The organism is Streptomyces finlayi (assembly GCF_014216315.1).
Lineage (GTDB): Bacteria > Actinomycetota > Actinomycetes > Streptomycetales > Streptomycetaceae > Streptomyces > Streptomyces finlayi_A.
On the sequence record NZ_CP045702.1, the window covers coordinates 2,913,820 to 3,028,145 of the forward strand.

The window sequence follows — 114,326 nt, forward strand, 5'->3', positions numbered from 1 at the left end:
ACGCGCGACCGACCTCGACGATCTGATGGCCCGTCTCACCGCGAGCGGCCACCGCTCGTCGTACACCGCCGCCTGGATCGACCTCCTGGCGCGCGGCCGGTCCACCGGGCGCGCCGTACTCACCCGGGGGGAGCACGCACCGCTGGACGCGCTCCCGGCGCACGCCCGGCGCACGCCACTGGTGTTCCGCCCCGCTCGTCTGCCCGCGGTCCCGGCGTACGTACCGGAGGGGCTGCTGGGCCGGACGTCCGTCGCCCTGCTCAACGGGCTCCGCTACCGCGCGGCGCCGAGGCACCGCACCGGAGAACTCCAGCGGATCTCCTCCTTCTTCCACGCCATGGATGGTGTCCCGCACTGGAACCGCGTCTACGGCCGCAGCGGTTTCGTGCAGTACCAGTTCGTCGTCGGGAACGGCCAGGAAGAGACACTGCGGCGCATCGTCGGCCGCATCTCGCTCCGCCGCTGCCCCGCCTTCCACGCGGTGCTCGGACGGTTCGGTGAGAGCGACCCCGGCTGGCTCTCGTTCCCGATGCCCGGCTGGAGTCTCACCCTCGGGCTGCCCGCCGCGCTCCCCGGGCTGGCGGGTTTCCTGGATGAACTCGACGAGGAGGTGGCCGCCGCCGGGGGCCGGGTCTGTCTGGCGAAGGACGCGCGGCTGCGCCCGGAGACGCTCGCCGCGATGTATCCGCGGCTGGCCGAGTTCCGCGCTCTGCGGGCGGAACTGGACCCGGGCGGCGCGTTCCGTTCCGACCTGTCCCGCCGCCTCGCCCTCTGACGACCGACGCCTCGCGCCCGGACGCCCGGCACCCCGCCCCGGACGCCGGGCCACCTCACCCCCGGACGCCCGGCCACCTCGTAAAGAACGCCCGGCCACCTCGTGCAGAACGTCCGTTCCCTCTCGTCCCCTCGGCCATGACCAGGAGTGTTTCCATGAAGGACGCCTTCGGTGCTCCGCAGTCCCTGCTCGTCCTCGGTGGCACCTCGGAGATCGGCCTGGCCACCGCGCGGCGGCTGATCAGCCGCCGCACCCGGACAGTCCGGCTGGCAGGCCGGCCGTCCCCCGCTCTGGAGCGGGCCGCCGCCGAACTGCGAGCGCTCGGCGCCGACGTCCGTACGCTCGCCTTCGACGCCCTGACCCCCGAGTCGCACGAGACGACGCTCGGCGGGCTGTTCGCCGAGGAGGACATCGACATGGTGCTGATGGCGTTCGGCGTACCGGGCGACCAGGCGCGCGACGAGGAGGAGCCTCTCTCCGCGGTCCGGGTCGCCCAGACCAACTACACGGGGGCGGTCTCCGCCGGCCTGGTGTGCGCCGGCGCACTCCAGGCGCAGGGGCACGGATCCTTGGTCGTGCTCTCCTCGGTGGCGGGCGAACGCGCCCGGCGCGCCGACTTCATCTACGGGTCGAGCAAGGCCGGTCTGGACACGTTCGCCCAGGGCCTCGGGGACGCGCTGCAAGGCACCGGGGTGCAGGTCATGGTCGTACGTCCCGGCTTCGTCCGGTCGAAGAAGACCGCCGGGCTGCCGGAGACGCCGCTGGAGACGACGCCGGAAGCGGTCGCGGACGCGATCGTGACGGGGCTGCGGCGGCGCTCGGAGACGGTGTGGGTCCCGGGGTCGCTACGGGTGGTGATGTCGGCACTGCGCCACGTACCGCGCCCGTTGTTCCGGCGCCTCCCGGTGTAGGGCGCGGGGCGCCGGACGGAACGCGTGTCCGGATCAGGTGTGCAGGGACGGGTGGTCGACGAAGCTGCCGCCCTGTGCGGGCACGGCGGGTGAGCCACCCCCCGCGCCGAACGGGAACTCGTTGATCTTGCGCCAGACGCCGTCGGCACCCCGCTCGTACAGAGCGAAGGAACCGCACGTCCAGGACGCCTCGTAGACGGACAGCTCCTCGTAGGCACGGTCCATCGCCTCCTCGGCGATGCCGTGCGCCACGGTCACATGGGGGTGGTACGGGAACTGGAGCTCGCGCACCAGCGGCCCGGAGGTGTCCCTGACCCGCTGCTGGAGCCAGGCACAGGCGGAGGCGCCCTCGACGACCTGGACGAAGACGACCGGGGAGAGGGGCCGGAAGGTCCCGGTTCCGGACAGCCGCATCGGGAAGGGGCGGCCGGCCGCCGCGATCTGCGCGAGATGCGTCTCGATCGCGGGCAGGCCGGCCGCCTCCGCCTCCGTCGGCGGGAGAAGGGTGACGTGGGTGGGAATGCCATGCGCGGCAGGGTCCCCGAAGCTCGCGCGCCGCTCCTGGAGCAGGCTGCCGTAGGGCTCCGGGACCGCGATCGAAACGCCGAGCGTTACGGTCCCCACGTCGTTCTCCTCAGTCTTCGATGGTCGATTTTCGGTCGTGCCGACGCCAGTGTGCAGCCTGGGACCGTGTTCTCGCCAGGGTCCTTGGACTCAGTGCTTGGCGGGCAGAAGGCCCATCCGGTCGTAGGCCTGCGCCAGGGTCTCCGCGGCGACGGCCCTGGCCTTCTCCGCACCCTTGGCCAGGATCGAGTCCAGCGTCTCGGGGTCGTCCAGATATTCCTGCGTGCGGGCACGGAAGGGGGTGACGAACTCCACCATGACCTCCGCGAGGTCGGTCTTCAGCGCACCGTAGCCCTTGCCCTCGTACTTCTGCTCCAGATCCGCGATACCGGCCCCCGTGAGGGTGGAGTAGATGGACAGAAGGTTGCTGACACCTGGCTTCTTCTCCGCGTCGAAACGGATGACCGTGTCGGTGTCGGTGACCGCGCTCTTGACCTTCTTGGCGGTGGCCTTCGGCTCGTCCAGGAGGTTGATGAGGCCCTTCGGCGTCGACGCCGACTTGCTCATCTTGATCGCCGGGTCCTGGAGGTCGTAGATCTTCGCCGTCTCCTTGAGGATGTACGGCGCCGGGATGGTGAACGTCTGCCCGTACCTGCTGTTGAAGCGTTCGGCGAGGTCGCGGGTCAGCTCGATGTGCTGGCGCTGGTCCTCGCCCACCGGGACCTGGTTCGCCTGGTAGAGCAGGATGTCGGCGACCTGGAGAACCGGGTACGTGAAGAGGCCGACGGTTGCCCGGTCGGCACCCTGCCTGGCGGACTTGTCCTTGAACTGCGTCATGCGGGACGCCTCGCCGAAGCCCGTCAGGCAGTTCATGATCCAGCCGAGCTGGGCGTGCTCGGGAACGTGACTCTGGACGAAGAGCGTGCACCGCTCCGGGTCGAGACCGGCCGCCAGCAGCTGGGCGGCCGCGAGCCGGGTGTTCGCGCGCAGCTCCACAGGGTCCTGCGGCACGGTGATCGCGTGCAGGTCCACCACCATGTAGAAGGCGTCGTGGGATTCCTGCAGCGCCACCCACTGGCGGACCGCACCGAGATAGTTGCCGAGGTGGAACGAGCCTGCGGTGGGCTGGATTCCGGAGAGCACGCGGGGGCGTTCAGAGGCCATGAAACTCATTGTCTCAGGTACGGAACCGATCTCCGGCAACCGGTGTATCAAAGGTGTGAGGACGCGGGAGGGGGCCCTGCATCAGGGGCCGGAGGGGGGCCGCACCGCCGACGACAGGGCCGGGGGTGGCGCGGTCGGGCGGGCCGGAGGGCAGCCCGGAGGCTGGGCCGAGAGCGGCGAGGCCGCGGTAATCGCTCGTGTGCGCGCAGGGGACGCGGAGGCATACGCGCAGCTCGTACGCGCTCATACGGGGGTCGCGCTGCGGGTCGCGGTCGCCTTCGGAGCGGCGGCGGACGCGGAGGACGTGGTGCAGTCCGCCTTCTTCAAGGCGTATCAGGCCCTCGGGAATTTCCGGGACGGCGCGGCGTTTCGTCCATGGTTGTTACGCATCGTGGTGAATGAGACGCGAAACACAGTGCGGTCGGCAGGCCGGGCGAGGGCCGTGGCCGGTCGCGAGGCCGGGTTCCATGGTGCCGATCCGCTGATACCGGAGTCGGCGGATCCGGCGGTGGCGGTGCTCGCGGAGGAGCGGCGAAGCCTGCTGACCGCCGCACTGGAAGGGCTGAGCGAGCAGCAACGGCAGGTCGTGACCTATCGCTATCTGCTCGAGATGGACGAGGCGGAGACGGCGCGGGCGCTCGGCTGGCCGAAAGGGACGGTGAAGTCCCGGCTGAACCGCGCGCTGAAGAAGCTGGAGAAGGAGCTGCGTCAGGAGCGGGAGCCTGAGCGGAAGCCTGAGCGGAAGGGCGCCGGGGGCAGGGGCGGGGACGGGGACGGGGACGGGGACGGGGGCGTGGGCGTGGGCGGCGACAACGGAGATGACGGGCGGAGAGGGTGAGCAGATCCGGGGAGGATGTGGGAGGCGTGGTGGACGTGGATGAACCGGTGGACGTGGATGAACCGGTGGGCGGGGACGTGCCGGTGGGCGGGGACGTGCCGGTCCCGGAGGATGAGGTGGACCCGGCGGAGCCGCGGGCCCTGCTCAGGGCGGAGCTGCTGGCGCTGGGGCGCGGGCTGGACGTACCGACGACCGATGGTCTGACGATGGCCGAGCGTGTGATGGCACAGCTCGTCGCGGAAGCGGTTCCGGTGCCTGTGCCGGAGCCACCGAGTCGCGCGGAGCGGGTCGGAGGATGGCTCCGCGGACACGCCCGGCTGCTCGGCGCCGCCCTCTCCGGGCTCCTCGTGGTCCTCGTCCTCACGCCGCCGGTCCGGTCGACGGTCGCGGACTGGATCGACTCCGGCGGGGTCGAGGTGCGGTACGCCCCGTCGTCGGCGCCACCGTCGCCACCGCCGGGCGCGTCGGGCGCGCCGGGGCTCGACTGCGGCGCACCGGAGCGGATACCGGATCCTGTGTCCTCGGCGGAGGCTGCCCGGCGCACTGCCCCTGCGCAGCGGCAGCGTCCGCCCCTCGGCGGCAGCGGTGACGGGAGCGGTGCGGGGGCGTGAGCCGGGGCCGCGCCGGCAGCTGCCCCATCCTCTGAGACGGGGCGGGGGCGCGGGAGAGCGTCCGGGGCGCGCCGCGCGATGAAGGTTTCCCCGCCAGGTAGCCGACCGACGATACAAAGTGGGCACGACCCCCGCCCACGCCGCACGACGAACGGAGATCCCGTGTCGACCACGGAAACAGCCATCGCCTCCGCCGAGGCGCACAGTGCGCACAATTACCACCCGTTGCCCGTCGTCGTCGCCTCAGCGGAAGGCGCCTGGATGACCGACGTCGAGGGCCGCCGCTACCTCGACATGCTCGCCGGGTATTCGGCCCTCAACTTCGGCCATGGCAACCGCCGGCTGATCGACGCCGCCAAGGCCCAGCTGGATCGGGTGACCCTCACCTCGCGTGCCTTCCACCACGACCGTTTCGCCGACTTCTGCACCCAGCTCGCGCAGTTGTGCGGGATGGAGATGGTCCTGCCCATGAACACGGGGGCGGAGGCCGTGGAGACCGCGGTGAAGACCGCCCGCAAGTGGGGGTACCGGGTCAAGGGCGTCCCGGACGGCATGGCGAAGATCATCGTCGCCGCCGGCAACTTCCACGGCAGGACGACCACGATCGTCAGCTTCTCCACGGACCACGAGGCGCGGGCCGACTTCGGCCCGTACACACCGGGGTTCGAGATCGTGCCGTACGGGGATCTCACCGCGCTCCGTGCGGCGATGACCGAGAACACCGTGGCGGTGCTGCTGGAGCCGATCCAGGGCGAGGCCGGGGTGCTGGTGCCGCCCGCCGGCTATCTCCCCGGGGTCCGCGAGCTGACCCGCGAGCGGAACGTGCTGTTCATCGCGGACGAGATCCAGTCGGGCCTGGGGAGGACCGGCAAGACCTTCGCCTGCGAGCACGAGGGCGTGGTGCCCGACATGTATGTGCTCGGCAAGGCACTCGGCGGGGGCGTGGTGCCCGTGTCGGCGGTGGTGTCCTCGGCGGCGGTGCTCGGTGTGTACCACCCCGGCGAGCACGGCTCGACGTTCGGCGGGAACCCACTGGCCTGCGCGGTCGCGCTGGAGGTCGTCGCGATGCTGCGCACCGGTGAGTTCCAGCAGCGGGCGTCGGAGCTGGGTGACCATCTCCACCGCGAACTGGGCCTGCTGGTCGGCCAGGGGGCCGTGAACGCCGTCCGGGGACGGGGCCTGTGGGCGGGCGTCGATGTCTCACCGGTCCTCGGGACGGGCCGGGAGATCTCGGAGAAGCTGATGGACCGCGGCGTACTGGTCAAGGACACCCATGGTTCGACGATCCGTATCGCCCCGCCCCTGGTGATCAGCAAGGAGGACCTGGACTGGGGGCTGGCCCAACTCCGCGACGTACTGAGCAGCTGACACCCAAGGGGTCCCGGGACGGCAAGGACGGGGGCAGCGCGGACGGGGGCAACTCGGGCAGGGGCAACTCGGACGGGGGCGGCTCGGCGGCCGGGCCGGGTCAGGGCAGTACGCGGCACAGCGCCTCCAGCGTGCCGGACCAGGCGCTGTCCGGGGGTGAGCCGTAGCTGATGACCAGTGCTTCGCGGCCCGGCGTCGCCTCCGGGTGCCGATAGCGGGACACGCCTTCCAGGGCCAGGCCCTGGAAGGCGGCGGCCTGGATCACCGATCGTTCGGTGCCCTCGGGGAGTTCGAGCACGGCGTGCAGGCCGGCGGCGATGCCGCTGACCCGGACGTCCGGTGCCCGTTCCGCGAGCGCGGCGACGAGCTGGTCACGTCGGCGCCGGTAACGCAACCGCATGGACCGGACATGACGGTCGTACGCCCCGGACGCGATGAACTCCGCGAGGGTCAGCTGGTCCAGCGCGCCGGACGCCCAGTCGGATACCCCCTTCGCCTCCGCCACCTCCCCGGCCAGCGCTTCGGGGAGCACCATCCAGGCCAGCCGCAGCCCGGGGGCCAGGGACTTGCTCGACGTACCGAAATAGACGACGCGTTCCGGATCGAGGTTCTGGAGCGCGCCGACCGGCTGCCGGTCGTAGCGGAACTCCCCGTCGTAGTCGTCCTCCAGGACCAGGCCCCCGGAGGACCGCGCCCAGTCTACGGCGGCGGCCCGCCGGTCGGGATGGAGCGAGACACCCATCGGGAACTGATGCGCCGGCGTCATGAGGACCGCACCCGCGCTCCTCATCGCCCCCAGGTCACCGGTCCTGGAGCCGAGTTCGTCCAGCGGCAGGCACGGCGTGCGCAGGCCCGCTTCCCTCAGGAGGTTCCAGTGCGCATCCAGTCCGTACGACTCGACGGCGACGTCCTTCACCCGGCGCTGCCGCAGCACCTTTCCCATCAGCATCAGGCCGTGGACGAATCCGGAGCAGATGACGATCCGTGCGGGGTCGGCGTGCACACCGCGGGCCCGGGACAGATAGTCGGCCAGGACCGTGCGTAGTTCGATGCGCCCCCGCGGATCCCCGTAACCGAGCGCTTCGTTGGGGGCCGCGATCAGTGCGCGCCGGCCCGCCTTCAGCCACTCCGCACGGGGGGAGGACGCGAGGTCCGGAGTCCCGGGGTTGAGGCTGTAGAGGGGCCGCCCGTGTACCGGACGCGACTTCGGGGCCCTGGTGGGCCCTCGGCGCGGCGCGGCCCGCCGGGCGACCGTGGTCCCCGAGCCCTGTCTGGCGGTGAGCCAGCCCTCGGCGACGAGTTCGGCATAGGCGTCGGCGACGGTGTTCCGGGCGATCGCGAGATCGGCGGCGAGCGTGCGGGACGACGGCAGCCGGGTGCCCGGCGCCAGACGTCCACTGCGCACGGCCTCCCGCAGTGCCTCCATGAGTCCCCTGCGCAGTCCCCCGCCGACCGGTTCGATATGCAGGTCGGCACCGAAAGAGGCCCAGGAATCCGTCATGGAAATGGACCATACCGGTGTGCCACCTGCCGCGTAGCGTCGTATCCATGACGACCCACGAACATGGCACCGACTCTTCCGACTACGCCCCCGAGCACCCCGCCCGCCTGCCCTGGCACCAGCTCGCTCCGGAGGTCTACAAGGCCCTGGTCCGGCTCGACATCGCGTCCCGAAAGGGCCTCGACCCGAAGTTGGTCGAGCTGGTGAAGATCCGGGCCTCGCAGATCAACCGCTGCGCGTTCTGCCTCGACATGCACACGAAGGACGCTCTCGTCGCGGGCGAGTCCGTCGAGCGGATCATCCAGCTCAGCGCCTGGGAGGAGTCGCAGCACTTCTACACGGAGAAGGAACTCGCGGCGCTGGGACTGACCGAGGCGGTCACGGTCCTGACCGACGGTTTCGTCCCGGCCGAGGTGTACGCGAGGGCTGCCAAGCACTTCGAGGAGGCGGAACTGGCCCAGCTGATCGCCTCCATCACCGTGATCAACGCGTGGAACCGGTTCGGTGTGGCCACCCGGCCGGCCCCCGGCCACTACACCCCCGGTGACCTGAAGCACTGATCACGGCAGGCCTCAGCCGAGTGCCCCGTCCGTCGGCCGCCCTCTCCACGGGAGTTCACCCATGTCCACGTCCGATCCGGTCCCGGTCTTCCGAGCGCTCCACCAGGGGCGCGACCCCGGCGACCCGTTGGTCCTGCCCGGCCCGTGGGACGCCGCGAGTGCCCGGACCTTCGAGCAGGCCGGCTTCCCGGCGCTCGCCACCCCGAGCGCCGCCGTCGCCGCTTCGCTCGGCTACGAGGACGGGCTGACCCCGGCCGCCGAGATGTTCGCGGCGGTGGCCAGGATCGTGCGGTCGGTCTCCGTTCCCGTTTCCGCGGACATCGAGGCCGGATACGGCCTGGCCGCGAAGGAACTCGTGGAACGCCTCCTGGAGACGGGCGCCGTGGGCTGCAATCTGGAGGACTCCGTGGGCGGAGTCCTCCTCGACCCGCACCGGCAGGCCGACCGGCTGGCGGAGGTACGGTCCTTCGCGGGTGACCGGCTCTTCGTCAACGCCCGCGTCGACACCTATCTCCTGGGCGGCCCCGACCTGGAGACCGGGACGATCGAGCGTGGCCGTCTCTACGCGACGGCCGGCGCGGACTGCGTCTACCCGATCACCGCGCCCCCGGCCGCCCTCCCCCGCCTGGCTGCGGCGATCCCGGTGCCGCTCAACGCCCATGGCTCACCCCATGCCCCGCAGGCACTGCGCCGCCTCGGAGAACTGGGCGCCACGCGGATCACCTTCGGTCCGCTGATGCAGCAGCAGGCCATGCGAGCCGTACGGGAGATGGCAGGGGCGCTGCGTGGCCCCTGACACGCGAACCGCCCCCGGCAGCGTGTGCTGCCGGGGGCGGTTCTTCAGACGTCGTGCCGAACATCATGCCGAGCTGGGTGGGGCTCGGCATGAGGCCGGGTCAGATCAGGCCGAGCCCACGGACCGCGTCGCGCTCCTCGACGAGCTCCTGCACCGACGCGTCGATACGCGCGCGGGAGAAGTCGTTGATGTCCAGGCCCTGGACGATCTTGTAGGTGCCGTTCTCCGTGGTGACCGGGAACGAGGAGATGATGCCCTCCGGGACGCCGTAGGAGCCGTCCGACGGGATACCCATCGAGGTCCAGTCGCCCGCCGCGGTGCCGTTGACCCACGTGTGCACGTGGTCGATGGCGGCGTTGGCGGCCGAGGCGGCCGAGGACGCGCCACGGGCCTCGATGATCGCCGCGCCGCGCTTGGCGACGGTCGGGATGAAGGTGTCGGCCAGCCACGCCTCGTCGTTGACGAGCTCGGCGGCGTTCTTGCCGGCGATCTCCGCGTGGAAGATGTCCGGGTACTGGGTCGCCGAGTGGTTGCCCCAGATCGTCAGCTTCTTGATGTCGGAGACGGCGGCACCGGTCTTGGCGGCCAGCTGCGAGATCGCGCGGTTGTGGTCCAGACGGGTCATCGCGGTGAAGCGCTCCGCCGGTACGTCCGGGGCGGCGGCCTGCGCGATGAGCGCGTTGGTGTTGGCCGGGTTGCCGACGACGAGGACCTTGATGTCGTCCGCGGCGTTGTCGTTGATGGCCTTGCCCTGCGGCTTGAAGATGCCGCCGTTGGCGGAGAGCAGGTCGCCGCGCTCCATGCCCTTCGTGCGCGGGCGCGCGCCGACGAGCAGGGCGACGTTCGCACCGGCGAAGCCGACGTCGGGGTCGTCCGTGATCTCGATGTTCCGCAGCAGCGGGAAGGCGCAGTCGTCGAGCTCCATCGCGGTGCCCTCGGCCGCCTTGAGGCCCTGCGGGATCTCGAGGAGTCGCAGGTTGACCGGCACGTCCGGGCCGAGCAGGTGGCCGGAAGCGATGCGGAAGAGCAGCGCGTAGCCGATCTGGCCGGCTGCGCCGGTCACGGTGACATTCACGGGAGTGCGGGTCATGGCGATCTCCGTTAAGACAGCTGGCGGTGGGGGTCCCTGCCCCTGGTGCTGGATACCTCTGAATCTTGACGTGAAGAGATATCCAGCGGTCAGGCTATCGGACCCGGGGCCGCACGGCCGCCCGCCCCCCTGTGGGACGGCGCACAGACTTCCCTACCGGGGCGGGGTGCAGCCCTTCGTGCCGGAGACCAGCACCGCGCATGCCTTGGCGTCAGCCGGCTTTCCGACCGCGACCATCGGGGTGTACGCGTCGGTGTCGGCGACGGGATCCGCACCCGCGTCCCCGCCCGCACCCGCGTCCGTACTCACCGTGCCGTCCTGACCCTGGCCTCCCGCGCTGATCCGCACGGTGTCCCCCGGCGCCGCCTCGGTGATCCGGGCCCAGGAGGCCGCGCAGGTCTTGCTGTACCTGACCTCGACGAGGCTGCCGCCGACGGTGGCGCGGGCGACCGTACGGGCGAGTTCGCCGCCGCAGCCCATGGCCTCCGGGTCCTGCCCCGTGCAGTCCGCACCTGCGCACTCGACGCCTGCGGGAAGAGCCGGCGCCTTCGTGGCCGGCGAGGCGGACGGCTTCGCGCCGTCCTTCCCGCCGCCGTCGCCCGGTGCGGCGAGCAGCACCGCGCCGACGGCCACCGACAGCGCCGCCGTCATGCCGACCAGAAGCATCGTCAGCTTGCGGCGCCCACCGGGAGCCCGCACGGCTGTCCTGACGGGACCCGTGCCTGGTCCGAAACCGGCCGGGCCGTGCTGGGGTGCTCCGTACTCCTGGCGCGCAGACTGTGGCGGGGCCGCGGGTATGGGACCGCGCTGGACGGGCACGGACGGCAGACGGATGCCGTCGAGCACGTCCTCACCACGGGCGGCGCCCGCTCCCGGGGCGGTGGACACCCCCGTGCCGGCGCGGCCTCCCCGCCCGCCGGAAGCCGGAGCCGGAGCCGGACCGAACTCGCCGAGAGCGTCACGTGCCTGGGAGATCCGGATGGCTTCCATCGTCATGTCGTGGCGCATCTCGGAGCGGCTCCAGGCGCGCTCCGCAAGCTCCCACATGGTCGTCAGATGGTTCCGGTCGGTGCCCGTCACCTCGGCCAGCGCGACGATCGCGCCCTTGGGGGCGAGCAGCCGGCCGTTGAGATAACGCTCCCACGACGTCCTGCTGTAGCCCGTGCGGTCGGCCACCGCTGCGAGGTTCAGCCCGCTGCGGTCGACGAGCCTGCGCAGCTGGCCCATGAACTCCTCGACCTGCGGGTCGAGTTCCTCCGGTAGTGCCTTCCAACGAGGCATTGCTCCCCCTTGTGTTCCCCCGAACAGCCTGATGTGCCCCGCTCCGCGACGCCGGTCCCGGTGCCCCCGCCCGGATCCGGTGGTGTTCCGTTCCGGCCACCCAAGAGGATGCGCGATGCCAGGCGGTCAGTTCCTGATGTGAGAGCGCACCGGAGCATTCGCTGCGTCCGTGCGCTCCGCCGAGCGCCCCGGGCGGGATGCCGTGACAGTCTGCCACCGTTGCGGAGCGATCACACCGTGGCGGAATGGTCACTTCCGTGCCACAGGCACCAAGCATCACTTGTCCCGCCAGGGCATGTCCATGACTCTTGATGCAGGACGGGGCAAGGCCGCTCAAGCCACCGCAGACCGGTGGTTTTTCGTACGGACCCGCGTCCTCGGGTGTCCGTCCCTCCTCGGGGGAGGGGACGGACACTCAGCGGATCGTGAAGTGGACCGCGTCCTCGAGAATCGGGACGTCCAGCAAGGGTTGCGGCTGCGCCATCAGCGCGAGCAGCACGATGAGCGTGCCCATCAGTCCGTACGTGACCAGGTCGGTGAACCGGGACCGTACGGCGAGCATGCCCACCGACGGGACCACCCAGCGCAGCACGGCCCCCGTCACGAGGGCGACCCCGATCAGCACCGTGCCGATGCGGAACGCCTCGGCGAAAGGATCGGTGGCCACGACCAGCAGCCCGGCGCCGGCCACGAAGAGCACGGTGAGCAGGGGCCACTGACGGGCGGGCGCGGGCGCGTCGCCCGGCGCCGCCCGTCCGCCGCCCTCGGGCCGAGCGGTGTCACGGGTCAGCGAGGGAAAACGCCGGGACCGCGGGGCGGCGGCCGCAGCCGGTTCACCCGCGGCTCCTTCGTCTCCGGACGGCTCGGCAAGCGGCTCCCGGGCCGACCGCTCGACCGACCCTCCGGACAGCTCCGCAGCCGGCGTCGGCTTCCCGGTGTCCGGGGAGTCCGCAGCGTCCAGGGAAGCCGTGGCGTCCGGCGCAGGCGTCACCGGCGTCTCCCCGTCCTCGGATCTCGGGTCGACGGAGTCCTGGCCGGCCGGACTGGTACCAGCACCCATGACGTTCCTTCCGGGATTCGGTTCAGCCGGAGACGGCAGCGGCGTCGGCGGCGTCGGCGGAGGCACGCTCGGCCGCCTCGACCACGTTGACCAGCAGCTGGGCGCGGGTCATCGGGCCGACTCCACCGGGGTTCGGGGCGACCCAGGCGGCCACCTCGGCGACTCCCGGGTGCACGTCGCCGACGATCTTCCCGTTCCCGTCGCGGCTGACGCCGACATCGAGCACGGCGGCGCCCGGCTTCACGTCCTCGGGCTTGATGAGGTGGGGCACCCCGGCGGCGGCGACGATGATGTCGGCCTGCCTGAGGTGGGAGGAGAGGTCGCGGGTGCCGGTGTGGCACTGGGTGACCGTGGCGTTCTCGGACTTGCGGGTGAGCAGCAGCGGGATCGAGCGGCCGATGGTGACACCCCGTCCGACGACCACGACATGCGCGCCGTTGATCTCGACACCGTGGGCGCGGAGCAGCTGGACGACACCCTGCGGGGTGCAGGGCAGCGGGCCGGTCTCGTTCAGGACGAGCCTGCCCAGGCTCATCGGGTGGAGGCCGTCGGCGTCCTTGACCGGGTCCATGAGCTCCAGGACCCGGTTGGTGTCGATGCCCTTCGGGAGGGGAAGCTGCACGATGTAGCCGGTGCACTCGGGGTTGTCGTTGAGCTCGCGTACGACCTCCTCGATGTCCTCCTGAGTGGCGGTGTCGGGGAGTTCGCGCTGGATCGAGGCGATGCCGACCTGCGCGCAGTCACGGTGCTTGCCGTTCACGTACCACCGGCTGCCCGGGTCGTCGCCGACCAGCAGGGTCCCCAGGCCCGGCGTGATGCCCTGCGCCTTGAGGGCCGCCACGCGGACGGTCAGATCGGATTTGATCGCAGCTGCGGTGGCCTTGCCATCGAGAATCTGGGCAGTCATGGCCCCATCCTCGCGGATGACCCCGTCCGCTTGCCAATTGCGGGTGCCGACGTGGACGCGAGGTTGCACTTGCACAACGCCTCGCGCAACCGACTGGACAAACTTACGTGCGACTTATAACGATGAGAGTCGCAGTGCCGCGCAGCACGGGGGGTGGCGCACGCTGGCGTGAGTCCTTCCTCCGTGTGGCCGGAAACCGTCCCCGCACGTCTGCTTGAAGGAACACCCCATATGAGCTTCGGCGACCCGAACAACCCGTACGGGCAGCAGCCCGGACAGCCTCCCCAGCAGCCCCAGGGCCAGCCCGGGTACGGCTACCCGCAGCAGGCTCCTCAGGGTGTCCCGCAGCAGGGCTACGGCTACCCGCAGCAGCCGGGTCAGCCCGACCAGGCCTACGGTGCCTACCCGCAGCAGCAGCCCGGCACCCTCCAGGCCAACAACGGCTACATCAACATCCCGGGGCTCGGCACCGTCCAGGTCGCCTCGATGGGACGCCGCCTCGGCGCGCGCGCCATCGACGGTGTGGCCATAGGCGTGATCCTGAGCATCATCATGGGCATCGGCCTGGCCGGCGCGGTGGGTCTCACGCAGGACTGTGACCCGGCCTCCGCCGATTACAACCAGTGCATGAACGACGCCAGCGCAAGCATGATCGGCGTCATGTTCACCTGGATCGCCGTGATCGCCGTTTTCACGCTGCTCTACGAGTGGCTGATGATCGCCTTCGTCGGCGCGACGGTCGGCAAGCTCGCCGTGGGCCTGCGCGTCGTCAAGGAGAGCACCGGCCAGAACCCGGGCCTGGGCTCGTCGTTCATCCGCTACATCATCCCGATCGTCGGCGCGTTCCTCTGCTACATCGGCGCCATCCTGGTCTACCTCTCCCCGTTCTTCGACAACTCGGGGAAGCTCCAGGGCTGGCACGACCGTGCCGCAGGCACCCTGGTCGTCAAGAAGTAGGGCGTACACAGCGCTCGCACACAGCACGAAGGGCCGGAGCTCGCTCCGGCCCTTCGTGCTGTCCGGGCTCCTTCGTGCCGTACGGGGGCGGCCGGCGGTTCAGGTCCGGGAGCCGGACGGCTCCGGGCTGGTCCGCTCCAGCACCACGAACGGACCCGACCGGTGCTTGAGCCGGTAGCGCGCCTCCGGGTGGAGCTGCTGTGCGTACGCCACGGGGTCATCGATCGGCTGCGACCAGCTGAAGTCCAGGTTGACGGCGACGATGTCGGGCGCCGTGCCGGGCGCACCGCCGATCCAGTAGACCGTGCGGTCGCCGGTCAGGTGCGCCATGAGCGTGATGTCGGTCTCCACGCGAGCCCCCTTCGGGATGGCCTCCAGCGCCTGCCGGGCCGCGTGAGCGCGGGCGTCGGTGCGGTAGGTCTCCGGACGCAGCAGGTCACGGAGCGGAAGATGCTGGGTGAGGGCCACGGCGATAGCCGTGGCGACGGGCACGGCGACGTTCGCGTACGAGACGAGCCAGGGGCGTGACGAGCCGCGGCTGCGGCGGACGCCGTCGGCCATGGCCAGGAAGAGCACCGGCATCAGGATGGCGCTGTAGTGCCAGACCATGCCCCAGTGGTTGGAGTCCTGGGACAGCAGCCGCCAGCCGAGCGTGGGCAGGACGAGCAGCACCAGCGGTGAACGCAGCGCCATGAAGGCGGTGATGCCGACGAGGAGGACGAGCATCTCCAGCTTGACGGCGGAGTCGAGGATGCCGAGGACCGAGTCGAGCGGGGAGACGTCCTGCTCACCGTTCTTCTCGATCTTCTTCCAGTAGTCGTACGTCCCCTGGCTGCTTGCCGCCGGTATGAGCACCAGCACGGTGACGACGAAGGCCAGCACGCCGAAGGCGGCGAGCAGGGCGCCCTGGAGGCGGCGGCCGTACAGGAAGAGCAGGAAGCCGACGACGGCGACGGTGGCGCCCAGGTCCTCCTTGACCAGCACCAGGGGCAGCGACCAGAGGACCGCGGCGGTCCAGCGCCGCATGAGCAGGGCCCTGCAGACGAGCGCGAGCAGCGGTACCGCGAACGCGATCTCGTGGAAGTCGGACTTCACCGCTTCCTGGAGCCCCCAGGACAGTCCGTACGCGATGGTGGCGCAGAGACCCGAGCGGCCGCCGAGAAGCTGCTGGGTGGTGCGGCCGACGACGACGGCCGAGACGGCGAAGAGCGCGGCCTGGGCGAACAGCAGGGCCAGGGCGGACGGCCAGATCCAGTAGAGCGGCACGAGAAGCGCCACGACCGGGCTGAAGTGGTCGCCGAGTATCAGATAGCCGGGGCCCTTGATGTCCACGACCGGGGCGTTCAGACCGGCGTAGGAGCGGACCTCCTGTTCGAATATCCCCAGGTCCCAGGAGGGCGAGCCGAAGCTCCTGTACTGGAGGAACGAGTAGAGGAAGTACAGCCCGCACAGCGCGGCCGCCGCGATCAGATACGGGCGCGGCGGGACATGGTCCCCGGCTGTCCCGGCACCGGCTTCCGACGCGGGGGCCGGAGGCCCGGCGTCCGTTTCGGACCGGTCCGGTTCCCTCTTGTTCAGTTCGAGCACGACGCCCCCGCAACGGAATCCCTGGCCGTTTATTAGAACAGAGAGACGAGGCGGTACGGCACGCCGAACGCGGCGCAGGCCGTACCCCTGTGTACGGGGTACGGCCTGCTCTCCCTGCGAGGCGCTGATACGGCTCAGTGGAAGAAGTGGCGCGTTCCGGTGAAGTACATCGTCACGCCCGCCTTCTTCGCCGCCTCGACGACGAGCTCGTCGCGGACCGATCCGCCCGGCTGGACCACGGCCTTCACGCCGGCCGCGGTGAGGATCTCCAGGCCGTCGGGGAACGGGAAGAACGCGTCGGACGCGGCGTACGCACCCTCCGCGCGCTCCTTGCCCGCCCGCTCGACGGCGAGCTTCGCGGAGTCCACCCGGTTGACCTGTCCCATGCCGACGCCGACCGAGGCACCGCCCTTGGCGAGCAGGATCGCGTTGGACTTGACCGCGCGGCACGCCTTCCAGGCGAACGAGAGCTCCGCGAGCTCGTCGGCGGACAGGGCCTCACCGGTGGCGAGGGTCCAGTTGGCCGGGTCGTCGCCCTCGGCCTGGAGGCGGTCGGTGACCTGGAGCAGCGCACCGCCGTCGATCGGCTTGACCTCGAACGCGGAGGCCGGGGCGTCGGGGCAGCGCAGCACCCGGATGTTCTTCTTGCGGGCGAGCACCTCGACGGCACCGTCCTCGTACGCCGGGGCGACGATGACCTCGGTGAAGATCTCGGCGACCTGCTCGGCCAGCTCGACGGTAACCGGACGGTTGACCGCGATCACGCCGCCGAAGGCGGACAGCGGGTCGCAGGCGTGGGCGCTGCGGTGCGCCGCGGCGACGTCGTCACCGATCGCGATGCCGCACGGGTTGGCGTGCTTGATGATCGCGACACACGGCTCGACGTGGTCGTACGCGGCGCGGCGCGCGGCATCGGTGTCCGTGTAGTTGTTGTAGGACATCTCCTTGCCGTGCAGCTGTTCGGCCTCGGCCAGTCCGCCCTCGCCCGCGGCGTAGAGCGCGGCGGGCTGGTGCGGGTTCTCGCCGTAGCGCAGCACGTTCTCGCGCGTGAAGGTGTCACCGAGGAATGCGGGGAGGCCCGAGTCGTCGGAGGCCGCGTAGTCGGCCGCGAACCAGGACGCGACCGCCACGTCGTAGGCGGCGGTGTGCTGGAACGCCTCCGCGGCGAGCCGCTTGCGGGCGGTCAGGTCGAAGCCGCCCGCCTTGACCGCGGCGAGGACGTCGGCGTAACGCTCCGGGCTCGTGACGACGGCCACGGACGGGTGATTCTTGGCCGCGGCGCGGACCATCGACGGGCCGCCGATGTCGATCTGCTCCACGCACTCGTCGTCGGAGGCGCCGGAGGCGACGGTCTCCTTGAACGGGTACAGGTTGACGACCACGAGGTCGAACGGCTCGACACCGAGCTCGGCGAGCTGCTCGCGGTGGGCGTCCAGGCGCAGGTCGGCGAGGATGCCGGCGTGCACACGGGGGTGGAGCGTCTTGACCCGGCCGTCGAGGCACTCGGGGAAACCGGTGAGCTCCTCGACCTTGGTGACCGGCACGCCGGCGGCGGCGATCTTCCCGGCGGTGGAGCCGGTGGAGACGAGCTCGACACCCGCTTCGTGCAGACCGCGCGCGAGGTCTTCGAGCCCCGTCTTGTCGTAGACACTGACCAGGGCGCGGCGGATGGGCTTATTCACCGACATGACCGAGATGAACCTTTCGTCCCTCAATGCGATAGCCGTCGCGGGCGAGCCGCCCTACGGCCTCGACGAGCAGCGTGCGCTCGACTTCCTTGATGCGTTCGTGGAGGGCCGCTTCGCCCTCCGGGGTGTCCTCTTCGGTCACCTCGACCACGCCCTGCGCGATGATCGGACCGGTGTCGACGCCGTCGTCGACGAAGTGGACGGTGCACCCGGTGACCTTCACGCCGTACGCGAGAGCGTCACGTACTCCGTGGGCACCGGGAAAGCTGGGGAGCAGGGCGGGGTGGGTGTTGACGACCCGGCCGCCGAACTCGGCGAGGAACCTCTTGCCCACGATCTTCATGAACCCCGCCGACACGACGAGGTCCGGGCGGTGCGCGGCGGTGGCCGCGGTGAGCGCCTCGTCCCACTCCTCACGGGTGGCGTGCTCACGGACCCGGCACACGAAGGTGGGGAGTCCGGCGCGCTCCGCGCGTTCCAGCCCGGCGATGCCGGGACGGTCCGCACCGACCGCGACGACCTGGGCACCGTAGCCCTCGGGGTCGTCACCGATGGCGTCGAGCAGCGCCTGGAGGTTCGTACCGGAACCGGAGACCAGCACGACCAGGCGGGCCGGAGTGGGGGAAGGGGGCGGGGAGGCCACGGCTGGGCCCTTTCTCGCGTGGTAACGCAGGTGCGAAGCGCTTGCGGCGCTGTGCGGTGCTGGGTGCGGTGTTGCTGGAGTGCTACTTGTACGGTCGTACGAAAGAAGGTCGCCCCTTGATACGGGGAACTCTACGAACCGGCCGACCGTCAGCAACGATACCGGCACACCCAGCGGCCCCCACGGGACGGGGGCGTGGCCGGGAGGTAGCGTCTGGGGACAGCGAACCGTCCGCCGGGCGGGAAACGACGAGATGGGGAAGACGTTCTTCACATGCCGGACCGACGCCGCCGCACCGCCTTCCACCTCCCGCCGCCCGAGCGGGCCCCGATGATGCTGCGGGATCGCCAGTCCTCCTCGCCGGGCTCCTCCTCTTCGGGGCCTTCGGGACCTTCGGGGTCCTCCGGGTCCTCTTCCTCCGACTCCTCCGGTCCCTCCGGCTCTTCCAGGTCCTCGAAGCCGCAGGACGACAACCCGTTCGCGGCTCCGCCCGAGAACCGGCCCGACCAGCCCTGGCAGCCGCGCCACCCCGCACAGAGCGGCGCCGACGGGAACGACGGCGACGACAAGTCCGGCGGCTCCGGCAACCGCCCCACCTGGGGCAGTAAGTGGAGCAACCAGCAACCCGGCAGGCAGAACGGCGGGTTCGGCAGCCGTCCCGGCGGCAACGGCCCTGGCGGCCAGGGCGGCGGCAAGGGCGGGAAGGGCGGTCCGGACGGTGGTTCGGGCGTCCGCTGGGACCCGACCGACCCCGCCCAGCGGCGCGCCCGCTACGCCGTGCTGGGCGGCATGTGGGCCTTCTTCTTCGCCCTCTTCGACTTCCCGGAGATCGCCCTGCTCCTCGGCGCGCTCTCGGTGTACTGGTCGGTCAGCGCACTGCGGGCCAAGCCGAAGGGCCCGGCGGCCTCCTCCACCCGCGCCACGGCGGAAGACGTCTCGGGGACCGCGCGCCCCGCGGTCACCGGTGACACGGCCGGCGGTGCGGCCGGGGACGGGGCCTCCCCCGGCACCGGCCGCACCGGCTACGGCAGGCCGCAGACGACAGCGGCGGTCAGTGGTCTCGTGACGGCCCTGCTCGCGCTGACGATCGTGGCGACGACGTTCACCGTGCAGTTGGTCTACCGCGACTACTACACGTGCGTGAACGACGCGCTGACCAAGTCCGGCGCGCTGTCCTGCAACGACCTTCTGCCCGAGCCGCTGGAACCCTTCTTCGGCGTCAAGAAGTAACCGCCCGGGGGCCGGACCAGGCTCTCAGGAAGCGGTATCCCGGCCGGACTCCGGAGGCTCCGATGCCTCCGGGGCCCGGCCGTTGCGCATGCCCTCCGCGACCGGAAGATCAGCCGCCGGAACCCCTGGTGCCGGAAGGTCCGCCGTCGGAACGCCCGCTGCCGGGACGCCGGGTGCCTGCCCTCCCGGTGCCGGAACGCCCGGTGCCGGAACCTCCGCCGCAGGAACCTCTGACGCCGGGAAGTCCGCCATCAGTCCGCCCGAGTCCTTCCTCAGCGAGGCCCAGCGGGACCGCCTGGTCGTCTCCTCGTGCCACGGGTCGGCCGGCAGGAAGTCGTACGGCTCGAACGCCGCGGCCTCCTCGTCCGCCACGGCCGCCGGGTGCGGAACGCGCGAGGGCGCCTCAGCGGACCCGGCCCCTGACCCGGACCCGGCCGCGTCCGCGCCGCCGCGGCGGCGCCACCACCGCCCGTCACCGCTCCGCTCCGGTTCACCGGAGGCGGCAGCCTTCCCCGCCGCCACGTCCGGGACTCCGGCCGTGGCGCTCGCGTCCGGCCCGGCACCCGCGTCCGTACGGCCCCGGCGCCACGCCCAGCCGTGGTCCCTCAGCCGCCACCACCTGAGCAGCAGCGCCACCGGTACGCCGAGGAGCGCCGTCCAGAGGAGCGCGGCCGGGCCCACCAGCCACCACACCGGGCCGAACTCCGCCAGGGCCCCCGTGCCGAGCGGGCCGCCGGACGCCGCCGTCAGCAGCGCCGTACCGGCACCGCAGCCCACCGCCGCCGACACCGCCACCAGCGCCGTCTCGCGCCGGCTCCACACCTCGCTCCGTGCCGCCTGGACGGGGGCCGCCCGCCCCGCGGTGAACCAGCCGACGGCCAGACCGGCTGCCAGCGGCACCGCCAGGACCGCCCAGTCGGCCGCCGTCCCCGGTCCCGGAGCGGGTGCGGCGGCCAGGAGGGGGAAGTCCGGCAGGGCCGGGCGCCCCTCGACGGCGTACGGCGCGACCGTGGACCCCGTACCGAGGGCGAAGCCGGGCCCCAGCCCGTACGCAGCACCCCACATCGCCGCGTTCGGTACGAGGGCCAGCGCGAGGAGCAGCACGGCGAACCGCCCCGACCAGTCACCGGAGAGCTCCAGGAACGATTCCTGCGTCGCCTGGACATGCCACACCAGCGCCGTCGCGACCAGCAGCGCTCCGCCACCGAGCAGCACGGCCACCCCGACGGCCGAGGACCGGAGCACCGCCTCCGCCCTGGTGCGGAACAGCGTCCGCGCGATGCCCTCCTGAAGCCTCAGCGGTGCCCAGGAGGGCATCGGGCCAAGCGGCCGCCCCGAAGCCGTCCACACCCCGGCGGCCGCCGACACGGCGACCACCACGGCGAGCGGGAAGCCGAGCGAAAAACGGTTCGCGGGCATCGGACCGCCCCGCGCACAGGCGGCGGTCCCTGCCGCGACCAGCAGATACCCGGCGGTCACCGCGCAGAACGCACCGCCCGCCGAGGGGACCGGGCGCCCCTCCTCCGGCTCCAGGGCGTCGCGGGCCGCACGGTGCGTCAGCCACACGGGGCCGACGATGAGCAGCAGGGGGACGGTCGCTACGGGGGCGGGAATCCCGCTCAGGGTGTCGGCCCTGATCAGCTCGGCGCCGTGCGCGAGCAGCCAGAGCCCGGCCGCCACGCGGAGGGCGCCACCGGGACCGCTGTCCGGGTGCGGGGAGCTGATCCACAGCACCATGACCAGCACGGCGAGCGAACCGAGCCCCAGTCCGGCCGCGATCACTCCCCGCAGGAAGGAGGAGGCCAGCGCGGCGGTCCGGCTCCGCTCGGCGGACAACATGGGGCTGCGCTCGGTCACTTGGGTCACGCCCGCCATGCTCCCAACGACACGCGCTTATTTCGCGTAACAGGCGAACAGCGGTTGTGTCGCTCAATATACGTTTATGTACTTTTTCACTCAGTGGGGCTCTCCCGGGGGCTCCTCATGACTCGGAGCACCACCGCGTCCGCCGCCGCCCCGCTGCCCGTCCCCCAGGAGCGGCGCAGACTGCGCGAGGAGCGGTCCCTGAGTGAAGAGCAGGTGGCGACCGCCGTCGGCGTCACCCGGGCCACCGTCCGCTCCTGGGAGACGGGGCGCACGAATCCCAAAGGGCAAAAGCGCGAGGCATACGCCCTGCTGATCGCCCCCGCCGGAAAGCCGCAGCCGTCGGACTCGAACACCCGACCGAAGATCACCGCCAAACGGGTGGCCCGGCCGTCACCGCCGTCTCCTGTGCCCCGCACCCCGGTGCGGGGCACACCGCAGACCTCCACACCAGAGCCCTCCACACCGCAGCCCCCCGTCGAAGCCCCCGGGAGCACCACCATGTCCCCGACCGAGCCCGACACCGGCACGTATGCCGACCACCCCGCCACGATCGATCACCCCGGACCAGCCGGTCCTCCGGGGACGTCCGACACCTCCGACACCTCCGACACCTCCGACACTTCCGGCCTCTCGGCCGAAGAGGCGTTCGACGCTCTGTATACCCACACCGCACCGGGGCTGGTCCGCCAGACCTATCTGCTGACCGGCCGGAGGGGCCTGTCCCGGGAGTCCGTCGAGCGCGCGTTCCAACTGGCCTGGCAACGCTGGCCCGAGGTTGCCGTGGACCGTGACCCGGCGGGCTGGGTACGGGCCGCCGCGTACGAGTACGCGATGTCGCCCTGGCACCGGCTGCGCCACGCCCATCGCCACCCGGACGCACCGCCCACCGAGCCGAAGCGCCGAGCGTTGTTCGACGCACTGCTCGAGTTGCCGCCGGCGTACCGCCGCACGCTGCTGCTCTACGACGTGGTCGGCCTCGATCTCCCGGAGACCGCGGCCGAGACCGAGGCGAGCACTCCGGCGGCGGCCAACCGGCTGCTGACCGCGAGGGCCGTGGTCGTCGAGCGACTGCCCGAGCTGGCGGATCCCGAGTCCCCCGAGGAGGTGTCCGGGCTGCTGCACGACCGGCTCGGCGCACTGGCCCTCGCCGAGCACGTCCCCACCCCGGCCCCGGCCCGCACCGTCCGCATGGTCAGCGAACGCAGGGCCAGGCTCTGGACCCGGGCGGCCATCTCCTTCGTCGCCGCCCTCATCGGCGTAACGGCCCTCACGCTGCACACGGCGCCCACGCAGTACGAGCAGCCGCTGGCGCCCGCCGAACGGGTCGGCGGGGTGCCGCCACGGGGAGGCCCCCAGAAGCTCACACCGCAAAACGTGGAGCTGCAGAAGGCCCTGCGCGCGGAGTTCGCGCACGGCCCGGAGCGGCTGGTGCCCGGGATTCCGTGACGGCCGGCACGTACGGGAACGGCGCGGGCCCGCACCCCTGGTTCAGGGTGCGGGCCCGCGCCGTCTGTGCGGTGACGCGTTGGCGCGGCAAGCGGCGCCGCGCCGAGGCGATCAGGCGCCGAGGATCTCGCGCGCCAGCTTGGCGGTCTCGGTCGGCGTCTTGCCGACCTTCACGCCTGCGGCCTCAAGGGCCTCCTTCTTCCCCGCGGCGGTGCCGGAGGAACCGGAAACGATGGCGCCGGCGTGGCCCATCGTCTTGCCCTCGGGGGCGGTGAAGCCCGCGACGTAGCCGACGACCGGCTTCGTGACGTTCTTCGCGATGAAGTCGGCGGCGCGCTCCTCGGCGTCGCCACCGATCTCGCCGATCATCACGATGAGGTCGGTGTCGGGGTCGGCCTCGAACGCCGCGAGGGCGTCGATGTGCGTCGTACCGATGATCGGGTCGCCACCGATGCCGACGGCGGACGAGAAGCCGATGTCACGCAGCTCGTACATCATCTGGTAGGTCAGCGTGCCGGACTTGGACACGAGACCGATGCGGCCGGGCTTGGTGATGTCGCCCGGGATGATGCCGGCGTTGGACTGACCAGGGGTGATCAGACCGGGGCAGTTCGGACCGATGATCCGGGTCTTGTTGCCCTTCTCGCCCGCGTACGCCCAGAAGGCGGCCGAGTCGTGCACGGCGATGCCCTCGGTGATCACGACGGCCAGCGGGATCTCGGCGTCGATCGCCTCGACGACGGCGGCCTTCGCGAAGGCCGGCGGCACGAAGAGAACGGACACGTCGGCGCCCGTCTTCTCCATCGCTTCCTTGACGGAACCGAAGACCGGGACCTCGGTGCCGTCGAAGTCGACGGACGTGCCGGCCTTGCGCGGGTTCACGCCGCCGACGATGTTGGTGCCGTCAGCCAGCATGAGCTTGGTGTGCTTCATGCCCGTGGCGCCGGTCATCCCCTGGACGATGACCTTGCTGTCCTTGGTGAGGAAGATAGCCATGGTGTTGGAGTCCCTCGTCCCTTACTTCGCAGCCGCGGCGAGCTCGGCGGCCTTGTCGGCCGCGCCGTCCATGGTGTCCACACGCTGCACGAGCGGGTGGTTGGCGTCGGAGAGGATCTTGCGACCCAGCTCCGCGTTGTTGCCGTCGAGACGCACGACCAGCGGCTTCTCGACCTTCTCGCCCTTGGACTCGAGCAGCGCCAGAGCCTGGACGATGCCGTTGGCGACCTCGTCACAAGCGGTGATGCCACCGAAGACGTTGACGAAGACGGACTTGACGTCCGTGTCGCCGAGGATGATCTCCAGGCCGTTCGCCATGACCTCCGCGGAGGCGCCGCCACCGATGTCGAGGAAGTTGGCGGGCTTCACGTTGCCGTGGTTCTCACCGGCGTACGCGACGACGTCCAGGGTCGACATGACCAGACCGGCACCGTTACCGATGATGCCGACCTCGCCCTCGAGCTTGACGTAGTTGAGGTTCTTGGCCTTGGCGGCAGCCTCGAGCGGGTTGGCCGCGTCCTTGTCCTCGAGCGCCTCGTGCCCGGGCTGACGGAAGTCGGCGTTCTCGTCGAGCGAGACCTTGCCGTCCAGCGCCAGGATGTCGCCGGAGGCGACCTTGGCGAGCGGGTTCACCTCGACGAGGAGCGCGTCCTCGGCGACGAAGGTGTCCCACAGCGTCACCAGGACCTCGGCGACCTTCTCGGCCACCTCGGCCGGGAACTTCGCCTGGGCCACGATCTCGCGGGCCTTCTCGATCGTCACTCCGGAGTTGGAGTCGACCGGGACCTTCGCGAGGGCCTCGGGGGTCTTCTCCGCGACCTCCTCGATGTCCATGCCGCCCTGCACCGAGGCCATCGCCAGGAAGGTGCGGTTCGTGCGGTCGAGGAGGTACGAGACGTAGTACTCCTCCAGAATCTCCGGCGCGGTCTCGGCGATCATCACCTTGTGGACCGTGTGGCCCTTGATGTCCATGCCGAGGATGTCGGTCGCACGGGCGACCGCCTCGTCGGGGGTGGCGGCGAGCTTGACGCCGCCGGCCTTGCCTCGGCCACCGACCTTCACCTGCGCCTTGACGACGGACTTGCCGCCCAGCCGCTCGGTCGCCTCGCGGGCTGCCTCAGGCGTGTCAATCACTTCACCGGCCAGCACCGGTACACCGTGCTTGGCGAAGAGGTCCCTCGCCTGGTACTCGAACAGGTCCACGCGCGTCCGTCCCTTTTAGTGATATCGCGGTTCGTTCTTCTGCGTGGGCAGTGCCGCGAAGGGCAACGTGACTGCGCTGTCACCAGGGAGGCGCACACGGTGTCCGAGTACGCGGCATGTCCATCCGGCAGGTTATCCCCGCGCTCCGCAGGACCCTAAATCGCAGATCACACCTGGCCGGTGATAACGGTCACAGATCGCCCTCCCGTACGGATTCGCGGTGGACGGCCCGGCCTCCGCGACTCCGTACGGGAACGCGCGCGGCGCCGGACGGTTCCCGTTCCCGACGATGCGAACCGAGGGAGCGGGGGACCACCCGGCGCCGTGAAGGTCACCGGATACCGCACCGGACCCGGGGGCCGGCTGCCGGATCAGATCCGGTGGGACGGCTGCCGGATGCGACGACACCCTCGGCGAACGGGCCGGCCTCACCCACGACGCCCTGGGCGACCGCGCCGAGGTCGCCGAGCCCCTGGCCGACGACCGGGAGCAGCGCGGAGACGGCCTGTCCCGCGAAGGGCGGCAGCGCGGCGTCGGAGGTCTGGCCGACCGCGGGGCCGGCCTGCTCGGCCGCCGTCCGGGCCGTGCCACGCCGGGCGACGGGGCGACGCTCGCACCAACCTCCGGGGGTCACGCAACTCCGCTGTTACTGACGCGTCTCCTTGTCCGGTATGGGAAGTGGGCGCCTTTCGATCGCCGCCGCCATGATGTCCGGGAAGAGGTCCGGGGTGCAGGCGAAGGCGGGTGCGCCCAACGCGCCGAGGGCGGCGGCGTGTTCACGGTCGTATGCGGGCGCTCCTTCGTCGGAGAGCGCGAGCAGCGTCACGAACTGCACTCCGGACGCCTTCATCGCGGCGACGCGCTTGAGCATCTCGTTGCGGATTCCGCCCTCGTAGAGGTCGCTGATGAGGACGACGACCGTGTCGGCGGGCCGGGTGATCTTCGACTGGCAGTAGGCCAGCGCCCTGTTGATGTCCGTGCCCCCGCCGAGCTGAGTGCCGAAGAGGACGTCGACCGGGTCGTCCAGCTGGTCGGTGAGGTCGACGACGGCGGTGTCGAAGACGACGAGTCGCGTGTCCAGGGTGCGCATGGAGGCGAGCACCGCCCCGAACACCGAGGCGTAGACGACGGACGCCGCCATGGAACCCGACTGGTCGATGCAGAGGATGACGTCCTTCTTCACGGCCCGCGACGCACGCCCATAGCCGATGAGCCGTTCCGGGATGACGGAGCCGGCGCCGTCCCCTCCGGGGATGGGCAGGTAGTTCTTGAGATTGGCCCGGATGGTCCGGTCCCAGTCGATGTCCCGGTGACGCGGCCGGCTGATCTTCGCCGAGCGGTCCAGCGCACCGGTCAGGGTCGCCTTGGTGCGCGTGGAGATCCGCTTCTCCAGATCGTCGACGACCTTGCGCACGACGGCTCGGGCCGTCTCCTTCGTCGTCTCCGGCATGGCTTTGTTGAGCGACAGCAGCGTGCCGACGAGGTGGACGTCGGCCTCGACGGCCTCCAGCATCTCCGGCTCCAGCAGCAGCGCCGACAGCCCGAGCCGGTCGATCGCGTCGCGCTGCATGACCTGGACGACGGAACTGGGGAAGTACGTACGGATGTCACCGAGCCAGCGGGCGACGGACGGCGCGGACGCGCCGAGTCCTGCCGAGCGCTCCGGTCCTCCCCGGCCCGCGGGCTTGCCCCCGCCGCCGTAGAGGGCGGCCAGCGCTCCGTCCATCGCGACGTCGCGGCCGGTGAGGGTGCAGCCGGTGCTCTCCGCGCTGTCGCCGCCCAGCACCATCCGCCAGCGCCGCACCCGCTCCTCGTGGGCCGTTGTCCCTGTCGTCGCCGATTCCGTGGGCGCCGAGTTCGTCGTGGTCGGGTCCGTCGTGATCGATTGCGTCGTCGTCACGGTCCGGGTGGTCATGCCGTCGCCCCCATCGGAAGGTCGGTGTGGTCGATGCGTGGAGCGGGCTCGGTGTCGAGGCCGAGCAGCAGGCGGAGCACCGGCACCACCGCGTCCGCCCGGGACTCGTCGATTCCCGGTCCGAAGCCCGACGGGGCAGGCTCCGCACCGCCTCGGTGCCTGTCTGGGGACGGGCCACGGCGGACCAGTTCGCCCAGGGTGCGGCGCACGCCCGGCTCGTAGGCCGAGAAGGTGCGTCGCAGCAGGGGCAGCACATCGGTGAACGCCGATGCCCGCACACCGCTCAGCCAGGCGTCGATCAGACTCAGCAGACGCTCGTCGTGCACGAGCAGCATGCCACCGCCCGCCGCGCCGCCCACGAAGCCCTCGATCCAGGCCGCGGCGTCGGTGGGAGGGGTGCCGGGTGACAGGGCCAGGCCCATGAGCCGGGCCGCCTCGTCCTGGCTGAGCTGCCCGTCGTCGAGCAGGAGGCGAGTGGCGCGGCCCCGGATGACACCGGCGACGGTGTCCCGGCCGGCCAGCTTGCGCAGGACGGCCGCCCAGCGCTCGCGCAGCCCGTCCGCGGATCCCGCCTGGTCTCCGGCACGGGCACGGGCACCTGCCTCGCCCTCTGCTCCCGCGTCGGCTCCGGCTCCGGCTCCGGCTCCGGCGAGTAGCCCGATGGCCGTGTGCACGCCGTCGATACGGCGGCGCAGCTCCTCGGCTCCGTCCGCGTCGAGACCGGTACAGGCCGGCGGCAGGCCGACGCAGATGCGCTCGGCGAGCCCGGCGGCAACCGCCCCGAGCGAGGCCGTGTCCGTGGCCCGCACGTCCCCGTAGCGCAGTGAGCGTGCCAGGGCAGGCAGCGCCTCGGCGAGATGGCTGACGTCCGCGTCCAGTGCGGCCCGGTCGGCCAGGGCGTTCATCACGACGGGAAGCGCCTCGGCCAGCTCGCCGAGGAGGCAGCGCTCGGCGAGCGCCGTGACCTCGGCGAGCGCGGTGGCCGAAACGGCCTCCGATTCGGCCTTGGCGGTCGCGGCGGAAAGCACGGTGGTGCCCCAGACACCGGCTTCCGCGACCCGTACGTGCAGTTCCGGTTCCCAGCGCAGCCGCCAGGTCTCCCGGAAGGTGCCCGTGCTCCCCCGGCCGACGGCGCGGTCGCCCCAGCCGACGTCGAGGAGACGGAGCCGGTGCAGGAGTCTGCTGCGGGCCGCGTCGGTGTCCTTGCGGAGGTCGAGCTCCAGCTCCCGTTCGGACGGCTCCGGTTTCAGCCGGAGGGTGCGCTGCAACCGGTTCAGGTCCCGTTGCAGCGGGACCGCCGGGGCGCTGTCCGGCACCTCGCCGAGCGTCTCGCCGATGACGAGCCTGTCCCGCACGAGGGCGAGCGGCACATCGGAGCCCTCGCACATCACGGCCCGGATCGCGTCCATCGTCTCGGTCAGCCCCGGGAGCGGTCGGCCGCGCACGGCCGCCAGTCCTCCGGCGAGCCGGACGGCCTCGATGACATGGGCGGAGGAGATGAACCGGTCCTCGGCGCGCAGGAGCCCGGCGACCTTCGTCATCCACCGTTCCACCGGCCGGTCGGGGGCGCCGAAGAGATGGCCGTACCAGCCGGGTGAGTCGATCCCCGCGCCGTATCCACTGTGCCGGGCGAGCCTGCGGTGGGTCCAGGGCACCCAGGTCAGCTCCGTCTTGACCTTCGGTACACCCTTGAGGAGGGCCCTGTCGGCGGCGAGTGTGGTCTTCGCGGCGAGAGCGGGCACGTGCCAGGCGCCGCAGACCACAGCGATCTCCTCGCCGAACTCCTTGCGCGCGGAACGCAGTTGGATGCGCATGAACGCCTCGCGGACCGAGTCACGGGGGTGGCCACCGTCCCCGTACACCTCACGCAGGGCGGTCATGGCCTCGGCGAGTACGGCGAAGGGTGCCAGCGGGTCGACCGCACCGCCGTCGGGAGCGCGGTGCTCGACGACGTCCTCCCACCAGCGCTCCGGGTCGTCGTATCCGGCGGTCTCGGCGAGTACCCCGATGGGATCGACGGCGGGCGAGCCCGGCGGCTCCTCGGTGCCCGGCTCCGTGAGGGCGAGGGAGTGCGCCGCGGGGAGGTCGATGAAGCGTGCGGGGACCCCGTGCGCGAGGGCCCAGCGGATCGCCACCCACTCGGGCGAGAACTCGGCCATCGGCCAGAACGCGGCCCGCCCCGGATCGTCCACGGCATGGGCGAGCAGCGCGACGGGCGGCCTCATCTGCTCGTCGGCGGCGAGCGGCAGCAGCGCGTCGCCCTCGGGCGGGCCCTCGATGAGGACGACCCGGGGCCGGGCGGCCTCCAGTGCGGCCAGGACCGCACGGGCGGACCCGGGGCCGTGGTGACGCACTCCCAGCAGCAGCGGCCCCGCGGACGCGGCGGCCCCCGTCATGCGGAGACCTCGCGGCAGGCGCGGTAGAAGTCCTTCCAGCCGTCCCGCTCGCGGACGACCGTCTCCAGGTACTCCTGCCACACCACGCGGTCGGCCGCCGGGTCGCGGACGACCGCACCGAGGATTCCCGCGGCCACGTCGCCCGGGCGCAGGATGCCGTCGCCGAAATGGGCGGCGAGCGCGAGGCCGTTGGTGACGACGGAGATGGCCTCGGCCGTGGACAGCGTTCCCGAGGGCGACTTGAGTTTCGTGCGGCCGTCGGTGGTGACGCCGTTGCGCAGTTCGCGGAAGACGGTGACCACACGGCGGATCTCCACGAGACCGTCCGGGGCGGCCGGCAGGTCGAGCGAACTCCCGATCTGGTCGACGCGGCGGGACACGATGTCCACCTCGTCGTCCGGGGTGGCCGGCAGCGGGAGTACGACGGTGTTGAAGCGGCGGCGCAGCGCGCTGGACAGCTCGTTGACCCCGCGGTCGCGGTCGTTCGCGGTGGCAATGAGGTTGAAGCCGCGGACGGCCTGGACCTCCTGGCCCAGCTCCGGCACGGGAAGCGTCTTCTCCGACAGGATCGTGATGAGCGCGTCCTGCACATCGGCCGGAATGCGGGTCAGCTCCTCGACCCGGGCGGTCATGCCCTCGGACATGGCCCGCATGACGGGGCTGGGAACCAGTGCGTCGCGGCTGGGCCCATGGGCCAGCAGCTGGGCGTAGTTCCAGCCGTAGCGGACGGCCTCCTCGGGCGTGCCGGCCGTGCCCTGGACGAGCAGCGTCGAGTCACCGCTCACGGCGGCGGCCAGGTGTTCGGAGACCCAGGTCTTGGCGGTCCCCGGCACGCCGAGCAGCAGCAGGGCCCGGTCGGTGGCGAGGGTGGTCACGGCGACCTCGACGAGGCGGCGCGGACCCACGTACTTCGGTGTGATCACCGTTCCGTCGGCGAGCGTGCCACCGAGCAGATAGGTCGATACCGCCCACGGCGAGAGCTTCCAGCGGACGGGCCTCGGCCGGTCGTCGGCGGCTGCGAGCGCCTTCAGCTCGTCGGCGAAAGCGTCCTCGGCATGCGGTCGCAGAGCCTCGTTCGCGACGACGGCGGTGGTTGCGGACACGGTCATGGATCCCCCTCCAGATCGTTCGACCCGATGTGGTTCCCACCGTGCACCATGCCACTGACAATCGGCCTCCACCGCAGGTCAGAGGCGATTGTCAGTGGTGCGACCTACCGTCGTTCCCATGCTGCTATCTCACGGGGGAGAACCCTCGCGCACCGATGGTCCGGTGGCGCGCTGGACGGTTGAGCAGGTGCGGGCCCTGGCTCCTGACGAGGCATCACGCAAGGCCGGGAACAAGCTGGGTTCGGCCGGTCCGTGGTCCGAAGTGGGCCACGGGGCGGCGGGCGCGGTATGGGGCTTGTGCAAGGGAAGCGGGAGCAAGCCGTACCGGACCGTGATCGACACGTCCGGGCCCGCGTACAAGTGCAGTTGTCCGAGCCGGAAGTTCCCCTGCAAGCACGCGCTGGGGCTGCTCCTGCTCTGGGCGTCCGACAGCACGGACGCCAGTGCGGCAGACCTGCCGGGCCAGGCGCCGGACTGGGCGCGGGAGTGGCTGGACGCCCGTCGCAAGCGCGCGGCCGAGCAGACCGCCGGGGAGGGCGCTCCCGCGTCGGGCCCGGCCGACCCCGAGGCGGCGAGACGGCGCGCCGAGCGACGGGCGGCGCGGATCACGGGCGGCGCCCAGGAGCTGGAACAGCGCCTCACGGATCTGCTGCGTGGCGGGCTCGCCGCGGCTGATCAGACGGGATACGGGCTGTGGGAGGAGACCGCCGCCCGGATGGTCGACGCCCAGGCCCCTGGACTCGCCTCTCGCGTACGCGAAATGGGGGCGATTCCCGCGTCCGGGCCGGGGTGGCCGGTGCGGTTGCTCGAGGAGTGCGCTCTGCTGCACCTGCTGAACACCGCCTGGCTGGGCATCGGCGGGCTGCCGGACGCACTGGCCGCGACCGTTCGTACGCGCGTGGGGCTGACGGCCACCGCCGACGGAGCCCCGGTGCGCGACCACTGGCTGGTCCTCGCGCAGTACGACACACCGGACGGCAAGATCGTCACCCGTCGCATCTGGCTGCACGGCAGGGAGTCGGGACGCACCGCGCTCCTGCTCTCCTTCGGCGCCGCGGGGCGCTCCCCCGGCCTGGCCCTGCCGGTGGGCGTCACGATCGAAGCCGAACTCACGCCGTATCCGGGCGCCGGACAGCCGCGCGCCGAACTGGGCCGGCAGTTCGATCCGCCCGCCACGCGGGGGACACCACCGGTGGGTGGTCCGACGACGGCGGCGCTCGCGGCCTACGGGCACGCGTTGCGCGACGATCCCTGGCTGGACTCCTGGCCGGTGACCCTGCGCGGCGTCATACCCACGCCGTCCGAAGACGGCTGGCAACTGGCAGACGAGGACGGATCGTCTGCTCTGCCGCTCACCCCGTCGGCCCTGTCCGGGCCGGGACTCTGGAAGCTCGTCGCGCTGTCGGGCGGGGGCCCCGTCACGGTCTTCGGCGAGTGCGGACACCGTGGCTTCGATCCGCTCGCCGCCTGGACGACGAGCACCGACGACGACAGCGACAGCGACGGGCATCCCGTACCGCTCATCTGACCCCTGCGGCCCTGCCCCGGACCCTTTTGGACCCTCTGGACCTGTGAACCGGATATCCGGCTCCGTGACTCCCTGACACCTGGACGGGACCGATGACCTCACCCCACACCCACACCGACACCCACACCGACACCCACACCCGAACGGCCACGACCACGACCACGACGATGCCGATGCCGATGCTGTGGGAGGAGCTCGTCACTTCCGCGCTGCTCGGCACCGATCGCCGACCGCCTGCCAACGGCTCCGGAGGCACCGGAGGTCCCCTCGCCGTGCTGGACGCTGCGGCGCTCCACACCGTGCGCCGCAGAGCCGGGCTGCTGCCTGCCTCGGCTGCCGAGCGCCCGGAGCGCGCGCCCGCCGACCCGCGCCCGCCACTCCCCGCGGCCGCCCGGCACCGGCTCGTCCAGCTGCTCACCGACCGCTCCGCACCGTCCGGAGGCAGCGGGCGGCGCGGTACGGCACCCGACCTCACGGAACTCCTTCCGCAGTGGCTGGCCGCCGCCAACCAGCACGGCTTCCGGGCACCCGCGGTCGTCCTCCCGGCGCTGCTGGACGCGGCGCGTGCCCGCACGGACCTGCGGGCGCACGTCCTGGGCTTCGCGGGTCCGCGCGGGCTGTGGCTCGCCAGGATGAACCCGGAGTGGAAGTTCGCCCTGCGCGGCGCCCCGGGCAGCCCGCCGCCGTCCGTCGCGACGGACCCCGAGGCGGTGCGGTGCCTGTGGGAGGAGGGCCTGTTCGCCGAACGGGTCGCACTCCTCGGGTCCGTACGGAGACGGGAGCCGGCGGCCGCGCTGACCCTGCTCTCCACCACCTGGTCCACAGAACGTGCCGAGGACCGGCTGATGTTCCTCGACTCCCTGCGGACCGGTCTCTCCGGTGCGGACGAGGCGTTCCTGGAACAGGCCCTGGCCGACCGCAGCCGTAACGTCCGGGCGACGGCCGCCGAGCTGCTGTCCGCGCTGCCGCGCTCGGCCCTCGCCGTACGCATGGCCGCCCGCGCCACGACCTGCGTGAACCCCGACCGTACGGGCGAGGCGGCGTCCATCGCGGTGGAGGCGCCGCATGAATGCGACGCGTCGATGCAGCGGGACGGCGTCGTGCCGGTGCCGCCGTCGGGCCGGGGGGAACGGTCGTGGTGGCTGGGCCAGTTGGTGGAGGCCACTCCCTTGACCACCTGGCGGGAGCGCTTCGCCGGGCGCTCCGCCCAGGAGATCGTCGCCCTGCCGGTCGCGGACGGCTGGACCGAGGAACTGCACGCGGCCTGGTGCAGGGCCGCGGTGCGGCAACGAGACCCGGAGTGGGCCCGCGCCCTGCTCGGCCCACCCTCGACACCCCCGGCGAACGGTCCTGGGACGGCCTCGCTGGCGGAGCGGTCGAAGCTCCTCGCCACGCTGCCGAGCGAGGAACGGGCCCTCTGGGTGGCCGACTTCATCGCCGCGCACGGCTTGTCGGAGGCGTTCCAGTTGCTCGGCGTCTGTGTGGTGCCCTGGGCGGAACCGCTCGGCCGCTCGGTCGTCGACGCCCTCGACATAGCCCGGGACGCCGGAAGTTACCCGTGGAGTTTCAGCGGGGTGATGGGCCTCGCGGAGCGCTGTCTGAATCCGGCGGAGGCGGACCGCCTCGAAGTCCTCACCACCACCCCGGATGAGCCGGAGGGTGCCTCACCCGGTGCGGGGGGCTACTGGTCGGAGGCGTTCCAGCGTCTGGTCTCCACGCTGCGCCTCCGCTCGGCCATGGACAGGGAGCTGACTCCCGGGGCGCCGTGAACGGGGACGGTCCGGGCCGGTCAGGTCCGTTCCGGTCCGGGGCGCGCCCCACCCGACCGACAGACGCGAACGACAGGCGCGAATGGCGGGCCCGGCCGGCGCGCGGCCGACACCGCCGACGGGCACCGCCGACGGGCCGGACGGTCCGTCGGCCGGGCCCAGTCGGTCTCAGGCGCGTCCGGTCCTGGCGCAGTCGGTCAGGCGCCCGCCGTCTGACGGACGTTGGCGTTCACCCAGTCGACGATCGACGTCGTCGTCGCACCCGGGGTGAAGATCTCCGCGACGCCCTGCTCCTTCAGCGGCGCGATGTCCGCCTCCGGGATGATGCCGCCGCCGAACACCTTGATGTCCTCGGCCTCGCGCTCCTTGAGCAGCTCGATCACCTTCGCGAAGAGCGTGTTGTGCGCACCGGAGAGGATCGAGAGACCGATGGCGTCTGCGTCCTCCTGGATCGCCGTGTCGACGATCTGCTCGGGGGTCTGGTGGAGGCCGGTATAGATGACCTCCATACCGGCGTCCCGCAGCGCCCGCGCGATCACCTTGGCTCCACGGTCATGGCCGTCGAGTCCCGGCTTGGCCACCACCACACGGATCGGACCGGTCACACCCATCACTGCCTCCACATGGATCTCCCGCGCCTGAAGGGCCGGGGATGTGAACGAACGTTATCTACAGCATCCCGCAAGCCGCCGTTTCGCGGTGGACCGGGAGGGGGAAATCACACATGGGACATGTTCGCTATGCGCCGTTCCTGGACCATGTGGCCTATCCGCCGCACGGGAACGGCCGCAAAGGGAGCCGCTGCGAGGTCGCCGTACCACCGCGCCGTCAGCCGCACGGCACGGTGGTACGGCTCCACGGCCGGTCACCGGACGACGGCCGCCCTGGCACCGACACCCCATAAGGGCACACGGGACCGGAGCCGCTTCCGTATGTCATTGCAGGAGGTCGGCCATGAAGGTCCTGTCCTTCCTTTCCCCACTGTCGCGCATGCCGTGCACGCTTCCCACCCGGCTGTCATCAGCGCTGGTCAAGGCCACCGTGCTGGAGATGGTGATCCTCGCCGCGCACGTCCTCATCTACCCCACCGGCATCACCCCGGAGCGCCGGGACGCCGCTCCCGCCCCCACCCCGGAGCCGGACGCCGAACCGGCCGGGGCGCTTCCTGAACACCCAGGCACGACGCCCGCCGGGCCCACGGCCCTGCTCCCCGACGGGAGCGCCGACCGCCCGCCCGTCGTACTGCTGCACGGATTCATCGACAACCGCTCCGTGTTCGTTCTGCTGCGGCGCTCGCTCGCCCGGCACGGCTGGCGCCATCTGGAGTCCCTCAACTACTCGCCGCTGACCTGCGACATCCGTACGGCCGCGGAACTGCTCGGCCGGCATGTGGAGGAGATCTGCGCCCGCACGGGGCACCGTGAGATCGACATCGTCGGGCACAGTCTCGGAGGGCTGATCGCCCGCTACTACGTGCAACGGCTCGGCGGCGACCAGCGGGTGCGCACCCTCGTCACACTCGGCACCCCGCACAACGGCACCTCCGTCGCCCCGCCCGCGAGCGCCCACCCGATCGTGCGACAGATGCGCAGCGGCTCCGCCCTGATCGCCGAACTGCGCAGGCCCGCTCCGGGCTGCCGCACCCGGTTCGTCAACTTCTGGAGCGAGCTGGACCGGGTGATGGTGCCGGTCGAGGCCGCTTGTTTGGACCACCCCGACCTCGACGTGGTCAACGTACGCCTCACCGGTATCGGCCATCTCGCGCTGCCCGTGCACCCCGCCGTCGCGGCCGGCATCCGGGAAGCGCTGGAGTCCCAGGAAGCCGCGACCAACGGTTCCGGGACCGCCTCGGTGGCGTGATCCGGCCTGGAACACCCTGGAACACCGCTGAACAGGCCACGCGAACGGTCCGGACCAGGACCCGCGAATAGAACGTATATCGAACGTAGAGCCAAGGCTGTGCCTGCTGTCCGCCGAAAGACGGCCGATTGCCCGTTTCCTGAACGGCTGGAACCCGGCGAAGATTGTCGTCGTCACGAACCGCCGGGTACAGTCGCGGCCACTGCTTTCCCTGGAGTCCCCCACGGTCTCCGGAACAGGTCCTGCTGCCGAGGCGAGAGAGAAGTTGGTGAACGACCAGCACCCCCACGCCGGGAATGTCGACTACGACAACCACCCCCCCGGCAGCTTCGACACCGATCCGCTCTTCGGTGCTCTCCCCGGTCATCACGACAGCAGTTACGACAGCACCCCCGCCCATGGGCACGAGACCGGCAGCAGCTACGGGAGCGGTCACGACACCTCCCAGGGCGCCACGTACGGGTACGACAACGGTTTCGCGGCCGCGGGGCAGGACCACAGCGGCGCGTACGACTCCACCCAATGGGACACGGGCGCGCATCAGACCGCCTCGTACGACTCGTACGCCGCCCACCCGCATGAGACGTACGAGACGCACGAGCACCAGCCCCAGCACGCGTCACCGCAGGCGCAACCGGCGCAGCAGCAGTACGACGGCACTGGGCAGTGGGACACCTCCGGATGGGGCCTGGACGGTCAGGCCGGCCAGGCCGAGCAGTGGGGGACGACCGACACCGGCGCCTTCCCCACCACCACGTTCGCCACCACGGGATACGGCACCGGTACGTACGCCACCAGCGAGTTCGTGGACGCGGGTACCGATACCGGCGCCTACGACGCCACCGCTTGGAACTCCGGTGCCACGCCCGAGCAGGCGCCGTACGCGCCCGAACAGGTGTCGTACTCCTCATACGAACAGCAGCCGGCCGAACAGCAGGCCACGTACGAGCCCTTCGAGGCCTACGACCCGTACAGGCCGGACGAAGCAGCCGAGTTCAGCCCCGCGGCCCCGGACACCGACGCCCACACAGGCACAGGCACCGGCACTCACGCGCAGACCACCGAGACGCACGAGTCGTACGAGTCGTACGAGACACACGAGACGTACGAGGCCGCGGCCGAGCCCGCACAAGCCGACGAGTCCGACCTCCCGACCGCCGCCTCGCCCTCCGTCACCGCCCCCCGCCCGGCCGACCGCACCCCCCGGGGAAGCGCGGGCAGCCGAGGCCGGCGCCGTACCCCCGCCAAGCGGTCCGCACTCCTGACCGTCGCCGTTCCCTCGGCCTGCGTCATGAGTGTCGCGGGCATCGCGGCCGCCTCGGTCAGCGGCATCGCGGGCGGCGCGGAGAAGAAGGACGAGACCACCTCGATGGCGGCGGCCGACCCCGGCACCGTCAAGCCGGTGACCGCCAACAACAAGCTGGACACCCAGCTCGCCAACCTCAGCGCCGACGCCGACGACTTCGCCGACCGCGCCAGCCGCACCCAGGAGCGCATCGACCTGCGGGAACGCCAGGTCGCCGAGAAGAAGAAGCGCGACGCGGAGGCCGCGCGCCGTGAGGCGCTGCGCCCCAAGTTCTCGCTGCCGGTCACCCAGCACGGTCTCAGCGCGTACTACGGCCAGGCCGGCGTCAACTGGATGTCCGTACACACGGGCGTCGACTTCCCCGTCGGGTACGGGGCTCCGGTGCTGGCCGCGACGGACGGCACCGTACGCACGCAGTTCAACTCCGCCTACGGGAACATGATCATCGTGACGGCGGCCGACGGCACCGAGACCTGGTACTGCCACCTCAGCAGCACCCGCATCCGCTCGGGTTCGGTGCAGGCAGGCGACACCATCGGGTACGCCGGGGATTCCGGGAACTCCACCGGCCCGCACCTGCACTTCGAGGTCCGCCCCGGTGGCGGCTCGGCGATCGACCCGATGCCCTGGTTCCGCAGCCACAACCTCAACCCGAACTGATCCCCGCTTCCACTTCACGTATGGCTGTGGCCCCGTCCTCGAAGGACGGGGCCACAGCCATACGTGGTGGAAGGCGGCTACAGCTTCTCGACCGGCGCATACCGCAGGAGAAGCTTCTTCGGCCGCTCGTCCCCGAAGTCGACCGTGGCCTTCGCCTGATCGCCGAAGCCCTCGACCGCCGTCACCGTGCCCAGGCCGAACTGGTCGTGCGTGACCCGGTCCCCCACCACCAGCGCGACGACCGGCTTGTCCGAGGTGCGCCGGGTGGCGAAGCCCGAGGGCCCCGACCGGGAGCGCGAGGACGACAGCGAGGACGTGATCCCCGACGTCGGTCCGGCCGCAGCGGCCATCGGGCCCTTGCGCTTCCACTCCAGATGCTGGTCCGGGATCTCCTCCAGGAACCGCGAGGCCGGGTTGTACGAGGGCTGGCCCCAGGCACTGCGCATCGCTGCCCGGGTCAGATACAGCCGCTCGCGGGCCCGGGTGATGCCGACATAGGCGAGCCGCCGCTCCTCCTCCAGCTCCTTCGCCTGTCCCAGCGCCCGCATGTGCGGAAAGACGCCGTCCTCCATGCCGGTCAGGAAGACGACCGGGAATTCCAGTCCCTTGGCGGTGTGCAGCGTCATCAGTGTGATGACGCCGGAGCCGTCCTCGTCCTCGTCGGGGATCTGGTCGGAGTCGGCGACGAGGGCGACCTTCTCCAGGAACTCGGCGAGCGTCCCCGCGCCCTCCTCCTCCGCGCGCTCCTGCTCGAATTCGAGCGCCACGGCGGCGAGTTCCTGGAGGTTCTCGATGCGGGTCTCGTCCTGAGGGTCGGTCGACGCCTGGAGTTCGGCGAGATAGCCGGTACGTTCCATGACCGCTTCCAGGACGACCGCGGGGCCGGCTCCGGACTCGACGATGGTGCGGAGCTCCTCCATCAGCGTGTTGAAGCGCTTCACGGCATTGGCCGAACGGGCGGCCATGCCGTACGCCTCGTCGACGCGGCGCAGTGCGTGCGGGAACGAGATCTTCTCGCGCATCGACAGGGCGTCGATCATCGCTTCGGCACGGTCGCCGATGCCGCGCTTCGGCACGTTCAGAATGCGGCGCAGCGGGACCGTGTCCTCGGGGTTGGCGAGGACCCGGAGGTAGGCCAGGACGTCGCGGACCTCCTTGCGCTCGTAGAAGCGCACCCCGCCGACGACCTTGTAGGGCAGACCGACCCGGATGAAGATCTCTTCGAAGACACGGGACTGCGCGTTCGTACGGTAGAAGACCGCGACGTCGCCCGCCTTCGCGTCGCCGGCGTCGGTGAGACGGTCGATCTCGTCGGCGATGAACTGCGCCTCGTCGTGCTCGGTGTCCGCGACGTACCCCGTGATCCGGGCGCCGGTGCCGGCGTTCGTCCAGAGGTTCTTGGGGCGGCGGCTCTCGTTGCGTTCGATGACCGCGTTGGCCGCGGACAGGATCGTCTGCGTGGAGCGGTAGTTCTGCTCCAGCATGATCGTGGTCGCGTCCGGATAGTCCTCCTCGAACTGGAGGATGTTGCGGATGGTCGCGCCCCGGAAGGCGTAGATCGACTGGTCCGCGTCACCGACGACACACAGTTCGGCGGGGGCCTCGGCCTCACCGGACGGGCCCACCAGCTCGCGTACGAGGGTGTACTGCGCGTGGTTGGTGTCCTGGTACTCGTCCACCAGGACGTGCCGGAAGCGGCGGCGGTAGTGCTCGGCGACATCGGGGAACGCCTGGAGCAGATGCACCGTCGTCATGATGATGTCGTCGAAGTCGAGGGCGTTGGCCTCGCGCAGCCGTGCCTGGTAGAGCGCGTACGCCTGGGCCAGGGTCTTCTCGAAACCGTCCGCGGCCTGCCCGGCGAAGGTCTCCTCGTCGATCAGCTCGTTCTTCAGGTTCGAGACCTTGGCCGTGAACGCCTTGGGCGGGTAGCGCTTCGGGTCGAGGTCCAGGTCACGGCAGACGAGCGCCATCAGCCGCTTGGAGTCCGCGGCGTCGTAGATCGAGAACGACGAGGTGAAACCGAGCCGCTTGGACTCGCGCCGCAGGATGCGTACGCACGCGCTGTGGAAGGTCATGACCCACATGGCGTTGGCGCGCGGCCCGACGAGCTGCTCGACGCGCTCCTTCATCTCGCCCGCGGCCTTGTTGGTGAAGGTGATCGCGAGGATCTGACCGGGGTGCACCCCGCGCTCGGCCAGCAGATGTGCGATCCGGTGGGTGAGCACCCGGGTCTTGCCCGACCCGGCACCGGCGACGATGAGCAGCGGCGAACCGGCGTGCACGACAGCGGCGCGCTGCTCGGTGTTCAGCCCGTCGAGCAGCGCGGCGGCGTCGATGACGGGACGGGGCGAGCCGTCGCGGTAGTACCCCTCGCGGGGCGGCGGGGGCGCGTCGAAGACGCCGCCGAAGAGACCCTCCGGCACCGCTTCGGGTGCGTGGTCCTCGGGGGGCGGCGGGGGCCCTTCCTCCGAGTTCTGGAGGCCGGTCAGGAAACTGTCGTCAAAGAGGCTGCTCATCGCTTCACGAGTCTAGGCGGCTCCACTGACACCCCGGGGCCGCATTCCTGAGGAGGCCCGGATCCATGCGCGTACCGAGACGGCCCGACCACACCCCGTGAGGGACGAGAGGCACGGTCCGGCCCCGCCCGCACGGATTCGCTCCAGGTCACGAACATGTATCGGGCATATCGAACATCAACCTTCACAGGGACACCACGGGTTGGCTAGCGTGCTGGATCGGGCGGCCCGTACCCCCTTGAGGCGAACCACGCCGAGCGGACGCCCACGCCGAATCCGGTCCGCCCCCAGGGCGTCCGGAACCGGGGACCCACACGCAGCACCGGGGTGAATCGGTCCGCGACCTCCACCTGGACCGTAGGGCAGCCTTCCGTTCCGCCCGAACCCGACAGCTAACCCGGTAGGCGGTCCACGGAAGGAGATGCCGGCCTTGGCATCGCATCGCAAGCCGCGCACCCGTGTGCGCACCACCTCACCCGGCCTCGGACTCACGACGGCGGCACTGGCCTCTGTGACTCTGCTCTCCACGCAGACCGCGACGGCCGCGCCCGCGACGCCCCGGCCCAGCGTCGAGGACGTCCAGAAGAAGGTCGACGACCTCTACCGGCAGGCGGGCGCCGCGACCCAGCAGTACAACAAGGCGAAGGCCGCCTCCACCGACCAGCGCGCCAAGGTCGACGGGCTCCTGGACGCCGCGGCGGAGCGGGCCGAGAAGCTGAACGAGACGCGCCGTGAGCTGGGCCGGTTCGCGGCGGCGCAGTACCGCAGCGGCGCGGTCGCCCCCACGGCCACGTTCTTCCTCGCGGACGACCCGCAGTCGTACTTCGACCAGGACCAGTTGATGGCGCGCATGACCAGCCAGCAGCAGAAGACCGTGTCCGACTTCCGAACGCAGCAGAGCGCGGCGGCGAAGAAGCGCGCCGAGGCCACCAAGAGCCTGGAGACGCTCACCGAGGCGCAGACCACGCTGCGCACCAGCAAGCAGCAGGTGCAGGAGAAGCTGACCGAGGCCCGCACCCTGCTGTCCGAGCTGACCGCCGAGGAGAAGGCGCGGCTCGCGGCACTGGAGCGCGAGAAGGAGGCGGAGGCCGAGCGCAAGGCGCAGGAGCTGGCCCGCCGGCAGGCCGCCGCGGCGGAGGCCGAGCGCCAGGAGGCGGCGGCGAAGGAAGCCGCCGAGGACGCAGCCCAGGAGGCCGGGCAGCCGGACACCGGAACCGGTGGCGGTACGGACACCGGCACGGAGACGGACAGCGGCTACGCGGCGAAGGCGGACAAGGTACTGGCGTTCGCGGCGGCTCAGATCGGCAAGCCGTACGTCTGGGGGGCGACGGGCCCCTCTTCGTACGACTGCTCAGGGCTGACGCAGGCGGCCTGGAGAGAGGCCGGCGTCGATCTGCCGCGCACCACCTGGGACCAGGTCGAGGTCGGCACCCGGGTGGCCACGGCGGATCTGCGGCCGGGGGACCTGGTGTTCTTCTATGACGACATCAGCCACGTCGGCATCTACAGGGGCGACGGCATGATGATCCACGCGCCGAAGCCGGGGGCGAACGTGCGCGAGGAGTCGATCTACTCCATGCCGATCTACGGGAGCGTGCGGCCGGCGTAGTGCCGTGCCCGGTCCCTCCCTGGCCGGGAGTTGCCGCACCGGCCGCACCGGCCGCTGGGCGATGTCGCGGACGAGGGTCCAGGGAGGGAGCGCGTGAAGACCGTGGACGAGGGGTTCGGCACGGCGGCCCGGTCCTGACCCCGGCCGGGACCGGCCGGGACCGCGGCCGGGACAGCGGCCGGGACAGCGGCCGGGACAGCTCAGGTCGGCTCAGAAGCCGTTGTCCTATCGATCTTGAGTGCGGTGTGATCGAAAGTGGCTGCCGGGGCGGGTGAATCTGGTGGTGTTCGTGCATGAAGACAGGGCCTCTGGTGCAGTTCGGAGTTGCTGAGACACCGAGCGACGTCAGCACCACCACCCGGACCAGCAAGAACCTCGACGAGAACCTCCCGCGCAGTCACGAACCGTTACCAGAACAGCTCCGCGTCGCGCAGTTCGGCAAGGACCCGGTCCGCTTCCTCACGCAACGCCTCAACCCGCTGCCGGGCACCCCGTTCCCGCTCCTCCAGCAAACCGACCACCGACGGCATCCCCGAACCTGCACGACCAAGACGACACGACGTGTCCTGTCTGCCACAGAACCCGCCACACCATGCCTGACCAGCAGAAAGTCAGCGATCAAGTACGGAAAGACAACAGCCTCTGACCGATCTGAGCTGACGTCCGCACGCGCTGTGCATCAATCAGTTGGCGGTCAGCCGGCACGCGAACCTCCACGTTCGTGCTATCCAGGAACACCGTGCACCGGCGCGAAGTAGACGATGCTCTGCGCAGCCTGTATGGAGAGCGCACCGTCGCCGAGGTCCATGAGGTGGACCATCCGGACGCTCGACCTCCCCGTCCAGCTCCGAGCAGGGCTCTACGATGGGCCGGTGACCGAGACTCTGCCTCCCGTAGGTATTGACCTCTTCGACGTGGAACGCCTCCAGCTCACGGAGGTCCCGGAGCCGCCGCTGTCACCTTCGGATCAAGCGGCGAGAGACCGCGTGTGGGACAAGGCGGTCCAGGCGAACCCGACTCTCTTCGACGGGCCTGTGGTGGCCTGTAGCGGGCTGGAGTGGGCCGGCCCGCGCACCGTGCGCCTTTCCTGGGTGCGCGTTACCTACCGGCACTACGCTCTGCGCCGTGTTCCCGGCGCCACCGCGCTGCCGTCGCTGTTCGTGAATATCCTTCAGACGACCGACAACGGCCGTGTGCTGGCGGCCAGAATGTCGCCCTCGACGGCTGCCCCGGGCCGCTGGCAGTTGCCAGGTGGTTCCGTCGAGCCGCCACGGAACGGGGAAGTGCTGGACGGGCCGGGCCTGGCCGGCCAGGCAGCACGGGAGATGGTCGAGGAGTTGGGGATCTGCGCGGGCCCCGAGGCACTGAGACTGTGGGCCGTCACGCGCGGGGAGAACAGCAGCGTGGGCCTGACCTACCTCGCCCCGGCCCTTCCCGAGTCGGCGGTGCGCGCGGCTTTCGCCGCGGCCGCAGCCGCCGAGCGAGCCCAGGGGCGTGAGCCCGAACTCGACGACATTGCGCTGGTGCGCTCACCCGGTGAGCTGGTCAGCCTGACCGGTCCGCACGCGGACTACCTGGAGCCGATCGTCCGTCGATACAGCGCCGGGCGCTGAAGCCCGGCGGCACCGTTCAGGCTCCGGCGAGGAATCCTCGCCCGCGTTCGTCGAGTTCTGCCACGCATCGCAGGCCGCGGGCCCGGAAGCGCGCGAGGTTGCCGCGCATCTGTGAGACGGCCTTGCGAGTGCGGACGGATCGGACGCCGCCCATGTGGTCGATGGCCCGATGCCAGGTAGCGCACGCCTGCTCGATGCTGCCGCGCTTGAGGTGCATCTCGGCGCCCGCGACCAGGTCCAGGGCGACGATCCGCGCGTACGTGGTCGCTGGGCGGGCTGTGGCGGCCAGGGCGTAGTGCTCGGCGGCGGCCCGGTGGTCATCCAGGGTCTCGTGCACCTTGGCGGTTCGGGAGTGCACCGACGCGGCCGGCGGCCCCCAGGCCAGCGCCCAGAAGGGCACGTCGTCGCCCGGGGCGCCGGTCAGCAGGGCGCGGGCGTGCTCGGCCGCGGCCAGGGCAGCGCGGTGCTTGCCGCTCTTGGCCAGGGTGTGGGCGTGGACCACGTGGAAGAGGGCTTCGGTCTGGGCGTCGACGTGGCCTTTGGCCCGGTTCAGGCTGGTCTCGGCCAGGCCCAGGCAGTGCTCGGGGCGGTGCAGCTTGAGGCCTTGCATGGCCATCGTGCGCATCACGAAGCCGTCGTGCCCACGCAGGCCGGACTCGGTGGCCAGGGCGTAGGACTGGAGGTAGTAGCGCTGGGCTGCGCCCTGTTGGCCCGCGTCGTAGGACTTCCAGCCCAGTAGGTGAACGCCGCGGCTGGCGGCGGAGAGCATCTGCTGTCGGACCTCGTCGGTGCGGAACCGGGCCCGGCATAGCGGCGCGACGTCGTCGCGGAGGTAGGTGACCAGGGCGCTGCGTCCGTGCTGTCCGCCGTGGCGTTCGTCGATCTCGGAGAACGCGTTGATCATGTCGCGGACGGCGGTGACCTCGGCCATGCCGACGGTGTGTCCGGTGCGTGCTGCGGTAGTGCGTGCGGCGATGTCCTGGACGTGGTTGAGGGGTAAGGCCGCGGCCGCGGCGGAGTAGGCGGAGGCCGTCAGGAAGCGGCGGCGGTCCAACTCGTACCTCCACATGGTCAGCAGGGCGTCCAGTGGGTCGATCCCGAGGGACAGTCCGATGGTGTCATTCTCTGCCTCGTCTGTGGAAGTCAGGCCGAGGTCGGCTGGGGTCAGGAGGCGGCCCAGGCGCCGGGAGAGGGCGACCGCGAGGAAGCGGGGGGTGTCCCCGCGGGGAGCGGTGCCGGAGATCCAGTGCTCGATGTTCGACTTGTTCGTGCGTAAGCGCGCCCCGCACTCGGCGGCGACCGCGCAGACCGCTTTGGCCAATGCCTCGTAGGTGAGGCCGGCTTCGGCAACGAGGTCTTTGAGCTGGACGTTCGGCGTGTGCGTGGTCATGAGCACCTGCCCCGTATATACGCGATATACCGCTTGGCCTGCCCGCCACCGTACCGCTGGGGAGCGCCTCCCGGTTGACTCTTCATCAGGCCCGAGCCCGGCGGCCGGCCGCACCAGCGGCGCCCCGGATCTGTGCCCCCACGTCTTCGAACCGTACGGATGCCCCATGCCCTGGGAGGGATCTACATGGACGAGCGGGATGACCGCTGGATCGCCGCCACCGCGTCGGCGCTGTTGGCGGCGGAGTACGAGAGAGAGCCGATCGACGCGCTGACCGTCCGGCGGCCGCGAATGCCCCTGGAGACTGCCTACCGCGTCCAGGCCGCAACGGTCGAACGGCGGATCGCGGGCGGCGCCCGCGTCGTCGGCCACAAGGCGGGGGCGACCTCCACGGCCATCCAGGAGCAGGCGGGCGTCGACGAGCCGGACTCCGGCGTACTGCTGGACGACATGGTGCTGCCCACCGGCAGCACCATGGCCCGGTCCGCGCTGATGCAGCCGCGGGTGGAGGCGGAACTTGCCTTCCGGCTCGGCTGCGATCTGGCAGGCCCGGACCTCGGCCTGGAGGAAGCACGGGCGGCGGTGAAGGAGGTGTTTCTCGCCCTTGAGGTGATCGATACGCGGTTCACCAGTTGGCGGATCACGATCGCGGACAGCATCGCCGACAACGCGTCCTGCGCGCGGGTGGTCACCGGGCCCATGGTGCCTCTCAGTGCGGACGTGGACCTGGCAGCTGAGCCGCTGGTCGTCAGCGTCAACGGAACCGCCGTCGCCACCGGGGAGGGTCGGGCGGTCCTCGGTGACCCACTGCGTGCCCTGGTCTGGCTCGCCGGGCGGCTGCACCGCACCGGCGAAGGTCTGCGGGCCGGTCAGCTGGTCTTGGCCGGGGCCGTGCACGCGAGTGTCCCGTTGGAAGCCAAGACCACAATCCATGCCCGTTCGCTGCATCTGCCGCCGGTCGAGCTGCACGTCCGCTAGCCCGCGGCACCCGGCACTGCACCTCCATGCACCACTTCCCCTTGGATGAAGGAGCGGCCAATGGCTGCTGATGAACGACGCCATGTCGCCGTACTCGGCGCGGGCCTGATCGGGGTCGACCTCGCTGACAGGATCGGCCGGTCGCCGAAGCTGGAACTGGCACTCGTGGCGGGCCGCGACCGGGACAGCCTGGGCCTGCGCCGGGCGGCAGAGATGGGACATCCGACCACCCCGGGCGGGGTTCGCGCCGTGGTGGAGGCCGGACCCTTCGATGTGGTCTTCGACGCCACCAATGCCGATAGTCATGCCGAGCACTGGGCGGCCCTGCGGCCGACCGGCGCGACCCTGATCGACCTGACCCCCACGGGCCTGGGGACGGTCATCGTGCCGGGTGTCAACGGCCACCGTGCGGCGTCGTACCGGCACCTGAATCTCGTCAGCTGCGGCGGGCAGGCGGCCATCCCGGTCCTGCACGCCATCTCGAAGCGATGCGCCCCCACGTACATCGAGGTGGTCTCCACCGGGGCCAGCGCGAGCGCGGGCCCCGCTACCCGCCTGAACCTTGACCAGTACATCGCCACCACTTCGGCGGCGGTCCGGACCTTCACCGGCACTCGGGACGTGAAGGTGATGGTCAACCTCAGCCCTGCCCGGCCCGCGCCGCCGTTCCGGGTGGCCATGACCGTCCTCGCGGACGGCATCCGCCCCGCACTGGTGCGCACGAGCATCGCGGCGGCCGCCGACGCCGTGCGCGCCTATGTCCCCGGGTTCAAGGTGACGTCGCTCGCCGTGGACCCGGGCCGGATCTCGGTCGTGGTGGAGGTGACGGCCTCCGGCGGCCGCCTGCCGCGCCACGCCGGGAGCGTCGACATCATCAACGCCGCCGCCGTCCTGCTCGCCGAGCAGTCGGCTGCCGCCCTCCGATGAAGGGAACCCCTCCCGTGAACAGCACGCCGCACGCCCGTCCCCCGATCCTCATCCACGACCCGACCCTGCGCGACGGCCATCACGCGGTCGGCCATCAGCTCGACGCCGACCAGCTTCGCGCCTACGCCGTCGCTGCGAACACCGCCCGGGTGCCGGTCGTGGAGGTAGGCCACGGCAACGGATTGGGTGCCTCCAGCCTCCAGATCGGCCGCGCCAAGCTCGACGACGCAACAATGCTCGCCACCGTCCGTGAGGCCCTCACCTCGTCGAGGATGGGCGTCTTCATGGCGCCCGGCTGGGGGACCTCCGACGACCTGGCAACCGCCGTCCGCCACGGTGCCGACGTTGTACGGATTGCCGCGCACTGCACCGAGGCCGACGTCACCGAACGCCACCTCGGCACCGTCCGGGACCTCGGCGCCGAAGCCCAGGGCGTCTTACTCATGAGCCACATGACCGGCCCCGGCGAACTCGCCGAGCAGTGCGCCCTCATGGTGAAGTACGGCGCGCAGGCCGTCGGCATCATGGACTCCGCCGGCCACTACCTCCCTGATGACGTCATCGAGCGCGTCCATGCCATCGCCGACGCCGTCGACGTACCGGTGATCTTCCACGGCCACAACAACCTGGGCCTGGCCATGGCGAACTCGCTCGCCGCCGTGGACGCCGGTGCGTCCGTCATCGACGCGACCGCCCGCGGGTTCGGCGCCGGGGCCGGCAACACCCAACTCGAAGCCCTCGTGGCCATCCTCGAACGGCGCGGCTTCGACACAGGGATCGGCCTGCGCGAGGTCCTGGCCGCTGCTGACGTCGCCGCCGACCGGCTGATGAAAGCCCCGCCGTCCATCGACTCGATCGCCGTGGCCAGCGGGCTCGCCGGGGTGTTCTCCGGCTTCAAGCGGCCCGTTCTGGAGATCGCCCGCGCCGAAGGCGTCGACCCCATCGACCTGTTCCTCGCCCTGGGCGAGCGGCAGGTCGTCGCAGGCCAGGAAGATCTGATCGGCGATGTCGCCCGGCAGCTCAAGGCAGCCACCCGATGACCCCGACCACTGCACGGGGACCGGCCGCCGTGGTGTCCGCGGTCGGCTCGGCCCTCCCCCCGGACGTCGTCTCGAACAATGACCTGACCGCCCGCCTGGACACCACCGACGAGTGGATTCGCTCGCGGACCGGCATCACTCGCAGGCACATCGCCGGGGCGGACCAGTCCACCGCCGACCTCGCCGTCCGGGCGGCTGCCCAGGCCCTGACGAACAGCGAACCGGAGTATGTGGACGCTCTGGTAGTAGCCACCACCACCCCCGATCGCTGCTGTCCGGCCACTGCGCCCGCCGTCGCCACCCGCCTCAGGCTGACCGGCATCCCCGCCTACGACCTCGCGGCAGGCTGCACCGGCTTCCTCTACGCCCTCGCCACCTCGGCCGGACTCATCGCCGCCGGCACCGCTCGGACGGTCCTGGTCGTCGGAGCGGACCGCCTGGCCAGCCTGCCCCATCCCGAAGACCGCACGACCGTTCCCCTGTTCGGCGACGGCGCCGGGGCCGTCGTGCTGCGGCAGGGATGCGAGGGCGAGCCCGGGGCGCTCGGGCCGATGGTGCTGGGCAGTGACGGTACCGGTGCGGACCTGATCCGGGCCGCCCGCCCCGGGGCCCTGCACATGGATGGAGCTGACGTCTTCCGGCACGCGGTCGACCGCATGTCCGCCGCGTCCCGCCAGGCCGCCACGGCCGCGGGATGGGACCTCGCCGACGTCGACCGCCTGGTCCCGCACCAGGCCAACAGCCGCATCACGTCCTTTGTCGCCCGCCAGCTGGGCGTTCCCGAAGGCCGCCAGCTCAGCAACGTGGCCGAGGTCGGCAACACCGGCGCCGCGTCCATCCCCCTGCTCCTGGCCCGCGCCTTTGCCGACGGCCGCCTCAAGCCCGGACACCGCACCCTGCTCACTGCGTTCGGCGCCGGACTGACCTGGGGCGCCGTCGCCCTCACCTGGCCCGACCTGTCCCGCACCCGCCTTCCGGAAGGAGCCGGGCATGACCGGTGACCTCACCCGCATCCTGACCGACGACCTCAAACTGCCCGCCGACCGGCTGACCGACGACGCCAGCCTCGACCACGCCGGTTTCGACTCCCTCGCCGTCGTCGAGCTGTCCGTCCTGCTCGCCGACCGCTACGGCATCGACATCAGCGACAGCGACATCAAGGGTGCCGGCACCCTCGGCCAGCTCGACCGCCTCATCACCACCAAGTGCAGCGGAAGGTGAACGACCCCATGACCAGCACCAGTCGCCAGCCCGGACGGGCCTGGATCATCACCCCTGGCCTGCGCGGGGACCGCTTCGCCAGCGCCCAGAAGTCCGGCGCCGCAGTTGCCGTCGTCGACATCGAGGACTCCGTAGCCCTCCCCGACAAGCAGACCGCCCGCACCGCCTCCGAAGCGTTCTTCGCCCTCACCGACCCGCCGTGCACCCTCGGCATCCGGATGAACAGCCTCACGACGCTCGACGGCATCAAGGACCTCGTTGCACTCGCCGCCTACACCGCCCGCCCCGACCTGCTCGTGGTCCCCAAGGTCGAGTCGCCCCGCGACATCGAACTCGTCGCCGCAGCACTCGACGCCGACGGATACACCCCCGACATCTGGGCCCTGATCGAAAGCCCCCGCGCCTTCGACACCCTCCCCGAGATCATGCGCGCACCCCGGCTCGGCGGCGTCATCTTCGGCTCCGCCGACTACGCCGCCTCCGTCCGCTGCGGCCTGGGCTGGGAGGCCCTCCGCTACGCCCGATCGTCTCTCGTCAACGCCGCCACCGCCGCGAACATCCCCGCCATCGACGCCCCCACCTGGGAACTCGACGACTCTGACGTGCTGCGCCGCGACGCCGAGCGGGCCAAGGAACTCGGCTTCTACGGCAAGGGCTGCGTCCACCCCCGACACGTGAAGGTGATCAACGACGTCTTCACGCCCACCGCCGAAGAGATCGCCCAGGCCCGCACCATCGTCGCAGCCGCCGACGCCAGCGGCGGCTCGGTGACCACCGTGGACGGGCAGATGCGCGGCACCCCCTTCTTCAACCGGGCCCGCGCACTCGTCACCGAAGCGGACCGCACAGCATGAGTACCGGCCTGCCCCACGGCTACCGCCAGGTCGGAGAGGACCGGATCAGAGAGAACGTGGGCCTCTCCTACCCGGAACTCGCCCCCGGCCTCGTCATCGAGCACCGGCCCGGCCGGACCGTCACCGAACTCGACAACCTCCTCGGCGCCGCCCTGAGCGGCAACGTCGCTCCCATCCACACCGATGCGCACTACAGCAGCCAGACCCATTGGGGCCGCATCCTGGTCTGCTCCGGTGTCACCCTCAACCTCGTGGCCGGCATGACCGTACGCGCCATCAGCGGTCTGACCACCGCCAACCTCGCCGTCGACCAGGTGCGCTTCACCGCACCCGTCCACATCGGCGACACCCTGTACGCCGAGACGAAGATCCTCACCCGCCGGAACTCCGAAAGCCGTCCCGACACCGGGGTCATCACCTGCCACACCACCGCCCACAACCAGGACGACACCAGCGTCCTGACCTTTGCCCGGACCTTCCTGGTCCCCCTGGACGCCGACACCGTCCGCGGCGCCAACAACTACTAGGAGGCGGAACATGAATCAGCTGACCTTCGCCCCGGCCGATGACGGCCTGTGGGAGCAGTACGACCAGCTCGCCACCCGCGCCTACGGCCACCGCATCGGCGACCTCACCCACCTGCGCGAGCACGCCGACCTTCAGGTGGCCATCCGCGGCGGCCGCGTCGTCGCCGGCGGCCTCGGCCTCCTCGTCGACCAGTTCTTCGGCGGCGCGCCAGTCCCCAGCGCCTGCCTCGGCGACGGATGCGTAGCGCCCGAGGAACGCGGCGACCACCTGGCTACCGGCATGACCGCCGCACGACTGCACCCCCTGATCGAACGCGGTGCGGTGATCTCCGCGGTCGTGACCTCCTCCACCGGCTACGCCCGCCGCCTCGGCTGGGAGGCCCCCGCCGATGTCCTCGCCTGGACGGTGGCCACCGACGACCTCAAGCGGTCCTTCACCAGCGAGGACTTCGAGGTCGAGCACGGCCCTACCAACGAAGGCGAAACCCTCCAGCAACAGCTCGCCCGCCAGTGGAACAGCCCCGTCCATCGACCCGCCTGGTGGACCAGATGGAAGCAGGACAAGAGCAACCTCGCCACGTACCGCTTCGCCCGGCCCGGCCACACCACCGCCGGTCTGCTCACCCTGGCAACCAAACGGCACGAACGCCACGGAATGTGCCTGGTCGTCCACGATTTCTGGGCTGCCAGCCAGCCCACCGCCGCCGCCATGCTCGCCTTCCTCGGCCGCCACAACACCCGCGCTCGCACGATCGAGTTCCGACGCGGCGCCCTCCCCCCGTACCCCGCCCTGCTCCACGGGCTCCGCCACCACCGCACCACCGCCGCAGCCTGGCACCCCTGGATGCTTCGCATTCTCGACATTCCCGAGGCCATCCGGCTCCGGGGATGGCCCGCCGACCTCTCCACCGCCTTATCGATCGAGATCGAGAATGAAACCGGCGACTGGAACCGATGGACGCTCCAGGTCAAGAACGGAGCGGCTGAGCTCGCCCCCACCCACGTCGAAGGACAGGTGTCCCTCACACGGCGCCAGCTCGCAGCCTGGTACGCCGGCGGCTATCGATCCACCACATCCGCCCGCATGGCCGGGGTCCACGCCATATCGGAAAAATCGCTCGCGACCCTCGTCCGCGCCACGACAGAGTTCGAACCCTGGCTGCCCGACCACTTCTAAACGCAGTCGGGGCCCGCCTCCTGACGGAAGCAGGCCCCGACGCAATCATCCGCTATGGGGCAACCCTTGCGCTCAAGGGTCCCTGAGCATTTCGAGCATTCTTATGCGACGGAAACCACCGGTTCGGGCCCCGGAAAGTTCGGAGGGAGCCCATGCGGTTCGGCCGTCCCAGAGCACAACCAGGCGAGATAGCTCGAGAGGCTGCCCTCGTAGTGGAACCAGTCGTCATTCCGCCCAGCCACAACGACTGTCCATTCGTTGGGCTGCCCTTCCGTACGCCAGTAGAACTCGTCCCCGTCTATCGAGCTGCCCCACCGCAGCAAACCTCCCGATTCCGGGAACGCAGGGTAGCCGCCAAGCATTTCCTTCTGTGCCATATCCTCGGCACCGGCGAGATCCTCTCTCGCCCCCTCGACGAATTCCGCTTCGCCTCCTGGGGCTGGCGACGTCACACAGAGGAACTGCCCGATCTCCAACCGAGGGTAGAACTCCGCCAAAGCGATGTAGTCGTCCGGCAGCCCCGTCCGCAACCCGTCGAAGAGCACCTGCCAGTCGATGCGCCGTGGAACCTCGAGCCGCTGCGCCACCAGCCCCGGCAGCGCGGCCTCCAGGGATTCGATACTCAACAGCCACCTCCATTTGCGTTTGAGCGACACAATCACACCACGGTGCAACCGAGTTGAACTCCATCGGCGCGAGCACGTACAACTGCGGCAACAGGGTCTCCTGGATCTCGGTTGGCTTCGCAACCCCGAGCTACCAAGAGGCCCGGCCTTCATACCCGCAGCCGGCGGCAACCACCCGATCGGGACTCCCGCTCGACACGCACCCCTCAATATCGGGCCGACAACAGCTACTCAGGTCAGGTCAGGTCAGGTCAGGTCCAGAGTGTGGCGATGAGGACGTTGGCGACCGTCAGACCGCCGACCGCGGCGAACTCGCCCTTGCCCGCCTTCTCCTCGTCCCGCCTGACGTAGACGAGCGCGAGGATCACGACCAGGATCAGCAGCTTGATGCCGATCTTCATGTGGTTCACCGTCTGGCCGTCGGCCTGATTGAGCCCGACCAGCGCGACTCCCGTGACCAGCATGGTCAGTGCGCCGTGCAGCATGGCCGGCACGAAGCGGGCGGTGCCGGCTCCCAGAGCCTTCATCTGGGTCAGGAAGCCGCCGAGGAGCGAGGCGATCCCGATGATGTGAAGAGCGACGAAAAGATTAATCAGTACGTCCATGACGCCGGAGCCTAGCGGGGCCCCTGCCAGCCCTCGCCGGTCAGGTAGCGCTTCCTCGCGCTTCGCTAGAACCTGTACGAATTGCCTGACTCCGACGGCGTTCTTCCGGTCACGCAGGGCTAACGAATCGTCACATCAGGGCAATAGCTGTCATGGCGACCCTTTCCCGTGTCCTGGGCTTAGCGTCCCTTCCCAGGTGACCGATTTCCACCGCCGTCCGGTACTTCCCGTACTTCCCGTACGTCCCCTCCGTATCGGACGGCACCCGGTCACCGCCCGGGCCCGCCGGTAGCTCCCGACGGGCAGACGAACAGGAAGGATGCCGCCCTCGTGGCAGCACACCGGAAAGCCGCTCACCGGAAGCCCAAGCAGCGCCCGTTCACCGGCTCTGCTGCCCGCGCCGCCGCGACACTCGCCTTCGCCGGGGCCGCGACCACCACCGCCTTCGACGGGGCGGCGCACGCCGAACCGCGGCTCACCGCGGCCCAGGTCCGAGCCAAGATCGACCGGCTGTACCACGACGCCGAGGTAGCCACCGAGCGGTACAACGGCACCAAGGAGAAGGCCACCGCGTCCGCCAGGTCCGTGGACAGGCTGCGCGACGAGGCGGCCCGCCGCACGGAACGCCTCAACACCGCACGCCACACGCTCGGTTCGCTGGCCACCGCGCAGTACCGCTCCGGCGGCCTCGACCCCGCCGTACAGCTGGCGCTCTCCTCCGACCCCGACCAGTACCTGCAGCGCGCCTCGTATCTGGACCGGGCCGCCGACCGCCAGGCCGGTCTGCTCAACGGAATCCGCCGTCAGGTCACCGACGCCGCCCAGCTGCGCGCGCGGGCCGAGGGCGAACTCGCGACGCTCACCGCGCGGCGGGCCGAGCTGACGAAGCACAAGGAGAGGGTCCGCACCAAGCTGGCCGACGCCAGGCGTCTGCTCGGCACCCTGACCGCCGGCCGGCGCGCCGACTACGAGCGGGCGGCCGACGCGGCGCACGGCGGCGGGGCCGTCCGAGCCGACCGCGGCACCCCGCGCGGTGCCGTCAGCGCCCCCAACGCCCGGGCCGCCCAGGCCGTCGACTTCGCGTACGGGGCGATCGGCAAGCCGTACGTCTGGGGCGCCACCGGTCCCTCCGCCTACGACTGCTCCGGCCTCACCCAGGCCGCCTGGCGCGCCGCGGGTGTCTCCCTGCCCCGCACCACGTACACCCAGATCAGCGCCGGACAGCGGGTGTCACGCTCCGAACTCGCCCCGGGCGACCTGGTCTTCTTCTACTCGGGCATCAGCCATGTCGGGCTCTACATCGGCGGCGGACAGATGATCCACGCACCCCGGCCCGGTGCCCCCGTCCGCATCGCGCCGATCGACCAGATGCCGTTCGCGGGAGCGACCCGGGTGGTGTGAGACCGCGGGGATCAGACCAGCCTGCGGGCCGTCGCCCACCGGGTCAGCTCGTGCCGGTTGGACAGCTGGAGCTTCCTGAGCACCGCCGAGACGTGCGACTCGACGGTCTTCACCGAGATGAAGAGCTGCTTGGCGATCTCCTTGTACGCGTACCCCCGGGCGATCAGCCGCAGCACCTCGCGCTCGCGCTGCGTCAGCCGGTCCAGGTCCTCGTCGACCGGCGGCGCGTCGGTCGACGCGAAGGCGTCCAGCACGAAGCCGGCCAGCCGGGGCGAGAACACCGCGTCGCCCTCCTGCACCCGGAAGACCGAGTCGACCAGATCCGTGCCCGTGATCGTCTTGGTGACGTAGCCGCGGGCGCCGCCGCGGATGACGCCGATGACGTCCTCGGCGGCGTCCGACACGGACAGCGCCAGGAAGCGCACCGGGTTCTCCGCCGCGCCCATCATCGGGGCGCAGCGGCGCAGTACCTCGACGCCTCCGCCGCCCGGCAGATGGACGTCGAGGACCACGACCTCGGGGCGCGTCGCGGTGATGACCGTGACGGCCTGGTCCACGTCGGCGGCCTCGCCGACGACCTCGACCCCGGTCTCCTCGGTACGGCCGATCTCGGCCTGGACTCCGGTCCGGAACATCCGGTGGTCGTCGACGAGCACGACCCGTACCCGCCGCTCCGGCCCCCCGGTCGCTTCGGTGTTCTCGGTCATTCGCTCGCCCTTTCCATCTCCAGCTCGACCTCCGTGCCCCCACCGGGCACCGAACGCAGCCGTGCCGTACCGCCGTTGCGCTGCATCCGGCCGATGATTGATTCTCGTACGCCCATCCTGTCGCCCGGAACCGAATCCAGGTCGAATCCCGGACCCCGGTCCTTGACGGAGACGAAGACGGTGCGGCCCTCGACCTCCGCGAACACCTGGACAGCGCCGCCCTCGCCACCGTACTTGGCGGCGTTCACCATCGCCTCGCGTGCGGCCTGCATCTGGGCGGCCAGCTTCTCGTCGAGAGGGCAGTCGCCGACGACGACGACCTCCAAGGGAACGCCGTGCTTGTCCTCGACCTCGGCGGCGGCCCGCTTGACCGCCTCGGCCAGGCTCGACGGCTCGTCGTCCTCGTCCTTGCCGGTGCCCTCGGGGTTGTACAGCCAGTTGCGCAGCTCGCGCTCCTGGGCGCGGGCCAGCCGGCGGACCTCGCCGACGTCGTCGGCGTTGCGCTGGATCAGGGTGAGGGTGTGCAGGACCGAGTCGTGCACATGGGCCGCGACCTCGGCGCGCTCCTGGGCGCGGATGCGCATGAGCCGTTCCTCGGAGAGGTCCTGCGTCATCCGCACGAGATAGGGGCCGGCCAGCAGCGCGATGCCGGTGAGCACGGCGATCGCCGCGGTCAGGACGTTGCCGAGCTGCGCCGCCGAGCCGCGGACCACCATGAAGACGGCGAGGCCGAGGCCGACGAGGGCGACACCGGCGAGGCCGCGGGCCAGGTGCAGCACCCGCCGGCGTCGGCCGACCTCCATCCAGCGGGCCCTGCGCGCGTTGTCCGCCTGGCGCCAGACCAGTACCGAACCGGCGCCGATCAGGAGCGTCGGCCAGATGTAGCGGTCGGCCTCGCTGCCCATGTCGACGTTGCCGACGAAGGTCACGGCGCCGATGACCAGCGCGACGAGCGCGAAGACCTGCCCCTTGTCCGGCTTGCGGAGCCGCCGTCGGCCGTCGGGGGCGGTCTCGAAGACGGAACGCGGTGCGTCCACACCGCCGACACCGAGCGGGACGACGATCCAGAACACGGCGTACAGCAGGGCGCCCAGACCGTCCGCGAAGAACAGTCCGAGGAAGAGGAACCGCACCCAGGCGACGGGCAGCCCCAGATGCCCGGCCAGCCCGCGCGCGACACCGCCGAGCAGCCGTCCGTCGGCGCTGCGGTACAGCTTGCGCACGGGCGGCTCCTCCGGGTCGGAGGCGAGGGAGCTTGCGGCTCGGGTGGTGGCGGCTGGCATACGTCGATCGTCACACGTACGCGCCGGCGGCGGCATCAGGGTCGGCCCCTAGTCGACCCTGACACCGTGACGCCCGTGCGGGAGCCCACGAGGTCCCCGTCGCGGCCCCCAGGGGTTCCCGGGAGGCAATATCAGGGACCTGCCAGGGTCGGGGCGGGTGCCGCGAGGGCGCACGGACCGTCACCATGGGGACATGACCGCTACCCAGGACACCTCCCCCGGTGTCACGCCGCCCCCCGAGCCGAAACCGCAGCTGCACCGCAGCTCGCGGCAGAAAGTGGTGGCCGGGGTGTGCGGCGGGCTCGGCCGGTACTGCGACGTCGACCCGGTGATCTTCCGGATCGTGCTCGGCGTCCTCTCGCTGACCGGCGGCATCGGACTGATCTTCTACGGTTTCGCCTGGCTGCTGCTCCCCCTGGACGGCGAGGAGGAGAACGAGGCGCGCAAACTGCTGTCGGGCCGGGTCGACGGTGCCTCGCTGATCGCGCTGGTCCTCGCTCTCGTCGGCTGCGGGCTGTTCCTCTCGATGCTGCACAACGGCGGGATGCTGGCCTTCGCCGCGATGCTGTCGCTCGCCGTCATCGGCTCCACCGTCTGGGCACAGCACCGCAGGAACGCTCCGCCCGACGCCCCGCTCGACACCCCGTCGGCGCAGGCGGCCGGGGGCCCGCCCGTCCACGGGGCACCCCCGGAGGTGAAGGCTCCACCCACGCCGGGCAGCCCCTCCTGGTGGCGCGATCCGATCGTCAAGGACGGCACGTCGGGCCCGGTCGGACCGGGCTACCTGTGGGGACCGCAGGACTCCCGGACCTCCTCCAGGGAGGCGGGAGCGCGGACCGCCACGGCGGATGACCCGTACAGCGCCCCCTACCGTCCCCCGGGGCCACGCGGCCCACGCTCGATCGGCGGCCCGGTCTTCTTCCTCGCCCTGGTCGCGGGCGGCGTCGGCACGGTCCTGACCTGGGACGACCATCCGCTCGGCACGACCCTTCAGTTCGGGCTCTGCGCCGCGCTCGGGGTGTTCGCGCTCGGTCTGGTGGCCGGATCGTTCCTGGGCCGGACCGGCTTCGGCACGATCTTCCTGACGGTCGTCACGGCCGGGCTGCTGGCCGGTGCGTCGGCCGTACCGAAGGACATCGGCACGGACTGGATCCGCGAGGAGTGGAATCCGGTCTCGGTCGCGGCGGTCCAGCCGCGGTACGAGCTGGGCACCGGCGTCGCCCGGCTCGACCTGTCCGAGGTCGTCGTGCCCAGGGGCGACACCCTCGTGACGGCACTGGAGGTCGGCGCGGGCCGCGCGGTCGTCGTCGTACCGGAGGGCGTGACGGTGAAGGTGGACGCCCGGGCGGGCCTCGGGGACATCCAGCTGCCGGCCCAGAGGCCCGGCGACGTGGACGTGGCCCCGGACCAGACCCGGAAGCAGACCCTCGCGCCGCCCTCGGGCGCCGCGCCGGCCGGCACGGTCGTGCTGAGTCTGGAAGTCGGCGTCGGACAAGTGGAGGTCATCCGTGCTGCGTCATGAATTCCGGCCGGGCCGCGCGGTGGTGGGCGTCGCGATGCTCGCCCTGGCCGCCGGTTACGCGGCCGACGCGGCGGGCGAGTGGGACGCCCCGTGGACGTTCTACTTCCCGCTGCTCTTCGGCGGCCTCTGGCTGGGCGCCACGGTCACCTGGATCAGCTACAGGCTGCGCCGCCGCCGCGCCGCGAGGAAGGCGTCCGCGGAGAACGCGGCGGCGCCGGCCAGCACCAGCGGCAGCCAGGCCACGAGATAGACCAGGTCGTTGCCGTAGTAGTACGGCTCGGTCTGCCAGCTCACGGTCAGCCACAGGCTCAGCGAGATCAGCGCGCCGCCGGCGGCGGCGATCCGTGCGAACAGCCCCACGAGTGTGGCGATCCCGACGAGGAGTTCCCCGACGGCGATGGCGTAGCCGAAACCCACGGGGCTCTTCAGGGCGAGGTCGACGAGGGCCGGCATCGCGGACGAGTCCCGCACCGCGTTCATCATCTCGCCGACGGAGCCGTTGCCGTCGGCGGACATGAAGGCGCTGTCGGTGAGCTTGTCCAGACCGGCGTAGACGAAGGTGACGCCGAGGAACACCCGCAACGGCAGGAGCGCGTGCTGCCGCGCCAGCTCGCGCAGACTCCTCGGTTCCCGCAGTCCGTAGCCGCTGGTTCCGTAGCCGCTCATCGCCGACCTGCCTTCCCTTGACCCGTCACCAGACCTTACGTACGCGATGATCACGCTGCTCACCGGATACGCGCCCGGTGAGCAGCCGCCCCGTCCCGGCCGCCGGCCGGTGGTGTCAGTCGGTCACGTCGATGACGACCCGGTTGGTCTCGACCCCGGCGGCGGTGACGACCTGGACGTCCACCACACCCGGCTCCACCTCCACGGGCACCGGCACGGTGAGCACGGTGTCGGTCGGGTTGGCGAAGCCTCCGGCGACGGGGATCAGCGGGACGTGGACATGGACCCGGCCGATCCTGACGACCATCCGGGCCAGCCGGTCCGGGCTTCCCGCCCCGGGAGGTACGAAACCGGCGCCGCGGATCTCGATGTCGTCCCCGGTACGGATCGGGGCGTCCAGGTCCCCGGCCTCCCGGGTCCGCACGACGGACAGAATGACCGGACGGCCGCCCTCCGCGTGCTTCCCCGCGAAGTACGTCGCCGCGGACACCGCCACCAGGAGTGCGAGGCCCCAGGGCAGGTCGGGCAGCTGCTCAGGACGGCGGGCCAGCCGGACGGCCGCGAACAGGACGGCGACGGCGCTGACGAGGACGTACTGCACATCCGTGAAGCTGCCACGACCGGAGTCGTCGGTGAGCAGGTCGGCGGCGCGCGGCCGGTCGGCCCTCAGCTTCTGCAGGCGCTGCGCCAGGACGCGTACGGTCACCACCCGCCGTACGAGGACGGCGACGGCGCACACGAGCGCGAGGACGGTTAGTACCCCGGCGGAGCGCACCAGATCCAGGCCCTCGATCAGCTCGTCACGGTCCGCGTGCGCGGAGGCGCCCGCCAGCTGGAGCGCGAGGACCAGGACGGAGAAGACGGCGAGGAGCACCCAGGACGCGGCAACGGTGCGGGAGGTGGAGAGCCGGTTGTCCTCGCCGATCAGCGGGGCCAGGAGACCCCCGCGGGCCCGGTGGAAGCGGGCGGCGCCGGTCAGCAGACCCGCCGTGATCAGTCCGGCGAGCAGACCGGCGGTGCGCGCGGTGGACCAGCCGGCGCCGATGGCGGTGGCGGTCTCGCCGATGACGAGGGCGGCGACCCCTCCCCAGACGATGAGCAGCGTGCGCCGCCAGACCTGGTGGAGCCAGGCGTCACCCGCCTCACGGCCCCGGTCGGCGACGGCGCGCGCCGATTCGGTCAGCTCGTCCGACACCCACTGGCGGGATGCGGAGGCCGACTGGGCGACCCCTGCGGGCAGTCCCTTGCCCGCGGCCAGTTCGTCCCGTTTGGCCAGGAAGGCCGCGACCGCTCGCCTGTGCCCTTCGCGTGCTCCGTGCGGGCAGTCGCCGCACGTACAGCCACCGCCGTGCGTGCTGCTCATTCTCGCCTCGTCCAACGCCACGAAGAACGCCGCCCTTTTCGCTCGTTTCCCGGTCAACTCACCGGCGATTTCTGCGAATTGTGCCGTACGGGGCGACCGGCTGCCGCATCGGGCCGGAAGGGCGGTGCTTTTCGTCAGAATGTGCGACTGATCCGCCGCCACAGGGGCTGGTAGTTGATCCACGCCACAAGGTCGCTGCCGAGCTGTTCACGGGTGGCGACGGCGTCCCGGTGCTCGATCCGTACGGGCTTCCCGGCGGCTCGCGCGGCCAGCTGGACCTGGCAGGAACGCTCCATCGTGAGGAACCACCAGGCCGCCGCGTCCACCGAGTCACCGACGGTCAGCAGCCCGTGGTTGCGCAGGATGATCGCCTTGTGGCCGCCGAGCGCGCTCGCGATCCGCCGACCCTCGTCCTCGTCCACGACGACACCCGTGTACGCGTCGTAGAGGGCGTGGGCCTCGTAGAACGCGCACGCCTCCTGGGTGATCGGCTCGATGAGCTCCCCGAGCGTGGAGAGGGCCCGCCCGTGCAGGGAGTGGGTGTGCGCGACGGCGACGACGTCCGGGCGCGCCCGGTGGACCTGGGCGTGCACGGCGAACGCCGCCTGGTTGACGTGGAAGTGCCCCTGGACGACCTGTCCCTCACTGTTGACCAGGATCAGGTCCTGGGGCGCGAGGTCCTCGAAGGGTGCCCCGAAGGGGTTGACCCAGAAGCAGTCCGTGAGCTCCGGGTCCCGCGCGGTGATGTGCCCGGAGACGCCGTCCTCGTACCCGTACCGTCCGAACAGCCGCAGCGCGCCTGCCAGCCGCTCCCGGCGGTACGCGCGCTCCTCGCCCGGCGACGCGTGGACGGGCGGCATGGCGAACCGCAGCTGCTCGACGGGTACGGGCGCGGGCGTGACGGCGGGCTCGGACACGGCGGCTCCTCTGGCTCCCGGGGCGTACGGCATCGGAAGTTACCGCTGGTCGCCCCAGGTGGCCAGAGGGCTCACACCACCGATTGCTCACGCCACCGATTCCGTACGGATCAGGTGCCCAGCACGAGGTAGGCGAGGCCGAGCGTTCCCCGGTAGCCGCCGTAATACCCGGTGCGGCGGGCGTCGACCGCGGCGACGACCCCGTCGTGCAGCGGATGGGCGGGGTTCGCCAGAGCCCAGCGCTCGCCCCGTCCGATGTTGGCGTTCGACTCGAAGAGGTCCCATTCGCGCTGGTCGGCGACGGTCACCTGGAGCGGGCGCAGCCCGGCCGCCTCGGCATGCCGGATCAGTCCGAGCAGGGTGGGGAAGTCGCCCGGTTCGGCTTCCAGTTCCGCCAGTACGGCCGCCGAGGGCTCCTTCTCCCAGAACCCGTCGCCGTACAGCACCCGGCCACCGGGCCGTACGGCCGCCCGCAGCGCCTTCAGGGCCTCCGGCGTGCCACCGGGCCAGGCGTGCGAGGCACCGATCGAGACGGCCAGGTCGTAGTCGCCGCCGGTCCAGTCGGCCGCGGGCACCTCGTGGAACAGGACGCGCTAGGTCCTGTCTGGAGTTCCAGCGCGGGAGAAGGAGCGGCGTCCGGTGCCGTCGAATCCAAGGCGGAGGAGGGAGCGATGGCGGAGCCCTCGCGACTGACGACAACGCCGGAGGCGGCGGTGCCGGACGCCGCGACGCCGCGGGGGAACTCCAGACAGGACCTAGGCGAGGCCGCGCTCCCGCGCGAGGCGCCGGCCGCGCTCGACGGCTTCCGGGTCGGTCTCCACGCCGTCGCCGGTCGCGCCGGGTCCCGCCTGCTCGACGAGCCGCATGAGCAGCTCGCCCCAGCCGCTGCCGAGGTCCGCGATCCGCGCCCCTTCGGCGGGGTCGCAGGCGGCCAGCAGCTGGGCCGCGTGCTCTTCGGAGAGCGGGGTGTTCCAGGTCAGACGGTCGTTGTGGGCGGCGGACATCAGGGCGCGGATCTCATCGGCGGACATGGCCGCGGAGCCTCGCACGGCCCTCCGGCGCGGCGCCACCTGATTTCGGGGCGGCCGTCCTCGCAACGCGGCGACGCCGCCGTCCTCCTGGGAGGGCGGCGTCGTCGTCGGTCGGTTCCCGGGGAAAGTCCGGTGGGAGGTCCGGGTGGGAGGTCCGGGCGGGACTACTCCCACTCGATGGTGCCCGGCGGCTTGCTCGTCACGTCGAGGACGACGCGGTTGACGTCGGCGACCTCGTTGGTGATGCGGGTGGAGATCTTGGCCAGCGTCTCGTACGGCAGGCGCGACCAGTCGGCCGTCATCGCGTCCTCGGAGGAGACCGGGCGCAGGACGATCGGGTGGCCGTACGTACGGCCGTCGCCCTGGACGCCGACGCTCCGCACGTCCGCGAGGAGGACCACCGGGCACTGCCAGATGTCACGGTCCAGACCGGCCGCCGTCAGCTCCTCGCGGGCGATGGCGTCGGCCTCGCGGAGCAGGTCGAGCCGCTCCTTGGTGACCTCGCCGACGATGCGGATACCGAGACCCGGGCCGGGGAAGGGCTGGCGCTGGACGATCTCCTCGGGCAGGCCGAGCTCCTGGCCGACCATCCGGACCTCGTCCTTGAACAGCTGGCGCAGCGGCTCGACGAGCTTGAACTCGATGTCCTCGGGAAGCCCGCCCACGTTGTGGTGGGACTTGATGTTCGCGGTTCCGGTTCCGCCGCCGGACTCGACGACGTCCGGGTAGAGCGTGCCCTGCACGAGGAAGGCGACGTCCTCACCACCTGCGGCCTCGGCCACGATCTCCGCCTGGGCCTGCTCGAAGACCCGGATGAACTCGCGTCCGATGATCTTCCGCTTCTGCTCCGGGTCGGAGACACCGGCCAGCGCGTCGAGGAAGCGCTTCTCCGCGTCGACGACCCTGAGCTTGACGCCCGTGGCGGCGACGAAGTCCTTCTCGACCTGCTCGGTCTCGCCCTTGCGCATCAGCCCGTGGTCGACGTAGACACAGGTCAGCTGGGAGCCGATGGCCTTCTGCACCAGGGCAGCGGCCACCGCCGAGTCCACACCGCCGGAGAGACCGCAGATGGCGCGCTTCGTGCCGACCTGCTCGCGGATGAGCGCGATCTGCTCCTCGACGACGTTGGTGGTCGTCCACTTCGGCTCGATGCCGGCGCCGCGGTAGAGGAAGTGCTCCAGTACCTGCTGGCCGTACGTGGAGTGCATGACCTCCGGGTGGTACTGGACGCCGTAGAGCTTCTTCTCGTCGTTCTCGAAGGCGGCGACCGGTACGACGTCCGTGGACGCGGTGACGGTGAAGCCCTCGGGGGCGGCGGAGCAGGCGTCGCCGTGCGACATCCACACCGACTGCTCCCCGGGCGTGCCCTCGAAGAGCGTGGAGCCGCTCTTGGAGACGGAGAGCGCGGTACGGCCGTACTCGCGGGCGCCGTTGTCGTCGACGGTGCCGCCGAGCGTGGTGGCCATCAGCTGGAAGCCGTAACACATGCCGAAGACGGGGACCCCGGCCTCGAACAGGGCACGGTCCAGGGTGGGCGCCCCCTCCGCGTACACCGAGGACGGTCCGCCCGACAGGATGATCGCACGCGGGTTCTTGGCCAGCATCTCGGCCACCGGCATCGTGGACGGGACGATCTCGCTGTAGACCCGCGCCTCACGGACACGGCGGGCGATGAGCTGGGCGTACTGCGCGCCGAAGTCGACAACGAGAACCACGTCGGTGGTGGTGTCGGGGGCGGCGGGGGGTGCTGCTGGCACGGGGCGGCCTTCCGGCGGTGGAGAGGGGCGGTATGCATGAATTCTACCGGCCGTGGGAACGCCTCTCCCCGCCCTGCGGATTCCGCCTCCGGTGGGGGCCGCGACGACGCCCGCACCCGCCCGTCGTCTCACCATCCGGGCCGGGCTTTGGCCCGACCGCCGGACCGGGGCCATACTGGCTCCCATGCGTCAGCACACGACCTTCGTCTTTACCTATGGCACCCGGCCCGCCGGCTGCCATGGTCGTGCTGCTTGAGCTACTGACAAGCAACGTTCCAGGCGCCCCGGGCCGACAGGCCCGGGGCGTTCTGGCGTTCCGGGCCTGTCGCTCCGGGGCCGTACCCCACAAGGAGTCACCCCATGAGCAGCACCGCCCCCACCCGGACGGCCACCGAGCAGACCGGCGCGCACACCGACGAGGCCGCCTCGCTGATCGGCGGCGCCCGCAGCCGCATCGACGTCCTCGACGACCGGATCATCGGACTCGTGCAGGAACGGATGGCTGTTTCGGCCGTCATCCAGGAGGCTCGGATCACGTCCGGCGGCCGCCGCGTGAACCTCTCGCGCGAGATGGACGTCCTCGGCCACTACAGGGAGGCGCTCGGCAAGCCGGGCACCTCGCTCGCCATGACGCTGCTGGAACTGTGCCGTGGCCGGGTGTGAGATAGGCGGGAATGTACGGCCGTATCTGCGTTCGGGCAGCGTCTCACCCGTACGGCGCGTGACCGGGAGCACACCGGCTTCGTTGGTCCTGATGTCCGTGCCAACCAGGGGCGGCATCGGTAGGAAACCACGCGTGGCTCCGCTGGGGTGTGTGACGTACTGCAGGTACGTCGTGGGACCGCATCCCGGCGCGCGTGACCGGTCGGCAGGGGACAGCAGCCCGGTCACCCCAAGTGCGGTCGGTTTCGGGGACGCCCGAACCGGCCGCATCCGGTCCGACGGTTGCGCGGACCGCACCCCTTCCGTACGACGCCCCTCCGTACGACGCCTCGTTCGACGCCCTCGTTCGACGCCCCTCTGTACGAAGCCCAGGGCAGGTCCCCCCTGTCCCCGGCATCCGCGCACCGCCGCTGCCCCGGGCCCCCACATCCGCACAGCAGGACGAGGCCCCGTGCACCGGTTCACGGTCCACTGGGCCTCGTCCTGCTGTCTGTCGTCCTGCTGTCTTCTGTTCAGTTCGGTTCGGTACCGCGTGTGCTCAGACCCGCTGGGAACGGCGCCGGGAGACCGCGTACAGCACGCCGCCCGCGGCCAGGGCTGCCGCGGCCGCTACGGAAGACCACAGCGCGACGGAACCGGTGAAGGCGAGCCCGCCACCGGATGAGCCCCCGGTGGAGCCGGCGGTTCCGGTCGAGCCGTCCGACGTACCGCCGGAGTCCTGCGCACCTGTGCCGTTCAGCACCAGCCGCGCGGTGTTGTTCGCCGGCTTCGGGTCGAAGGGCAGAGCGGCGTCGGCGAGCCAGGTGTCGCGGACCGTGACCGCGCCGGAGGCGTCCTCCACCAGCTTCGTGATCTTCAGGTCGAAGGACTGGCCGAGGTCGGCGCCGTCCCGCACGGTCATGCCGGTCTCACATATGTAGCGGGTCCGACCACGCAGCCGTCCGAAGAGTTGCGCGGCTCCTTCCCGCGTCTCCCGACGCGGACGGTCCGTGTGCCTTCTTCCTTACGGCTTCTTCGGGACGACGGGCATCCCCAGGAACGGCAGTTTCAGGGCTCCGAACGCTTCCTTCGGCACCGCGGGCGTCTGCGGCTCGACCGCCGGGAGCCGCTGGTACGCCTCACCCTGCGCCGGACGCGGGTCGCGGTCGCCCTTGTTGGGCCAGAAGGACATGGCGCGCTCCGCCTGTGCGGTGATCGTCAGCGAGGGGTTGACGCCGAGGTTCGCGGAGACCGCCGACCCGTCGACCACCGAGATCCCCGGGTGGCCGTAAAGCCGGTGGTACGGGTCGATGACACCGCTCTCCGCGTCCGCGCCGATCGGGCAGCCGCCCAGGAAGTGGGCGGTGAGCGGAGTGCCCATCAGCTCACCGATGTTCGACCCGGCGAAGCCGTTGATCTCCTGGGCGAGGAGCGTGGCGCCGCGCGTCGCCTCCTCGATCTGGGTGGGGTTGGGCGCGCCGTGTCCCTGCCGCGCGGTGAGCAGGCCCTTGCCGATCCCGCCCGGCTTGCGGTACGTCGTCAGGGAGTTGTCCAGCGACTGCATGACGAGACCGATGATGGTCCGCTCCGACCAGCGGCGGTTGGAGAGGGAACGCGCGGCCAGCACCGGGTGCCTGACCATGCTGCCCGCCCAGCGCAGGACCCGTCGGCTGCCGTAGGGCACCTGGAGGAGCGTCAGCGCACCCATGGCGTTGGAGCCCTTGCCGTAACGGACGGGCTCGATGTGGGTGTTCTCGTCGGGGTGGATCGACGAGGTGATGGCCACGCCCTGCGAGAAGTCGGCCTTCGCGACGCCGTGCTTCCTGCGGTACCTGCGGTCGCTGGTCTGCGCCCCGACGAGGCCCTCGGAGTTGGTACGGGTCAGCTCACCGAGTCTGGCCGAGAGCCGGGGCAACCGCCCCTGGTCCTTCATCGTGTGCAGGAGTGTCTGCGTGCCGTACGTGCCGGCTGCCACGATCACCTCGCGGGCACGCAGCCGGGTGGGCTTCGCCTTCCTGCGGCGGTCGGTGGGGACGGTCGAGACGAGGTAGCCGCCGCCCGGGTCGTCCTCGAGGGCGACGACGGACGTCATGGGGTGGATGACGGCGCCCCCCTTCTCGGCGAGGTGGAGGTAGTTCTCGTTGAGGGTGTTCTTCGCGCCGTGCCGACAGCCCGTCATGCATTCGCCGCACTCGGTGCACGCCTTGCGGTCGGGGCCCGCGCCGCCGAAGTACGGGTCCGCGACCGTGGCTCCCGGCCGCGCCTTCGCCGTACCGTCGGCGTCCGCGCCATCACCGAAGAAGACGCCGACGGGGGCGAGGTGGAAGGTGTCACCGACGCCCATGGCCTGCGCGACCGCCTTCAGATGGACGTCCGAGGGGGTCGTGGTCGGGTTGAGCCGCACTCCCAGCATCCGTGTGGCCTGGTCGTAGTAGGGCTTCAGCTCGTCGTGCCAGTCGGTGATGTCCGCCCACTGCCGGTCCTGGAAGAACGGGGCCGGCGGTACGTACAGCGTGTTGGCGTAGTTGAGGGAGCCACCGCCGACACCCGCGCCGGCGAGCACCATCACCTTGCCGAGCAGATGGACGCGCTGGAGCCCGAAGAGGCCCAGGGCGGGGGCCCAGAGGAAGTTCTTGATGTCCCAGGAGTTCTTCGGGAGCGTCGCCGGGGTGAAGCGACGGCCCGCCTCCAGGACCCCGACCCGGTAGCCCTTCTCGGTCAGTCGCAGGGCCGACACCGCGCCGCCGAACCCGGAACCGACGATCAGGACGTCGTAGTCGAACGCGGCGTCGTCCTCGGCCGCCACCTCGGGCACGGGCCGTTTCTGGGCAGGGCTGTCCTGGGACATGGCTCTCCTCGGTACGAAAAGGACAGAAGGTGCTGCGGTGTGACGGGCTGCTCAGCGGTGTTGCGGTGTGATGACGCTGCTCACCGGTGCCGCGGTATGACGGAGCCGCTCACCGGTGCTGCGGCGCGGCCGGCCGGTCAGCGCAGCCGGAACGCCTTCATCGCCTTCAGGCTGACGCTCATGAAGGCCGCGTGCTTCGCGTCGTCCATCCCGAAGGACGGGGCGAGCGGGATCAGCCGCTGCTGGGCGACGGTCTGGGCCTCGGTGTACTTGAGGATGCCCTCGGAGCCGTGGCGGCGGCCGAGGCCGGAGTCCTTCATGCCGCCCATCGGGGACTGGACGCTGCCGTAGGCGGGCGCGTACCCCTCGTTGATGTTGACCGTGCCGGTCCGCAGCCGGGCGGCGACCCGGTGGCCGCGCTTCCCGTCCTTGGTCCACACGCTCGAGTTCAGGCCGTACGGGGTGGCGTTGGCGAGAGCGATGACCTCGTCCTCGTCGCTGAACCGGTAGATGGAGACGACGGGTCCGAAGGTCTCCTCGTTGCAGACGGCCATCGGCTCCTGGACGCCGTCGAGGATCGTCGGCTCGTAGAAGAGCGGACCGATGTCCGGCCGGGCGACACCGCCCGCGACGAGCCTGGCGCCCTTCTCGACCGCTTCCTCGACATGCCGGGTGACGGTCTCCAGCTGCCGTTCGCCGACGAGCGACCCCATGTCGGCGCCGTACGCGAGGGAGTTGCCGAGCCGCATGGCCCGGGTGCGCGCGGCGAAGCGCTCCACGAAGTCGTCGGCGATCGACTCGTGGACGTACAGCCGCTCGATGGAGATGCACAGCTGGCCGGCGGAGGAGAAGCAGGCACGGACCGCGCCCGCCGCCGCCTTCTCCACGTCCGCGTCCTTCAGGACGAGCATCGCGTTCTTGCCGCCGAGCTCCAGCGAGACCCCGACGAGCCGGGCGGCGGCACCCTGGGCCACCTGGCGTCCGGTGCCGGTGGAACCGGTGAACGACACGTAGTCGGCGTGCTTGACGACCTCGGGGCCGACGACCGGGCCCTCCCCGAGTACGACCTGGAAGACCTCGGCGGGCAGTCCGGCCTCGATGAGCAGGTCACGGGCCCACAGTGCGGTCAGCGCGGTCTCGGTGTCGGGCTTCATCACGACGGCGTTGCCGGAGACGAAGGCCGGCAGGGCGTCACCGACTGAGAGTTCGAGCGGGTAGTTCCACGGGGCGATCTGGCCGATCACCCCGCGGGGCTGACGCAGCTCGGTCACCTTGGTGAGCGTCGGGATGACACCGGTGTGCCGCTTCGGCTTGAGGTAGGCGGACGCCTTGCGGCCGTAGTGCCGGGCGGCGACGGCGACCGCCTGCACCTCTTCGTGGGCGTGCAGCCTGGCCTTGCCGGTCTCCAGCTGGATGAGGTCGAGCACCTCGGCCTGACGCTCCAGGACGAGGTCGTGGAAGCGCAGGAGGACCGCGGCCCTGGCGCGTACGGATATCGCGGCCCACGCGGGCTGGGCGGCGCGGGCCCGCTGGAACGCGGTGGCCACGTCCTCGGGGGTGGACTCGGGCAGGTCCGCCAGCTCGTCCCCGGTGAACGGGGTGTGGTTGGCGGTGCGGCCGGAACCGACGACACCCCGGGTCAGCTGGGCGATCACCTCGGGGGTCACCACGTCCGCGGCGGTGCGCACGCCCGCCGGGACGGGGGCGACCGGGTTCGTGCCAAGGGAAGCGCCGGTGGTGGCCGTGGGTGCCTGCAAGTCCGTCATGAGGGCGAGAGTATGTGCAGCCGCAGCCTTTGGGTACCCGTGGGTAATAGGTTTTCACCATCCCCACAACAGCCCCGTGCGCGGACCCGCCAACGAGCCACCAACCCGGCCAGTGATCGCTGGCCACATAACCGCTGATCAGCGGCTATCCCCGCACCGACCGTCCCAGGCGACGACCGGCGAGGGCACCCGTTCGGGCGTGCGGCGCGCTCACCGAAATTCTTCCTCGCGTCAGCCGTCGCCGGCGGGCGGCTGCCAGCTCCGCACCATCGTGTCGAACCGTTCGCGGCTCTCCGGCCAGTCCTCCTCGGGGCCCGTCATGTAGAACGCGTACTCAGGACCTCCGGCCTCCGCGTAGTACATCTGGTCGATCCCGTGCCGGGGGCCCGGGTGGTCCTTGGACTCGGTCCAGGTGAACTCCCAGAGGGCACCGGGCCGGTCCCGGTGAATGTTCGGCTCGAGGACCAGGCGGGTGTATTCGGGCAGGCGCTTGTGGAGGTCCTTCTCGATGCTCTGCGTGTGCGCGAACGGGCTGTCGAAGTCCGGGTCCGGATCGATGCTGATCCGCATGCGGTGCCTGCCGTTGTCCGGCGTGTAGTCGATCTGGCTGCCGTCCGTCTGCCGCTCCCAGCCGGGCGGTACGACGAGGCTGAAACCCGCCGGGTCGTCGACCCTCTTCCAGCCGTCGGGTATCTCGGAGGTGGTCTGCTTCGGCTCCTCGGTGGGCTCCGGCGCTGTCGAGGCGGCGGGACGGGTGACCGGCCCCACGGCCTCCTTCGCGGGCACGTTCTCCTCGCCGCCCGCGAACCTGGACACCAGGAGACCGGCCGCCGCCGCCAGGGCGACCACCACGGTGAGTGTCATGAGTGCCGTACGCCACTGGCCGCCGCCCGCGCGCGCAGGGGCAGCGGGCACGCCTCCAGGTCCGGGGAAGGTGCCCGAGGGGTCCGGCCGAACCGGGCGCGGCAGGTGCGTCGTCGAACCGTCTGTCGCCGAAAGCCCCCGCAGGGCCTCGTCCGGCACCCGCTGGGTCGGCACGTACGCCTGCGCCGCACGGGGTTCGCGCCCCTCCATGGCGTCCAGCAGCATGCGTTCCGCCTCGGTCGCCGTCGGCCGGTCCCCCGGCTCCTTGCGCAGCAGCGCGGTGATCACGGGGCCCAGCGGGCCCGCCCGGCGCGGCGCGGGAGGTTCGTCGATGACGACGGCCTGCATGGTCGAGATGGGGGAGGTGCGGCGGAACGGCGAACGTCCCTCGACGGCCGTGTAGAGCGTGGCGCCCAGCGACCAGAGGTCGGAGGCGGGACCGGGGTCGCCTCCGCGAACCCGTTCGGGCGCCAGGTAGTCGATGGAGCCGACGAGTTCGCCGGTCCGGGTGATCGTGGAGTCGCCCTCGATCGCCGCGATCCCGAAGTCGGTGAGCAGCACCCGCCCGTCACGGGCGAGCAGGACGTTGCCGGGCTTGACGTCACGGTGCAGCACCCCGGCGCCGTGTGCGGCGCGCAGGGCGCTCAGCACGTGAAGGCCGATCCTGGCCGCCTCCCGGGGTTCGATCTCGCCGGACTCCTTGGCGGCGTCGGCGAGCGAGGGCCCGTCGACGTACTGCATGACGATCCAGGGGCGGTTGTCGTACTCGATGACGTCATGGACGGTGACGACCCCGGGGTGGGTGATGCGCGCCGCCGCGCGTGCTTCCTTCTGCGTACGGGCGTGCAGGACGGCCCGGTCGGCCTCGGCCACGTACAGCCCCGCGGTGAGCTCCTTGACGGCGACCGTCCGGCCCAGCACCTCGTCGTGGGCGCGCCAGACCTTGCCCATGCCGCCCCGCCCGAGAACCTCACCGAGCCGGTAGCGCCCGGCCAGTACGAGTCCCCCGTCAGTGCCCTGCAGATGTTCCACGTGTGTCCCCGCCCCGTTCCTTCGGATGCCAGGTTACGGAGGGGGCGGACGGCCATGGAAGCTCGGTCGGCTCACGAGACCGCACTGTGATGCTTGGACCCCCGCCGGTGTGTGCCGACCGTTCAGGGTGCAACACGGTAGGAGGCGATGGCCTGTTCGTAGATCTCGGTGACGCGGTCGCGCTCGTTCTCCGGGCCGATGACCTGGACGGTGTGGTAGCGGCCGTCCACGATCATCACGAGGTTGCGGACGTACACCTCACGGCCGCCGCTCTCCTGCCAGGTGAACTGACCTTCCGCCATCACCTGTTGGCCGACGTCGATACGGCGCAGCCCCGTGGACGAGGACCAGCTGGACTCGCGGAACGGCTGGAGTTCGGGCTCCTTGTCGCGCTGGTAGTCGAGCGGATCGCCGCCGTTGACCTTGACCGTGTCCCGGCCGGGCACGATCAGCAGGCTGAATCCGTCGCTCCCGTAACGGACCTGACGGTCCGCGTTCGCCGGGCTGCGCCGCCAGTCCTTGGGCGTGCCGATCTCGAAGCCTTCCGCGTCCTTGCGGAGCACGTACCCCGGGGCGAGCGCGACGGCGGAGCGGCTGGTCTGCGGTTGCTGCGAACCGGCCGGTTCCGAGGCCTCGCCGGAAGGCGGCCGGCTGTCCGGCTCGCTCGGGGCGGCCGAACCGGACGGGGTGCCCCGGGTGCCGGTGTCCTCGTCCGGTCCGGTCTTCGGCATGAACATCAGGGCGTACGCGACGGCGGCGGCCATGGCGAACAGGATGAGCACCAGCAGCAGGCGTCCCAGCCGCCGGGGCGACTGCCCGTCGTCCCGGCGGGGCGAGGGCGTACGCAGCACCTTGGGGCCCTTGGGCTCACGGGGCAGCCGGGGCTCGCGCCGCGTCGTGTCGTAGCGCGGCTGCTCGTACCGCTGCTTCTGCTTCCCCTGCCGGTGCCGCCCGTGCGCGGAGCCGCCCGACCGGCCTCGGCGCCTGCGTACCAGCTCACCACGGCGGCGTACGACGGGCAGCCGGGTGTCGTCGGGCGACGGCAGGGTGACGACGTCGGTGCCCGCCTCGGGTTCGGGAGCCGAGCGGACGAGGGAACGCAGCCAGCCGCGCAGCTCTTCGAACTCGGGTCGCTCCGCGGGGTCCTGACGCAGCAGCGACTCGACGACCGGGCGCAGCGCGCCGCACTCCTCCGCGAAGGCGGGCGGTTCGCCGCACACCATCTGGACGAGTTCGGCCGCGTTCTCCTCGGGATACGGGGCGTGGCCCTGGACGGCGCGGTAGAGGAGCGCGCCGAGGGCCCACAGGTCGGTGGAGGGGCCGATGGGCGGGGCGAGCTGCCAGTTCTCGTGGACCGGGCCCGCCTGTTCGGGGGCCCAGCGCTCGGTGACCGCGCCGACGACGGCGATCCGGGCCTGGCGTGCGCGTTCGGCGGCCAGCGGCGTCGCGGGGCCCCGGTAGGCGGGCGCGCTGCTGCCGCTGCCCGCGACGACCTCCTCCCAGCTTCCCAAGGGTGCGCCCCCGGGGAGCGGCCGGCGTTCCTGGGGGTTGCCGTGGCCGGGCCCCTGGGCCCCACCGAGGCGGCGGGAGTCGGCGCGCAGCGAGTCCTCGCCGGAGCCGCCCGCGGGCACGGGACGGCCGGAACCGGGGCCGTCGTCCCAGGTGCCGGCCAGATGCACCCGCCGGCCGGGCGGCTCGTCCCGGCCGCCGTCCCGGCCGCCGTCCCCGCCCCTGTCGCCGTCGTCTTCGTCGTCGTCCTCGTCGTCGTACGGGTCCTCGGCCGTGGAGCTCCAGGCTCCGGGCAGCAGCGGCCGTTCGGCCGGGGGCCGTCGGCCCGGCAGGGCGTCCCGCCCGTCCTCTTCGCCGCCCTGCTCCTCGCCGACCCGGCCGGCCGCACGCGCGCCCGCGCGGTACGCCGCGATGGCTCCGGCGCGCGCGGCACGCAGCTGGGCGGCGCTCCCGGCGCCGGGCTCGGCGACAGGGGCGGGAACAGGCACGGCGGGGTGCGCGGGGCGGGGTACGAGCTCCTGGCCGTCGGCCGCGCTCGGCGCCGGCCCGAAGGGCGGGGCGTCGAGCGCGGCGGGCGGGCGGGAGGCCGGCACCCCGGCGGCGGGCCGCGGGCGGTACGGGTCCGTGGCGGGGCCTGCGGGCGGCACGTAGGGGCCGGTGGGACCGGACTCGACCGCCGGGGCCGCGTAGCCGTCCTCGTCGTCCGTACGCGGCGCCGGAACGTACCCGCAGAGCGCTTCCTCGGCCGCCCCGGCGGCCAGGCCGGTCAGCACGACGCGGCCGTCGTCGCAGATCAGCACCGTGCGCACGGTGATGTTGCGGTGGGTCCAGCCGTGCGCGTGGAGCACGGCCAGGGCCGTCAGCACGTCGGAGCCGATCTCGGCGGCCCGGTACGGGTTGAGCGGTCGCTCCGCGAGCAGCGCCGCGAGCGGGCGGGCCTCGACCAGTTCGCTCACGATCCAGAGCGACCCCTCCTCGGCGAACACGTCGAAGACCTGGTCGAGCCGGGGGTGGTCGGGGACCTGGGCGGCTGCCTGCGCCGCCTCGATCGCGCGCCGTACCGCGGGGTCCGTGGACCTGCGCACCGTGCGGCCGGTGGCGAGCCTGGCGGCGGGGGGCGGCCCGTCCGCGCGGAAGGCGCGCGGGTCCCGGCCGTCGTCGAGCACCTCGGCCTCGACGACCTCCGGCAACGGCACCTGCCGCACCAGGACTTCCTGGCCGCTGTATGTGTCGAACGCCCGGGTCTCGACCAGTTCGTACGCGTCGGACGGGGGCAGCGGAAGGCGGTAGCGGTCGGCAAGCACCCGACCCGCATAGTCGTCCACGACGCCTCCCCAGAGCGCGCTGTCCCCCGGTCACCGAGTGTGCATGAAGCCGTCAATCATGGTCACTTGCCGTGCAATTGACCCGTCGTTCCGGCTGCCTACGGTCCTCGGCCTCTCACGATACGTGTCAAGTCGCCGCCGCGCGGCCGGGTCACCGCAACCCGGCCGTTCCGCGGCTCCGTCAGTCGGTCGGCCGGAAGGTGGCGAACGCCGTCTCGCGGAGGGTGCGGCACTGCTTGCCGTTCCATTCGCCCGCCTTGCAGCTGATCATGATCGAGTAGCCGTGCGTGGCGTCGGCCTTGAAGCCCCGGTTCAGTATCCGGATGCGCTGCCCCTCCTGGTTCCGCTCGAACTTCCAGTCGGCGACCGTGGGATAGCCGTTGTACTCGACCGTTTCGATGCCGAGGTGCCTGTAGCCGTCGCTGAGGGCCTTGGTACCCGCGACCGCTCCCGCCCACGCGGCGGCGGCGTCGTCCCCGGGCGAACCGTTGTAGTCGACCTGGACGCGGGGGAAGCCGCCGTCGACGGCGTATATCTGACCGGAGTTGCGGCCCGCGATCTTGTAGGGCGTGAAGTCCTCGGGCATCGCCATGACGAAGTGGAACCGCTTGTCGGTGACCCGCTCGTACCCGGCGGGCAGCGCGTCGGCGGGGTCCGGCTTGTCGGTCTCCGGGTCCTTGGATGGCTTGTCGGAGGGCTTGTCGGAGGGCTTGTCGGACGGCTTGTCCGTGCCCTTCTCCTCACCGTTCTTCCCGCTCTCGTCCGTGCCCTTGCCCGAGGCGTCGGTGCCGCCCCCGGCGGCTCCCGCCGACGCGGACGGGTCACCCCCGGCGGAGCCGCCGCCCTGCGGGTCCTCGTCGCCGCCGAGGCTGAACGCGAGGACCGTGCCGACGACGGCGAGTACGACGATGCCCGCGATGACGGCCAGCGTGCGGCGCGGCACCACGTCGGTGAGCGAGGCCCGGTTCCGGGTGGTGGGTGAACCCGCGGGACGCTGCGGAGGCACGCCGGCGGCCGAAGCCGTCGCGGTGGCCGCCGCGGGTCCCGCCTTGGCGTTGCGCACGGAGCGCAGTGCGCCGCGCAGCCGCTCCCGGGTGCCGTCGCCGGAGCCCCCGGACGCTCCGGCCGTGACCGGCGCGGACTTGCCGGCAGGCTTCGGGACTGATCTCGCCTGGACCTTGGGCGCCCGCTTCGGCGGCGCCCCGGCGGCCGCCGCCGCGACCTCGGCGTCCGTGGGCAGCGCCATGATCTGCGTGTCGTCGGCGGGCGGGGGAACGGGCTGCTCGGGCGTGTTGATCACGTCGTTGAGCAGAGCGCGCGCTCCGGCGTCGTCGAGCCGCTGCTCGGGGTCCCTGACCAGCAGGCCGTAGATGACCTCCTCCAGCGGCCCCGCGTTCCTGGGCGGGTCGAGCGGTTCGGTCATGACCGCGGTCAGGGTGGCGATCGCCGACCCCTTGTCGTAGGGCGGGCAGCCCTCGACGCTCGCGTACAGCAGTCCACCGAGCGACCACAGGTCGGCGGGCGGTCCCGGCTTGTGCCCCCGGGCGCGCTCCGGCGAGATGTACGAGGGCGCGCCGACGAGCATGCCCGTCGAGGTGACGGACGGGTCGCCCTCGACCTGGGCGATGCCGAAGTCGGTCAGTACGACGCGGCCGTCCTCGGAGATCAACACGTTCGACGGCTTCACGTCGCGGTGCAGAATGCCCTCGCGGTGCGCCTGGCGCAGCACGTCGAGGATGGCGAGGCCCACCTCGGCCGCGCGCTTCGGCGTCAGCGTCCCGTCCTCACGGATCGCCTCGGCGAGGGACTTGCCCTCGATGAGTTCCATGACGATCCACGGCCGGTCGTCCTCCTCGACGACGTCGTAGACCGTCACCGCGCCGTTGTTACGGATCCTGGCGATCGCCTTCGCCTCACGCAGGGTGCGCGTGATCAGCCGACGCTTCTCGTCCTCGTCGATGGCCGAGGGGAAACGCAGTTCCTTGACCGCCACCGTGCGGCCCAGCGTCTCGTCGACGGCGCGCCAGACCGTGCCCATTCCGCCCCGGCCGAGCACCTCCCCGAGGCGGTAGCGCCCCGCGAGAAGACGGTCTTCCTTGTCCCGTTGGGGCTCCCGTGCCTGCTCCGCCTCCGACATGCGTCCCCTCTGCGATCAACCCGCCCTGGCAGAGCGTTCATTGTCTCTCACCCCGGGACCGGTCCCGGTGCCGGGTCCGGCCGGTGAGCGTGCCCAGCGAATCACACCTGGGTCCCGTAGCCTCCCGCCTCCCCCGGCTCACCGTCCGGAACGGCGGCCCGCAGCGGCGCCGTGGGCCCGCAACAGCACCTACCCGTCACACGACTTCTACGCATCGGGCGTCCCGCCCGTCCGGCCGGGACGCCAACCCGGGCCCGGCGAGACAACGCTGACCCGCTAGGTCCTGTCTGGAGTTCCAGCGCGGGAGAAGGAGCGGCGTCCGGTGCCGTCGAATCCAAGGCGGAGGAGGGAGCGATGGCGGAGCCCTCGCGACTGACGACAACGCCGGAGGCGGCGGTGCCGGACGCCGCGACGCCGCGGGGGAACTCCAGACAGGACCTAGATCGGCACGATGTCCGGCGCCCCCAGCCGGGCCGCGTCGGCCGTCTGGTCGTCCGGCTGGCGCTGGGACTCCCGTTCCGCCTCCACCCTCTTCTCGTAGTGCTCGACCTCCCGGTCGATCCGGCCGCTGTCCCAGCCCAGCACCGGCGCCATCAGCTCGGCACAGAGCCGTGCGCTGCGGGTGCCCCGGTCGAAGGTCTCGATGGAGATGCGGGTGCGCCGGGTCAGTACGTCGTCCAGGTGGCGGGCCCCTTCGTGCGAGGCGGCGTAGACGATCTCCGCGCGCAGGTAGTCGTCAGCGGCCGGCAGTGGTTCGCCCAGGGACGGATCGGCCGCGATCAGATCGAGGAGTTCGTCGGTCAGCGAGCCGTAGCGGTTGAGGAGATGCTCCAGCCTGGCCACATGCAGACCGGTCCGGGCCGCGATCCTGGCCCGCGCGTTCCACAGGGCCCGGTACCCCTCGGCGCCCAGCAGCGGAATGTCCTCGGTGACACAGGCCGCCACCCGCTGGTCGAGCCCGTGCACCGCCTCGTCCACCGCGTCCTTCGCCATCACCCGGTACGTCGTGTACTTGCCGCCCGCGACGACGACGAGACCGGGCAGGGGGTGCGCCACCGTGTGCTCGCGCGACAGCTTGCTCGTGGCGTCCGACTCCCCTGCCAGCAAAGGCCGCAGACCCGCGTAGACGCCCTGTACGTCGTCCCTGGTCAGGGGCGTGGCCAGTACCGAGTTCACATGCTCCAGCAGATAGTCGATATCGGCGCTGGACGCGGCCGGGTGCGTCTTGTCCAGGTCCCATTCGGTGTCCGTCGTGCCGACGATCCAGTGCCGGCCCCAGGGGATGACGAACAGCACGGACTTCTCGGTCCGCAGGATCAGCCCGGTCGAGGAGTGGATGCGGTCCTTCGGTACGACCAGATGGATGCCCTTGGAGGCGCGGACGTGGAACTGTCCGCGCTCGCCGATCAGCGCCTGGGTGTCGTCCGTCCACACCCCGGTCGCGTTCACCACCTGTTTGGCCCTGACCTCGTAGACGCCGCCGGCCTCGACGTCCTCCACCCGGGCGCCCACGACCCGTTCCCCCTCACGGAGGAATCCGATGACCCGCGCCCGGTTCGCCACGTGTGCGCCGTAGATGGCTGCGGTGCGCACCAGCGTGGCCACGTAGCGGGCGTCGTCCATCTGGGCGTCGTAGTACTGCAGCGCCCCGACCAGGGCGTCCTTCTTCAGTGCGGGAGCGACCCGCAGAGCCTGGCGGCGGGAGAGATGGCGGTGGGTGGGCAGCCCGCGGCCGTGTCCCGAGGACACGGACATCGCGTCGTAGAGAGCGACGCCCGAGCCCGCGTACAGCCGCTCCCAGCCCTTGTGCCGCAGGGGGTAGAGGAACGGCACCGGCTTCACCAGATGCGGCGCCAGCCGTTCCAGCAGCAGCCCGCGTTCCTTGAGCGCCTCCCGCACCAGCGCGAAGTCGAGCATCTCCAGATAGCGCAGACCGCCGTGGACCAGCTTGCTCGACCTGCTCGACGTGCCGGACGCCCAGTCGCGCGCTTCGACCAGTCCCGTCGAGAGTCCCCTGGTGGCCGCGTCCAGTGCGGTCCCGGCGCCGACCACGCCCGCCCCCACGACCAGCACGTCCAACTCGCGCTCGGCCATCGCGGCGAGCGCCTCGGCACGCTCGGCGGGTCCCAGTGTCGCTGTCCTCACTGCTGCCTCCCGGTAGATCGGGTGTCCGGCACGTGCTGCGGGTCGGCGCGATGCCGGCCGACTGTGCCCACGACTCGATTCTGTCCGCGGACCGCGACTTCAGCCACCGCCTGTGGACAACACCCGGCGACTGGCGTCACACAATGCGACATATAGGTCATATTTACGCTTAGTCTGACATTGCGCTGTCCCCAGCAGTTGCGCTTTCCGGCCTCATGGTCTTCGGGCGCGTCGCGTCCGCCCCTGATCCACCGGACAGACCCCGGCCATGATCCGCCGGACAGGCCCTAGGGAAGGACGACCCTCCACATGCCCGCAGACCTCGCTGTCATCGGACTCGGTCATCTCGGCCTGCCCCTCGCCCAAGCCGCCGCGGCAGCGGGCATCCAGACCGTCGGCTACGACACCGATCCCCGGCCCTTCACCGAACTCTCCGCGGGCCGCAGCCCCGTCGAGGGCTCACTCAGCGCCCCGGACATCCGCCGGATGCTCTCCGGAGGATTCCGCCCCACCACCAACCCGGCCGAACTGGGCCGGGTCCGTACCGCCGTCATCTGCGCCCCCACCCCTCTCGGCGCGGACCGCACCCTGGACCTCGGCGCCCTCGGCGAAGCGGCCCGAGCGCTGGCCGCCCGGCTGCGCCCGCACACCACCGTGCTGCTCGAGTCCGCCGTACCCCCCGGCACCACGGAGAACTTCCTGCGGCCCCTCCTGGAAGAGGGCTCGGGGCTGCGCGCCGGACGCGACTTCCACCTCGCCTACTCCCCCAGCCGTCTCGACCCGGGCAGCCGCACCCACCTCTACTCCAACACCCCGAAGGTGATCGGCGGCCTCACCCCGGCATGCACCGAGTCGGCCGCCGCGTTCTACGGCCGGCTCACCGACAAGGTCGTCCGGGCCCGCGGGCCGCGCGAGGCCGAGATGACCAAGGTCCTGGAGACCAACTTCCGGCACGTCAACATCGCTCTGGTCAACGAGATGGCCGTGCTCTGCCACGACCTCGGTGTCGACTTCTGGGACGTCATCAGGTGCGCCGAGACGAAGCCCTTCGGTTTCCAGCCCTTCCGCCCCGGCCCCGGGGTCGGCGGACACGGCACCCCGGTGGACCCCGGCTGCCTCCCGTACAGCAGCCGCACTCCGGGCCACCCGTTGCGCATGGTCTCGCTCGCCCAGGAGATCAACGACCGGATGCCCCAGTACGTGATCCAGCGCTGCGCCACCCTCCTCAACGAACACGGCAAGTCCGCCCGGGGCGCCCGCGTGCTGCTCCTCGGAGTCACGTACAAGCCGGATCTCGCCGACCAGGAGGCGTCCCCCGCCCGGGAGATCGCGGGCCGGCTGATGGACATGGGCGCACAGGTCGGCTACCACGACCCGCACGTGCTGGACTGGCGCGTACGCGAACTGCCCGTCCCCCGCGCCGACTCGCTCTACGAGGCCGCCGCCGCCGCCGATCTGACGGTGCTTCTCCAGCACCACCGCACGTACGACCTCCAGGGCCTCGCGGTGAAGGCCCAACTCCTCCTGGACACCCGGGGAGCGACCCCGGCGGGAGCCGCGCACCGGCTCTGAAGCCACCGTCCGCCCAATTCCCGCAAGGGATTTCGGTGGGCGTTGTCCGAGCGGACTGCTAGCCTGCGGCTTCACTTCTCGCACAGTCGTACGCTTCCGTCCCAGGGGGACATCCACCATGAGCCAGCCCGTGCCGCCGAACCAGCCGCAGCAGCCCTACGGCGGCCAGCCGTCCGAGGGCAACCCGTACGCCGCCCAGCAGCCGGCCCCGTCCGCGCCGACCGGCAACCCGTACGGCGCGCAGCAGACTCCGCCCGGCGCGCCGACCGGCAACCCCTTCGCGGGCGAGCAGCAGCCCGGCCAGTTCGGCGGCGGCGCCCCGTTCGCCCCGGCTCCGCCGGCCCGGAACAACCTCGGCCTCGGCATCCTGACGGCGGTCGGCACCGCCATCGTCGCGGCCGTCCTGTACGGCGTCCTCGCCGGCTCCATCGAGCGCGAGGTCGGCTACGCGGCGGTCGGCGTCGGCTTCCTGATCGGCTTCGCGGCCGCCAAGGTCGGCGGCAGCAGCCCGGTCGTCATCGGCGCCAGCGCCGTCTTCGCCATCGGCGCCGTCTACCTCGGCCAGCTCGTCGGCATGTCGATGATCCTGTCCGACGCCTCCGGCCTGTCGTTCAGCGAGGTCTTCTTCGACCACTTCGGTGACGTGACCAAGATCTGGAAGGAAGAGGCCGACTTCATGACGTACCTCTTCCTCGCCCTCGGTCCGATCGCCGCGTTCGGTGGCGCCCGCAAGGCCGACTAGTCGCCGCGCGGAACGCAGGACGGGAGGGCCCGGACCACGGCTGTACAGCTGTGGTCCGGGCCCTCCCGTCCTGTCCGGATGTCCGGAGCGGGATCAGCGGCGGTGCTGCGAGTCCGCCACCGTCACCTCGACGCGCTGGAACTCCTTGAGGTCGCTGTAGCCCGTGGTGGCCATCGCGCGGCGCAGGGCGCCGAAGATGTTCATCGAGCCGTCAGGGGTGTGCGAGGGGCCCATGAGGACCTCCTCCGTCGTCCCGACGGAGCCCAGGTCCACCAGCTTGCCGCGCGGCACGTCCTCGTGGACGGCCTCCATGCCCCAGTGGCGGCCACGGCCGGGCGCGTCCGTCGCACGGGCCAGCGGGGAGCCCATCATCACGGCGTCCGCGCCGCAGGCGACGGCCTTCGGGATGTCGCCGGACCAGCCGACGCCACCGTCAGCGATCACGTGCACGTACCGGCCGCCCGACTCGTCCATGTAGTCGCGACGGGCCCCGGCCACATCGGCGACCGCGGTCGCCATCGGGACCTGGATGCCGAAGACGTTGCGCGTGGTGTGCGCCGCGCCGCCGCCGAAGCCGACGAGGACACCGGCCGCGCCGGTGCGCATCAGGTGGAGCGCAGCGGTGTACGTGGCGCAGCCGCCGACGATCACCGGGACGTCCAGCTCGTAGATGAACTGCTTCAGGTTCAGCGGTTCGGCCGCGCCCGAGACGTGCTCGGCGGAGACCGTCGTACCGCGGATGACGAAGATGTCGACACCCGCGTCGACGACCGCCTTGGAGAACTGGGCGGTGCGCTGCGGGGAGAGCGCGGCGGCGGTGACGACACCGGAGTCTCGCACCTCCTTGAGGCGCTGCCCGATCAGCTCCTCCTGGATGGGAGCGGAGTAGATCTCCTGGAGCCGGCGGGTCGCCGACTCGACGGGCATCTCCGCGATCTCGTCGAGGAGCGGCTGCGGGTCGGCGTGCCGGGTCCACAGCCCTTCCAGGTTGAGGACGCCCAGGCCGCCGAGCTCGCCGATCCTGATGGCGTGCTGCGGGGACACCACGGAGTCCATGGGGGCGGCCAGGAACGGCAGCTCGAACCGGTAGGCATCGATCTGCCAGGCGATCGAGACCTCCTTCGGGTCCCGCGTACGACGGCTCGGTACGACGGCGATGTCGTCGAATGCGTACGCCCGGCGGCCGCGCTTGCCGCGCCCGATCTCGATCTCAGTCACGATGGTGTGGCCTTTCCCTCTACGTCTGCCATGCCAGTATCCCCGACACACGTCGGAGGGGCGGCCCCGGGAACCTCCCGGGGCCGCCCCTCGGGCGACGGTGCGGCTACTTCCTGCTGTAGTTCGGCGCCTCGACGGTCATCTGGATGTCGTGCGGATGGCTCTCCTTGAGGCCCGCCGACGTGATCCGTACGAAACGGCCGTTGTTCTGGAGCTCCGGCACCGTCCGGCCGCCGACGTAGAACATCGACTGGCGCAGACCGCCGGTGAGCTGGTGGACGACCGCCGAGAGCGGACCCCGGTACGGCACCTGACCCTCGATGCCCTCGGGGACCAGCTTCTCGTCGGAGGCGACGCCCTCCTGGAAGTAACGGTCCTTCGAGAACGACTTGCGCTCGCCCCGGGTCTGCATCGCGGCGAGCGAACCCATGCCGCGGTACGACTTGAACTGCTTGCCGTTGATGAAGAGCAGCTCCCCCGGCGACTCCTCGCAGCCCGCGAGCAGCGAACCGAGCATCACGGTGTCGGCGCCGGCGACGAGTGCCTTGGCGATGTCGCCGGAGTACTGGAGACCGCCGTCACCGATCACCGGGACACCGGCCGCCTTGGCGGCGAGGGACGCCTCGTAGATCGCGGTGACCTGCGGGACGCCGATGCCCGCGACCACCCGGGTGGTGCAGATGGAACCGGGGCCGACACCGACCTTGATGCCGTCGACGCCCGCGTCGATCAGGGCCTGGGCGCCGTCACGGGTGGCGATGTTGCCGCCGATGACGTCGACCGAGGCGTTCGACTTGATCTTGGCGACCATGTCGCCGACGAGCCGGGAGTGGCCGTGGGCGGTGTCGACGACGATGAAGTCGACGCCGGCCTCGACGAGTGCCTGGGCCCGCTCGTAGGCGTCGCCCGCGACACCGACGGCGGCGCCGACCAGCAGCCGGCCTTCCTTGTCCTTGGCGGCGTTCGGGTACTTCTCGGCCTTGACGAAGTCCTTGACCGTGATGAGGCCCTTGAGGAGCCCGCGGTCGTCGACCAGCGGAAGCTTCTCGATCTTGTGGCGGCGCAGCAGCTCCATGGCGTCCACGCCGGAGATCCCGACCTTGCCCGTGACCAGCGGCATGGGCGTCATGACCTCGCGCACCTGCCGCGTGCGGTCCGGCTCGAAGGCCATGTCACGGTTGGTGACGATGCCGAGGAGCTTGCCCGCCGCGTCGGTGACCGGGACACCGCTGATGCGGAACTTGCCGCAGAGGTCGTTGGCCTCCTGCAGCGTCGCGTCCGGGTGCACCGTGATGGGGTCGGTGACCATGCCGGACTCGGAGCGCTTCACCAGGTCGACCTGGTTGGCCTGGTCGGCGATGGAGAGATTGCGGTGCAGCACGCCCGCGCCGCCCTGACGCGCCATGGCGATGGCCATGCGCGCCTCGGTGACCTTGTCCATCGCCGCGGAGAGCAGCGGGATGTTCACGCGGACGTTCTTCGAGATGTACGAGGAAGTGTCGATCTGATCGGGCGCCATGTCGGACGCGCCCGGCAGCAGCAGCACGTCGTCGTATGTCAGCCCGAGCGTCGCGAACTTCTCGGGCACTCCGTCGACGTTTGCAGTCATGACACCTTCCCCAAATGGCCTTGATCGGTGCGGATGTCCATGCTAACGGGCTTCCGGGGCGTCTCATCCCACGATCAAGATCGGTAAGCGGTTCTGTGCGTTCCTACGTGACCGCGAGCGGGACGCGTCTACTGTCCGGCGAGTGCGCGCAGCCTGCTCAGCGCCCGGTGCTGGGCGACACGGACAGCACCCGGGGACATCCCCAGCATCTGCCCGGTCTCCTCGGCCGTCAGCCCGACGGCGACCCGCAGGACCAGCAGCTCGCGCTGGTTCTCCGGCAGATTGGCCAGGAGCTTCTTGGCCCAGGCGGCGTCGCTGCTGAGCAGGGCCCGTTCTTCCGGGCCGAGTGAGTCGTCGGGCCGCTCCGGCATCTCGTCGGAGGGCACGGCCGTCGATCCGGGGTGCCGCATCGCGGCACGCTGGAGGTCGGCGACCTTGTGGCCCGCGATGGCGAAGACGAAGGCTTCGAAGGGCCTGCCGGTGTCCTTGTACCGCGGCAGCGCCATCAGCACCGCGACACAGACCTCCTGCGCCAGGTCCTCCACGAAGTGACGGGCATCACCGGGCAGCCGGTTCAGCCGGGACCTGCAGTAGCGCAGCGCGAGGGGATGGACATGGGCCAGCAGATCGTGGGTGGCCTGCGCGTCGCCGTCGACGGCACGGTGCACCAGAGCACCGATCACCGTTGTCTCGTCGTCGCGCATCGAACCATGGTGCCTTGACGCTGCCGGATCCGCGGCACCGCGTCCTGAGTTGTGCACCGAAGCGTTATGAGCGGGTGCGCCGGGTGTCATGTCCTGCGCCCTCCCCTTCCGCTCGACCGAATCGTTCCCGAGGAACTCCACGTCTCAAGGATGCGGCATCGGCCGGGAAGCGTCACACAGCGCTGGTCGGAGGGGCCTGACACCGGCCTCGCCGCCGACCGTCCCCGTCACCCCGCCCGCGGTGGCGCGGACGGGGGCGGCTTCGACCACCGGCCGTGGCCCGGCGTCAGCGGACCAGGCCCCACCGGAAGCCGAGCGCCACGGCGTGTGCGCGGTCCGAGGCACCGAGCTTCTTGAAGAGGCGCCTCGCGTGCGTCTTCACGGTGTCCTCCGAGAGGAAGAGCTCGCGCCCGATCTCCGCGTTGGAGCGGCCGTGGCTCATGCCTTCGAGCACCTGGATCTCACGCGCGGTGAGCGTCGGCGCGGCGCCCATCTCGGCGGACCGGAGCCGGCGCGGGGCGAGCCGCCAGGTCGGATCGGCCAGGGCCTGCGTCACCGTGGCCCGCAGTTCGGCGCGCGAGGCGTCCTTGTGCAGATAGCCGCGGGCACCGGCGGCGACCGCGAGCGCGACACCGTCCAGGTCCTCGGCGACGGTCAGCATGATGATCCGGGCACCCGGGTCGGCGGAGAGCAGCCGCCGGACCGTCTCCACACCCCCCAGACCGGGCATGCGTACGTCCATCAGAATCAGATCCGAACGATCGGCCCCCCACCGGCGGAGAACTTCCTCGCCGTTGGCCGCCGTTGTCACACGCTCGACGCCGGGCACGGTGGCAACCGCGCGGCGGAGCGCTTCTCGGGCAAGTGGGGAGTCGTCGCAGACGAGGACGGATGTCATGACCGTCCTCCGCAGCTGATGCGCGTCACCTTGAGCCTCCAGGCTGATACAAGTCGTCACCTGTGCGGTTGACCCCCTCGGACATCTGCCCGAGCTCGTTCTTCGTCAACCGCCTCCGCACTCTCAACGATGGTCACTCGAAAGAGTTACGGGTCGGAACGTCGAGTTCGGCACTCTACGTGAGGGGTCGCATACGGAGGAGAGCGGCGCAGATCATCCAGGCGTCAACCGAAACTTCACCCGAAGGCATGCACCATTTAGCCGATTTTCTTCCCTTTTGCTGGTGTCTGTGGCTAGATTCGCAATCAGTCATATTTACATCTACTAACACCGTAGATGTACGGTCGGGACTGCGGTCACCGACGATCCACAACGGTCGAATGCCGTTTCCGACTCAGCACGGTTTCGAGGGGACAAGCAATGGCAGATTTCTCCCGCCTTCCCGGACCCAATGCCGATCTGTGGGACTGGCAGCTGCTGGCCGCCTGCCGAGGGGTCGACAGTTCACTCTTCTTCCACCCGGAGGGTGAGCGCGGGGCGGCTCGGAGCGCCCGCGAGGCCTCGGCGAAAGAGGTGTGCATGCGCTGCCCGGTACGGGCCGAGTGCGCGGCACACGCACTGGCGGTACGCGAGCCCTACGGAGTGTGGGGCGGCCTGACCGAGGACGAGCGCGAAGAGCTCATGGGCCGGGCACGCAACCGGCTGATCACGGCGGCCCACTCGGACGGAGCCGGCCCGGGACGCGCCTGACACCGACACCCTCCACCCAGGCAGAGAAACGTTTCTTCATCGCTTCCCCCATGCACCCGCCGAGGCGGGCAGCCCCGGCGGACCCGGAGCCCGCCTCAGCGCTCGGCGGCCCGGGACAGCTCGTCCAGGGTGGCCGCCACCGCGGGAACCTGGGCCAGGTCCGGAAGGGTCAGCGCGACGATCTCGCGTTCGATGGCCGGTTCGACCGTGACGGTACGGGCGCCCTTCGGGCGTACGGACTCGATGGCCAGCTCCGGCAGGACGGCCACCCCGAGGCCGGCCCCCACCAGTCCGATCACCGCCGGGTAGTCGTCGGTGGCGAAATCGATCCGGGGAGTGAAGCCGGACGCCTCGCAGACCTCCACGAGCTGGCGGCGGCAGCGCGGGCAGCCCGCGATCCACGGCTCGTCGGCGAGTTCCTCGATGCCCACCGCCTCCGCGTCCGCCAGCCGGTGCCCCTCGGGGACCAGCCCGATCAGCCGGTCGGTCAGCAGGGGGCGTACGACCAGGTCGTCCCACTCGCCGCCGGACGCCCCGTAACGGAACGCCAGCGCGATGTCGCAGTCGCCGTCCCGGAGCATGTCGACCGAGCGGGGCGGCTCCGCCTCGACGAGCGAGACCCGGGTGCCCGGATGGGCGGCACGCAGGGCCGCGAGTGCGCCCGGGACGAGGGTGGAACTGCCGCTGGGGAACGAGACGAGCCGGACCCGGCCCGCACGCAGTCCGGCGATCGCGGCGACCTCCTCCTCGGCTGCGGTCAGGCCGGCGAGGATGCCGGACGCATGGCGCACGAGGGCCTCGCCCGCCTGGGTCAGTCTCATCTCACGGCCCGTACGGATGAGCAGCGTGGTGCCCGCCGATGCCTCCAGTGCCTTCATCTGCTGGCTGACCGCGGGCTGGGTGCAGCCCAGTTCGCGCGCGGCTGCGGAGAACGATCCGGTTGTCGACACGGCGCGCAGGACTCGGAGATGGCGGGCTTCGATCACCCCTCCACCATAAGCGATTCTTGGAGAAGTTGCGGATAATCGACCTGCGACTTTGGGTGACGACTCGCTAGCGTGTACGCCATGAAGCTACTGACCGTGAATGTGGGCCGCCCCAGGGCGTCCGAGCACACCAATGGCCCCGGGGGCGTCACCGGGATCGGCAAGCACCCGGCAGACGGCCCCGTGCACGTCTCGGATCCGGGTCCCAAGGGAACCGGCGGCAGCGGTCTGGCGGGGGACGTGGTGTGCGATCTGCGACATCACGGGGGCACGGACCAGGCGGTGTACGCCTTCGCGCGCGAGGAACTCGACGCCTGGGAGACGGTGCTGGACCGGGACGTGGCCAACGGCGCGTTCGGCGAGAACCTCACGACCCGGGGCATCGAGGTGAGCGGGGCCAGGATCGGGGAACGCTGGCGGATCGGCTCGGATCTCGTCCTGGAGGTCACCACGGGCCGCATTCCCTGCCGTACGTTCGCGGGCCATCTCGGCGAGAAGGGCTGGGTCAGGCGGTTCACCGAGGCGGCCGCACCCGGAGCGTATCTGCGGGTCGTCGAGCCGGGGGCGATACGCGCCGGGGACCCGGTCGAGATCGTGCACCGGCCGGACCACGACGTCACCGTGTCCCTGGTGTTCCGGGCCCTCACGACCGAGCGGACCCTGCTGTCCCAGCTGCTCGCCGCGGGGGACGCGCTGCACCCGGAAGCCCTGCGCGACGCACGGGCGTACATGGAGAAGCACGGGGTCTGACGGCCGTCGGCCCGTCGGGGGCGGCTCAGGGGGCGGTCGGGGGTCAGCCCCATGCCCTGACGGCCCCCCGGAACGGGCCGGTCCGTGGTGGCCGACAAGGGACAGCGGGCGGGTCGTCCGCCCTCGCACGCCGGGCACTAACGTGCCGCCTATGACGACAGCACTGATTACGGGCGCGACGGCGGGAATCGGGGCCGCTTTCGCGCGGCGGCTCGCGGGCGAGGGACACAACCTGGTCCTGGTGGCACGTGACACCGAGCGGCTGCGGGTCCAGGCCACCGAACTGCACGACCGGCACGGCATCGAGGCCGAGGTCCTGACCGCGGACCTCTCCGAGGACAAGGGGATCGCGGCGGTCGAGGCCCGGCTCGGGGACCGCCACCAGTCGGTCGACCTCCTGGTCAACAACGCCGGATTCGGCAACAAGGGGCGCTATCTGGAGGTCTCCATGGCGGATGAGCTGACGATGCTCAAGGTGCACTGCGAGGCGGTGCTGCGGCTGACGTCCGCCGCCGCGGCCGGGATGAAGGAGCGGGGGCGCGGCGGAGTGATCAACGTGGCGTCCGTGGCGGCGTTCGTGCCGCGCGGGACGTACGGGGCCTCCAAGGCGTGGGTCGTGCAGTTCACCCAGGGAGCGGCCAAGGACCTGTCCGGTTCGGGCGTACGGCTGATGGCGCTGTGCCCCGGGTTCGTGCGGACGGAGTTCCACAAGCGGGCCGGGATGGGCACGGACAGCATCCCGGGCTGGATGTGGCTCGACGCGGACAAGCTGGTGACGAGCGCGCTCGCCGACCTGGCGCGCGGCCGGACGGTGTCGGTTCCGGACGCCCGGTACAAGGCGCTGATGGGCCTGGTGAAGGTGGCGCCTCGCGGACTGCTCGGAGGGGTCACCTCCAGGACGGGTCGCAAGTACGGCCCTCAGTAGCCCGGTCGAGCCCGGCCCCCGCGGGCCGGACCTTCACGGGCGCCCAGTTCGGGGCGGTGGCGGGCGGCGGTCGCTTGCCGGAGCAGTCCCTGCCGCCACCGCCCGTCCACGCTCCCCAGTTGCCCGAGACCCGTCACCTCATCGGGGCGGAGCAGCTGGCGCTGATGCCTGCGGGGGCGACGCTGGTCAACACGGCGCGCGGTTCGCTGGTCGACGAGGACGCTCTGATCCCGGAGCTGGTGAGCGGGCGGCTGCACGCGGTGCTGGATGTGACGGAGCCCGAACTGCCCGTGGCGGACTCGCCGTTGTACGACCTGCCGAACGTCCTGCTCACGCCGCATATCGCGGGCTCACTGGGCAACGAGCTGCACCGCATGGCGGACCAGGCGCTGGACGAGCTGGAACGCTTCGCCGAGGGCCGTCCGTTCGCGGACCCCGTGACCGCGGCGGTCCTGGACCACTCGGCCTGATCCCCGGCGCTCCACCCCGGAACGCACTGAGGTCCGGTACCCCCGCGACGGGGGTACCGGACCTCAGTGGTGTGCCGGGCGCGTACTAGTGGGAGTGGCCGTGGCCGCCGTGACCGGAGTCGCCCTCGTCGTCCGCCGGCTTCTCGACGACCAGGGTCTCGGTCGTGAGCAGCAGCGACGCGATCGACGCGGCGTTCTCCAGGGCGGAGCGGGTGACCTTGACCGGGTCGATGACGCCGGCCTTCACCAGGTCGCCGTACTCGCCGGTCGCGGCGTTGAAGCCCTGGCCCTTGTCGAGCTCGGCGACCTTGGAGGTGATGACGTAACCCTCCAGGCCGGCGTTCTCGGCGATCCAGCGCAGCGGCTCGACGGCGGCGCGGCGCACGACCGCGACACCGGTGGCCTCGTCGCCGGTCTTGCCGAGGTCGCCCTCGAGGACCTTGACGGCGTGGACCAGAGCGGAGCCACCACCGGAGACGATGCCTTCCTCGACCGCGGCGCGGGTCGCGGAGATGGCGTCCTCCAGACGGTGCTTCTTCTCCTTGAGCTCCACCTCGGTGGCAGCACCGACGCGGATCACACACACGCCACCGGCCAGCTTCGCGAGGCGCTCCTGGAGCTTCTCGCGGTCCCAGTCGGAGTCCGTGGACTCGATCTCGGCCTTGATCTGGTTGACGCGGCCCTTGACGTCGGCGGAGTCGCCGCCGCCGTCGACGATGGTCGTGTCGTCCTTGGAGACGGTGACGCGACGGGCGGTGCCCAGCACGTCGAGACCGGCGCCGTCGAGCTTGAGGCCGACCTCTTCGGCGATGACGGTCGCACCGGTGAGGGTGGCGATGTCGCCGAGCATGGCCTTGCGGCGGTCACCGAAGCCCGGGGCCTTCACCGCGACGGCGTTGAAGGTGCCACGGATCTTGTTGACGACCAGGGTCGACAGGGCTTCGCCCTCGACGTCCTCGGCGATGATCAGGAGCGGCTTGGAGGCGCCGGCCTGGATGACCTTCTCCAGGAGCGGGAGCAGCTCCTGGATGGAGCCGATCTTGCCCTGGTGGATCAGGATGTACGGGTCGTCGAGGACGGCCTCCATACGCTCCTGGTCGGTCACCATGTACGGGGACAGGTAGCCCTTGTCGAAGGCCATGCCCTCGGTGAACTCGAGGTCCAGACCGAAGGTGTTGGACTCCTCGACGGTGATGACACCGTCCTTGCCGACCTTGTCCATCGCGTCCGCGATGAGCTCGCCGACCTGCGTGTCCTGCGCGGAGAGCGCGGCCACGGCGGCGATGTCGGACTTGTCCTCGATCGGGCGGGCGGTCGCGAGGAGCTCCTCGGACACGGCCTTGACCGCGGCGTCGATGCCCTTCTTCAGGGCGGCCGGGGAGGCGCCCGCCGCGACGTTGCGCAGACCCTCGCGGACGAGCGCCTGGGCCAGGACGGTGGCGGTGGTGGTGCCGTCACCCGCTACGTCGTTGGTCTTGGTCGCCACCTCCTTCACCAGCTGGGCACCGAGGTTCTCGAACGGGTCGTCGAGCTCGACCTCGCGCGCGATGGTGACACCGTCGTTGGTGATGGTGGGAGCGCCGAACTTCTTGTCGATGACGACGTTGCGGCCCTTGGGGCCGATCGTCACCTTCACCGTGTCGGCAAGCTTGTTGACGCCGCGCTCAAGGGCGCGACGGGCGTCCTCGTCGAACTTCAGAATCTTCGCCATGGGCTGTTACCTGTCCTCTCAAAACGAACTGCGCCCCTGACCGCCCGGCTAGTTATTTCGCAGGGGGCCAGGGGCGCAGAACAGAAACAAACGTGGGTGAATTACTTCTCGACGATCGCGAGCACGTCACGAGCCGAGAGGACGAGGTACTCCTCGCCGTTGTACTTCACCTCGGTGCCGCCGTACTTGCTGTACAGAACGACATCGCCGGTCTTGACGTCGAGCGGAAGGCGCTCGCCGTTCTCGAAGCGGCCCGGGCCAACGGCAAGGACGACGCCCTCCTGGGGCTTCTCCTTGGCGGTGTCGGGAATGACCAGGCCGGAGGCCGTGGTCTGCTCGGCGTCGAGCGGCTGGACCACAATGCGGTCCTCGAGCGGCTTGATCGCAACCTTGGTGCTGGTGGTCGACACGATCCGGTCTCCCCCTTCGGAGATCTCACGGGGTTTAACAGTCTGTGGGGTGGCGACCAGGTGGATCCGTCGTCGCGGGTGCCGGACCTGCCCTGTCGCACGGTGGTGCTGGCACTCTCCAGTGGGGAGTGCCAGCACTGACACTATGACCGCGATTAGCACTCGGTCAAGCGGAGTGCCAATTCAGCACCCCCGCGTGGCGAAATCCGCGGGACGGAACCACTGACCGGCGACCCGCCTCCCGTGACCGGTGACCCGCCTCCCGGCTCAGACGTAGTCCTCCAGCCTGGCGACCGCGTACCCCTTGTCCGTGACCGTCTTCATCACCCGCCGGATCATGTCGGGCATGGAACCCTTCCAGTCCCCGGGCCCCCTGAAGTGGGTGAGGATGATGTCGCCGGGGTGCAGATCGCGGTCCCACTCGCGCCATTCCATGTGGTCCGGGAACGCCTCGGAGGCCCACAGCGGCACGGCCTTGATGCCGCAGGACTTGGCGATGCGCAGGGTGTCGCCGTTGTAGTTGCCGTACGGCGGCCGGAAGAGCGTGGGCCGTTTCCCGAACTCCTTCGCCATCCTGTCCTGCTGGCCGCAGATCTCCCGCTTCTGCTCGGCGTACGACAGTCCGGGCATATAGCGGTGGTTCAGCGTGTGGTTGCTGAGGGTGACGCCGCGGGCCTTCATCTTCCTGAAGTAGCCGTAGTCCTCCTTCACCACGTAGTCGCTGAGGAAGGCGCTGTACGGGATGTCCAGTTCCGTCATCATCCGCAGCAGCGCGGGGTCCTTCTCCGCCCCGTCGTCCATCGTCAGGAAGACGATGCGTTCCTTCGTCGGCACGGTCGTGAAGACGGGCGGCAGCGTCTCACCGCCGGTGACCTCGAAACCCTTGCGCGTGGTGATGCGCGGCTTGACGGCCGGTGGTTCCGGGGCGGCCAGCGGGACCTTCGCCAGCCGCCACTTCTTGGCCGCCGCGACCTGTTTCCTGGCCGCCGCGACCCGTGCGGCCTGCTTCCGCCGCACCTCCCCGGCGTACGCGGAGAGCGCGTCAGGAGGGGCAGCCTTCAGCAGAGGCGGCCCCTCCTGACGCGGCTTCAGCAGGGGCGGCCCCTCCTGACCGGGGGCGGGCGGCGCAGGGCGCTTCCCCCCTGTGGCGCTGTCCGTGCCTTCGGCCGCGCACCCGGAGGCGAGAGCGGCGGCGAGAAGGGTGACCAAGGTCGTACAGACCGGACCGCGGGCGAGGCGGCGCGGCCCGTGCCGCTTCATGGCGGATTCTTCCTTTTGTCGTACTAGTTGCATGGCGCCGCATCCTGCCAGTGCCCGCACGGGTCCTCCGCCCGACACCGCCGCCCGGCCCGCCCGGTCCCCCGGCTGGCTCACAATGGGCCGGGTGAACGCTCTCCCCACGCCCGACGGACCCGACCCCCTCGCCGGCTTCCACGCCCTGCTCTCCCCCGAGGGCACCGCGCTCCTGGCCGAACTGCGCGACCACGACCCCGCCCGGGAACTGGCCACCGCGACCCGCCTGCGGCGCGGCCACCCGGCCGACCTGGTGTCGGCGGCCCTGGGGCAGGCCCGGCTGCGGCAGCGGGCGGTGGCCAAGTTCGGCGCCGAGGACGCGCACCGGATGTTCTTCACGCCCAACGGCGTGGAACAGGCCACCCGCACCTCGGTCGCCGCGTACCGGGCCCAGCGGTTCGCGGGCCTCGGGGTGCGGAGCGTGGCGGATCTCTGCTGCGGGATCGGCGGCGACGCGATCGCCCTCGCCCGCGCCGGCATCACGGTGCTGGCCGTGGACCGTGACCCGCTGACCGCCGAGGTCGCCCGCGCCAACGCCGCGGCTCTCGGCCTGGAGGCGCTGATCGAGGTGCGGTGCGCCGATGTCACCGAGATCGACACCGCTCCGTACGACGCGGTCTTCGTCGACCCGGCCCGGCGCGGCGGGCGCGGCCGGATCTTCGACCCGGAGGCGTACTCACCCCCGCTGTCCTGGGCGACCGCGGCCGCGCTGAGGGCCCCCCGCGCCGCACTGAAGATCGCCCCCGGTGTCCCGCACGAGGCGATCGGACCGCAGGCCGAGGCCGAGTGGATCTCTGACAACGGCGACGTGAAGGAGGCGGTGCTCTGGTACGGGGACGGCTTCGCACCCGGCTCGTTCCGCTCGACACTGCTGCCGACGGGCGCCACCCTGACGGCCGCGGCCCCGCTGCCCGCCCCGCCCGTCGGACCCGTCGGCCGCTATCTGTACGAACCCGACGGCGCCGTCATCCGCGCCCATCTGGTGGCCGACATCGTGGACCGGTGCCACGGCCGGCTGTTCGACGAGATGATCGCGTACGTCACGAGCGACGAGCTGTACGACTCCCCGTACACGACGGCGTACGAGATCACCGATCAACTGCCCTTCAACATGAAGAAGCTCAAGGCCCTGCTGCGGGAGCGGGAGGTCGGCGTGCTGACCGTGAAGAAGCGCGGCTCCGCCGTCGAGCCGGAGGAACTGCGCCGCAAGATGAAACTCCGGGGCCCCAGCGCGGCGACCGTGTTCCTGACCCGGGTGGCGGACGCGCCTACGATGCTGGTCGGTCAGCCCCTGAAGCGTCCCTGACGGGCTCGCGTGCGTGCGTCCCGACGAGCACCCTGAGCACCCAGCGGCGGTGCGCGAACGCCTTGACGACACCGATCAGGCCGGTCAGCCAGCAGATGAGGCCGAGCCCCATGAACAGGGAGACCTCCCCGTACGTCTCCTCGCCCGCCTCCGCGCCCGCCGGGACGACCACGCACACGTACAGGCCGAGGGCGCACAGCGCGAAGGAGGTCAGCATCCAGAGGAGGCTGACACCGGGAACCCGCAGCCTCGGGTCACCTGCCGGATCGCGGTCCAGCGCGCCCCACTGGAGGAGCAGCCGGCGGACCTGCCGGTCCCGGGCGAGCCCGACGGCGACGAAGGTGACCGGCGGCACCAGCAGACAGGCGCCGAGGACGAGACCGACCAGGCCCAGCATCCCCGCGAAGGGATCGCTGGGCTCCTCGAACGAGACGATCGCCCCGCCCACGAACGACCAGCCGAGGGCCGCCAGCATCCCCCACAGCCACAGCATGGCGAGCCCCGCGTGGCCCACGTGGATTCTGACCAGCTCGCCGAGCACCACCGCCCGGTCGGCGAGCATGGCCTGCCGGTCGGGCCAGGAGCGCAGCTCCACGGGCGGCGGGGGCGGAGGCAGGGGCGAACGGCGTGACATGCCCCAGACACTACCGACCCGGGCCGTGCCCGGAGCTGACGGGCCGTGAACCGCGCGTGGATGCCCGGCCGCAGGCCGCCTCGGACCTCACGCGTCCCGGAGCGCCTGGATGTCCAGCTTCCGCATGCCGAGCATCGCCTTCATCGCCCGCTCCGCCTTGGCCGGGTCCGGGCTGGACAGCACCTCGGTCAGCCCCTTGGGGACGATCTGCCAGGACAGGCCGTACCTGTCCTTGAGCCAGCCGCACTGCCCCTCCTCACCCTCCGCGGTGAACGCCTCCCACAGCCGGTCCACCTCGGCCTGGTCCGCACAGTCCACGGAGAGCGAGACGGCCTCCGTGAAGGGGAACTGCGGACCGCCGTTGAGGGCGATGTACTCCTGGTCCGCGAGCCGGAAGCTCACCGTCATGACCCCCTCCGGCTCTCCCGGGGCGGACGGTCCGTAGTGGGTCACGTCCAGAATCCGCGAGTCGCCGCCGAAGACGGAGACGTAGAAGTTCGCCGCCTCCTCCGCCTGGTTGTCGAACCACAGGAACGTGGTGATCTTCTGCATGGTCTTCTCCTCGCCGGAAATCCGGGAACGGCGACATGCCGGGGATGTCGAAAAGCCTTTCAGGAACGTAGACCCGTCCCGCCCCCGGAACTCATCGCGACACCCGGTCGGCGCGCGCCAGCAGCAGCGTCCTCTCCTGCTCGTTACGGGTCAGTTCCGCCGCCCGTACGAACTCCGCCCGCGCCTCCTGCGCCCGTCCGAGCCGCTCCAGCAGATCACCCCGCACGCTCGGCAGCAGGTGGTACGCCTTGAGCTCGGGCCCGGCCGCCAGCGCGTCCACCAGGACGAGGCCCGCCGCGGGCCCCTCGGCCATGGACACCGCGACCGCCCGGTTCAGCTCCACCACGGGAGACGGTACGAGCGCCGCGAGGCGCCGGTACAGCGTGGCGATCACGGTCCAGTCCGTGGCCTCGTACGTCACCGCGTGGGCGTGACAGGCGGCGATCGCGGCCTGGAGGGCGTACGGCCCCGCCCCGCCCGCCTCGTTCGCCCGTGCCAGGGCCGCGAAGCCGCGCCGGATCAGCAGCCGGTCCCAGCGCGACCGGTTCTGGTCGGCGAGCAGTACCGGCGCACCGTCAGGGCCGGTCCGGGCCGCGGCGCGCGAGGCCTGGAGCTCCAGCAGCGCGACGAGCCCGTGGACCTCGGGCTCCTTCTCCATCAGGCCGGCCAGTACCCGGGCGAGCCGCAGCGCGTCCTGGCAGAGGGCCGGACGCAGCAGATCGTCGCCCGTGGTCGCCGCGTACCCCTCGTTGAAGATCAGGTAGATCACTTCGAGCACGGAGTCGAGGCGGGCGGCGCGGTCCGGGCCGTACGGCACCTCGAAGGGGACACCCGCCCGGCCCAGTGTCCGCTTCGCCCGCACGACGCGCTGCGCGACGGTCGTCTCGGTGGCCAGGAACGCGCGGGCGATCTCCTCGGTACCGAGGCCGCCGAGGAGGCGCAGCGTGAGCGCGATCCGGGCCTGCGTGGAGAGCACCGGATGGCAGGAGGTGAAGATCAGCCGCAGGAGATCGTCGTCGATGCGGTCGGGGTCGGCGGGTTCCGGGGGCGGTACGTCCTCCAGGGTCCGGCCGACCTCAGCCAGTTTGCGCGCGTAGGTCTCCTTGCGGCGTACGAGGTCGATCGCCCGGCGCTTCGCGGTGACCATGAGCCAGGCGCCCGGCCGGTCCGGGACCCCCGACTCCGGCCACTGCTCCAGCGCGGCCAGCAGGGCGTCCTGCGCGATTTCCTCGGCGATCCCCACATCGCGCACGATGCGGGCGGTCGCGGCGATGATCCGTGCCGATTCGATCCTGAAAACGGCTTCGACGGCACTGCGTGCTTCTGTCACGGCCACCCATCAGAGCAGCCGGGGGCCGGGGCGGCAAGCACCTGCCGCCCCACCCCTGTGCGGCGAAGGCCTGTCAGCCTTCGGCGATCTCGCGGATCTCGGAGGTCACGGTCCAGTGCGCCTCGTGGACGGCGAGGAACCGCTTGGTCCACTCCAGGATCTCGGCCTTGTCCTTGGCCTGGATGATCGCGTAGCCGCCGATGACTTCCTTCGTCTCGGTGAACGGCCCGTCGGTGACGGTGAACTCGCCGTTGGACCAGGTGACCCTGGTGCCCTGCGCGGTCGGGGTGAGCCCGGCCGTGTCCAGCAGGACGCCGGCCTTCGTCATCTCCTCGAGCAGGGCGCCCATGCGCTGCATCAGCGCTTCGCTGGGGCCCTCGGCCGGGGCGTTGTTCTCGTCGATACGAACCATCGTCAGGTAGCGCGGCACGGTGACTCCTCGGGGCCGGGGCGGGCTGTTTCCCGCCTCACACTCATGCGTCGAACGGGCACGCCCCGGATCGACACCCCGGAGAAGTCTTTCTCCGAACCTTCTTTCCGAGGATCTTCAGCCTACGGATTCGAAGCGCCAGCGATGCACCGGCCGGGCGATCAACTCCGCTTCCGGCTCAGGGAGTTCCGGCAGCTCGTCGCCGTACGCGCCCTCCCACCAGGTGATGACGAGCACCCGGTCCTGCGGGGCGCGCAGCAGCTCACGGCGGACGGGCTCGCGGACCAGCTCCGCCGACCGGGCCCGCGCCCACTCCAGCAGCTCTGCGCCCCGGCCCTCGGTGGCCCGCGCCTCCCACATCAGTGCGACGCCCGGAGTGCTCATGAGTAGAGGTTGTCCTTGCTGATCTCGTGCACGTGGTCGTGGCCGTGGGTGTGGACACCCGGCACGTGGGTCTCCGTCACCGGCAGCGAGGAGTCGGCCGACAGTTCCAGGTCCGAGGCAGGCCGGTTGCGGGCCACCATCTCGGCGCCCAGCGCGGCGACCATCGCCCCGTTGTCCGTGCAGAGTCCGGGTCTGGGCACCCGCAGCCGGATACCGGCCCGCTCGCACCGCTCCTGGGCCAGGGTCCGCAGCCGCGAGTTGGCCGCGACACCGCCACCGATCATCAGATGGCCGACGCCCTCGTCCTTGCAGGCCCGGACCGCCTTACGGGTGAGCACGTCCACGACGGCCTCCTGGAAGGACGCCGCCACATCCCGTACCGGCACCTCCTCGCCCGCCGCCCGCTTCGCCTCGATCCAGCGCGCCACGGACGTCTTGAGCCCGGAGAAGGAGAAGTCGTACGCGGGGTCGCGCGAACCGCTCAGACCGCGCGGGAACGCGATGGCCTTGGGGTCGCCCTCCTTCGCCAGCCGGTCGATGACCGGGCCGCCGGGGAATCCGAGGTTCAGCACCCGGGCGATCTTGTCGAACGCCTCACCCGCCGCGTCGTCGATCGTCGCGCCCAGCGGCCGTACGTCATTGGTGATGTCGGGCGCGAGCAGCAGCGAGGAGTGACCGCCGCTGACCAGCAGCGCCATCGTCGGCTCGGGGAGCGGGCCGTGCTCCAGCTGGTCGACGCAGATGTGCGAGGCGAGGTGGTTCACCCCGTAGAGCGGCTTGTTCAGGGCGTACGCGTACGCCTTGGCCGCCGAGACGCCGACGAGCAGCGCGCCCGCGAGCCCGGGCCCGGCCGTGACCGCGATGCCGTCGAGGTCGCGGGCGCTGATCCCGGCGTCCTTCAGGGCGCGCTCGATGGTCGGGACCATCGCTTCCAGATGGGCGCGGGAGGCGATCTCCGGCACGACACCGCCGTACCGGGCGTGCGTGTCGACGCTGGAGGCGACGGCGTCCGCGAGCAGGGTCGTGCCGCGCACGATGCCGACCCCGGTCTCGTCGCAGGAGGTCTCGATGCCGAGTACGAGCGGTTCGTCAGCCATCAGTCAGTCTCAGTCTCTTGTCCGTGCTCTTGACCGGGTTCTTGTCCGTGCTCTTGTACATGGAGGCGCATGACGAGCGCGTCGATGTTGCCCGGCTGGTAGTAGCCGCGCCGGAAACCGATCGGCTCGAAGCCGAAGCGCTCGTACAGCTTCTGCGCGCGGGTGTTGTCGACCCGTACCTCCAGAAGCACGGCGGAGCACTCGAAGGCCGTGGCGTGCTTCAGCAGATCGGTGAGGAGTTCGAAGCCGAGGCCGCCTCCCCAGTGGTCGCGGGTGACGCCGATGGTCTGTACGTCCCCGAGGTCACCGGCGGCCGCCAGGCCCGCGTATCCGACGATCCGGCCGGTGGCCGGTTCCTCGGCGACGACATAACGACGGGTGGCGCCGGGACCGCGGGCGTGGGCCAGCTCCGACCAGAACATCCCGGCCGACCAGGCGTCCTCCGGGAACAGCTCGTGTTCGAGCTCCAGCACCGGATCGATGTCCCACCAGCGCATCTCGCGCAGCACGGCGGCCACGGTCGCCGCACCCGCCCCCTGGATCGCTTCGGTCACTTCGGGGTGACCACCTTGTAGTTCTTCGGCACCTGGGCGTCGGGCCTGCGCAGATAGAGCGGCTGCGGCGGGAGCAGTTCCTGCCCTGCCGCGAGGCGTTCGGCGGCGAGGGCCGCCAGTGCGCCCGCCGAGACGTGTTCGGGCTCCCGGGCGTCGGGGAACGCCTCCGGATAGAGCACCGCGCCCGCCCCGACGACGGGCAGGCCCGCGAGCTGTTCGGCGATGTCGGCGGGCCGGTCCACCGCGGGGTCACCTGTGCGGGTACGGAAGTCCTCGTACCTCGCCCAGTAGACCTCCTTACGGCGGGCGTCCGTCGCGACGGCGAACGGCCCCTGGAGGCCGGCGAGCCCGGCGGCGTACGCGAGACCGTCCAGGGTGCACACGCCGTACACGGGGAGGGAGAGCGCGGAGGCGAAGGCGGCCGCCGTCACGAGACCGACGCGGAGGCCGGTGTACGGACCGGGGCCGACGCCCACGACCAGGCCGGTGACGGCATCGAGTTCCAGACCGGCTTCGGACAGGACCCGGTCGACGGCGGGCAGCAGCAGTTCGCCGTGCCTCCGGGCATCGACCTGGCTCGTCGCGGCGACGACGGCTGAGCCGTCGTGCAGGGCGACGGTGACGGCGGGGGTGGCGGTATCCACTGCGAGCAGGAGCACACAAACAGCCTACGGCTCCGCCGACGGGGGCACCGCGCCCGTACGTCGTCCCGGTCGGCCCCGCCCCGGCTGCTACCGTCACCCGGTATACGTGTGTACGACATAAACGCTTGTACGACATGCGCCGGATGGCAGGCGAAAGGGGAGATCAGGTGGCAAGGGGCAGCTCGGGAATCGTGGCCGGGCTCACCGCGGCGGCGATCGTCGCGGTCAGTTTCCTCGCCTACCAGGCATCGGCGAGCGCACCGGAATCGGTGGCGGAGGTCAAGCCCACGGCTTCCGGCAGCGCTTCGCCCATGCCCTCCCGGAAGCCGAAGCCGACGAAGGCTCCGCTGGCGGTGCCCGAGGACTCAGGCACCGGGATGCGGGTCGTCTACGCGCTGAAGGACCGGCGGGTGTGGCTGGTGGACACCAAGGAGCGGGCGGGCCGGACCTTCACCGTGATGCCGAGTCCCGTCAGCCCGTTGCCCGGCGTGTACCAGGTGGGTTCGCGCACCGGCAGCGTCATGGGTTCGGACGGCGTGATGATCGAGCACGTCGTGCGCTTCACGAACGTAGACGACGTGGCCATCGGATTCAGCGCCGCGCAGGACGGCACGATGGCGAGTCCGGACCCGACGGCGAAGACCGGCGGCGTCCGGATGAAGCGGTCGGACGGCGACGCGATGTGGACCTTCGCGACGGTGGGCGTCAAGGTCGTCGTCGTTCCGTAGCGGTACGGGACGGTCAGGGCTCAGGCCGCGTCGCGCCGCTGCGCGGGCGGTCCCGGCCGCCGTTCGCGTTCCGTCTCTTCTCCCCGGCCGTTCCGCTCGTCGCCCGCTCCGTGCTCGTCGCGCGGGGGTGTGGAGACCGCCGACGCGGCGGCGCACGAGGCCAGCAGGTCTTTCATGGACACGGTCGACGACGGCCACGCCTGCGGCGACTGCGGCTCTTCACGCTCGGGCGTCGGCATGGATGCCTCCTGGGGCTCCGGTGGGAGGCGTGGTTAGGCAGACCTAACCACGCCTCTCTCCATGTGAACACGCTTACGGCTCCGCGCGCAACAATTTACCGACGGCCTGTCGGAAAGTCTCGCGGGAACCGCCCGGCGCCCCGGGAGCGATCCCGATGGGCGCTACCCCTCCGGAGCCAGATCCGCCCGCAGCCCGGCCCAGCGCGGGCCGATGCCCAGCAGCGTCACCGTGCGCCGCTCGTCGTCCGTGTCACCGACAGCGCGGTCGATCAGCACCCGCAGCCGGTCGTCCGACAGTTCCTCGACCTTGCCGTCGCCCCACTCAACGACCACCACCGAATCCGGCAGCGAGACATCGAGGTCCAGGTCCTCCATCTCGTCGAGCCCACCGCCCAGGCGGTACGCGTCGACGTGGACCAGCGAGGGGCCGCCGACCAGCGAGGGATGCACACGGGCGATCACGAAGGTGGGCGACGTGACGGCTCCCCGCACCCCGAGCCCCTCGCCGAGCCCCCGGGTGAGCGTCGTCTTCCCTGCGCCCAGCTCGCCGGTGAGCATCACCAGGTCACCGGCGGCCAGCACACCGGCGATCCGGCGGCCCAGCTCCTGCATCTGTTCGGGTGACTCGACGGCCACAGCCAGGGTGACGGTGCCGGGTGCGGGGGACTCCGCCACCGGGCTTTTCTGCACTGCTTCCATGCGCGTCAACGTTAGTCGGTCGGAGCCGTCGTCGGCACGGCCCCGATGCGCACCAGCAGGTCCGCGAGCCGCTCGTTCACCACGTCGGGGTGCTCCAGCATCACCAGATGGCCCGCGTCCGGCACTATCACCAGCTCCGCGCCCGGCAGGATCTCCGCGATGGCCTCGCTGTGCGAGCTGGGCGTCACCAGGTCCTTGGCACCCGCCAGGATCAGCACGGGCACATGAAGGAACGCGGGCAGCGCCCCGCTCTTGTCGTGCTCGGTGAACGCCGGATAGAACTCGGCCACCACATCGATCGGGGTGGCCTCGATCAGCCGCTCGGCGAACCGCGCGACCGCCGGGTCCACATCACGCGAACCGAACGAGTACCGCTTGATGAGGCTCGCGAAGAGGTCGGCGGTCGCCCGCCGCCCGCGCTCCACCAGCTCCGTCTGCGAGCCGAGCGCCCTCAGCACCCCAGGCATCACCCGCCGCACCGCGTTGACTCCCGCCACCGGCAGCCCGAAGCTCACCTCGCCGAGCTTCCCACTGGAGGTGCCGACGAACGCGACCGCCGCCACCCGGTCCCGGATCAGCGCCGGATCATGGTCGGCGAGCGCCATCATCGTCATGCCGCCCATCGAATGCCCGACCAGCACGAGCGGTCCCTCGGGGGCCGCCGCGTCGATGACGGCCTTCAGGTCGCGGCCGAGCTGGTCCACGGAAACGGGCACGCCCTCGGCCGGGCCCCTTCCGCGCTCGGACCGGCCGTGGCTGCGCTGGTCCCAGTGGACCGTACGCACCAGACCGCGCAGCGCGGCCCGCTGGAAGTGCCAGGAGTCCTGGCTGAGGCAGTAGCCGTGACTGAAGACGACCGTCACGGGCGTGGGTGCCTTACGGCCGAAGAGTCTGCGCCGCCGCGAACCGGTGGCGGCCGGGCCGGAGCCCGTACCGCTCTCAAGCTCTACCTCGTCGACTTCGTAGTGCAGCGCGGTGCCGTCGTCCGCGACCGCTTTCCCCGGCACGCCCCGCAGGGCGCCGTAGGGGCCCGCGGCGTCCAGCGCCAGCCGGGCCTTCTTGCGCATGCCCCGGCCCACGGTCATCCGCTCGACCGCGACACCGGCCGCCGCGCCCGCCGCGATCACCCCTATCGCCGCACCCGCGATGCCCGCCCTCCGCCAGCCGGCCGCGGCGGCCGCCGTTGCCACCACGTCCCCCGCGCTGCTCTCGCTCACCGTGCCCCGCTCTCGTCCTGGTCGTGGAAGTCCTGGTCAGTGCACTACCGAGTGGTCGGTCGTCGAAAGGTTTTGTCGATGGAACGACGGAGACCGCTACCGGTTCAGATGGACGCGCGGCACCCGGGACCCGATGCGCGTGACGATCTCGTACGCGATGGTGTCCGCCGCCACCGCCCAGTCCTCGGCACTCGGCTCACCCCGGTCCCCCGGCCCGAACAGCACCGCCTCCGCACCCGGCTCGGGCTCGTCGCCCTCCAGGTCGACCACGAACTGGTCCATGGCGACCCGCCCCGCGACCGTGCGGCGCCGGCCCCCGACGAGGACCGGGCCCCGGCCCGAGGCGTGGCGCGGGATTCCGTCCGCGTATCCGACGGGCACCAGACCCAGGGTCGTCCCGGCGGGCGTCGTGTAGTGGTGCCCGTAGCTGACGCCGTGGCCCGCGGGCACCTGCTTGACCAGGGCGACCGAAGCGGCGAGCGTCATCACCGGGCGCAGACCGAAATCGGCCGGCGTGCCCAGCTCGGGGCTGGGCGAGATGCCGTACATGGCGATCCCGGTCCGTACGAGGTCGAAGTGGGACTCGGGGACCGTGAGGGTCGCCGGGGAGTTCGCCATGTGCCGGACCTCGGGCCGGACGCCCGCCTTCTCGGCGTACGCCACCAGGTCCCGGAACACCTCCAGCTGGGACGCGATCGACGGGTGCCCGGGTTCGTCCGCGCAGGCGAAGTGCGACCAGAGGCCGGTGATCCTGACCGTGCCGGCCTCCTCTGCGGCGCGGGCCGCCGAGACCAGTTCCGGCCAGTCGGCGGGCTGGCAGCCGTTGCGCCCGAGGCCGGTGTCGGCCTTCAGCTGGATGCGGGCCACCATCCCGGCGCCGGCCGCCGCCTCGACGACCTCCCGCAGCGCCCACATGCCGCTGACCGACACGTCGATGTCGGCCTCGATCGCCTCGCGCCACGGGCCGCCCGGCGTCCACAGCCAGCACATCACCCGGCCGTCGAGCCCGGCCGTCCGCAGGGCCAGTGCCTCCTGCGGGGTGGCGGTGCCCAGCCAGGTCGCACCCGCTTCGAGCGCGGCCCTGGCACAGGGCACCGCACCGTGTCCGTACGCGTCGGACTTCACGACGGCCATGAGCTGGGCACCGGCCGCCCGCGCACGCAGGGCGCGCACGTTGGCGCGCAGTGCCGCGAGGTCGATCTCTGCACGGGCTCTCAGGGTCGCTGTCTCGTTCATCGCGCCCAGTGTCTCAGAGGCGTACGCCAGTACGTGTCGCGTGAGCCGCGCGGCTCGGGTTCCGGAGCCGGGTCAGCGCCCCGCCAGCTCGTGCTCCAGATGGTCCACGAGCACCGGGACATGGCTGTGCGCGACGTCCTTCACCGCCGTCACCAGCGTCACCGGGCCGCCCTCGCGCAACAGGGCGACCAGCTCACCGACCGCCTCGGTGTGGGCGGGGTCCGTCAGCTCGGCGCGGTAGCGGTCGACGAAGCCGTCGTAGCGGGAACCGGGGTCCTGGTGGTACCAGGAGCGCAGTTCCTTCGACGGGGTGACGTCCTTCAGCCACATGTCGATCGCGGCCTCCGCCTTGCTCTCCCCGCGCGGCCAGAGCCGGTCGACGAGCACCCGTACCCCGTCCTCGTCCTCGTCCTCCAGCGGCTCGTACACCCGTCGTACGCGTACGGAACGCTTGCCCACGGCCGTCTCCTTCCGCCGCCCCCGCGCCACCTCGCTCCCAGCGTGGTGCAGGCTCAGCCGTCCCGCACATCACGCCAGGCCGCCGGGATGGCGTCCGCGACGTCCTGCGCGGACACCGGCGCCCCGGCCGATGCCCGGCGCGCCGCCAGCCCGTGCAGATAGGCGCCCACCGAAGCCGCGTCGCGCGGGGCGAGGCCCGCGGCCAGCAGCGAGCCGGCCAGACCGGAGAGCACGTCGCCGCTGCCCGCCGTGGCCAGCCAGGAGGTGCCGGTCGGGTTGACCCGTACGGGCGTGTCCCGGGCCTCGGCGACCAGGGTCGTCGACCCCTTGAGCAGAACCGTGCAGCGGAAACGGGCGGCCAGTTCCCGCACGGCGGCGAGCCGGCCCTCCTCGACCTCCTCGCGCGCCACGCCGAGCAGCGCAGCGGCCTCCCCGGCGTGCGGGGTCAGCACGGTGGGCGCCGAGCGCAACCGTACGGCTTCGGCGTCCAGCTGCCGCAGCCCGTCCGCGTCCACCAGCACCGGCACGTCGGCGGCCAGGACACCGGCGATCGCCTCGGCCGCCCCGGACCCGTCCCCGAGCCCGGGCCCGACGACCCACGCCTGGACCCGCCCCGCCCTGGCGGGCGGCCCCGCGTGCACCAGCGTCTCCGGGTAGCGGGCGATCACCGCACCGGCGCCGGGACCCACGTACCGCACGGCCCCCGCGCCGCCCCGCAGCGCTCCGGCGACCGCGAGCACCGCCGCCCCCGGATACCGCTCGGACCCGGCCACCACACCGACGACCCCGCGCCGGTACTTGTCGCTCTCGGCGCCCGGTACGGGCAGCAGCGCCGCCACGTCCGCGTACTGGAGCGCTTCCAGGTCCGGCGGCTCCGGCAGGTCGGGGCCCAGTCCGATGTCGACGAGCCGCAGCGCGCCCGCCCGTCCGGCGGCCGGGTCGATGAGCAGCCCCGGCTTGTACGTACCGAAGGTGACCGTCGCGTCGGCCCGCACCGCCGGGCCGTTGACCTGTCCGGTGTCCGCCTCCACCCCGCTCGGCAGATCCACGGCGAGGACGGGCGCCCCGTGCCCGTGCGCGGTGACGGCCGCCACCAGGGCCGCCGCCTCCGGGCGCAGCCCGCCACGGCCGCCGATCCCGGTGATGCCGTCCACGACGAGGTCGACCACGCCCAGCCCGTCCGCACCGTCGAGCACCTGGCCACCGGCCGCGCGCAGCGCCGCCAGCCCGCCGGGGTGCGCCTTGTCCGGCGCGGTCAGCAGCGCCCGTACACCCGCTCCGCGCTTCGCCAGCCGTGCCCCGGCGTACAGCGCGTCGCCGCCGTTGTCGCCGCTGCCGACGAGCAGGAGGACCCGGGACCCGTAGACCCTGCCGTTGCGCCGCAGCAGATCGCCGCAGGCCACCGCGAGCCCCGCGGCGGCCCGCCGCATCAGGGCGCCCTCCGGCAGCCGCGCCATCAGTGCCGCTTCGGCGGCCCGTACGGTCTCCACGCTGTAAGCGGTTCGCATACGGTCAACCCTCCGCGATCACCACGGCCGACGCCACCCCCGCGTCGTGACTGAGGGAGACGTGCCAGTGCCGCACCCCGAGCTCGGCCGCGCGCGCGGCGACCGTGCCCCGGACCCGCAGCCGGGGCTGCCCGCTCTCCTCGACGTACACCTCTGCGTCCGCCCAGTGGAGATTGCCGGGCGCGCCGAGCGCCTTGGCGACGGCCTCCTTGGCGGCGAACCTGGCGGCGAGCGAGGCGATCCCGCGCCGCTCGCCGCTGGGCAGCGTCAACTCGCTTTCCAGGAAGAGCCGTTCGGCCATCTGGGGCGTACGCTCCAGCGCGGCGCCGAAGCGCTCGATCTCGGCCACATCGATCCCGACCCCAATGATCACGTACTCACTCACTCACTCACTCGACTGTCACCGACTTCGCCAGGTTGCGCGGCTGGTCCACCTCGTTGCCGCGGGCCGTCGCCAGTTCGCAGGCGAAGACCTGCAACGGCACGGTGGCGACCAGTGGCTGAAGCAGCGTAGGCGTAGCGGGGATCCGGATCAGATGGTCGGCGTACGGGACGACCGCCTCGTCACCCTCCTCGGCGATCACGATGGTGCGCGCCCCGCGGGCCCGGATCTCCTGGATGTTCGACACCATCTTGTCGTGCAGCACCGAGCGCCCACGGGGTGACGGCACGACCACGACGACCGGCAGACCGTCCTCGATCAGCGCGATGGGCCCGTGCTTGAGCTCACCCGCGGCGAACCCCTCCGCGTGCATGTACGCGAGCTCCTTGAGCTTCAGCGCGCCTTCCAGGGCCACCGGATAGCCGACGTGCCGTCCGAGGAACAGCACGGTGTCCTTGTCCACGAGCGAGCGTGCCAGTTCCCGCACGGGCTCCATGGTCTCCAGCACCCGTTCGACGGCCCCGGCCATCTCGGACAGCTGCCGTACGACCGTCCGGATCTCGTCCGCCCACGTGGTCCCGCGCACCTGCCCGAGGTACAGGGCGACGAGGTAGCAGGCGACGAGTTGCGTAAGGAACGCCTTCGTCGAGGCGACCGCGACCTCCGGACCCGCGTGCGTGTAGAGGACCGCGTCGGATTCCCTGGGGATGGTCGACCCGTTCGTGTTGCAGATGGCGAGCACCTTCGCCCCCTGCTCACGGGCGTGCCGCAGCGCCATCAGGGTGTCCATGGTCTCGCCGGACTGCGAGATGGCGATGACGAGCGTCCGCTGGTCCAGGATCGGGTCGCGGTAGCGGAACTCGCTGGCCAGCTCCGTCTCGCAGGGCAGCCGGGTCCAGTGCTCGATCGCGTACTTGGCGATCATGCCGGCGTGGTACGCGGTCCCGCAGGCGATGACGACGACCTTGTCGACCTCGCGGAGCACGCTGGGCGCGATCCGCACCTCGTCGAGCCGCAGCGCACCCTCCTCCCCGCCGACCCGCCCGAGGAGCGTGTCCGCGACGGCCTTCGGCTGGTCGGCGATCTCCTTGAGCATGAAGGAGGCGTAGCCGCCCTTCTCGGCAGCGGAGGCGTCCCAGTCCACGTGGTAGGCCCGGGTCTCGGCGGGCCGCCCCGCGAAGTCGGTGACGCTCACCCCGTCCCTCGTCAGCTCCACGACCTGGTCCTGGCCCAGCTCGACCGCGTCCCGGGTGTGCGCGATGAACGCGGCGACGTCGGAGGCGAGGAAGGTCTCGCCCTGCCCGATCCCCACCACGAGCGGCGAGTTCCGCCGGGCGCCGACCACCGTGTCCGGCTCGTCGGCGTGTACGGCCACGAGCGTGAAGGCGCCTTCGAGCCGCCGGCACACCTGCCGCATGGCCTCCGCCAGGCCGGCACCGCCCGAGTAGCCCTCGGCCAGCAGATGGGCCACCACCTCGGTGTCGGTCTCGGACGCCAGGTCGTGGCCGCGCTCGGCCAGTTCGCCCCGCAGCGCGGCGAAGTTCTCGATGATCCCGTTGTGCACGACCGCGACGCGGCCCGCGTTGTCCAGGTGGGGGTGGGCATTGGCATCGGTCGGCCCCCCGTGGGTGGCCCACCGGGTGTGCCCGATACCGACGTTCCCGGCCGGCAACGGCCGCTCCATCAGCTCCTTCTCCAGATTCACCAGCTTCCCCGCCCTCTTCGCGGCGGCGAGCCCGCCGTCCGAGAGGAGGGCCACTCCCGCCGAGTCGTACCCCCGGTACTCAAGGCGCTTGAGACCCGCGACCACGACGTCCTGCGCCGACTGCCCACCGACATAACCCACGATTCCGCACATAGCGGCACCATACGGCCGGGGGGTGCGGCTGCCCAGGGTTACGGGAAGGGTGGGCGTGGGAGGGCTACGACGCGATCGACGCCGAAACCGTCGCCTCCTGCTGTCCGCAGCGCGCCGAATCCTTTACAGCGGCGGAATCGTCGCGGCAGTCACGATCCGGTGATTCCGCAGCAACGAGCCCCTGCGTACGGCGATTGTCCCGGGCTTGTCCGGTGCTGTCCCGGCTGTCCGGCGTGACGTGCGGGGAACAGAGGCGGTTGAGGACGTACGGCACGTGGGTCAGGGAGGGGGGCACGTATGAGCGTGGACGGCGACGGTACGGAGCAGGGCGACGGCGGTGCGGACGAGCCCGGTTGGGACGTCGATCCCGACGACGAGTCGGGGGTGGCGGTGGTCGCGGCGGTGGGCCGCCAGATCAAGGCCTGGCGCGAGGCGGCGGGCCTGCGGGCGGCCGAGTTCGGGGCGGCCATCGGCTACGGCGAGGACCTCGTCTACAAGGTGGAGGGCGGCCGGCGCATCCCCCGCCCGGAGTTCCTGGACAGAGCGGACGACGTCGTGGGCGCGGGCGGGAAGCTGTCCGCGATGAAGAAGGACGTGGCGGAGGTCCGCTACCCGAAAAAGATTCGGGAGCTGGCGAAGCTGGAGGCGCAGTCGGTCGAACTTCTGGCGTACGGGAGCCACAACCTCCACGGGCTGTTGCAGACGGAGGAGTATGCGCGGGCGCTGTTCGGGATGCGTCGACCCGCCTTCTCGGCGGATGAGGTGGAGAGGCTGGTGGCTGCTCGTGTGGCGCGGCAGTCCATCTTTGACCGCTCGCCTGCCCCGGAGCTCAGCTTTGTCCAGGAAGAGGTGACGCTGCGACGCCACCTTGGGGGCAGAATGGTGTTGCGCCGGCAGCTCGAACGCCTTTTGGAAGTGGGGCAGTTGCGGAACGTTGAGATCCAGGTGATGCCGACGGGCCGGGACGATCACGCCGGGATGGGCGGAGAGATGCAGGTGCTGAAGTTCCGGGACGGCTCGGCGGTCGGACGCTCCGAGGGCGACTTCGGCAGTCGTCCGGTCTCCGACCCGAAGCACCTCCGGATCATTGAGCTGCGGTGTGGCATCATCCGGGCTCAGGCTCTCACGCCTCGGGAGTCGCTGGCCTTCATCGAGCAAGTGCGGGGAGAGACATGATCAGCCAGACCTCTGCCGGAGACGCTTCCCGGCTGGAGTGGTTCAAGAGCAGTTACAGCGACAGCAGCAACAGCAACGAGTGCGTCGAGGTGGCGTCCGCCCCCGGCACGGTGCACGTCCGCGACTCCAAGGACCTCCCCGGCCCCCGACTCGGCTTCGCGCCCGCCGTGTGGACGGACTTCGTCACGTACGCCCCCAGCATCTGATCCCGTACGCGCAGGCCCACGCGCCCCGCCTCCGACCGCACCGGGAGCGGGGGCGCGCACCTTCCCGCCCTGCGCGGGAGCCCACGTGACCGAGCCCACCCCCCACGGAGCGAGAACTCCCGCGACAATGAACCCGTGATCACTTCGCCGGCACGGAGCACCCCCCGTCGCACCGAGCACGCGCAGACGCCCTACGTCGACCTGTCACGGGCCGAGTGGAGCGCCCTGCGCGACAAGACTCCGCTCCCGCTCACCGCCGACGAGGTGGAGCAGCTGCGGGGTCTCGGCGACGTCATCGACCTCGACGAGGTCCGCGACGTCTATCTGCCGCTCTCCCGGCTCCTCAACCTCTACGTCCAGGCCACCTCGGGTCTGCGCGGCGCCCTCAACACCTTCCTGGGCGACGCGGGCAACGGCCACGGGGCGCAGCGCGGCACCCCGTTCGTCATAGGGGTCGCGGGCAGTGTCGCCGTCGGCAAGTCCACCAGCGCCCGCATCCTCCAGGCGCTGCTGGCCCGCTGGCCCGAACACCCAAGAGTCGAGCTGGTCACGACGGACGGCTTCCTGCTGCCGATGAAGGAGCTCCAGACGCGCGGCCTGATGTCGCGCAAGGGCTTCCCCGAGTCGTACGACCGCAGGGCCCTGACCCGTTTCGTCGCCGACATCAAGGCCGGCAAGGACGAGGTCACCGCACCCGTCTACTCGCACCTGATCTACGACATCGTGCCGGACGAGCGGCTGACCGTCCGCCGCCCGGACATCCTGATCGTCGAGGGGCTGAACGTGCTCCAGCCGGCGATGCCCGGCAAGGACGGCCGGACCAGGGTCGGGCTCGCCGACTACTTCGACTTCAGCGTGTACGTCGACGCCCGGGCCGAGGACATCGAGACGTGGTACCTCAACCGCTTCCGCGAGCTCCGCGAGACGGCGTTCCAGAACCCGTTCTCGTACTTCCGCAAGTACACCCAGGTCTCCGAGGAGGAGGCCATGGACTACGCCCGCACGATGTGGCGGACCATCAACAAGCCCAATCTGCTGGAGAATGTCGCGCCCACCCGGGGCCGTGCCACTCTGGTGCTGCGCAAGGGGCCGGACCACAAGGTCCAGCGCCTGTCGCTGCGCAAACTCTGACCTCTCCGGGAGCCCGGCCGTGCTGCACCTGCGCCTGATCGTCCCCGCCGACCGCTCGGACGAGGTGGTGCGTCTCCTGGAGGACACCGTCGGCTGCACTCACCTCGCCGTGCTGACCGGCGCGGCCCGCAGCCCGGCCGGTGACGTCGTGCTCTGCGATGTGGCACGCGAGGCGGGGGACGAACTGATCGGCGCGCTGCGCGCTCTGGGCATCGACAAGTCCGGTTCGATCACCGTCGGGGACGTGGACCTGACGCTCTCCGCGCACGCCGATCAGGCGGAGGAGGACGCGCCGGGTGACGGCGCCGACGCGGTGCTGTGGGAAGAGCTGTCGGATGCCACCCACGAGGAGTCGACGCTCAGCGTCACGTACCTGGCGTTCCTCAGCGTCGCCACGATGCTCGCCGCCTGCGGTGTCATGCTCGACAACGCGATCCTGATCGTGGGCGCCATGGCGGTCGGCCCGGAGTTCGGCCCGCTGGCCGGCATCTGCACGGCGCTGGTGAAGCGCGTCCCGCGCATGGCGTTGCGCTCCGCGTGGGCCCTGATCGGCGGCTTCGCGGTGGCGATGGTCATGACCGCGGGCTTCGCCTGGGTGATGGACGCCTTCGACCTGTTCACCCGCTCGATGATCGAGGGCGAGCGGCCCAACACGGCGTTCATCTGGCAGCCGGACTGGATGTCGTTCGTCGTGGCGTTCCTCGCGGGTATCGCCGGGACGCTCTCGCTGACCTCGGCGAAGTCCGGGGCACTGATCGGCGTGGCGATCTCGGTGACGACGGTCCCGGCGGCGGCCAACGCTGCGGTGGCGTTCAGCTACAAGGACTACGGCCAGATGTCGGGCTCCGCCGGCCAGCTGCTGGCGAACCTCGGCGGCATCGTGCTCGCGGGCACCCTGACCCTCCTGGTGCAGAAGGGTCTGTGGGCCGCCCGCCGCCGCCGGGCGGCCCCGAAACCGGCGCCGTCCGGCAGCATGTGACGGCAGGTCACCCCAGGGCGGACTTCACCGCGTCGGCCAGCCGACCGGCCACGGCGCGCGCCTGCTCGATGTCCGCGGCCTCGACCATGACGCGCACGAGCGGCTCGGTGCCCGACTTACGCAGCAGTACGCGGCCGGTGGCACCCAGCTCACGCTCCGCCTCCGCGACGGCGGTGGCCAGCTCGGACGAGGTGCTCACCCGGGACTTGTCGACGTCCGGGACATTGATGAGCACCTGCGGGAGGCGCCGCATGACCCCGGCCAGTTCGGCGAGCGTACGGCCGGTGGCGGCGACCCGGGCCGCCAGCATCAGCCCGGTCAGCGTGCCGTCGCCGGTCGTGGCGTGGTCCAGGACGATGACGTGGCCGGACTGCTCCCCGCCCAGCGCGAAGCCTTCGGCCTTCATCGACTCCAGGACGTAACGGTCCCCGACGGCGGTCTGGACGAGCGCGATGCCCTCCCGCTCCATCGCCATCTTGAAGCCGAGGTTAGACATGACGGTGGCGACGACGGTCTCCTTGCGGAGCTGTCCGGCGTCCCGCATGGCGAGGGCGAGCACGGCCAGGATCTGGTCGCCGTCGATCTCCTCGCCCGCCGCGTCCACGGCCAGGCAGCGGTCGGCGTCACCGTCGTGCGCGATGCCGAGATCGGCCCCGTGCTCGACAACCGCGGCGCGCAGCAGGCCCAGGTGGGTGGAGCCGCAGCCGTCGTTGATGTTCAGACCGTCCGGCTCGGCACCGATGGTGACGACCTCGGCACCGGCCCGTGCGAACGCCTCGGGCGAGACCCAGGCAGCGGCACCGTGCGCCTCGTCGAGGACGACCTTCAGCCCGTCGAGCCGGTTGGGGAGAACGGCGATGAGGTGGGCGACGTACCGGTCGAAGCCCTCGGCGTAGTCACTGACCCGGCCCACTCCGGCACCCGTCGGGCGCGCCCACGGCTCACCGGTGCGGTGCTGCTCGTAGACCGCCTCGATCCGGTCCTCCAGCTCGTCGGCGAGCTTGTGGCCGCCACGGGCGAAGAACTTGACACCGTTGTCCGGCATCGCGTTGTGACTGGCGGAGAGCATCACACCGATGTCGGCGCCGAGCACGCCCGTGAGGTACGCCACGGCGGGGGTGGGCAGCACGCCCACCCGCAGGACGTCCACGCCCGCGCTGGCGAGGCCCGCCACGACGGCTGCCTCCAGGAACTCTCCGGACGCGCGCGGGTCACGGCCCACGACGGCCGTCGGCCGATGCCCCTGGAAGGTCCCCGCCTCGGCAAGCACATGCGCCGCCGCGACCGACAGACCGAGCGCGAGCTCGGCCGTCAGATCCGCGTTGGCGACGCCGCGCACGCCGTCCGTGCCGAAGAGTCGTCCCACTGATGTCCTCCGAGATTGCTCCGAAACCACAAACCACGAACCCGAAATACGAAAACAGGGGCGGGCCGCCAGGGCATGCTGCCGCGAACTCCGCGCGACAGGGCCCGGCCCTCGGACCCTATGAACGTCTCATGCCGTTATACGCCCGCGAGGGCCGATAAACGAACGCCCCAGCGGCACGAAGTGTGCCGCCGGGGCGAACGGGTAACGCTGACGAGCAGGCGGTTTAGCGCTTGCTGTACTGCGGGGCCTTACGGGCCTTCTTGAGACCGGCCTTCTTGCGCTCGACCGCACGGTCGTCACGGCAGAGGAAGCCGGCCTTCTTCAGCGTGGCGCGGTTGTTGTCCACGTCCGCCTCGTTCAGCGAGCGGGCCACGCCGAGGCGCAGGGCACCGGCCTGACCGGAGACGCCGCCACCCGAGATGCGGGCGATGACGTCGTAGCGGCCGTCGAGCTCGAGCACCTTGAAGGGCTCGTTGACTTCCTGCTGGTGCACCTTGTTGGGGAAGTAGTCCTCAAGGGTGCGACCGTTGATCTTCCACTTGCCGGTGCCCGGAACGATCCGGACGCGGGCGATGGCGTTCTTGCGACGGCCCAGTCCGGCCGCGGGCTGCGGGTCGCCGAAGCGGCCTGCCAGCGACTCGGAGGTGTACTCGCCCTCGACGGGAACCTCGGACTCGAACGTGGTCACCTCGGCGAAAACCTCTTCGCCCTCGGTGCCCGCCGTGTCGTCGGTGGTCGTCTCAACAGTGGTCTCGGCCACGATTCTCCTCAGATCTTTCTGTACGTCTTGGGGGGAGGCCGGAACTACTGCGCGACCTGGGTGATCTCGAACGGGACCGGCTGCTGCGCGCCGTGCGGGTGCTGGTCACCCGCGTAGACCTTGAGCTTCGAGAGCATCTGACGACCCAGGGTGTTCTTGGGGATCATGCCCTTGATGGCCTTCTCGACAGCCTTCTCCGGGTTCTTGGAGAGCAGCTCGTCGTAACGCACGGAACGAAGACCGCCCGGGAAACCGGAGTGGCGGTACGCCATCTTCTGGGTCTTCTTGTTGCCGGAGAGGTGAACCTTCTCGGCGTTGATGATGATGACGAAGTCGCCCATGTCCATGTGGGGGGCGTAGATCGCCTTGTGCTTGCCGCGAAGGAGAATCGCGGCCGTGGTGGCCAGACGGCCCAGGACGATGTCCTCGGCGTCAATGATGTGCCACTGGCGAGTGACATCGCCGGGCTTGGGGCTGTACGTACGCACTTCGTAGCCTTCGCTTCTTCAGTGGATGGGGTCCAGACACATGGCACCTCTGAAGCGACATGCAGCTGGGGCACACAATGCCGGGGACGCTGCCCGTATGCGAGCCACTGGTAACTGCTCCAGGGAACCTACGTAAGGCCCTTCGCGTGAGAACGACGAAGCCAATACGTATAACAGTCCCCGAGACTACCCGCCCCGCCCCGGGCCGGTCAAAACGCGCCGGCCCTACCGCTTCCGCTCGACCCGCCGCTCGTCCCAGACCGGCTCCGCGGACTCCCGCACCACCCCGTCCGACCCGAAGACCAGATACCGGTCGAAGGACTTCGCGAACCACCGGTCGTGCGTGACCGCCATCACCGTGCCGTCGTACATCTCCAGCCCGTCCTGCAGCGCCTCGGCCGACTCCAGGTCCAGGTTGTCCGTCGGCTCGTCCAGCAGCAGAGCCGTCGTCCCCGCCAGCTCCAGCAGCAGGATCTGGAACCGCGCCTGCTGCCCGCCCGACAGCTTCTCGAACGGCTGGTCCCCCTGCCGCTCCATCTCGTACCGCCGCAGCACGGACATCGCCCCGCCCCGGTCCTTGGCGTGCTCGGTCCAGAGGATCTCGACCAGCGTGTGTCCCAGCAGCTCAGGATGCGCGTGCGTCTGCGCGAAGTGCCCCGGCACGACCCGCGCCCCGAGCTTCCACTCCCCCGTGTGCGCCACCGACGCATCGCCGGCCAGCAGCCGCAGGAAGTGCGACTTCCCCGACCCGTTAGATCCCAGGACGGCTACCCGCTCCCCGTAGAAGATCTCCAGGTCGAACGGCTTCATCAGACCGGTCAGCTCCAGGTTCTTGCAGGTCACCGCCCGCACCCCGGTCCGCCCACCCCGCAGCCGCATCCTGATGTCCTGCTCGCGCGGCGGCTCCGGCGGCGGGCCCGCCTCCTCGAACTTCTTGAAGCGCGTCTGCATCGCGTGGTAGCGGTTCGCCATGTCCGGGCTGTTCGCCGCCTGCTGCCTCATCCGCAGGACCAGCGCCTTCAGCCGGGCGTGCTCCTCCTCCCAGCGCCGCAGCAGCTCCTCGAAGCGGGCGAACCGCTCCTTGCGCGCCGCGTGGTAGGTCGCGAACCCGCCACCGTGCACCCAGACGTCCGACCCGGCGGGGCTGGGCTCCACGCTCACGATCTTCTCCGCGGCCCGGGACAGCAGCTCCCGGTCGTGGGAGACGAACAGGACCGTCTTACGGGTCTCCTTCAGCTTCCCCTCCAGCCACCGCTTGCCCGGCACGTCCAGATAGTTGTCCGGCTCGTCCAGCAGGAGCACCTCGTCGGGCCCCCGGAGGAGCGCCTCCAGGACCAGC

102 protein-coding genes, 4 pseudogenes and 1 riboswitch (2 of these 107 only partly in view) are annotated in these 114,326 nt (G+C 71.2%); of the genes and pseudogenes, 40 read left to right on the forward strand and 66 right to left on the reverse strand.

The genetic code is table 11. The features are described 5' to 3' along the window. On the forward strand, positions 1–775 hold the 3' portion of the coding sequence (locus F0344_RS13250; protein ID WP_185298985.1) for an FAD-binding protein. It extends 575 nt beyond the left edge of the window; the window shows 775 of its 1,350 coding nt (coding positions 576–1,350); its start codon lies beyond the left edge, outside the window; it ends in the stop codon at positions 773–775. A 155-nt stretch (positions 776–930) separates the two neighbouring features. Beyond that, positions 931–1,686: a decaprenylphospho-beta-D-erythro-pentofuranosid-2-ulose 2-reductase gene (locus tag F0344_RS13255; protein WP_185298986.1), complete on the forward strand. Its 756-nt coding sequence runs from the start codon at positions 931–933 to the stop codon at positions 1,684–1,686. A 33-nt stretch (positions 1,687–1,719) separates the two neighbouring features. Here the strand turns inward: F0344_RS13255 and F0344_RS13260 are convergent, their stop codons facing one another. Further along, a complete protein-coding gene (locus F0344_RS13260; RefSeq protein WP_185298987.1) occupies positions 1,720–2,310 on the reverse strand; it encodes a 2'-5' RNA ligase family protein in 591 nt (196 codons plus the stop codon). 90 nt (positions 2,311–2,400) lie between these two features. After that, the gene (gene trpS / locus F0344_RS13265; RefSeq protein WP_185298988.1) at positions 2,401–3,414 is read right to left on the reverse strand and encodes a tryptophan--tRNA ligase; all 1,014 of its coding nucleotides are present in this window, start codon (positions 3,412–3,414) and stop codon (positions 2,401–2,403) included. On the opposite strand from trpS, the gene F0344_RS13270 reads away from it, so the two are divergent. The 3 genes from F0344_RS13270 (at position 3,413) to rocD (ending at position 6,231) form a co-directional block, all read left to right on the forward strand. After that, on the forward strand, positions 3,413–4,252 hold the full coding sequence (locus F0344_RS13270) for an RNA polymerase sigma factor (RefSeq protein WP_185298989.1): 840 nt from the start codon (positions 3,413–3,415) through the stop codon (positions 4,250–4,252). The two genes, trpS and F0344_RS13270, sit on opposite strands and share 2 nt — an antisense overlap. A gap of 26 nt (positions 4,253–4,278) precedes the next feature. Beyond that, entirely contained in the window at positions 4,279–4,863 is a 585-nt protein-coding gene (locus F0344_RS13275) for a hypothetical protein (protein ID WP_185298990.1), read from the forward strand. 162 nt (positions 4,864–5,025) lie between these two features. After that, entirely contained in the window at positions 5,026–6,231 is a 1,206-nt protein-coding gene (rocD, locus tag F0344_RS13280; protein WP_185298991.1) for an ornithine--oxo-acid transaminase, read from the forward strand. Between the two features lie 100 nt (positions 6,232–6,331). Here rocD and pdxR read toward each other — a convergent pair whose 3' ends face one another. Continuing rightward, positions 6,332–7,732 carry a MocR-like pyridoxine biosynthesis transcription factor PdxR gene (pdxR, locus tag F0344_RS13285; RefSeq protein WP_185298992.1) on the reverse strand — a complete coding sequence of 467 codons (1,401 nt, stop codon included), beginning with the start codon at positions 7,730–7,732 and terminating at the stop codon, positions 6,332–6,334. Positions 7,733–7,779: 47 nt separating this feature from the next. Between pdxR and F0344_RS13290 the strand changes: the two genes are divergently transcribed. Both F0344_RS13290 and F0344_RS13295 read left to right on the forward strand, forming a co-directional pair. Continuing rightward, the gene (locus F0344_RS13290; RefSeq protein ID WP_185298993.1) at positions 7,780–8,292 is read left to right on the forward strand and encodes a carboxymuconolactone decarboxylase family protein; all 513 of its coding nucleotides are present in this window, start codon (positions 7,780–7,782) and stop codon (positions 8,290–8,292) included. A 61-nt stretch (positions 8,293–8,353) separates the two neighbouring features. Continuing rightward, positions 8,354–9,088 (forward strand): isocitrate lyase/PEP mutase family protein, encoded by a 735-nt coding sequence (locus tag F0344_RS13295; RefSeq protein WP_185298994.1) that lies wholly within the window; start codon positions 8,354–8,356, stop codon positions 9,086–9,088. A gap of 100 nt (positions 9,089–9,188) precedes the next feature. Here the strand turns inward: F0344_RS13295 and F0344_RS13300 are convergent, their stop codons facing one another. The 4 genes from F0344_RS13300 to F0344_RS13315 form a co-directional block, all read right to left on the reverse strand. Then, entirely contained in the window at positions 9,189–10,178 is a 990-nt protein-coding gene (locus tag F0344_RS13300; RefSeq protein ID WP_185298995.1) for a malate dehydrogenase, read from the reverse strand. Between the two features lie 153 nt (positions 10,179–10,331). Beyond that, on the reverse strand, positions 10,332–11,459 hold the full coding sequence (locus tag F0344_RS13305) for an XRE family transcriptional regulator (protein ID WP_185298996.1): 1,128 nt from the start codon (positions 11,457–11,459) through the stop codon (positions 10,332–10,334). Between the two features lie 415 nt (positions 11,460–11,874). After that, positions 11,875–12,519, reverse strand: a complete 645-nt coding sequence (locus tag F0344_RS13310) for a DUF3017 domain-containing protein (protein WP_185298997.1) — start codon at positions 12,517–12,519, stop codon at positions 11,875–11,877. A 22-nt stretch (positions 12,520–12,541) separates the two neighbouring features. Beyond that, positions 12,542–13,426: a bifunctional methylenetetrahydrofolate dehydrogenase/methenyltetrahydrofolate cyclohydrolase gene (locus tag F0344_RS13315; RefSeq protein ID WP_185298998.1), complete on the reverse strand. Its 885-nt coding sequence runs from the start codon at positions 13,424–13,426 to the stop codon at positions 12,542–12,544. Between the two features lie 231 nt (positions 13,427–13,657). On the opposite strand from F0344_RS13315, the gene F0344_RS13320 reads away from it, so the two are divergent. Then, complete coding sequence (locus tag F0344_RS13320) at positions 13,658–14,383, forward strand: RDD family protein (RefSeq protein ID WP_185298999.1); 726 nt, start codon at positions 13,658–13,660, stop codon at positions 14,381–14,383. Between the two features lie 99 nt (positions 14,384–14,482). Here the strand turns inward: F0344_RS13320 and F0344_RS13325 are convergent, their stop codons facing one another. From F0344_RS13325 to purN, 3 genes are all read right to left on the reverse strand, one after another. Continuing rightward, the gene (locus F0344_RS13325; protein WP_258049932.1) at positions 14,483–15,970 is read right to left on the reverse strand and encodes a DUF2079 domain-containing protein; all 1,488 of its coding nucleotides are present in this window, start codon (positions 15,968–15,970) and stop codon (positions 14,483–14,485) included. A 134-nt stretch (positions 15,971–16,104) separates the two neighbouring features. Continuing rightward, complete coding sequence (gene purH / locus F0344_RS13330) at positions 16,105–17,658, reverse strand: bifunctional phosphoribosylaminoimidazolecarboxamide formyltransferase/IMP cyclohydrolase (RefSeq protein WP_185299000.1); 1,554 nt, start codon at positions 17,656–17,658, stop codon at positions 16,105–16,107. Further along, on the reverse strand, positions 17,645–18,301 hold the full coding sequence (gene purN, locus F0344_RS13335) for a phosphoribosylglycinamide formyltransferase (RefSeq protein ID WP_185299001.1): 657 nt from the start codon (positions 18,299–18,301) through the stop codon (positions 17,645–17,647). The genes purH and purN overlap by 14 nt, the downstream gene beginning before the upstream one ends. Positions 18,302–18,574: 273 nt before the next feature. On the opposite strand from purN, the gene F0344_RS13340 reads away from it, so the two are divergent. After that, the gene (locus tag F0344_RS13340) at positions 18,575–19,531 is read left to right on the forward strand and encodes a hypothetical protein (RefSeq protein ID WP_185299002.1); all 957 of its coding nucleotides are present in this window, start codon (positions 18,575–18,577) and stop codon (positions 19,529–19,531) included. Positions 19,532–19,555: 24 nt separating this feature from the next. Here the strand turns inward: F0344_RS13340 and F0344_RS13345 are convergent, their stop codons facing one another. After that, positions 19,556–21,406: a cell division protein PerM gene (locus F0344_RS13345; protein WP_185299003.1), complete on the reverse strand. Its 1,851-nt coding sequence runs from the start codon at positions 21,404–21,406 to the stop codon at positions 19,556–19,558. Between the two features lie 108 nt (positions 21,407–21,514). Here F0344_RS13345 and F0344_RS13350 point away from each other — a divergent pair, with 108 nt between their 5' ends. Further along, entirely contained in the window at positions 21,515–22,843 is a 1,329-nt protein-coding gene (locus F0344_RS13350) for a helix-turn-helix domain-containing protein (protein ID WP_185299004.1), read from the forward strand. Positions 22,844–22,954: 111 nt separating this feature from the next. Here the strand turns inward: F0344_RS13350 and sucD are convergent, their stop codons facing one another. The 6 genes from sucD to F0344_RS13380 form a co-directional block, all read right to left on the reverse strand. Continuing rightward, a complete protein-coding gene (sucD, locus tag F0344_RS13355; protein WP_185299005.1) occupies positions 22,955–23,839 on the reverse strand; it encodes a succinate--CoA ligase subunit alpha in 885 nt (294 codons plus the stop codon). 21 nt (positions 23,840–23,860) lie between these two features. Further along, complete coding sequence (gene sucC / locus F0344_RS13360) at positions 23,861–25,042, reverse strand: ADP-forming succinate--CoA ligase subunit beta (RefSeq protein ID WP_185299006.1); 1,182 nt, start codon at positions 25,040–25,042, stop codon at positions 23,861–23,863. Positions 25,043–25,373: 331 nt separating this feature from the next. Further along, a complete protein-coding gene (locus F0344_RS13365) occupies positions 25,374–25,676 on the reverse strand; it encodes a hypothetical protein (RefSeq protein ID WP_185299007.1) in 303 nt (100 codons plus the stop codon). A 12-nt stretch (positions 25,677–25,688) separates the two neighbouring features. Continuing rightward, complete coding sequence (locus F0344_RS13370) at positions 25,689–26,957, reverse strand: VWA domain-containing protein (protein ID WP_374940087.1); 1,269 nt, start codon at positions 26,955–26,957, stop codon at positions 25,689–25,691. After that, positions 26,954–29,353 (reverse strand): DUF5682 family protein, encoded by a 2,400-nt coding sequence (locus F0344_RS13375; protein ID WP_185299008.1) that lies wholly within the window; start codon positions 29,351–29,353, stop codon positions 26,954–26,956. The genes F0344_RS13370 and F0344_RS13375 overlap by 4 nt, the downstream gene beginning before the upstream one ends. Next, complete coding sequence (locus F0344_RS13380; RefSeq protein WP_185299009.1) at positions 29,350–30,462, reverse strand: ATP-binding protein; 1,113 nt, start codon at positions 30,460–30,462, stop codon at positions 29,350–29,352. Before F0344_RS13380 ends, F0344_RS13375 begins: the two co-directional genes overlap by 4 nt. Positions 30,463–30,580: 118 nt before the next feature. Here F0344_RS13380 and F0344_RS13385 point away from each other — a divergent pair, with 118 nt between their 5' ends. Together F0344_RS13385 and F0344_RS13390 are read left to right on the forward strand one after the other, a co-directional pair. Continuing rightward, positions 30,581–31,990 carry an SWIM zinc finger family protein gene (locus F0344_RS13385; protein WP_185299010.1) on the forward strand — a complete coding sequence of 470 codons (1,410 nt, stop codon included), beginning with the start codon at positions 30,581–30,583 and terminating at the stop codon, positions 31,988–31,990. Between the two features lie 167 nt (positions 31,991–32,157). Further along, on the forward strand, positions 32,158–33,759 hold the full coding sequence (locus F0344_RS13390; RefSeq protein WP_185302670.1) for a DUF5691 domain-containing protein: 1,602 nt from the start codon (positions 32,158–32,160) through the stop codon (positions 33,757–33,759). 197 nt (positions 33,760–33,956) lie between these two features. Here F0344_RS13390 and F0344_RS13395 read toward each other — a convergent pair whose 3' ends face one another. After that, a complete protein-coding gene (locus F0344_RS13395; RefSeq protein WP_185299011.1) occupies positions 33,957–34,370 on the reverse strand; it encodes a cobalamin B12-binding domain-containing protein in 414 nt (137 codons plus the stop codon). A 343-nt stretch (positions 34,371–34,713) separates the two neighbouring features. Here F0344_RS13395 and F0344_RS13400 point away from each other — a divergent pair, with 343 nt between their 5' ends. Next, a complete protein-coding gene (locus F0344_RS13400) occupies positions 34,714–35,619 on the forward strand; it encodes an esterase/lipase family protein (RefSeq protein ID WP_185299012.1) in 906 nt (301 codons plus the stop codon). A 268-nt stretch (positions 35,620–35,887) separates the two neighbouring features. Further along, complete coding sequence (locus F0344_RS13405) at positions 35,888–37,585, forward strand: M23 family metallopeptidase (RefSeq protein WP_185299013.1); 1,698 nt, start codon at positions 35,888–35,890, stop codon at positions 37,583–37,585. A 77-nt stretch (positions 37,586–37,662) separates the two neighbouring features. Here the strand turns inward: F0344_RS13405 and pcrA are convergent, their stop codons facing one another. Beyond that, complete coding sequence (gene pcrA / locus F0344_RS13410) at positions 37,663–40,101, reverse strand: DNA helicase PcrA (RefSeq protein ID WP_185299014.1); 2,439 nt, start codon at positions 40,099–40,101, stop codon at positions 37,663–37,665. Positions 40,102–40,359: 258 nt separating this feature from the next. Then, positions 40,360–40,524, forward strand: a riboswitch (cyclic di-AMP (ydaO/yuaA leader). Between pcrA and F0344_RS13415 the strand changes: the two genes are divergently transcribed. Then, entirely contained in the window at positions 40,523–41,710 is a 1,188-nt protein-coding gene (locus F0344_RS13415) for a C40 family peptidase (RefSeq protein ID WP_185299015.1), read from the forward strand. Its footprint overlaps the riboswitch before it by 2 nt. A gap of 407 nt (positions 41,711–42,117) precedes the next feature. On the opposite strand, the gene F0344_RS35740 is transcribed toward F0344_RS13415, so the two are convergent. Next, positions 42,118–42,240, reverse strand: coding sequence for a hypothetical protein (locus F0344_RS35740; RefSeq protein ID WP_258049933.1), 123 nt, complete (start codon positions 42,238–42,240; stop codon positions 42,118–42,120). Positions 42,241–42,582: 342 nt separating this feature from the next. Here F0344_RS35740 and F0344_RS13420 point away from each other — a divergent pair, with 342 nt between their 5' ends. Next, a complete protein-coding gene (locus F0344_RS13420; RefSeq protein WP_258049934.1) occupies positions 42,583–43,323 on the forward strand; it encodes an NUDIX domain-containing protein in 741 nt (246 codons plus the stop codon). Between the two features lie 16 nt (positions 43,324–43,339). Here F0344_RS13420 and F0344_RS13425 read toward each other — a convergent pair whose 3' ends face one another. Continuing rightward, positions 43,340–44,713: a hypothetical protein gene (locus F0344_RS13425; protein ID WP_185299017.1), complete on the reverse strand. Its 1,374-nt coding sequence runs from the start codon at positions 44,711–44,713 to the stop codon at positions 43,340–43,342. 186 nt (positions 44,714–44,899) lie between these two features. On the opposite strand from F0344_RS13425, the gene F0344_RS13430 reads away from it, so the two are divergent. From F0344_RS13430 to F0344_RS13465, 8 genes are read left to right on the forward strand one after another with little or no spacing between them, the layout of a single operon-like run. Beyond that, positions 44,900–45,691, forward strand: coding sequence for a 2-keto-4-pentenoate hydratase (locus F0344_RS13430; protein ID WP_185299018.1), 792 nt, complete (start codon positions 44,900–44,902; stop codon positions 45,689–45,691). 60 nt (positions 45,692–45,751) lie between these two features. Beyond that, positions 45,752–46,618, forward strand: a complete 867-nt coding sequence (locus F0344_RS13435; RefSeq protein WP_185299019.1) for an acetylating acetaldehyde dehydrogenase — start codon at positions 45,752–45,754, stop codon at positions 46,616–46,618. 14 nt (positions 46,619–46,632) lie between these two features. Further along, positions 46,633–47,658: a 4-hydroxy-2-oxovalerate aldolase gene (dmpG, locus tag F0344_RS13440; RefSeq protein WP_258049935.1), complete on the forward strand. Its 1,026-nt coding sequence runs from the start codon at positions 46,633–46,635 to the stop codon at positions 47,656–47,658. Next, positions 47,655–48,659, forward strand: coding sequence for a beta-ketoacyl-ACP synthase III (locus F0344_RS13445; protein WP_185299021.1), 1,005 nt, complete (start codon positions 47,655–47,657; stop codon positions 48,657–48,659). Before dmpG ends, F0344_RS13445 begins: the two co-directional genes overlap by 4 nt. Continuing rightward, a complete protein-coding gene (locus tag F0344_RS13450) occupies positions 48,649–48,879 on the forward strand; it encodes an acyl carrier protein (protein WP_185299022.1) in 231 nt (76 codons plus the stop codon). Before F0344_RS13445 ends, F0344_RS13450 begins: the two co-directional genes overlap by 11 nt. Positions 48,880–48,887: 8 nt before the next feature. Beyond that, the gene (locus F0344_RS13455; RefSeq protein WP_185299023.1) at positions 48,888–49,733 is read left to right on the forward strand and encodes an HpcH/HpaI aldolase/citrate lyase family protein; all 846 of its coding nucleotides are present in this window, start codon (positions 48,888–48,890) and stop codon (positions 49,731–49,733) included. Further along, positions 49,730–50,260, forward strand: a complete 531-nt coding sequence (locus F0344_RS13460) for a MaoC family dehydratase (protein WP_185299024.1) — start codon at positions 49,730–49,732, stop codon at positions 50,258–50,260. Before F0344_RS13455 ends, F0344_RS13460 begins: the two co-directional genes overlap by 4 nt. A 10-nt stretch (positions 50,261–50,270) precedes the next feature. Further along, a complete protein-coding gene (locus F0344_RS13465) occupies positions 50,271–51,437 on the forward strand; it encodes a GNAT family N-acetyltransferase (RefSeq protein WP_185299025.1) in 1,167 nt (388 codons plus the stop codon). 101 nt (positions 51,438–51,538) lie between these two features. On the opposite strand, the gene F0344_RS13470 is transcribed toward F0344_RS13465, so the two are convergent. Both F0344_RS13470 and F0344_RS13475 read right to left on the reverse strand, forming a co-directional pair. Beyond that, entirely contained in the window at positions 51,539–52,063 is a 525-nt protein-coding gene (locus F0344_RS13470; protein ID WP_185299026.1) for an SMI1/KNR4 family protein, read from the reverse strand. Between the two features lie 251 nt (positions 52,064–52,314). After that, entirely contained in the window at positions 52,315–52,668 is a 354-nt protein-coding gene (locus F0344_RS13475; protein WP_185299027.1) for a hypothetical protein, read from the reverse strand. A 330-nt stretch (positions 52,669–52,998) separates the two neighbouring features. Between F0344_RS13475 and F0344_RS13480 the strand changes: the two genes are divergently transcribed. Further along, entirely contained in the window at positions 52,999–54,069 is a 1,071-nt protein-coding gene (locus F0344_RS13480) for a C40 family peptidase (protein ID WP_185299028.1), read from the forward strand. A gap of 11 nt (positions 54,070–54,080) precedes the next feature. On the opposite strand, the gene F0344_RS13485 is transcribed toward F0344_RS13480, so the two are convergent. Together F0344_RS13485 and F0344_RS13490 are read right to left on the reverse strand one after the other, a co-directional pair. Then, positions 54,081–54,776 carry a LuxR C-terminal-related transcriptional regulator gene (locus F0344_RS13485; RefSeq protein WP_185299029.1) on the reverse strand — a complete coding sequence of 232 codons (696 nt, stop codon included), beginning with the start codon at positions 54,774–54,776 and terminating at the stop codon, positions 54,081–54,083. Beyond that, positions 54,773–56,059 carry an ATP-binding protein gene (locus F0344_RS13490; protein ID WP_185299030.1) on the reverse strand — a complete coding sequence of 429 codons (1,287 nt, stop codon included), beginning with the start codon at positions 56,057–56,059 and terminating at the stop codon, positions 54,773–54,775. Before F0344_RS13490 ends, F0344_RS13485 begins: the two co-directional genes overlap by 4 nt. Positions 56,060–56,252: 193 nt before the next feature. Between F0344_RS13490 and F0344_RS13495 the strand changes: the two genes are divergently transcribed. Next, a complete protein-coding gene (locus F0344_RS13495; protein WP_185299031.1) occupies positions 56,253–57,581 on the forward strand; it encodes a PspC domain-containing protein in 1,329 nt (442 codons plus the stop codon). Then, positions 57,568–57,831, forward strand: a complete 264-nt coding sequence (locus tag F0344_RS13500) for a hypothetical protein (RefSeq protein WP_185299032.1) — start codon at positions 57,568–57,570, stop codon at positions 57,829–57,831. Before F0344_RS13495 ends, F0344_RS13500 begins: the two co-directional genes overlap by 14 nt. On the opposite strand, the gene F0344_RS13505 is transcribed toward F0344_RS13500, so the two are convergent. The 6 genes and pseudogenes from F0344_RS13505 to guaA form a co-directional block, all read right to left on the reverse strand. Next, entirely contained in the window at positions 57,738–58,247 is a 510-nt protein-coding gene (locus tag F0344_RS13505) for a DoxX family protein (RefSeq protein ID WP_185299033.1), read from the reverse strand. The two genes, F0344_RS13500 and F0344_RS13505, sit on opposite strands and share 94 nt — an antisense overlap. 115 nt (positions 58,248–58,362) lie before the next feature. Further along, positions 58,363–59,631, reverse strand: a complete 1,269-nt coding sequence (locus F0344_RS13510; RefSeq protein WP_185299034.1) for a hypothetical protein — start codon at positions 59,629–59,631, stop codon at positions 58,363–58,365. A 113-nt stretch (positions 59,632–59,744) separates the two neighbouring features. Next, positions 59,745–60,527 carry a class II aldolase/adducin family protein gene (locus tag F0344_RS13515; RefSeq protein WP_258049936.1) on the reverse strand — a complete coding sequence of 261 codons (783 nt, stop codon included), beginning with the start codon at positions 60,525–60,527 and terminating at the stop codon, positions 59,745–59,747. 110 nt (positions 60,528–60,637) lie between these two features. Then, positions 60,638–61,120: pseudogene (locus F0344_RS13520) on the reverse strand (SAM-dependent methyltransferase); the annotation flags it as partial. 168 nt (positions 61,121–61,288) lie between these two features. Then, positions 61,289–61,558: pseudogene (locus F0344_RS13525) on the reverse strand (SAM-dependent methyltransferase); the annotation flags it as partial. Positions 61,559–61,722: 164 nt separating this feature from the next. Continuing rightward, positions 61,723–63,315 (reverse strand): glutamine-hydrolyzing GMP synthase, encoded by a 1,593-nt coding sequence (gene guaA / locus F0344_RS13530; protein ID WP_185299036.1) that lies wholly within the window; start codon positions 63,313–63,315, stop codon positions 61,723–61,725. Between the two features lie 360 nt (positions 63,316–63,675). Here guaA and F0344_RS13535 point away from each other — a divergent pair, with 360 nt between their 5' ends. Further along, positions 63,676–63,978 (forward strand): chorismate mutase, encoded by a 303-nt coding sequence (locus F0344_RS13535; RefSeq protein WP_185299037.1) that lies wholly within the window; start codon positions 63,676–63,678, stop codon positions 63,976–63,978. Between the two features lie 538 nt (positions 63,979–64,516). Here F0344_RS13535 and F0344_RS13540 read toward each other — a convergent pair. The 7 genes from F0344_RS13540 to F0344_RS13570 form a co-directional block, all read right to left on the reverse strand. Then, positions 64,517–64,879: a hypothetical protein gene (locus F0344_RS13540; protein WP_185299038.1), complete on the reverse strand. Its 363-nt coding sequence runs from the start codon at positions 64,877–64,879 to the stop codon at positions 64,517–64,519. A gap of 102 nt (positions 64,880–64,981) precedes the next feature. Next, the gene (locus F0344_RS13545) at positions 64,982–66,805 is read right to left on the reverse strand and encodes a GMC oxidoreductase (protein WP_185299039.1); all 1,824 of its coding nucleotides are present in this window, start codon (positions 66,803–66,805) and stop codon (positions 64,982–64,984) included. A 137-nt stretch (positions 66,806–66,942) separates the two neighbouring features. Next, positions 66,943–68,571 carry a succinic semialdehyde dehydrogenase gene (locus F0344_RS13550; protein WP_185299040.1) on the reverse strand — a complete coding sequence of 543 codons (1,629 nt, stop codon included), beginning with the start codon at positions 68,569–68,571 and terminating at the stop codon, positions 66,943–66,945. A gap of 231 nt (positions 68,572–68,802) precedes the next feature. After that, positions 68,803–70,467, reverse strand: coding sequence for a serine/threonine-protein kinase (locus F0344_RS13555; protein WP_185299041.1), 1,665 nt, complete (start codon positions 70,465–70,467; stop codon positions 68,803–68,805). 122 nt (positions 70,468–70,589) lie between these two features. Further along, positions 70,590–73,301 (reverse strand): protein kinase, encoded by a 2,712-nt coding sequence (locus F0344_RS13560; protein WP_185299042.1) that lies wholly within the window; start codon positions 73,299–73,301, stop codon positions 70,590–70,592. Between the two features lie 181 nt (positions 73,302–73,482). Then, positions 73,483–75,438: a serine/threonine-protein kinase gene (locus tag F0344_RS13565; protein WP_185299043.1), complete on the reverse strand. Its 1,956-nt coding sequence runs from the start codon at positions 75,436–75,438 to the stop codon at positions 73,483–73,485. A gap of 438 nt (positions 75,439–75,876) precedes the next feature. Further along, positions 75,877–77,583: a glycerol-3-phosphate dehydrogenase/oxidase gene (locus F0344_RS13570; protein WP_185299044.1), complete on the reverse strand. Its 1,707-nt coding sequence runs from the start codon at positions 77,581–77,583 to the stop codon at positions 75,877–75,879. 309 nt (positions 77,584–77,892) lie between these two features. Between F0344_RS13570 and F0344_RS13575 the strand changes: the two genes are divergently transcribed. Both F0344_RS13575 and F0344_RS13580 read left to right on the forward strand, forming a co-directional pair. Beyond that, positions 77,893–79,155: a nucleotide sugar dehydrogenase gene (locus F0344_RS13575; protein WP_185299045.1), complete on the forward strand. Its 1,263-nt coding sequence runs from the start codon at positions 77,893–77,895 to the stop codon at positions 79,153–79,155. Positions 79,156–79,273: 118 nt separating this feature from the next. Beyond that, positions 79,274–79,897 (forward strand): hypothetical protein, encoded by a 624-nt coding sequence (locus tag F0344_RS13580; protein ID WP_185299046.1) that lies wholly within the window; start codon positions 79,274–79,276, stop codon positions 79,895–79,897. Positions 79,898–79,990: 93 nt separating this feature from the next. Here the strand turns inward: F0344_RS13580 and F0344_RS13585 are convergent, their stop codons facing one another. The 4 genes from F0344_RS13585 to F0344_RS13600 all read right to left on the reverse strand — a co-directional run bounded on the left by F0344_RS13585 (position 79,991) and on the right by F0344_RS13600 (position 84,326). Beyond that, positions 79,991–81,115 carry a GuaB3 family IMP dehydrogenase-related protein gene (locus F0344_RS13585; protein WP_185299047.1) on the reverse strand — a complete coding sequence of 375 codons (1,125 nt, stop codon included), beginning with the start codon at positions 81,113–81,115 and terminating at the stop codon, positions 79,991–79,993. A 106-nt stretch (positions 81,116–81,221) separates the two neighbouring features. After that, the gene (gene guaB, locus F0344_RS13590; RefSeq protein ID WP_185299048.1) at positions 81,222–82,724 is read right to left on the reverse strand and encodes an IMP dehydrogenase; all 1,503 of its coding nucleotides are present in this window, start codon (positions 82,722–82,724) and stop codon (positions 81,222–81,224) included. Positions 82,725–82,852: 128 nt separating this feature from the next. Then, positions 82,853–83,428, reverse strand: coding sequence for a sigma-70 family RNA polymerase sigma factor (locus F0344_RS13595; protein WP_056796454.1), 576 nt, complete (start codon positions 83,426–83,428; stop codon positions 82,853–82,855). Between the two features lie 286 nt (positions 83,429–83,714). Further along, positions 83,715–84,326, reverse strand: a complete 612-nt coding sequence (locus tag F0344_RS13600; protein ID WP_003948568.1) for a response regulator transcription factor — start codon at positions 84,324–84,326, stop codon at positions 83,715–83,717. 420 nt (positions 84,327–84,746) lie between these two features. Between F0344_RS13600 and F0344_RS13605 the strand changes: the two genes are divergently transcribed. Continuing rightward, complete coding sequence (locus F0344_RS13605) at positions 84,747–85,076, forward strand: WhiB family transcriptional regulator (protein WP_185299049.1); 330 nt, start codon at positions 84,747–84,749, stop codon at positions 85,074–85,076. A 95-nt stretch (positions 85,077–85,171) separates the two neighbouring features. Here F0344_RS13605 and F0344_RS13610 read toward each other — a convergent pair whose 3' ends face one another. Continuing rightward, positions 85,172–86,062, reverse strand: coding sequence for a LysR family transcriptional regulator (locus F0344_RS13610; protein ID WP_185299050.1), 891 nt, complete (start codon positions 86,060–86,062; stop codon positions 85,172–85,174). Between the two features lie 81 nt (positions 86,063–86,143). Here F0344_RS13610 and F0344_RS13615 point away from each other — a divergent pair, with 81 nt between their 5' ends. From F0344_RS13615 to F0344_RS13625, 3 genes and pseudogenes are all read left to right on the forward strand, one after another. After that, positions 86,144–86,812: an MOSC domain-containing protein gene (locus F0344_RS13615; RefSeq protein ID WP_185299051.1), complete on the forward strand. Its 669-nt coding sequence runs from the start codon at positions 86,144–86,146 to the stop codon at positions 86,810–86,812. A 151-nt stretch (positions 86,813–86,963) separates the two neighbouring features. Next, the gene (locus F0344_RS13620; RefSeq protein WP_185299052.1) at positions 86,964–87,737 is read left to right on the forward strand and encodes an SDR family NAD(P)-dependent oxidoreductase; all 774 of its coding nucleotides are present in this window, start codon (positions 86,964–86,966) and stop codon (positions 87,735–87,737) included. A gap of 104 nt (positions 87,738–87,841) precedes the next feature. Continuing rightward, positions 87,842–88,207: pseudogene (locus F0344_RS13625) on the forward strand (NAD(P)-dependent oxidoreductase); the annotation flags it as partial. A gap of 85 nt (positions 88,208–88,292) precedes the next feature. Here the strand turns inward: F0344_RS13625 and groL are convergent. The 3 genes from groL to F0344_RS13640 form a co-directional block, all read right to left on the reverse strand. After that, complete coding sequence (gene groL, locus F0344_RS13630) at positions 88,293–89,918, reverse strand: chaperonin GroEL (RefSeq protein ID WP_185299053.1); 1,626 nt, start codon at positions 89,916–89,918, stop codon at positions 88,293–88,295. A 101-nt stretch (positions 89,919–90,019) separates the two neighbouring features. Beyond that, entirely contained in the window at positions 90,020–90,328 is a 309-nt protein-coding gene (groES, locus tag F0344_RS13635) for a co-chaperone GroES (RefSeq protein WP_185299054.1), read from the reverse strand. A gap of 267 nt (positions 90,329–90,595) precedes the next feature. After that, positions 90,596–91,588: a polysaccharide deacetylase family protein gene (locus tag F0344_RS13640; protein ID WP_374940088.1), complete on the reverse strand. Its 993-nt coding sequence runs from the start codon at positions 91,586–91,588 to the stop codon at positions 90,596–90,598. 115 nt (positions 91,589–91,703) lie between these two features. On the opposite strand from F0344_RS13640, the gene F0344_RS13645 reads away from it, so the two are divergent. Next, the gene (locus F0344_RS13645) at positions 91,704–92,927 is read left to right on the forward strand and encodes a THUMP-like domain-containing protein (protein WP_185302671.1); all 1,224 of its coding nucleotides are present in this window, start codon (positions 91,704–91,706) and stop codon (positions 92,925–92,927) included. On the opposite strand, the gene F0344_RS13650 is transcribed toward F0344_RS13645, so the two are convergent. From F0344_RS13650 to tsaB, 8 genes are all read right to left on the reverse strand, one after another. After that, positions 92,890–93,561, reverse strand: a complete 672-nt coding sequence (locus F0344_RS13650) for a hypothetical protein (protein ID WP_185299056.1) — start codon at positions 93,559–93,561, stop codon at positions 92,890–92,892. The two genes, F0344_RS13645 and F0344_RS13650, sit on opposite strands and share 38 nt — an antisense overlap. An 87-nt stretch (positions 93,562–93,648) precedes the next feature. Beyond that, the gene (locus tag F0344_RS13655; RefSeq protein WP_185299057.1) at positions 93,649–94,113 is read right to left on the reverse strand and encodes a VOC family protein; all 465 of its coding nucleotides are present in this window, start codon (positions 94,111–94,113) and stop codon (positions 93,649–93,651) included. A gap of 91 nt (positions 94,114–94,204) precedes the next feature. After that, on the reverse strand, positions 94,205–95,443 hold the full coding sequence (locus tag F0344_RS13660) for an RNA polymerase sigma factor (RefSeq protein ID WP_258049937.1): 1,239 nt from the start codon (positions 95,441–95,443) through the stop codon (positions 94,205–94,207). 73 nt (positions 95,444–95,516) lie between these two features. Beyond that, the gene (locus tag F0344_RS13665) at positions 95,517–95,873 is read right to left on the reverse strand and encodes a YciI family protein (protein WP_185299059.1); all 357 of its coding nucleotides are present in this window, start codon (positions 95,871–95,873) and stop codon (positions 95,517–95,519) included. Positions 95,874–95,990: 117 nt separating this feature from the next. After that, positions 95,991–96,257 carry a hypothetical protein gene (locus tag F0344_RS13670; protein ID WP_185299060.1) on the reverse strand — a complete coding sequence of 89 codons (267 nt, stop codon included), beginning with the start codon at positions 96,255–96,257 and terminating at the stop codon, positions 95,991–95,993. Next, the gene (gene tsaD, locus F0344_RS13675) at positions 96,254–97,354 is read right to left on the reverse strand and encodes a tRNA (adenosine(37)-N6)-threonylcarbamoyltransferase complex transferase subunit TsaD (RefSeq protein WP_185299061.1); all 1,101 of its coding nucleotides are present in this window, start codon (positions 97,352–97,354) and stop codon (positions 96,254–96,256) included. The genes F0344_RS13670 and tsaD overlap by 4 nt, the downstream gene beginning before the upstream one ends. Beyond that, positions 97,354–97,851, reverse strand: a complete 498-nt coding sequence (gene rimI, locus F0344_RS13680; protein WP_185302672.1) for a ribosomal protein S18-alanine N-acetyltransferase — start codon at positions 97,849–97,851, stop codon at positions 97,354–97,356. The genes tsaD and rimI overlap by 1 nt, the downstream gene beginning before the upstream one ends. A 53-nt stretch (positions 97,852–97,904) precedes the next feature. Beyond that, positions 97,905–98,567, reverse strand: coding sequence for a tRNA (adenosine(37)-N6)-threonylcarbamoyltransferase complex dimerization subunit type 1 TsaB (gene tsaB, locus F0344_RS13685; protein ID WP_258049938.1), 663 nt, complete (start codon positions 98,565–98,567; stop codon positions 97,905–97,907). Positions 98,568–98,695: 128 nt separating this feature from the next. Between tsaB and F0344_RS13690 the strand changes: the two genes are divergently transcribed. After that, positions 98,696–99,280: a hypothetical protein gene (locus F0344_RS13690; RefSeq protein WP_185302674.1), complete on the forward strand. Its 585-nt coding sequence runs from the start codon at positions 98,696–98,698 to the stop codon at positions 99,278–99,280. 20 nt (positions 99,281–99,300) lie between these two features. Here F0344_RS13690 and F0344_RS13695 read toward each other — a convergent pair whose 3' ends face one another. The 8 genes and pseudogenes from F0344_RS13695 to glmS all read right to left on the reverse strand — a co-directional run bounded on the left by F0344_RS13695 (position 99,301) and on the right by glmS (position 106,878). Continuing rightward, positions 99,301–99,519: a hypothetical protein gene (locus tag F0344_RS13695; RefSeq protein ID WP_185303033.1), complete on the reverse strand. Its 219-nt coding sequence runs from the start codon at positions 99,517–99,519 to the stop codon at positions 99,301–99,303. Positions 99,520–99,681: 162 nt separating this feature from the next. Next, entirely contained in the window at positions 99,682–100,218 is a 537-nt protein-coding gene (tsaE, locus tag F0344_RS13700; protein WP_185299062.1) for a tRNA (adenosine(37)-N6)-threonylcarbamoyltransferase complex ATPase subunit type 1 TsaE, read from the reverse strand. Next, positions 100,193–101,435: pseudogene (locus F0344_RS13705) on the reverse strand (alpha/beta fold hydrolase); the annotation flags it as partial. The pseudogene F0344_RS13705 and the gene tsaE, both read right to left, overlap by 26 nt. Before the next feature lie 96 nt (positions 101,436–101,531). Further along, positions 101,532–102,671: an alanine racemase gene (gene alr, locus F0344_RS13710; protein WP_185299064.1), complete on the reverse strand. Its 1,140-nt coding sequence runs from the start codon at positions 102,669–102,671 to the stop codon at positions 101,532–101,534. A gap of 72 nt (positions 102,672–102,743) precedes the next feature. Next, the gene (locus F0344_RS13715) at positions 102,744–103,130 is read right to left on the reverse strand and encodes a DUF488 domain-containing protein (protein WP_185299065.1); all 387 of its coding nucleotides are present in this window, start codon (positions 103,128–103,130) and stop codon (positions 102,744–102,746) included. A 53-nt stretch (positions 103,131–103,183) separates the two neighbouring features. Then, a complete protein-coding gene (locus tag F0344_RS13720) occupies positions 103,184–104,638 on the reverse strand; it encodes an NAD(P)H-hydrate dehydratase (RefSeq protein WP_185299066.1) in 1,455 nt (484 codons plus the stop codon). Positions 104,639–104,642: 4 nt separating this feature from the next. After that, the gene (locus tag F0344_RS13725) at positions 104,643–105,011 is read right to left on the reverse strand and encodes a holo-ACP synthase (RefSeq protein WP_185302675.1); all 369 of its coding nucleotides are present in this window, start codon (positions 105,009–105,011) and stop codon (positions 104,643–104,645) included. Between the two features lie 16 nt (positions 105,012–105,027). Further along, positions 105,028–106,878, reverse strand: coding sequence for a glutamine--fructose-6-phosphate transaminase (isomerizing) (gene glmS, locus F0344_RS13730; RefSeq protein ID WP_185299067.1), 1,851 nt, complete (start codon positions 106,876–106,878; stop codon positions 105,028–105,030). 297 nt (positions 106,879–107,175) lie between these two features. Between glmS and F0344_RS13735 the strand changes: the two genes are divergently transcribed. The 4 genes from F0344_RS13735 to F0344_RS13750 all read left to right on the forward strand — a co-directional run bounded on the left by F0344_RS13735 (position 107,176) and on the right by F0344_RS13750 (position 110,370). Further along, entirely contained in the window at positions 107,176–108,054 is an 879-nt protein-coding gene (locus F0344_RS13735; protein WP_185299068.1) for a helix-turn-helix domain-containing protein, read from the forward strand. Then, the gene (locus tag F0344_RS13740; RefSeq protein ID WP_185299069.1) at positions 108,051–108,260 is read left to right on the forward strand and encodes a DUF397 domain-containing protein; all 210 of its coding nucleotides are present in this window, start codon (positions 108,051–108,053) and stop codon (positions 108,258–108,260) included. The genes F0344_RS13735 and F0344_RS13740 overlap by 4 nt, the downstream gene beginning before the upstream one ends. A 135-nt stretch (positions 108,261–108,395) precedes the next feature. Continuing rightward, positions 108,396–109,391 carry a type I pantothenate kinase gene (coaA, locus tag F0344_RS13745; RefSeq protein ID WP_185299070.1) on the forward strand — a complete coding sequence of 332 codons (996 nt, stop codon included), beginning with the start codon at positions 108,396–108,398 and terminating at the stop codon, positions 109,389–109,391. Between the two features lie 19 nt (positions 109,392–109,410). Then, a complete protein-coding gene (locus F0344_RS13750; RefSeq protein ID WP_185299071.1) occupies positions 109,411–110,370 on the forward strand; it encodes a DUF389 domain-containing protein in 960 nt (319 codons plus the stop codon). A 7-nt stretch (positions 110,371–110,377) separates the two neighbouring features. On the opposite strand, the gene glmM is transcribed toward F0344_RS13750, so the two are convergent. From glmM to F0344_RS13770, 4 genes are all read right to left on the reverse strand, one after another. After that, on the reverse strand, positions 110,378–111,736 hold the full coding sequence (gene glmM / locus F0344_RS13755) for a phosphoglucosamine mutase (RefSeq protein WP_185299072.1): 1,359 nt from the start codon (positions 111,734–111,736) through the stop codon (positions 110,378–110,380). 226 nt (positions 111,737–111,962) lie between these two features. After that, the gene (gene rpsI, locus F0344_RS13760) at positions 111,963–112,499 is read right to left on the reverse strand and encodes a 30S ribosomal protein S9 (RefSeq protein WP_185299073.1); all 537 of its coding nucleotides are present in this window, start codon (positions 112,497–112,499) and stop codon (positions 111,963–111,965) included. 44 nt (positions 112,500–112,543) lie between these two features. Then, positions 112,544–112,987, reverse strand: coding sequence for a 50S ribosomal protein L13 (rplM, locus tag F0344_RS13765; RefSeq protein ID WP_185299074.1), 444 nt, complete (start codon positions 112,985–112,987; stop codon positions 112,544–112,546). 225 nt (positions 112,988–113,212) lie between these two features. Beyond that, on the reverse strand, positions 113,213–114,326 hold the 3' portion of the coding sequence (locus F0344_RS13770) for an ATP-binding cassette domain-containing protein (RefSeq protein WP_185299075.1). Its footprint extends 509 nt past the window's final position; 1,114 of the gene's 1,623 nt are visible here — the last part of the coding sequence; its start codon lies beyond the right edge, outside the window; its stop codon occupies positions 113,213–113,215.

Excerpts from the sequence above, each read along its gene's own strand:
- rimI (WP_185302672.1), bottom strand. The coding sequence starts at position 97,851 with ATGCGCTGGTGGGACATCGATCCGGTGCTGGAGCTCGAACACGAGCTG.
- F0344_RS13385 (WP_185299010.1), top strand. The coding sequence starts at position 30,581 with ATGCTGCTATCTCACGGGGGAGAACCCTCGCGCACCGATGGTCCGGTG.
- F0344_RS13605 (WP_185299049.1), top strand. The coding sequence starts at position 84,747 with ATGGCAGATTTCTCCCGCCTTCCCGGACCCAATGCCGATCTGTGGGAC.
- F0344_RS13695 (WP_185303033.1), bottom strand. The coding sequence starts at position 99,519 with ATGCCGACGCCCGAGCGTGAAGAGCCGCAGTCGCCGCAGGCGTGGCCG.
- F0344_RS13595 (WP_056796454.1), bottom strand. The coding sequence starts at position 83,428 with ATGCGCGACGACGAGACAACGGTGATCGGTGCTCTGGTGCACCGTGCC.
- F0344_RS13465 (WP_185299025.1), top strand. The coding sequence starts at position 50,271 with ATGAATCAGCTGACCTTCGCCCCGGCCGATGACGGCCTGTGGGAGCAG.
- F0344_RS13720 (WP_185299066.1), bottom strand. The coding sequence starts at position 104,638 with ATGCGAACCGCTTACAGCGTGGAGACCGTACGGGCCGCCGAAGCGGCA.
- F0344_RS13300 (WP_185298995.1), bottom strand. The coding sequence starts at position 10,178 with ATGACCCGCACTCCCGTGAATGTCACCGTGACCGGCGCAGCCGGCCAG.
- F0344_RS13565 (WP_185299043.1), bottom strand. The coding sequence starts at position 75,438 with ATGTCGGAGGCGGAGCAGGCACGGGAGCCCCAACGGGACAAGGAAGAC.
- F0344_RS13740 (WP_185299069.1), top strand. The coding sequence starts at position 108,051 with ATGATCAGCCAGACCTCTGCCGGAGACGCTTCCCGGCTGGAGTGGTTC.
- pcrA (WP_185299014.1), bottom strand. The coding sequence starts at position 40,101 with ATGAGCAGCCTCTTTGACGACAGTTTCCTGACCGGCCTCCAGAACTCG.
- F0344_RS13375 (WP_185299008.1), bottom strand. The coding sequence starts at position 29,353 with ATGACGGGGGCCGCCGCGTCCGCGGGGCCGCTGCTGCTGGGAGTGCGT.
- F0344_RS13540 (WP_185299038.1), bottom strand. The coding sequence starts at position 64,879 with ATGACCGTGCGGGACGGCGCCGACCTCGGCCAGTCCTTCGACCTGAAG.
- glmS (WP_185299067.1), bottom strand. The coding sequence starts at position 106,878 with ATGTGCGGAATCGTGGGTTATGTCGGTGGGCAGTCGGCGCAGGACGTC.
- F0344_RS13550 (WP_185299040.1), bottom strand. The coding sequence starts at position 68,571 with ATGACGGACTTGCAGGCACCCACGGCCACCACCGGCGCTTCCCTTGGC.
- F0344_RS13295 (WP_185298994.1), top strand. The coding sequence starts at position 8,354 with ATGTCCACGTCCGATCCGGTCCCGGTCTTCCGAGCGCTCCACCAGGGG.
- F0344_RS13345 (WP_185299003.1), bottom strand. The coding sequence starts at position 21,406 with ATGGCGGGCGTGACCCAAGTGACCGAGCGCAGCCCCATGTTGTCCGCC.
- sucD (WP_185299005.1), bottom strand. The coding sequence starts at position 23,839 with ATGGCTATCTTCCTCACCAAGGACAGCAAGGTCATCGTCCAGGGGATG.
- F0344_RS13445 (WP_185299021.1), top strand. The coding sequence starts at position 47,655 with ATGACCCCGACCACTGCACGGGGACCGGCCGCCGTGGTGTCCGCGGTC.
- F0344_RS13310 (WP_185298997.1), bottom strand. The coding sequence starts at position 12,519 with ATGGGTGCTGGTACCAGTCCGGCCGGCCAGGACTCCGTCGACCCGAGA.
- tsaE (WP_185299062.1), bottom strand. The coding sequence starts at position 100,218 with ATGGAAGCAGTGCAGAAAAGCCCGGTGGCGGAGTCCCCCGCACCCGGC.
- F0344_RS13655 (WP_185299057.1), bottom strand. The coding sequence starts at position 94,113 with ATGCAGAAGATCACCACGTTCCTGTGGTTCGACAACCAGGCGGAGGAG.
- F0344_RS13580 (WP_185299046.1), top strand. The coding sequence starts at position 79,274 with ATGAGCCAGCCCGTGCCGCCGAACCAGCCGCAGCAGCCCTACGGCGGC.
- F0344_RS13460 (WP_185299024.1), top strand. The coding sequence starts at position 49,730 with ATGAGTACCGGCCTGCCCCACGGCTACCGCCAGGTCGGAGAGGACCGG.
- F0344_RS13350 (WP_185299004.1), top strand. The coding sequence starts at position 21,515 with ATGACTCGGAGCACCACCGCGTCCGCCGCCGCCCCGCTGCCCGTCCCC.
- F0344_RS13615 (WP_185299051.1), top strand. The coding sequence starts at position 86,144 with ATGAAGCTACTGACCGTGAATGTGGGCCGCCCCAGGGCGTCCGAGCAC.
- F0344_RS13255 (WP_185298986.1), top strand. The coding sequence starts at position 931 with ATGAAGGACGCCTTCGGTGCTCCGCAGTCCCTGCTCGTCCTCGGTGGC.
- F0344_RS13475 (WP_185299027.1), bottom strand. The coding sequence starts at position 52,668 with ATGGACGTACTGATTAATCTTTTCGTCGCTCTTCACATCATCGGGATC.
- F0344_RS13670 (WP_185299060.1), bottom strand. The coding sequence starts at position 96,257 with ATGAGCACTCCGGGCGTCGCACTGATGTGGGAGGCGCGGGCCACCGAG.
- F0344_RS13395 (WP_185299011.1), bottom strand. The coding sequence starts at position 34,370 with ATGGGTGTGACCGGTCCGATCCGTGTGGTGGTGGCCAAGCCGGGACTC.
- guaB (WP_185299048.1), bottom strand. The coding sequence starts at position 82,724 with ATGACTGCAAACGTCGACGGAGTGCCCGAGAAGTTCGCGACGCTCGGG.
- F0344_RS13495 (WP_185299031.1), top strand. The coding sequence starts at position 56,253 with ATGACCGCTACCCAGGACACCTCCCCCGGTGTCACGCCGCCCCCCGAG.
- F0344_RS13400 (WP_185299012.1), top strand. The coding sequence starts at position 34,714 with ATGAAGGTCCTGTCCTTCCTTTCCCCACTGTCGCGCATGCCGTGCACG.
- F0344_RS13425 (WP_185299017.1), bottom strand. The coding sequence starts at position 44,713 with ATGACCACGCACACGCCGAACGTCCAGCTCAAAGACCTCGTTGCCGAA.
- F0344_RS13545 (WP_185299039.1), bottom strand. The coding sequence starts at position 66,805 with ATGTCCCAGGACAGCCCTGCCCAGAAACGGCCCGTGCCCGAGGTGGCG.
- pdxR (WP_185298992.1), bottom strand. The coding sequence starts at position 7,732 with ATGACGGATTCCTGGGCCTCTTTCGGTGCCGACCTGCATATCGAACCG.
- F0344_RS13435 (WP_185299019.1), top strand. The coding sequence starts at position 45,752 with ATGGCTGCTGATGAACGACGCCATGTCGCCGTACTCGGCGCGGGCCTG.
- F0344_RS13735 (WP_185299068.1), top strand. The coding sequence starts at position 107,176 with ATGAGCGTGGACGGCGACGGTACGGAGCAGGGCGACGGCGGTGCGGAC.
- F0344_RS13315 (WP_185298998.1), bottom strand. The coding sequence starts at position 13,426 with ATGACTGCCCAGATTCTCGATGGCAAGGCCACCGCAGCTGCGATCAAA.
- F0344_RS13640 (WP_374940088.1), bottom strand. The coding sequence starts at position 91,588 with ATGAAGCGGCACGGGCCGCGCCGCCTCGCCCGCGGTCCGGTCTGTACG.
- F0344_RS13270 (WP_185298989.1), top strand. The coding sequence starts at position 3,413 with ATGAAACTCATTGTCTCAGGTACGGAACCGATCTCCGGCAACCGGTGT.
- groL (WP_185299053.1), bottom strand. The coding sequence starts at position 89,918 with ATGGCGAAGATTCTGAAGTTCGACGAGGACGCCCGTCGCGCCCTTGAG.
- F0344_RS13535 (WP_185299037.1), top strand. The coding sequence starts at position 63,676 with ATGAGCAGCACCGCCCCCACCCGGACGGCCACCGAGCAGACCGGCGCG.
- F0344_RS13305 (WP_185298996.1), bottom strand. The coding sequence starts at position 11,459 with ATGCCTCGTTGGAAGGCACTACCGGAGGAACTCGACCCGCAGGTCGAG.
- F0344_RS13290 (WP_185298993.1), top strand. The coding sequence starts at position 7,780 with ATGACGACCCACGAACATGGCACCGACTCTTCCGACTACGCCCCCGAG.
- F0344_RS13505 (WP_185299033.1), bottom strand. The coding sequence starts at position 58,247 with ATGAGCGGCTACGGAACCAGCGGCTACGGACTGCGGGAACCGAGGAGT.
- F0344_RS13690 (WP_185302674.1), top strand. The coding sequence starts at position 98,696 with ATGGCAGGCGAAAGGGGAGATCAGGTGGCAAGGGGCAGCTCGGGAATC.
- F0344_RS13620 (WP_185299052.1), top strand. The coding sequence starts at position 86,964 with ATGACGACAGCACTGATTACGGGCGCGACGGCGGGAATCGGGGCCGCT.
- trpS (WP_185298988.1), bottom strand. The coding sequence starts at position 3,414 with ATGGCCTCTGAACGCCCCCGCGTGCTCTCCGGAATCCAGCCCACCGCA.
- F0344_RS13390 (WP_185302670.1), top strand. The coding sequence starts at position 32,158 with ATGCCGATGCCGATGCTGTGGGAGGAGCTCGTCACTTCCGCGCTGCTC.
- alr (WP_185299064.1), bottom strand. The coding sequence starts at position 102,671 with ATGAACGAGACAGCGACCCTGAGAGCCCGTGCAGAGATCGACCTCGCG.
- F0344_RS13645 (WP_185302671.1), top strand. The coding sequence starts at position 91,704 with ATGGGCCGGGTGAACGCTCTCCCCACGCCCGACGGACCCGACCCCCTC.
- F0344_RS13600 (WP_003948568.1), bottom strand. The coding sequence starts at position 84,326 with ATGACATCCGTCCTCGTCTGCGACGACTCCCCACTTGCCCGAGAAGCG.
- F0344_RS35740 (WP_258049933.1), bottom strand. The coding sequence starts at position 42,240 with ATGCCGTCGGTGGTCGGTTTGCTGGAGGAGCGGGAACGGGGTGCCCGG.
- F0344_RS13370 (WP_374940087.1), bottom strand. The coding sequence starts at position 26,957 with ATGACCACCCGGACCGTGACGACGACGCAATCGATCACGACGGACCCG.
- F0344_RS13650 (WP_185299056.1), bottom strand. The coding sequence starts at position 93,561 with ATGTCACGCCGTTCGCCCCTGCCTCCGCCCCCGCCGCCCGTGGAGCTG.
- F0344_RS13320 (WP_185298999.1), top strand. The coding sequence starts at position 13,658 with ATGAGCTTCGGCGACCCGAACAACCCGTACGGGCAGCAGCCCGGACAG.
- F0344_RS13415 (WP_185299015.1), top strand. The coding sequence starts at position 40,523 with ATGCCGGCCTTGGCATCGCATCGCAAGCCGCGCACCCGTGTGCGCACC.
- F0344_RS13430 (WP_185299018.1), top strand. The coding sequence starts at position 44,900 with ATGGACGAGCGGGATGACCGCTGGATCGCCGCCACCGCGTCGGCGCTG.
- F0344_RS13380 (WP_185299009.1), bottom strand. The coding sequence starts at position 30,462 with ATGACCGTGTCCGCAACCACCGCCGTCGTCGCGAACGAGGCTCTGCGA.
- F0344_RS13450 (WP_185299022.1), top strand. The coding sequence starts at position 48,649 with ATGACCGGTGACCTCACCCGCATCCTGACCGACGACCTCAAACTGCCC.
- purH (WP_185299000.1), bottom strand. The coding sequence starts at position 17,658 with ATGTCGGTGAATAAGCCCATCCGCCGCGCCCTGGTCAGTGTCTACGAC.
- F0344_RS13455 (WP_185299023.1), top strand. The coding sequence starts at position 48,888 with ATGACCAGCACCAGTCGCCAGCCCGGACGGGCCTGGATCATCACCCCT.
- tsaD (WP_185299061.1), bottom strand. The coding sequence starts at position 97,354 with ATGGCTGACGAACCGCTCGTACTCGGCATCGAGACCTCCTGCGACGAG.
- F0344_RS13485 (WP_185299029.1), bottom strand. The coding sequence starts at position 54,776 with ATGACCGAGAACACCGAAGCGACCGGGGGGCCGGAGCGGCGGGTACGG.
- F0344_RS13575 (WP_185299045.1), top strand. The coding sequence starts at position 77,893 with ATGCCCGCAGACCTCGCTGTCATCGGACTCGGTCATCTCGGCCTGCCC.
- F0344_RS13340 (WP_185299002.1), top strand. The coding sequence starts at position 18,575 with ATGCCGGACCGACGCCGCCGCACCGCCTTCCACCTCCCGCCGCCCGAG.
- F0344_RS13490 (WP_185299030.1), bottom strand. The coding sequence starts at position 56,059 with ATGCCAGCCGCCACCACCCGAGCCGCAAGCTCCCTCGCCTCCGACCCG.